The sequence below is a fragment of the Variovorax fucosicus genome, assembly GCF_030316825.1.
Taxonomy (GTDB): Bacteria; Pseudomonadota; Gammaproteobacteria; order Burkholderiales; family Burkholderiaceae_C; genus Variovorax; species Variovorax fucosicus.
On sequence record NZ_JASZYU010000004.1, the window covers coordinates 499254 to 583248 of the forward strand.

81 protein-coding genes, 1 tRNA gene and 1 pseudogene (1 of these 83 running past the window's edge) are annotated in these 83995 nt (G+C 66.7%); 34 read left to right on the forward strand and 49 right to left on the reverse strand.

Annotated elements, in window-relative coordinates; genetic code table 11:
- The 8 genes from QTI05_RS24595 to QTI05_RS24630 all read left to right on the forward strand — a co-directional run.
- Positions 1-6 carry the 3' portion of a UxaA family hydrolase gene (locus QTI05_RS24595; protein WP_286620991.1) on the forward strand. Its footprint begins 1542 nt before the window's first position, so 6 of the gene's 1548 nt are visible here — the last part of the coding sequence; its start codon lies beyond the left edge, outside the window; it ends in the stop codon at positions 4-6.
- Positions 7-73: 67 nt separating this feature from the next.
- A complete protein-coding gene (locus tag QTI05_RS24600; RefSeq protein ID WP_286620992.1) occupies positions 74-1003 on the forward strand; it encodes a dihydrodipicolinate synthase family protein in 930 nt (309 codons plus the stop codon).
- Positions 1004-1018: 15 nt separating this feature from the next.
- Positions 1019-2455 (forward strand): aldehyde dehydrogenase family protein, encoded by a 1437-nt coding sequence (locus QTI05_RS24605; RefSeq protein WP_286620994.1) that lies wholly within the window; start codon positions 1019-1021, stop codon positions 2453-2455.
- 11 nt (positions 2456-2466) lie between these two features.
- Positions 2467-3396, forward strand: coding sequence for an SMP-30/gluconolactonase/LRE family protein (locus QTI05_RS24610; RefSeq protein ID WP_286620996.1), 930 nt, complete (start codon positions 2467-2469; stop codon positions 3394-3396).
- Positions 3393-4322 carry a YncE family protein gene (locus QTI05_RS24615; RefSeq protein ID WP_286620998.1) on the forward strand — a complete coding sequence of 310 codons (930 nt, stop codon included), beginning with the start codon at positions 3393-3395 and terminating at the stop codon, positions 4320-4322. The genes QTI05_RS24610 and QTI05_RS24615 overlap by 4 nt, the downstream gene beginning before the upstream one ends.
- On the forward strand, positions 4304-5863 hold the full coding sequence (locus QTI05_RS24620) for a sugar ABC transporter ATP-binding protein (protein ID WP_286621000.1): 1560 nt from the start codon (positions 4304-4306) through the stop codon (positions 5861-5863). Before QTI05_RS24615 ends, QTI05_RS24620 begins: the two co-directional genes overlap by 19 nt.
- Positions 5860-6954, forward strand: coding sequence for an ABC transporter permease (locus tag QTI05_RS24625; protein WP_286621001.1), 1095 nt, complete (start codon positions 5860-5862; stop codon positions 6952-6954). Before QTI05_RS24620 ends, QTI05_RS24625 begins: the two co-directional genes overlap by 4 nt.
- A gap of 40 nt (positions 6955-6994) precedes the next feature.
- The gene (locus QTI05_RS24630; RefSeq protein ID WP_286621003.1) at positions 6995-8128 is read left to right on the forward strand and encodes a substrate-binding domain-containing protein; all 1134 of its coding nucleotides are present in this window, start codon (positions 6995-6997) and stop codon (positions 8126-8128) included.
- Positions 8129-8140: 12 nt separating this feature from the next.
- Here the strand turns inward: QTI05_RS24630 and hslO are convergent, their stop codons facing one another.
- Positions 8141-9130 carry an Hsp33 family molecular chaperone HslO gene (gene hslO / locus QTI05_RS24635; protein ID WP_286621005.1) on the reverse strand — a complete coding sequence of 330 codons (990 nt, stop codon included), beginning with the start codon at positions 9128-9130 and terminating at the stop codon, positions 8141-8143.
- Between the two features lie 28 nt (positions 9131-9158).
- Positions 9159-9683, reverse strand: a complete 525-nt coding sequence (locus QTI05_RS24640; protein ID WP_286621007.1) for a gamma carbonic anhydrase family protein — start codon at positions 9681-9683, stop codon at positions 9159-9161.
- A gap of 40 nt (positions 9684-9723) precedes the next feature.
- Here QTI05_RS24640 and QTI05_RS24645 point away from each other — a divergent pair, with 40 nt between their 5' ends.
- Positions 9724-10530, forward strand: a complete 807-nt coding sequence (locus QTI05_RS24645) for a ferritin-like domain-containing protein (RefSeq protein ID WP_286621009.1) — start codon at positions 9724-9726, stop codon at positions 10528-10530.
- On the opposite strand, the gene QTI05_RS24650 is transcribed toward QTI05_RS24645, so the two are convergent.
- The 3 genes from QTI05_RS24650 to QTI05_RS24660 form a co-directional block, all read right to left on the reverse strand.
- Complete coding sequence (locus tag QTI05_RS24650) at positions 10527-10991, reverse strand: MaoC family dehydratase (protein WP_286621010.1); 465 nt, start codon at positions 10989-10991, stop codon at positions 10527-10529. The genes QTI05_RS24645 and QTI05_RS24650 overlap by 4 nt on opposite strands.
- A 30-nt stretch (positions 10992-11021) precedes the next feature.
- Complete coding sequence (xerD, locus tag QTI05_RS24655) at positions 11022-11927, reverse strand: site-specific tyrosine recombinase XerD (RefSeq protein WP_286621011.1); 906 nt, start codon at positions 11925-11927, stop codon at positions 11022-11024.
- A 66-nt stretch (positions 11928-11993) separates the two neighbouring features.
- Positions 11994-12977, reverse strand: coding sequence for a tripartite tricarboxylate transporter substrate binding protein BugE (locus QTI05_RS24660; RefSeq protein ID WP_286621137.1), 984 nt, complete (start codon positions 12975-12977; stop codon positions 11994-11996).
- A gap of 104 nt (positions 12978-13081) precedes the next feature.
- On the opposite strand from QTI05_RS24660, the gene QTI05_RS24665 reads away from it, so the two are divergent.
- Positions 13082-13999, forward strand: coding sequence for an AEC family transporter (locus QTI05_RS24665; RefSeq protein WP_286621012.1), 918 nt, complete (start codon positions 13082-13084; stop codon positions 13997-13999).
- 511 nt (positions 14000-14510) lie between these two features.
- Here the strand turns inward: QTI05_RS24665 and queG are convergent.
- Positions 14511-15593: a tRNA epoxyqueuosine(34) reductase QueG gene (gene queG, locus QTI05_RS24670; RefSeq protein ID WP_286621014.1), complete on the reverse strand. Its 1083-nt coding sequence runs from the start codon at positions 15591-15593 to the stop codon at positions 14511-14513.
- Here queG and tsaE point away from each other — a divergent pair.
- The 3 genes from tsaE (at position 15579) to QTI05_RS24685 (ending at position 18005) form a co-directional block, all read left to right on the forward strand.
- Complete coding sequence (gene tsaE / locus QTI05_RS24675) at positions 15579-16079, forward strand: tRNA (adenosine(37)-N6)-threonylcarbamoyltransferase complex ATPase subunit type 1 TsaE (protein ID WP_286547166.1); 501 nt, start codon at positions 15579-15581, stop codon at positions 16077-16079. The two genes, queG and tsaE, sit on opposite strands and share 15 nt — an antisense overlap.
- Positions 16076-17593 carry an N-acetylmuramoyl-L-alanine amidase gene (locus QTI05_RS24680; protein ID WP_286621016.1) on the forward strand — a complete coding sequence of 506 codons (1518 nt, stop codon included), beginning with the start codon at positions 16076-16078 and terminating at the stop codon, positions 17591-17593. The genes tsaE and QTI05_RS24680 overlap by 4 nt, the downstream gene beginning before the upstream one ends.
- A gap of 121 nt (positions 17594-17714) precedes the next feature.
- Positions 17715-18005, forward strand: coding sequence for a YMGG-like glycine zipper-containing protein (locus tag QTI05_RS24685; RefSeq protein ID WP_286621017.1), 291 nt, complete (start codon positions 17715-17717; stop codon positions 18003-18005).
- A gap of 83 nt (positions 18006-18088) precedes the next feature.
- Here QTI05_RS24685 and QTI05_RS24690 read toward each other — a convergent pair whose 3' ends face one another.
- Entirely contained in the window at positions 18089-18277 is a 189-nt protein-coding gene (locus QTI05_RS24690) for a hypothetical protein (RefSeq protein WP_286547172.1), read from the reverse strand.
- A 135-nt stretch (positions 18278-18412) separates the two neighbouring features.
- Entirely contained in the window at positions 18413-19072 is a 660-nt protein-coding gene (locus tag QTI05_RS24695) for a DedA family protein (protein WP_286621019.1), read from the reverse strand.
- 79 nt (positions 19073-19151) lie between these two features.
- Here QTI05_RS24695 and mutL point away from each other — a divergent pair, with 79 nt between their 5' ends.
- The 5 genes from mutL to QTI05_RS24720 all read left to right on the forward strand — a co-directional run bounded on the left by mutL (position 19152) and on the right by QTI05_RS24720 (position 24350).
- On the forward strand, positions 19152-20981 hold the full coding sequence (gene mutL / locus QTI05_RS24700) for a DNA mismatch repair endonuclease MutL (protein WP_286621021.1): 1830 nt from the start codon (positions 19152-19154) through the stop codon (positions 20979-20981).
- Positions 20982-21097: 116 nt separating this feature from the next.
- Positions 21098-22009, forward strand: coding sequence for an alpha/beta hydrolase (locus QTI05_RS24705; RefSeq protein ID WP_286547175.1), 912 nt, complete (start codon positions 21098-21100; stop codon positions 22007-22009).
- 128 nt (positions 22010-22137) lie between these two features.
- On the forward strand, positions 22138-23073 hold the full coding sequence (gene miaA / locus QTI05_RS24710) for a tRNA (adenosine(37)-N6)-dimethylallyltransferase MiaA (RefSeq protein ID WP_286621023.1): 936 nt from the start codon (positions 22138-22140) through the stop codon (positions 23071-23073).
- Positions 23070-23717 carry an ABC transporter ATP-binding protein gene (locus QTI05_RS24715; RefSeq protein ID WP_286621025.1) on the forward strand — a complete coding sequence of 216 codons (648 nt, stop codon included), beginning with the start codon at positions 23070-23072 and terminating at the stop codon, positions 23715-23717. The genes miaA and QTI05_RS24715 overlap by 4 nt, the downstream gene beginning before the upstream one ends.
- A 192-nt stretch (positions 23718-23909) precedes the next feature.
- On the forward strand, positions 23910-24350 hold the full coding sequence (locus QTI05_RS24720) for a hypothetical protein (RefSeq protein ID WP_286621026.1): 441 nt from the start codon (positions 23910-23912) through the stop codon (positions 24348-24350).
- A gap of 16 nt (positions 24351-24366) precedes the next feature.
- Here the strand turns inward: QTI05_RS24720 and QTI05_RS24725 are convergent, their stop codons facing one another.
- Together QTI05_RS24725 and QTI05_RS24730 are read right to left on the reverse strand one after the other, a co-directional pair.
- Entirely contained in the window at positions 24367-24999 is a 633-nt protein-coding gene (locus QTI05_RS24725) for a flavin reductase family protein (protein WP_286621028.1), read from the reverse strand.
- Positions 24996-25961, reverse strand: a complete 966-nt coding sequence (locus QTI05_RS24730; RefSeq protein ID WP_286621030.1) for a threo-3-hydroxy-L-aspartate ammonia-lyase — start codon at positions 25959-25961, stop codon at positions 24996-24998. The genes QTI05_RS24725 and QTI05_RS24730 overlap by 4 nt, the downstream gene beginning before the upstream one ends.
- Before the next feature lie 162 nt (positions 25962-26123).
- On the opposite strand from QTI05_RS24730, the gene QTI05_RS24735 reads away from it, so the two are divergent.
- Genes QTI05_RS24735 through QTI05_RS24745 form a run of 3 tightly spaced genes read left to right on the forward strand, consistent with a single transcriptional unit; the run spans position 26124 to position 30301 of the window.
- Positions 26124-26480, forward strand: coding sequence for a YciI family protein (locus QTI05_RS24735; RefSeq protein WP_286547185.1), 357 nt, complete (start codon positions 26124-26126; stop codon positions 26478-26480).
- Positions 26477-27706 carry an RNA polymerase sigma factor gene (locus tag QTI05_RS24740; RefSeq protein WP_286621031.1) on the forward strand — a complete coding sequence of 410 codons (1230 nt, stop codon included), beginning with the start codon at positions 26477-26479 and terminating at the stop codon, positions 27704-27706. Before QTI05_RS24735 ends, QTI05_RS24740 begins: the two co-directional genes overlap by 4 nt.
- 21 nt (positions 27707-27727) lie before the next feature.
- Positions 27728-30301 (forward strand): FtsX-like permease family protein, encoded by a 2574-nt coding sequence (locus QTI05_RS24745; RefSeq protein ID WP_286621033.1) that lies wholly within the window; start codon positions 27728-27730, stop codon positions 30299-30301.
- Between the two features lie 72 nt (positions 30302-30373).
- Here QTI05_RS24745 and QTI05_RS24750 read toward each other — a convergent pair whose 3' ends face one another.
- The 3 genes from QTI05_RS24750 to QTI05_RS24760 all read right to left on the reverse strand — a co-directional run bounded on the left by QTI05_RS24750 (position 30374) and on the right by QTI05_RS24760 (position 35917).
- The gene (locus QTI05_RS24750) at positions 30374-31024 is read right to left on the reverse strand and encodes a redoxin domain-containing protein (protein ID WP_286547189.1); all 651 of its coding nucleotides are present in this window, start codon (positions 31022-31024) and stop codon (positions 30374-30376) included.
- 24 nt (positions 31025-31048) lie between these two features.
- The gene (locus tag QTI05_RS24755) at positions 31049-34066 is read right to left on the reverse strand and encodes an ATP-binding protein (protein ID WP_286621035.1); all 3018 of its coding nucleotides are present in this window, start codon (positions 34064-34066) and stop codon (positions 31049-31051) included.
- 201 nt (positions 34067-34267) lie between these two features.
- Positions 34268-35917, reverse strand: a complete 1650-nt coding sequence (locus QTI05_RS24760; RefSeq protein WP_286621037.1) for a phospholipase D-like domain-containing protein — start codon at positions 35915-35917, stop codon at positions 34268-34270.
- A gap of 167 nt (positions 35918-36084) precedes the next feature.
- Here QTI05_RS24760 and QTI05_RS24765 point away from each other — a divergent pair, with 167 nt between their 5' ends.
- A complete protein-coding gene (locus tag QTI05_RS24765) occupies positions 36085-36720 on the forward strand; it encodes a Crp/Fnr family transcriptional regulator (RefSeq protein ID WP_286547194.1) in 636 nt (211 codons plus the stop codon).
- A 127-nt stretch (positions 36721-36847) separates the two neighbouring features.
- Complete coding sequence (locus QTI05_RS24770) at positions 36848-37903, forward strand: lipocalin-like domain-containing protein (protein WP_286621039.1); 1056 nt, start codon at positions 36848-36850, stop codon at positions 37901-37903.
- Here the strand turns inward: QTI05_RS24770 and QTI05_RS24775 are convergent.
- From QTI05_RS24775 to QTI05_RS24820, 10 genes are all read right to left on the reverse strand, one after another.
- Positions 37893-38828: an SMP-30/gluconolactonase/LRE family protein gene (locus QTI05_RS24775; RefSeq protein ID WP_286621041.1), complete on the reverse strand. Its 936-nt coding sequence runs from the start codon at positions 38826-38828 to the stop codon at positions 37893-37895. The two genes, QTI05_RS24770 and QTI05_RS24775, sit on opposite strands and share 11 nt — an antisense overlap.
- Complete coding sequence (locus QTI05_RS24780) at positions 38828-39814, reverse strand: branched-chain amino acid ABC transporter permease (RefSeq protein ID WP_286547200.1); 987 nt, start codon at positions 39812-39814, stop codon at positions 38828-38830. The genes QTI05_RS24775 and QTI05_RS24780 overlap by 1 nt, the downstream gene beginning before the upstream one ends.
- A gap of 5 nt (positions 39815-39819) precedes the next feature.
- Positions 39820-40695 carry a branched-chain amino acid ABC transporter permease gene (locus tag QTI05_RS24785; RefSeq protein ID WP_286547203.1) on the reverse strand — a complete coding sequence of 292 codons (876 nt, stop codon included), beginning with the start codon at positions 40693-40695 and terminating at the stop codon, positions 39820-39822.
- A 143-nt stretch (positions 40696-40838) separates the two neighbouring features.
- On the reverse strand, positions 40839-42035 hold the full coding sequence (locus tag QTI05_RS24790; protein ID WP_286547204.1) for an ABC transporter substrate-binding protein: 1197 nt from the start codon (positions 42033-42035) through the stop codon (positions 40839-40841).
- Positions 42036-42092: 57 nt separating this feature from the next.
- Positions 42093-42803, reverse strand: a complete 711-nt coding sequence (locus tag QTI05_RS24795) for an ABC transporter ATP-binding protein (RefSeq protein WP_286621043.1) — start codon at positions 42801-42803, stop codon at positions 42093-42095.
- Positions 42803-43573 carry an ABC transporter ATP-binding protein gene (locus QTI05_RS24800; protein WP_286547208.1) on the reverse strand — a complete coding sequence of 257 codons (771 nt, stop codon included), beginning with the start codon at positions 43571-43573 and terminating at the stop codon, positions 42803-42805. Before QTI05_RS24800 ends, QTI05_RS24795 begins: the two co-directional genes overlap by 1 nt.
- Positions 43574-43721: 148 nt before the next feature.
- Complete coding sequence (locus tag QTI05_RS24805) at positions 43722-45284, reverse strand: DHA2 family efflux MFS transporter permease subunit (RefSeq protein ID WP_286547209.1); 1563 nt, start codon at positions 45282-45284, stop codon at positions 43722-43724.
- 20 nt (positions 45285-45304) lie between these two features.
- Entirely contained in the window at positions 45305-46663 is a 1359-nt protein-coding gene (locus QTI05_RS24810; protein ID WP_286621044.1) for an HlyD family secretion protein, read from the reverse strand.
- A 35-nt stretch (positions 46664-46698) separates the two neighbouring features.
- A complete protein-coding gene (locus tag QTI05_RS24815; protein WP_286621045.1) occupies positions 46699-48192 on the reverse strand; it encodes an efflux transporter outer membrane subunit in 1494 nt (497 codons plus the stop codon).
- Entirely contained in the window at positions 48173-48724 is a 552-nt protein-coding gene (locus QTI05_RS24820; RefSeq protein ID WP_286547212.1) for a MarR family winged helix-turn-helix transcriptional regulator, read from the reverse strand. Before QTI05_RS24820 ends, QTI05_RS24815 begins: the two co-directional genes overlap by 20 nt.
- Positions 48725-48803: 79 nt before the next feature.
- Between QTI05_RS24820 and QTI05_RS24825 the strand changes: the two genes are divergently transcribed.
- A complete protein-coding gene (locus QTI05_RS24825; protein ID WP_286621047.1) occupies positions 48804-50591 on the forward strand; it encodes an ABC transporter transmembrane domain-containing protein in 1788 nt (595 codons plus the stop codon).
- A 40-nt stretch (positions 50592-50631) separates the two neighbouring features.
- Here QTI05_RS24825 and QTI05_RS24830 read toward each other — a convergent pair whose 3' ends face one another.
- The 25 genes and pseudogenes from QTI05_RS24830 to QTI05_RS24950 all read right to left on the reverse strand — a co-directional run bounded on the left by QTI05_RS24830 (position 50632) and on the right by QTI05_RS24950 (position 74505).
- The gene (locus QTI05_RS24830) at positions 50632-51069 is read right to left on the reverse strand and encodes a DUF1178 family protein (protein ID WP_286621049.1); all 438 of its coding nucleotides are present in this window, start codon (positions 51067-51069) and stop codon (positions 50632-50634) included.
- A gap of 10 nt (positions 51070-51079) precedes the next feature.
- Positions 51080-51670, reverse strand: a complete 591-nt coding sequence (locus QTI05_RS24835; protein ID WP_286547218.1) for an NUDIX domain-containing protein — start codon at positions 51668-51670, stop codon at positions 51080-51082.
- Positions 51663-51980 (reverse strand): DUF2818 family protein, encoded by a 318-nt coding sequence (locus tag QTI05_RS24840; RefSeq protein WP_286621050.1) that lies wholly within the window; start codon positions 51978-51980, stop codon positions 51663-51665. The genes QTI05_RS24835 and QTI05_RS24840 overlap by 8 nt, the downstream gene beginning before the upstream one ends.
- A 6-nt stretch (positions 51981-51986) precedes the next feature.
- Complete coding sequence (gene nuoN, locus QTI05_RS24845; protein ID WP_286547220.1) at positions 51987-53474, reverse strand: NADH-quinone oxidoreductase subunit NuoN; 1488 nt, start codon at positions 53472-53474, stop codon at positions 51987-51989.
- 111 nt (positions 53475-53585) lie between these two features.
- Positions 53586-55061: an NADH-quinone oxidoreductase subunit M gene (locus QTI05_RS24850; RefSeq protein ID WP_286547221.1), complete on the reverse strand. Its 1476-nt coding sequence runs from the start codon at positions 55059-55061 to the stop codon at positions 53586-53588.
- Positions 55062-55086: 25 nt separating this feature from the next.
- On the reverse strand, positions 55087-57135 hold the full coding sequence (gene nuoL / locus QTI05_RS24855; protein WP_286621052.1) for an NADH-quinone oxidoreductase subunit L: 2049 nt from the start codon (positions 57133-57135) through the stop codon (positions 55087-55089).
- Positions 57136-57147: 12 nt separating this feature from the next.
- Positions 57148-57456, reverse strand: coding sequence for an NADH-quinone oxidoreductase subunit NuoK (nuoK, locus tag QTI05_RS24860; RefSeq protein WP_286547224.1), 309 nt, complete (start codon positions 57454-57456; stop codon positions 57148-57150).
- Positions 57453-58121, reverse strand: a complete 669-nt coding sequence (locus tag QTI05_RS24865) for an NADH-quinone oxidoreductase subunit J (RefSeq protein WP_286547227.1) — start codon at positions 58119-58121, stop codon at positions 57453-57455. Before QTI05_RS24865 ends, nuoK begins: the two co-directional genes overlap by 4 nt.
- Positions 58122-58148: 27 nt before the next feature.
- The gene (nuoI, locus tag QTI05_RS24870) at positions 58149-58661 is read right to left on the reverse strand and encodes an NADH-quinone oxidoreductase subunit NuoI (protein ID WP_286547228.1); all 513 of its coding nucleotides are present in this window, start codon (positions 58659-58661) and stop codon (positions 58149-58151) included.
- Between the two features lie 15 nt (positions 58662-58676).
- Positions 58677-59753: an NADH-quinone oxidoreductase subunit NuoH gene (nuoH, locus tag QTI05_RS24875; protein WP_286547229.1), complete on the reverse strand. Its 1077-nt coding sequence runs from the start codon at positions 59751-59753 to the stop codon at positions 58677-58679.
- Positions 59750-61936, reverse strand: a complete 2187-nt coding sequence (nuoG, locus tag QTI05_RS24880; protein ID WP_286621054.1) for an NADH-quinone oxidoreductase subunit NuoG — start codon at positions 61934-61936, stop codon at positions 59750-59752. Before nuoG ends, nuoH begins: the two co-directional genes overlap by 4 nt.
- 15 nt (positions 61937-61951) lie before the next feature.
- On the reverse strand, positions 61952-63292 hold the full coding sequence (nuoF, locus tag QTI05_RS24885) for an NADH-quinone oxidoreductase subunit NuoF (protein WP_286621057.1): 1341 nt from the start codon (positions 63290-63292) through the stop codon (positions 61952-61954).
- Positions 63292-63822 carry an NADH-quinone oxidoreductase subunit NuoE gene (nuoE, locus tag QTI05_RS24890; RefSeq protein ID WP_286621059.1) on the reverse strand — a complete coding sequence of 177 codons (531 nt, stop codon included), beginning with the start codon at positions 63820-63822 and terminating at the stop codon, positions 63292-63294. The genes nuoF and nuoE overlap by 1 nt, the downstream gene beginning before the upstream one ends.
- On the reverse strand, positions 63819-65072 hold the full coding sequence (locus tag QTI05_RS24895; RefSeq protein WP_286621061.1) for an NADH-quinone oxidoreductase subunit D: 1254 nt from the start codon (positions 65070-65072) through the stop codon (positions 63819-63821). Before QTI05_RS24895 ends, nuoE begins: the two co-directional genes overlap by 4 nt.
- A gap of 1 nt (position 65073) precedes the next feature.
- A complete protein-coding gene (locus QTI05_RS24900; RefSeq protein ID WP_286621063.1) occupies positions 65074-65682 on the reverse strand; it encodes an NADH-quinone oxidoreductase subunit C in 609 nt (202 codons plus the stop codon).
- A gap of 13 nt (positions 65683-65695) precedes the next feature.
- Positions 65696-66178 (reverse strand): NuoB/complex I 20 kDa subunit family protein, encoded by a 483-nt coding sequence (locus QTI05_RS24905; RefSeq protein WP_140839331.1) that lies wholly within the window; start codon positions 66176-66178, stop codon positions 65696-65698.
- A gap of 26 nt (positions 66179-66204) precedes the next feature.
- On the reverse strand, positions 66205-66564 hold the full coding sequence (locus tag QTI05_RS24910) for an NADH-quinone oxidoreductase subunit A (protein ID WP_286547245.1): 360 nt from the start codon (positions 66562-66564) through the stop codon (positions 66205-66207).
- 56 nt (positions 66565-66620) lie between these two features.
- Positions 66621-66705: transfer RNA gene (locus QTI05_RS24915), tRNA-Leu, on the reverse strand.
- Positions 66706-66824: 119 nt separating this feature from the next.
- Complete coding sequence (secG, locus tag QTI05_RS24920) at positions 66825-67250, reverse strand: preprotein translocase subunit SecG (protein ID WP_286547246.1); 426 nt, start codon at positions 67248-67250, stop codon at positions 66825-66827.
- 40 nt (positions 67251-67290) lie between these two features.
- A complete protein-coding gene (tpiA, locus tag QTI05_RS24925; protein ID WP_286621064.1) occupies positions 67291-68040 on the reverse strand; it encodes a triose-phosphate isomerase in 750 nt (249 codons plus the stop codon).
- Between the two features lie 12 nt (positions 68041-68052).
- On the reverse strand, positions 68053-69048 hold the full coding sequence (locus QTI05_RS24930; protein ID WP_286621066.1) for an NAD(P)H-quinone oxidoreductase: 996 nt from the start codon (positions 69046-69048) through the stop codon (positions 68053-68055).
- Positions 69049-69138: 90 nt separating this feature from the next.
- The gene (pnp, locus tag QTI05_RS24935) at positions 69139-71472 is read right to left on the reverse strand and encodes a polyribonucleotide nucleotidyltransferase (protein WP_286621068.1); all 2334 of its coding nucleotides are present in this window, start codon (positions 71470-71472) and stop codon (positions 69139-69141) included.
- Between the two features lie 206 nt (positions 71473-71678).
- Positions 71679-71945, reverse strand: a complete 267-nt coding sequence (gene rpsO / locus QTI05_RS24940) for a 30S ribosomal protein S15 (RefSeq protein WP_007837783.1) — start codon at positions 71943-71945, stop codon at positions 71679-71681.
- A gap of 90 nt (positions 71946-72035) precedes the next feature.
- Positions 72036-73250, reverse strand: a pseudogene (locus QTI05_RS24945) (pyridoxal phosphate-dependent aminotransferase); the annotation flags it as partial.
- Entirely contained in the window at positions 73210-74505 is a 1296-nt protein-coding gene (locus tag QTI05_RS24950) for a branched-chain amino acid ABC transporter substrate-binding protein (protein WP_286621071.1), read from the reverse strand. The gene QTI05_RS24950 and the pseudogene QTI05_RS24945, both read right to left, overlap by 41 nt.
- Before the next feature lie 133 nt (positions 74506-74638).
- Between QTI05_RS24950 and QTI05_RS24955 the strand changes: the two genes are divergently transcribed.
- The 3 genes from QTI05_RS24955 to QTI05_RS24965 all read left to right on the forward strand — a co-directional run bounded on the left by QTI05_RS24955 (position 74639) and on the right by QTI05_RS24965 (position 76512).
- Positions 74639-75013, forward strand: coding sequence for an Hsp20/alpha crystallin family protein (locus tag QTI05_RS24955; protein ID WP_286547255.1), 375 nt, complete (start codon positions 74639-74641; stop codon positions 75011-75013).
- Between the two features lie 184 nt (positions 75014-75197).
- On the forward strand, positions 75198-75905 hold the full coding sequence (locus tag QTI05_RS24960; protein WP_286621072.1) for an alpha/beta hydrolase-fold protein: 708 nt from the start codon (positions 75198-75200) through the stop codon (positions 75903-75905).
- Between the two features lie 7 nt (positions 75906-75912).
- Positions 75913-76512, forward strand: a complete 600-nt coding sequence (locus tag QTI05_RS24965) for a phospholipase D-like domain-containing protein (RefSeq protein WP_286621074.1) — start codon at positions 75913-75915, stop codon at positions 76510-76512.
- A gap of 6 nt (positions 76513-76518) precedes the next feature.
- Here the strand turns inward: QTI05_RS24965 and tsaD are convergent, their stop codons facing one another.
- Positions 76519-77556: a tRNA (adenosine(37)-N6)-threonylcarbamoyltransferase complex transferase subunit TsaD gene (gene tsaD / locus QTI05_RS24970; RefSeq protein ID WP_286547258.1), complete on the reverse strand. Its 1038-nt coding sequence runs from the start codon at positions 77554-77556 to the stop codon at positions 76519-76521.
- Between the two features lie 91 nt (positions 77557-77647).
- Here tsaD and QTI05_RS24975 point away from each other — a divergent pair, with 91 nt between their 5' ends.
- The 7 genes from QTI05_RS24975 to QTI05_RS25005 all read left to right on the forward strand — a co-directional run.
- Complete coding sequence (locus tag QTI05_RS24975) at positions 77648-78907, forward strand: nitrate regulatory protein (protein WP_286621076.1); 1260 nt, start codon at positions 77648-77650, stop codon at positions 78905-78907.
- 318 nt (positions 78908-79225) lie between these two features.
- Positions 79226-80470, forward strand: a complete 1245-nt coding sequence (locus QTI05_RS24980; RefSeq protein ID WP_286547262.1) for a CmpA/NrtA family ABC transporter substrate-binding protein — start codon at positions 79226-79228, stop codon at positions 80468-80470.
- Positions 80471-80481: 11 nt separating this feature from the next.
- On the forward strand, positions 80482-81402 hold the full coding sequence (gene ntrB / locus QTI05_RS24985) for a nitrate ABC transporter permease (protein WP_286547263.1): 921 nt from the start codon (positions 80482-80484) through the stop codon (positions 81400-81402).
- A gap of 61 nt (positions 81403-81463) precedes the next feature.
- A complete protein-coding gene (locus tag QTI05_RS24990; RefSeq protein WP_286547264.1) occupies positions 81464-82291 on the forward strand; it encodes an ABC transporter ATP-binding protein in 828 nt (275 codons plus the stop codon).
- Positions 82292-82320: 29 nt separating this feature from the next.
- Positions 82321-82758 (forward strand): globin family protein, encoded by a 438-nt coding sequence (locus QTI05_RS24995; protein ID WP_286621078.1) that lies wholly within the window; start codon positions 82321-82323, stop codon positions 82756-82758.
- Positions 82755-83639, forward strand: a complete 885-nt coding sequence (locus QTI05_RS25000) for a GAF domain-containing protein (RefSeq protein WP_286621080.1) — start codon at positions 82755-82757, stop codon at positions 83637-83639. The genes QTI05_RS24995 and QTI05_RS25000 overlap by 4 nt, the downstream gene beginning before the upstream one ends.
- 36 nt (positions 83640-83675) lie before the next feature.
- Positions 83676-83995 (forward strand): FAD-dependent oxidoreductase (locus tag QTI05_RS25005; RefSeq protein WP_286657980.1); only part of this gene is annotated, 320 nt, incomplete at its 3' end.

Consider the following 83995-nt stretch of genomic DNA (forward strand, 5'->3'; position numbering starts at 1 on the left):
ACCTGAGTTCTGCGAACGCATCGAGGCTTTTCAGCGCCCCACCCGCATCTTCCAATTCAGCAACACCTTTTCCATGACAAACCGCAAGACCGCACGATTCGAGGGCCTGTTCCCCGTGGTGCCGACCCCGTTCACCGAAGACGGCCAACTCGATCTTCAGAGCCAGAAGCGCTGCGTCGACTTCATGATCGATGCCGGCTCCAACGGCCTGTGCATCCTGGCCAACTTCTCCGAGCAGTTCCTGCTGGCCGATGACGAGCGCGAAGTGCTCACGCGCACGATCCTCGAGCACGTTGCCGGCCGCGTGCCGGTGATCGTGACCACCACGCACTTCAGCACCCAGGTGTGCGCCGAGCGCAGCCGCCGCGCGCAGGACATGGGCGCGGCGATGTTGATGGTGATGCCGCCCTACCACGGCGCCACCTTCCGCGTGCCCGAGCCGCAGATCCACGCGTTCTATGCGCGCCTGTCCGACGCGGTCGACATTCCGATCATGGTCCAGGACGCGCCGGCCGCCGGAACGCCGCTGTCGGCCGCCTTCCTCGCGCGCATGGCGCAGGAGATCGAGCACGTTGCCTACTTCAAGATCGAGACCGCGGGTGCCGCGGCCAAGCTGCGCGAACTGATCCGGCTCGGCGGCGATGCCATCGAAGGCCCATGGGACGGCGAGGAAGCAATCACGCTGCTGCCCGATCTCGAAGCCGGCGCTACCGGTGCCATGACGGGTGGCGGCTTTCCGGATGGCATCCGGCCGATCCTCGACGCCTGGCGTGCGGGGCGGCGCGACGAAGCCGTCGCCGGCTACGAACGCTGGCTGCCGTTGATCAACATCGAAAACCGCCAGTGCGGGCCGCTGGCCGCCAAGTCGCTCATGAAGGAAGGTGGCGTGATCGCCTGCGAGGCACCGCGCCATCCGTTTCCGCCGATCCATCCGGCCAGCCGCTCGCTGCTGATCGAGACCGCGCGCCGGCTCGATGCGCTGGTCTTGCGCTGGGCACGCTGAACAGAGAACACACTCATGCAACAACACGACAACCTCATCGGCGGCGAATGGAAGAAGGGCGGCGACTACAGCCCGAACCTGAACCCCTCGAACCTGGGCGACACGATCGCCGAGTACACCCAGGGCGATGCCAGCCATGTCGAGGCCGCCGTGGCCGCCGCCACCGCTGCCTTCCCCGCCTGGGCCACCGGCAGCATCCAGGCGCGCAGCGATGCGCTGGACAAGATCGGCACCGAAATCCTCGCGCGCCGCGAAGAGCTCGGCACGCTGCTGGCCCGCGAAGAAGGCAAGACAAAGGCCGAAGGCATCGGCGAAGCCACCCGCGCCGGCCAGATCTTCAAGTTCTTCGCCGGCGAATGCCTGCGCCTGTCGGGCGAGCTGCTGCCCTCGGTGCGCCCCAACATCGGCGTCGAGATCACGCGCGAGCCGGTCGGCGTGGTGGGCCTGATCACGCCCTGGAACTTCCCGATCGCCATTCCCGCCTGGAAGATCGCCCCGGCGCTGGCCTTTGGCAACTGCGTGGTGCTCAAGCCCGCTGACCTGGTGCCCGGCTGCGCCTGGGCGCTGGCCGAGATCATCAGCCGCTCGGGGATCCCGGCGGGCGTGTTCAACTTGGTGATGGGCCGCGGCAGCGTGATCGGCAATGCGCTGGTCAACCACCCCGGCATCCATGCGATCAGCTTCACCGGCTCGGTCGGCGTGGGCCGCAACATTGCGGTCCAGTGCGTGACCAACCACAAGAAGGTGCAGCTGGAGATGGGCGGCAAGAACCCGCAGGTGGTGCTGGACGACGCAGACCTGAACCAGGCGGTCGAGCTGAGCGTGCAGAGCGCGTTCTATTCCACTGGCCAGCGCTGCACTGCGTCCAGCCGGCTGATCGTCACCGAAGGCATCTATCCGAAGTTCATCGCCGCGATGCAGGAGCGCATGGCCAAGATCAAGGTGGGCGATGCGCTGGCCGCCGGCACCGATGTCGGCCCGGTCTCCAGCCGCAGCCAGCTCGACCAGGATCTGGAATACGTCCAGATCGGCAAGAGCGAAGGCGCCACGCTGGCCGCTGGCGGCGAGCGCCTGAAGCTGGCCACCGAGGGCTTCTACATGTCGCCGGCGCTGTTCAGCGAATCGGTGGCGTCGATGCGCATCAACCGCGAAGAGATCTTCGGCCCGGTGGCGAGCGTCATCAAGGTCAAGAACTACGAGGAGGCGCTCTTCACCGCCAACGACACCGAGTTCGGCCTGTCGGCGGGCATTGCGACCACGAGCCTGAAGTACGCCACGCACTTCAAGCGCCACAGCCAGGCCGGCATGGTGATGGTGAACCTGCCGACCGCGGGGGTGGACTACCACGTGCCGTTCGGCGGGCGCAAGGGCTCCAGCTACGGCCCGCGCGAGCAGGGCAAGTATGCGCAGGAGTTCTTCACCACGGTGAAGACGGCCTACACGCTGGCCTGAGGCCGAACGCCATGGACACCCGCATCGACATCTTCGACGCGCGTCTGCGCCCGGTCGTCGAAGGCGCACGCCTCGAGAAGCTGTGCACCGGCGCCCAATGGGGCGAAGGCCCGGTCTGGATGCACGAGGAAGACGCTGTGCTGTGGAGCGACATCCCGAACAACCGGATGCTGCGCTGGTCCGCGGCAGCGGGCATGACCGTGTGGCGCAATGGCGTGGAGTTCACCAACGGCCACGCACGCGACCTCAATGGCGATCTACTCCACTGCTCGCACGGGCTGCGCGCGATCATGCGCACGCGAGTGTCGGCCGGCGGCGTGCTCGCCGACACGCCCGACGAGATCGTGGTCGACCGCCACTTCGGCAAGCGCCTCAACTCGCCCAACGACATCGTCGTGAAGCGCGACGGCACGATCTGGTTCACCGACCCGCCCTACGGCATTGCCAGCGACCGCGAGGGCCATCGCGCCGAGCGCGAGCAGGCCGCCAACTTCGTGTTCCGTTTCGATCCGGCGAGCGGCCGCCTCGACGCCATGACCGACGCGGTGCAGGAGCCCAACGGCCTCGCGTTCTCGCCCGACGAAGCACTGCTCTATGTGAGCGACACCTCGGCCGCGATGCGCAACGACGGCGGCGGACGCCACCACCTGATGGTGTTCGACGTGCGCGGCTGCGCCCTTGCCAACCCCCGCGTGTTCGCCGAGGTGAACCCCGGCCTGCCCGACGGCTTTCGCATCGACGTGCAGGGGTGGCTCTATACCAGCAGCCTCGACAGCGTTCAGGTGTACCACCCCGACGGCAGCCTGCTCGGCAAGATCCACGTGCCGGAAAAGGTGGGCAACCTCAGCTTCGGCGGCACGCGACGCAACCAGCTCTACATCGCGGCGAGCACCTCGCTCTACCGCATCACTCTTGATACCGAAGGAATCCAGCGTCCATGACACAAGAAATACTGCTTCTGGTCGAGAAGTGCAGCCATTGCTTCAGCTACTACGACATCGAAAGCGGCCAGCGTCTGCACAGCGTCGCGCTGGGAGAGTTTCCGCACGAATTCGTGGTGGACGCGGCCAAGCGTTACGCCTACGTTGGCCACTACGGCGTCGAGACATCGGGCCACCTGGGGCACGGCGGCACGCGCATCTTCCAGATCGACATTGCGGCACGCAAGCTCGCGCGCACGATCGACATCGCACCCTTCAACCGGCTGCACGGCATGCAGATGGACGAACGGGGCCGCCTCTACGTGCTGAGCGAAGACCGCGCGCAACTGGCGGTGCTGGACCACCCCGAGACCGACACTGCGCCGCGACGCGCGGTGCCGACGGGCGGGATCAAGAGCCATCTGTTCGCGCTGACCCGCGACGGGCAGACGGCCTACGTGACCAACCTGCTCTCGCACACCGTGACCAGGATCCGGCCGCACGACGCCACGGTGGCGCCGGTACCCTGCTCGCCCGGCGAAAAGCCCGAGGGCTATGCGCTTTCGGCCGACGAGAAGACGCTCTACGTCGCCAACCGGTGGAGCAACACGCTCGCGGCGATCGACACCGCCACCATGAAGGTGGTGCGCCAGGCGCCCTCGCGCGACGATGCGACGCGCCTGTACCTCTACCGCGACGGGCGCCTGCTGGTCACCAACTATGGCGCGCGCAGCCTGTCGGTGGTCGACCCGGTGAGCTTGAAGGAACTGGCACACATCCCGATGGAAGCCCGCGCGATCGCGCTGAGCTTCCACCCGAGCCGGCCGCTCGCGTTCGTGAGCCAGGACAACGACCGGCTCGGCTACTTCAACATGGAAACGCTGGCTTTCGAGCGCTTCATCGCCACGCAGCGCGAGCCGGATGTGTCATGCGCGGTGATCCTGTGAACGGCCCGGCCGCCGCTGCGCGCGTGCTGCGCATCGAGGCGCTCAGCAAGCGCTTCGGCGGCACGCAGGCCGTCGACGATGTCTCGCTCGACCTGCACGCCGGCGAGATCCTCGCGCTGCTGGGCGAGAACGGCGCCGGCAAGTCGACCCTGATCAAGATCCTGGCGGGGGTCTACAGCCAGGACAGCGGCAGCGTCTCGCTGCAGGGCCGCCCTGAAGCCGAATGGCGCGCCGCACCTCGCCAGGCACAGGGCATGGCCTTCATCCATCAGGATCTCGGCCTCGTCGAATGGATGACCGTGGCCGAGAACGTGGCGCTCGGCATGGGCTTTCCGCGCCGGCTGGGGCTGGTCGACTGGAAGCAGGTCGAGCGCAATGCACGCCGGGTGCTGGGGCATGTCGGCTGCGACATCGATCCGCGGCGCCGCGTCTTCACCCTGACGCGCGCCGAGAAATCGCTGCTCGCGATCGGTCGTGCGCTCGACGCCGATGCCCGGGTGCTGGTGCTCGACGAGCCCACCGCCAGTCTGCCGATGGCCGACGTGCAGCGCATGTTCGCGCTGCTGCGGCAGCTGCGCGCACGGGGCATCGCGATGATCTATGTGTCGCACCGGCTCGACGAGATCATGGACATCTCCGACCGGGCCGCGGTCATGCGCGACGGCAAGCTGGTCGGCACCCGTGTCACGTCGCAGGCGAGCGCGGCGGAGCTGGTCGAGCTGATCGTCGGCAGCAAGTTCGATGCATCGCTGCCCAAGGCCCGTGGCGACGGCACGCAGACCGTACTGGCGCTCGACGCGGCCTACTCCGCCAACGCGGGTCCGGTCACGCTGCAGGCGCGCGGTGGCGAAGTGCTGGGCCTGATCGGGCTGCGCGGGGCCGGGCACGAGGCGATCGGCCGCATGCTGTTCGGCCTCTCCGCGCTGGAGCGCGGCCGCATCCTGCTCGGCGGCCGCCAGGTCGCACCGCGCAGCCCGGCGCAGGCCATCGCGCTCGGCATCGGGCTGGTGGCGGCCGACCGGCTCGAAGAGAACCTCGGCGGCAGCCTCAGCGTGCAGGAGAACCTGTTTCCCAACCCCGCCCTGACGCTCGGCACCCTGGCAACGCGCCTCGCGCCGCGCGACGAAGCGCAGGAGGCGCTGCGCCTGATCCGCCAGTTCGACGTGAATCCCCCTGCCCCGCAGGCCGAGGTGCAGAACCTCAGCGGCGGCAACCAGCAGAAGGTGGTGCTCGCACGCTGGATGAACCTGAAGCTGCCGCTGCTGATCCTGGAAGAGCCGACCGCGGGCGTCGACGTCGGCGCCAAGCGCCAGATCTACGAAATCCTGCGCCAGCAGGCCGATGCCGGCGTCTGCGTGCTGGTGATCTCCACCGACTTCGAGGAAGTCGCCAACGTGTGCACGCGCGCGCTGGTGTTCCGCGACGGCACGCCCGCCTGCGAACTCTCGGGCGACGCGCTAACGGTCGCCGGCCTGCTGGTGGCCGCGGCAGGCGGCGACAGGCAGGAACAACAACCCACAACGACAGAGACAACATCATGACCACTTCCATCAGGGCCACCGCGCTCGAACCCGATCCGTCCTTCGACGCCAAAGTCTCGGGCCTGCTCGGCCGCATCAGCCGGCGCACGCCGGTGTACGGCCTGCCGGTGCTGATGCTCGGCTTGATCGTGCTGTTCTCGATCCTGCTGCCGCAGAGCTTTCCGACGCTGTTCAACCTGCGCTCGATCCTCAGCGACAAGTCGGTGATCGCGCTGCTTGCGCTCGCGGCCACCATTCCGATGATGACCGGCAAGATCGACCTCACGGTCGGCTACGGCATCGTGCTGTGGCACATCCTTGCAATCAGCCTGCAGACCCAGTTCGGACTGTCGTGGCCCGCGGCGGTCGCCGTGGTGCTGCTGTGCGGCGCACTGTTCGGCGTGCTCAACGGCGTGCTGGTGGAGCAGGCTCAGATCGACTCCTTCATTGCCACGCTCGGCACCGGCACGGTGCTCTACGCCATTGCGATGTGGCACAGCGGCGGGCGGCAGGTCATCGGCAGCCTGCCGGATGGCTTCGTCAACATCGCCAGCGCCGAACTGCTGGGCCTGCCGGTGACTGCGTTCTATGTGGTGGCCGTGGCGGTCGTGCTGTGGCTGGTGAGCGAGCACACGCCGATCGGCCGTGCGCTTTATGTGATCGGCTCCAACCCCAAGGCGGCCGTGCTCAACGGCATTCCGCTGCAGAAGTGCGTGATGGGCGCCTTCGTCGCCTCGGGCACCTTGTCGGCCTTTGCCGGCGTGGTGCTGGCCTCTCGCCTGCAGATCGGCCAGGCCGGCGTCGGGCTCGAGTTCCTGCTGCCGGCGCTGGTCGGTGCCTTCCTCGGCTCCACCACCATCCGGCCCGGGCGCGTGAACGTCTGGGGCACACTGGTCGGCGTGGCGATCCTGGCGGTGGGCATCTCGGGCATCCAGCAGTTCGGCGGTGCGTTCTTCGTCGAGCCACTCTTCAACGGCGTCACGCTGCTGGTGTCGATCGGCATCGCGGGCTACGCGCAGCGCAAGCGCGGCCAGTCGATCAAGCGGCGCATCGCCGACCAGCAGATCGCATCGCATCCGGCCGGCGCGCCGAAGCTGCCCGCGGGATCTTGAGTTTCTTTTGCCCCCAACCCACCACAACCAGGAGACAACCATGAAGACATCTTTTCCGACTTTTCCGACATCGATCCGCCGGGCACGCCGCACGGCGCTCGCCGGCGTTCTGGCCGCGGGCCTCGCGGCGCTGGCCGGCCACGCCATGGCCGACGATTTTCTCGACCTGGCAAAGCAGAAGGTCGCTGCCGCGACGGCAACGAAGAACAAGTGGGACGGCCCCACCACCGGCCCCAAGGCACCGGCCGGCAAGACCATCGTGTTCGTCGCCTCGGACATGCGCAACGGCGGCGTGCTCGGCGTCTCCAAGGGCGTGGAAGAAGCTGCCCGAACCCTCGGCTGGACGGTGCGCGTGCTCGATGGCCAGGGCACCGTGCAGGGCCGCACCTCGGCCTTCAACCAGGCGATGGCGCTCAAGCCGGCCGGCATCCTGCTCGGCGGCTTCGACGCCAGGGAGCAAGCCACCAGCGTGAAGAAGGCCAACGAGGCCAAGGTGCCCGTCGTCGGCTGGCACGCCGCAAAGGAAGCCGGCGCGGTCGACGGCATGTTCTTCAACGTGACGACCAGCGCGCAGGACGTGGCCGAGATCGCGGCGCTCTACGCGGTCGCGAAATCCGATGGAAAGGCCGGCGTGGTGGTGTTCACCGATTCGGCCTACGCGGTGGCGATTGCCAAGTCGAACGCCATGGCCAATGTCATCAGAAAGTGCGGCGGCTGCAGCCTGCTGGGCGTCGAAGACACGCCGCTGGCCGACACCTCCACCCGCATGCCGCAACTGACGACCTCGCTGCTCCAGCGCCATGGCGCCAAGTGGAGTTATTCGCTCGGCATCAACGACCTGTACTTCGACTTCATGGGCCCCACCCTGCAATCGGCCGGCGGCAGCGCGAAGGGTCTGCAGAATCTCTCGGGCGGGGATGGTTCGGAGTCGGCTTATCAGCGCATCCGCAACCAGCGCTTCCAGGCCGGCACTGTGCCCGAGCCGCTCAATCTGCACGGCTGGCAGATGGTCGACGAGATCAACCGTGCGCTCGCCAGCCAGCCGCCCAGCGGCTACTCGACGCCAGTGCACCTGGTGACCGCCGAAAACATCGGCAACGATGGCGGGCCGAAGAACAGTTTCGATCCCGACAACGGCTACCGAAACGCGTACCGGGCGATCTGGGGCCGCTGATCCGGATCGGGCCTACTGAACGATGGTCGTCCCGGGCGGCCGATCACCGGGGGCCTTGAAGATCTGCGCGGCATCGACCGCATCGAAGCGGTACTGCTTGCCGCAGAAATCGCAACCCACCTCGATGTCGCCGCGCTCCGCCAGGATCTCCTCGGCTTCTTCCTCGCCGAGGCCGCGGATCATGCCGGCCACGCGTTCCCGGCTGCAGGTGCAGGCGAAGTGTGGACCGTGTGCGCCGGCTTGCGGCTCGAAGCGCAGCACCTTCTCTTCCCAGAACAGGCGGTGCAGGATGGTGTCGATGTCGAGCGTCAGCAGCTCGTCGCGCGTCAGGCTCGATGCCAGGATCGAGATGCGGTTGTAGTCCTCGTTGCGGCCGATTTGATCTTCATTGGTTTCGGCCGCGCTGCTGCCCGAAAGATTGGCCTCGCCCTTCACCGGCAGGCGCTGGATCAGCAGGCCGGCCGCCACCGTGTCGTCGGCCGCGAGCACCAGCGTGGTGTCGAGCTGCTCGCTTTGAAGCATGTAGTGCTCGAGCACGTCGCTGAGTTTGCCGAGCTTCTCGAACTGGTCGCCGAACAACGGCACCACGCCCTGGTAGGGCTGCTGGCCCGGCACCTTGTCCTTGGGGTCGAGCGTGATGGCGCAACGGCCCTTGTTGTGCACGTTGACCATGTCGGGCAGCCCCGCGTCGGCGGCCACCTCGCCCACCACCTTGGCCGTGGCACGCAGGCTCAGGTCGGCCTGCACTTCCGCCACCGCCACCTTGACCGGCCCGTCGCCGAACACCTGCAGGATCAGCGCGCCGTTGTACTTGATGTTGGCCTGCATCAGCGCGGCCGCCGCGGTCATCTCGCCGAGCAGCTCGACCACTGGTGGCGGATAGGCGCCAGTGGCCGTGTTGGCAGCGCGCCGCGCCAGGATTTCCGTCCACGGCTGGGTCAGGCGCACGATCATCCCGCGCACCGGCAGGCCGTCGAACAGAAACTTGTGCAACTCGCTCAAAACATTCCTTTGATGATCTGTCGCCCGTTCAGGCGATTTTCCGGAGGCCCTTCGCAAAGCGGCGGCCGTTGTCCACATAGTGCTCGGCGCTCTGCCGGAGCTTGGCGGCGGCCGCATCGTCGAGCGTGCGCACCACCTTGGCGGGCGAACCGACGATGAGGGAGTTGTCGGGAAACTCCTTGCCCTCGGTCACCACGCTGCCGGCGCCAACGATGCAGTTGCGGCCGATCCTCGCGTTGTTCAAGACCACCGACTGAATGCCGATCAGCGAGTTGTCGCCCACCGTGCAGCCGTGCAGCATGACCTGGTGGCCGATGGTGACGTTTTCGCCGATGGTCAGCGGGCAACCGATGTCGGCGTGCAGGACCGACAAGTCCTGCACATTCGAATTGCGCCCGATGGTCAGCGTTTCGGTGTCGCCACGAAGCACCGCGCCGAACCACACGCTGGCGTTCTCGCCGAGGATCACGTTGCCCATCACCTCGGCGCTGTCGGCCACCCAGGTGTCCTTGCCGAGTTGCGGCGCCACGCCGTCGAGTTCATAAATCGCCATCGTCGCAGTCTCCAGCGGGGTCAAAACTAGAATTGTAGGGATGCATCACCGATTGAGCGCGCTGGCCGCGCTGCGCATCACAGACCCCGAGCAGAAAGTGGCGGCAACGCGCGCTGCTGCTGCCCAGGCTGCTATGACTTCCATAGCACCGGACGAACTGGATCGGGCTGCGGAAGACACCGGCGTGCCGGGCCGCCCGGAGCGCCCGATGCGCGTGGCCGCCACCGCCGTGCCGCAACGCTCGCCCTTCACCGACGAAGGCCGTGCGGCACTGATCCATTCGATTTGCCACATCGAGTTCAACGCGATCAACCTCGCGCTCGATGCGGTCTGGCGCTTTGGCGGCATGCCCGAGGCCTATTACCGTGACTGGTGGCGCGTGGCCGACGAAGAGGCGCAGCACTTCACGCTGCTGCACGCACACCTGCGCGCCATGGGCTGGCAGTACGGCGACTTTCCGGCCCACGACGGCCTGTGGACGATGTGCGAGAAGACCAAGCACGACGTGGTCGCGCGCATGGCACTGGTGCCGCGCACGCTGGAGGCGCGCGGGCTCGACGCCACGCCGCAGATCCAGGCCAAGCTGGCGCGCATCGGCACGCCCGATGCCGCCGCGGCCAGCGCGATCCTGGACATCATCCTGCGCGACGAAGTCGGCCATGTGGCCATCGGCAACCGCTGGTACCGCTGGCTCTGCGCGCGCGACGGGCTCGACCCGATCGCACACTACCGCACGCTGTTCAGAAGGCACGAAGCGCCGCGGCCGCGCGCGCCGTTCAATCTCGAGGCGCGCGCACGCGCCGGCTTCACCGACGAGGAACTGGCCGCGTTGTCGCAGTCCGGCTAAGGCCGCCGCATCACCACCAGCTTCGGCAGGAAGTGCTGCAGCACCTCGCCGCGCTGGTTGCGCGTTTCGCAGCGCATCTGCACCATGCCGCGATCGGGTTTGGAGCGCGACGGTGTGATCTCGACCACCTCGCTCTCGACGCGCAGCACATCGCCGGGCCGGGTCGGCTGCGGCCAGCTGATCTGGCCACCCGAACCGATGACGCCATTGGCCAGCGGAAGGCCGCTGTTCACCATTAGCCGCATCGTGATCGCGGCCGTGTGCCAGCCGCTCGCGGCGAGGCCGCCGAAAAAGGTGGCTTTGGCCGCCTCTTCGTCGGTGTGAAAGGGCTGCGGGTCGAACAGCACCGCAAAGGCCTTGATCTGCTCTGCGTCCAGTTCGTGGCCATCGCTCATGAAGCGGTCGCCGACGTTCAGGTCTTCGAGGTACAAGGCGCGTTTATCACTCGCTGGATGTGTCATGGATGCTCCTTGGCCGGCCTGGATGTTCGTTCAGCCGCGCGGGTGGTGCTGCGCGTGCAGCTGCTTGAGACGCTCTCGCGCCACATGGGTGTAGATCGTCGTGGTCGAGATGTCGGCATGGCCAAGCAGCAACTGCACCGCGCGCAGGTCGGCGCCGTGGTTGAGCAGGTGCGTGGCGAAGGCGTGGCGCAGCGTGTGCGGCGACAGCGGTGCATGGATGCCGGCGCGCAGCGCATGCTTCTTCACGATGATCCAGAACATCACGCGCGTCATGCCGGCACCGCGCGCCGTCACGAACAAGTCGGGCGTTTGCTGAGCGTCGAGGATCTCGGGCCGCGCGTCCTTCAGGTAGCGCTCGATCCAGCGCCGCGCCTCGCCGCCGAACGGCACCAGGCGCTCCTTGTTGCCCTTTCCGAGGATGCGCAGCACGCCGTCGTTCAGGCTCATGTCGAACACCTTGAGCGTGACCAGCTCACTCACGCGCAACCCGCTGGCGTACATCAGCTCGAGCATTGCGCGGTCGCGCAGGCCGAGCGGCGTGTCGACCTCGGGCGCGGCGAGCAGGTCTTCCACCTGCTGCTCCGACAGCGTCTTGGGCACCCGCATGGCCTGCCGCGCGGGGCTCAGCCGCAAAGTGGGGTCGGCGGCGATGCGGCGCTCGCGCACGGCCCAGCGAAAGTAGCGCTTGAACACCGTGAGCCGGCGGTTCGCCGACGTGGCCTTGCCCTTGTCGGCCAGGCGCGCGCCCATGTAGGCGTGCAAGTCGTGCTCCTGCGCGGCGTCGAGCGCGACGCCCCGCGCGACGAGCCAGCGCTCGAACAGCTCGAGGTCGCGCCGATAGGCCGCCAGGGTGTTGTTCGACAACCCGTGTTCGAGCCAGAGCGCATCGACGAACTCGTCGATCGCGGTGGATCCGGAAATGGAGGCAGCGGTCATCGGACCCAACCATACCCAAAAAAGAAAAGCCGCCTTGCGGCGGCTTCTCGGTGCGCAGGGGCCGGCTCAGTCCAGCTTGAGCTTCTGCTTGGCAACCACTTCCTTGTAGACCGCGAACTCGGCCTTGATCTGCGCGGCAAACTGCTCGGGCGTGTTGGCGATGATGATCGAGCCGGTGTCTTCGATCCGCTTCTTGACGGCCGGATCTTCCAACGATTTCTTGACGCCGTTGCTGATGGTGGTGACCACATCCTTGGGCAGGCCCTTGGGCCCGACGATGCCGTAGTAGGCCAGCCGGTTGACGGGCTCCAGGCCCAGTTCCTTGAAGGTCGGCACGTTCGGCAGATCCTTCAGCCGCGTCGGCGCGGACACGACGATCGCGACCAGCCGGCCGTTCTTGATGTACGGCAACGCAGACGGCAGGTTGTCGAAGATCATCGGCACCTGGCCAGCCACCGTATCGACCAGCGCCGGACCGGCGCCGCGGTACGGGATGTGCGTGATGAATGTGTTGGTCAGGCTCTTGTACAGCTCCATCTGCAGGTGGCCGATGCCGCCGGTGCCCGACGATGCGAACGAATACTTGCCGGGATTTTTCTTGATCTCGGCAATGAACTCCGCATAGTTCTTGGCCGGAAAGCTCGGGTGCACCGCAATCACGTTGGGCGTTGCCGCAATGTTGATGATCGGCGTGAAGTCGGTCAGCGGGTCGTACGGTGTCTTCGGGTTGATGGCCGGATTGGCCGCCGTGGTCGACACGGTTGCGACGCCGAGCTTGTAGCCGTCGGGGGTGGCGCGTGCCGTTTCAGCGGCGCCGACCGTGCCGCCGCCACCCGCCTTGTTGAGCACCACCACGCTCTGGCCCAGCACCTTGCCGAGCGGGTCGGCGATCACGCGCGCCACGATGTCGGTCGTGCCGCCCGCAGCGAACGGCACGCTCAGCTCGATCGGCTTGTTGGGGTAGCCCTGTGCCCAGCTCGAGCCTGCGACCCCGGTCAGTGCGACCAGCGCGGCGGCACCTGCGACCGCACTCCATCGACGACGTTGCATCATCAGCCAACTCCTTGTGTAGTAAGTCAAGAAACAAAAGCCCGCATGCTAGCGGGTCGAGCCCTGTCTCCGTGCTCTGGAATACCCACGGAACACCGCGGTTTATGCTCGAAGCGGTGAACTATGCGCAACTGCTCTTCCCCGATTTTTCCCTGATTGCCTGCGGCTGGCTGCTCTGCCGCTACTCGGCGCTCGACCGCCGCGTGTGGGATCAGGTCGAAAGCCTGGTCTACTATTTCCTGTTCCCGGTGCTGCTGTTCCACTCGATCGTGCGCAGCCCGCTCGACTTCGGCGCCACGTCGGGCATGCTCAGCGCCGGCGTGGGGATGAGCCTCTGCGGCATTGCGCTGGCCTACGCGTTGCCGCACCTGCCGTGGCTGCGCACGCACATCGACCGCAGCGACCACGCGGCCAGCGCGCAGGTGGGGTTTCGCTTCAACTCCTTCATCTGCCTGGCGCTGGCCGACCGGCTTGCCGGCGCGCAGGGGCTGCTGCTGATCGCGGTGCTGATCGGTGTTTGCGTGCCGCTGCTGAACGTCGCCGCCGTCTGGCCAATGGCGCGCCATGCGCAGAGCGACTTCGTGCGCCAGCTGGTGCGCAACCCGTTGATCATCGCCACCGCCTCGGGGCTGCTCGCCAACGTGCTTGGCTTCACCGTGCCGCCCTGGCTCGAACCGAGCCTGACGCGCATCGGCGCCGCATCGCTCGCGCTCGGCCTGATGGCAGCCGGCGCCGGCATGCAGTTTGCCTCTCTGGCGCGCGGCAAGGTGCTCGCGGTGTCGGTGCTGACCATCCGGCATCTGATCCTGCCCCTGGTGGCATTCGGCCTCGTGCGCTTGCTGCGGCTGGAGCCCACGCAGGCGACTGTGCTGATGGCCTTCTCGGCGGTGCCAACCGCGTCGAGCGCCTACGTGCTGGCCGCGCGCATGGGCTACAACGGGCCGTTCGTGGCGGGACTGGTGACCTTGTCGACGCTGCTTGGGATGCTGAGCTTGCCGTTTGCGCTGGGGGTGTTGAGGTAGGTTCTCTGTGAAGCGCGACGGCTGATGGTCGGGGGTGCGTCGGCGGGCGGTATGCGCTAGGGCGGCCGACGTCACCGGCCCTTCGGGCTGCCCTGCGCTGCTCGCGGCAGGCGGGGTCCGCGTGAACTCGCTTCGCTCAAACAGCACGCGGCCCTGATCCGCCTGCCGCTGTGCTGCTCGGCGGTGCCTCAACGGCCGCCCTAGCGCATACCACCCACCGACGTGGACACCCTGGGGGTTGCATCCGGAAGGGGAAGGCCAGACCGGCGAACCACCACCAAGCCCGGTGTGCGGTGCGGGCTGGCCGATCCCTTCTGCGCCGCCGAGGAGCGCAGCGTTTTGCGGATCAGGGCTCGCAGCTGTTTGAGCGAAGCGAGTTCTGCGAGACCCCGCAAAGCGCGAGCACCGCAGGGCAGCCGCGAAGCGGCCGGCGCAGCAGGGTCGGACAGCCCGTGCCGCTCACCGGGCGCTCTCACCAAAGGGCACCGCCCGCACCAGGCGCAACCAGCCGTCAGTCCGGCAGCGAAGCCTGTGCGAGTGCCCATTCCACATGCTCCCGCACCAATGCACTGGCATGTGAACGTCGCGCATCTAGCGCACCCACAAGCCCGGCGTCATCCGGCGCCACGCGCAGCGCATTGCCCAACCCGACAGCCACGTTCCGCAGCCACCGCTCGTGCCCGATGCGCCGGATCGGACTGCCCTCGGTCAGCCGCAGGAACTCGTCTTCGCTCCACGCGAACAGTTCCGTCAGATGCCTCCCCGTCAGACCTTCACGCGGATCGAAATCGGGCAACGCACTGCGTTGTGCGAACTTGTTCCAGGGGCAGATCAATTGGCAGTCGTCGCAGCCATAGATGCGATTGCCGATCAGCGCGCGCAACTCGACCGGAATCGGCCCCGCATGCTCGATCGTCAGGTACGAAATGCAACGCCGCGCGTCGAGCCGGTGCGGACTCAAGATCGCCTGCGTCGGACACACGTCGATGCAGGCGCTGCAACTGCCGCAATGCGGTGTCACAGGCTCGCTCACAGGCAGCGCCATGTCAACGTAGATCTCGCCCAGAAAAAACATCGAGCCCGCATCGCGGTCGAGCACCAGCGTGTGCTTGCCGCGCCAGCCCTGTCCGCTGCGCGAAGCCAGTTCCGCCTCGAGCACCGGGGCCGAATCGGTGAACACGCGATGGCCGAACGGCCCCACTTCCACGGCGATGCGATCGGCCAGCTTCTGCAGGCGCGAGCGCAGCACCTTGTGATAGTCCCTGCCCCGCGCGTAGAGCGAAACGATCGCTTCGCCCGGCCGGACGAGCCGGTCGAACTCGACAGCCTGCCAATCGTCCGGCGTGTCGCGCGGCAGGTAGTTCATGCGCGCGGTGATCACGCTCACCGTGCCCGGCACCAGTTCAGCCGGCCGCGCGCGCCGTGCGCCATGCGCGGCCATGTAGTGCATCTCGCCATGGAAACCCTGGGCGAGCCACGCCATCAAGCCCGGCTCGGCGCTCGACAGATCGATGCCTGTCACGCCGATTTGGGAGAATCCGAGTTCCCGGGCCAGTGCCTGAATACGAATGACGAGTGGATGGCTGCCGATCACCTGCCGATTGTAGAAACGCAAGACCTGCCTCGTGTCTGGCACAGCGAACAGGACACCGCGGCCTTTGCCGGTGCGCTCGCGCAAGTGCCCGCGCTGCGCGACGCCTTTGTCGAACTGCATGGCGACCTGGGTGCGGGCAAGACCACTTTCGTGCGTCACCTGCTGCGCGCCCTCGGCATTGCAGGGCGCATCAAAAGCCCGACCTACGCCGTGGTCGAGCCGCACGAGACGCCCGATGGCCTGGCGATTTTCCACTTCGACTTCTACCGCTTCAGCGATCCGCAGGAATGGGAAGATGCAGGCTTCCGTGACATTTTCGCGGGCCCGGGCCTCAAGCTGGCCGAATGGCCAGATAACGCTGCGGGCCGCACTCCACTTGCCGACCTCGCTATTAAAATAGAAGCAATGACCGATCAGTCCCGCACCGTTCATCTTCGTGCGAACACAGCGCGCGGCCGCCTCATGCTGGCCGCGCTCGACGCATGAGGCTCGAGCACCCCGCACGCCGCCGGCTGCTGAAAGCCGGCAGCCTGGTACTGCTGCTCGGCGTCCAGGAAATCGCACGCGGCGCCACCATCGTGGCGGTGCGCGTCTGGCCTGCGGCCGACTACACGCGCGTCACGATCGAATCCGATGGCCGCCTGCAAACGCAGCAGCTCGTGGTCGGCAGTCCGCCACGGCTCGCGGTTGACATCGAAGGCATCGAACTCAACCCCGCGCTGCGCGAGCTGGTCGGCAAGATCAAGCCCGGCGACCCGTACATCAATGGCCTGCGCGTCGGGCAGAACGCGCCGACCGTGGTGCGCATCGTGTTCGACCTGAAGCAGGCCGTGGTGCCGCAGGTGTTCTCGCTGGCGCCGGTAGCAGCCTATCGGCACCGGCTGGTGCTCGACCTGTATCCGCAGCAGGCGGTCGATCCGATGGAAGCCCTCATCGCCGAGCGCCTGCGCGATGCGCCCGCCTCCACCGCGAAAGGCAATGCCGACACCGGCGTCGCCGGCATTGCACCGCGCGAGCTGTCGCGCCCCGGCGAGGCTCAGAACGCAACACGCGCGGCGCCGTCCGCTGTCGATCCCCTCGGCGAGTTGATGGCGCAGCAGTCGATGCGGCCCGGGCCGGCACTCTCCCCGCCCAGCGCAGGGCCGGGTCGCAACAACTCGCCACCCACGCTGATCGCGCCACCAACGCTGCCCCCCGTGGTGGGCAACGCGCCGATGCGGCCGCAAACGCCGCCGGCCGCGCCTGCGGCCCCGAGCGTGGCCACCGCCAGCCGCACCGACCGCCTCATCATCGTGGCGCTCGACCCCGGCCACGGTGGTGAAGACCCGGGCGCCATCGGCCCCGCCGGCACGCGCGAAAAAGACATCGTGCTGCAGGTGGCGTACAAGCTTCGCGACCGCATCAACGCAAGCAGCATCGGCGGCAGCCCGATGCGTGCCTTTCTCACGCGTGACGCCGACTTCTTCGTGCCGCTTGGCGTGCGCGTGCAGAAGGCGCGCCGCGTGCAAGCCGACCTGTTCGTGAGCATTCATGCCGACGCGTTCACCACGCCGGCCGCGCGCGGCGCCAGCGTGTTTGCGTTGAGCCAGGGCGGCGCTTCGAGCAGCGCCGCACGCTGGCTGGCCAACAAGGAAAACGAAGCCGACAAAGTCGGCGGCATCAATGTCGGCAGCCACGAGATGCAGGTGCAGCGCGCGCTGCTCGACATGAGCACCACGGCGCAGATCAACGACAGCCTGAGGCTTGGCAGCGCGATGCTCGGCGAGATCCGCAACGTCGGGCGGCTCCACAAGGCCCAGGTCGAGCAGGCCGGCTTCGCGGTGCTGAAGGCGCCCGACATTCCGAGCGTGCTGGTCGAAACCGCATTCATCAGCAATCCCGAGGAAGAAGCCAACCTGCGCAGCGTCAGCTACCAGGACAACCTCGCCGATGCTCTCATGCGGGGCATTCATCGCTACTTTGCGCAGAATCCGCCGCTGGCGCGCAGCCGACAGCTGTAGACCGCACCAGCCCGCACACAGCCCGCGCCGTGTCGCGCAGCGACCCGCGGCAAATGCCTACAAGCGGGCGCCCCCGCCTTCGCAGAATGGTTTCATCCATTCAAAACGAAAGGTGGATCCCATGAAGACACGTCTCTGGATCACGGCAGCAGCCGCTACATCGGTCATTGCGCTGGCTGGCTGTGCCGCTGGCCCGAATCAACAGCTTGGCATCGGCGCTGGCGCTGTGGGTGGCGCACTGGTCGGAAACGCCATTGGTGGCAACACCGCCTCGACCGTCGGCGGCGCTGCCATCGGCGGGTTGATCGGCAACGAAGTTGGCCGCAATGCCGACCAGCGCAACTACGACAACAGTCGCCGCGGCTACTACCCGAACAACGGTTACTACCCTAACAACGGCCCGCGCTATTGAGTTTTCAGGAGCCGTTCGGGCTCCTGGAAAGAAAAAGGCGTGTCATCGACACGCCTTTTTTTGTTGAAGAGGATGCTTGCAGCTCAGGCGGAAGGCCGCGCCGCAGCCGCAGCCATGGCCAGAAAGGTTTGCGTCATCGCCATCGCGCGCGTCGACCACCGGTGGTTGGACGGATGGTCGTCTTCCGGCACTGGCAGCGGCAGGCGAATGGCAGAGCCGATGTGCTCGAGCAGATCGGCGTATTCGGCGCTGTCGGTATGGGGTGATTGCATGGTGTCGATGCTACGCACTGGAAGCCGGCGCGCAACTGGCCGCACGGCATAGGAAGTCGAGTCCGCGGCAGTAAGTCACTGAATCACGTGCGATCAGCGCACACGGCGGCGCGATATGGCTGCGCGATACGGAATTCAGGGCGCTGCTCCCGCGCCGCGCTCGGCCCGCCCCGCACGCCAGGCGCCGAACAGCGCGATCAGCCCCGGCACGAAGATCAGCGCCCAGATGATCTTGTCCAGGTGCTCTCGTACGAATGGCAGATTGCCGAAGAAGTAGCCGGCGGTCGCGATGCCCAGCACCCAGATCAGAGCGCCGATCACGTTGTATGCGGTGAATCTGGAGCGGCTCATGTCGGCCACGCCCGCCACGAACGGCGCAAACGTGCGAATGAACGGCATGAAGCGCGCGAGAACCACGGTGATGGCGCCGTACCGCTCGTAGAACGCGTGCGCCTGATCGAATGCCTTGCGGTTGAAGAAGCGCGAGCTCTCCCACTGGAACACCTTGGGCCCGATGTAGCGGCCGATGCTGAAGTTGCACTGGTCCCCGAGAATCGCCGCGGCGATCAGCACCGCGCACGCGATAGGAAAACTCATCAGTCCCACACCGCACAGTGCACCGACGATGAACAGCAGCGAGTCACCCGGCAGGAACGGCATCACCACCACGCCGGTTTCGACGAACACGATCAGGAACAGCAGCGCATACACCCAGGGGCCATAGGCGGTCACGAAGGCTTCGAGGTGTTTGTCGACATGCAGGATGAAGTCGACGAGAAAGCTGATGAGTTCCATGGGCGCCGATTATCCTTGCCCGCACGACGCCGATTGGCCCGCGGTGTGCCCGATGCCCGGCCGCTCCTAAAATCCCGCCGTGAACGCTCCCCTGCCCCTCGCCTCCGCGCGCCGCCCGATCCGCGAACTGCCCGACGACCTGATCAGCCAGATCGCGGCCGGCGAGGTGGTCGAGCGGCCGGCCTCTGTGGTGCGCGAACTGCTCGACAACGCACTCGATGCCGGCGCGCGCGAGATCACGGTGCGGCTCTCCGCCGGAGGCGTGCGGCTGATTTCGGTGGAAGACGATGGCCAGGGCATTCCGCGCGACGAGCTCACAGTAGCGCTGCGCCGCCATGCCACCAGCAAGATCGCGAGCCTCGGCGAACTCGAAACGGTCGGCACGATGGGCTTTCGCGGCGAGGCGCTGGCCGCGATCAATGCGATTGCCGACCTCTCGCTGCTCTCGCGCGCAGCCGGTGCCGACGCGGCCTGGGCACTCGACGGCCGCACCGGCGAACTGCGCCCGGTGGCGCGCGCCGTTGGCAGCACGCTCGAAGTGCGCGAGCTGTTCTACGCGACGCCGGCGCGCCGCAAATTCCTGAAAACCGATGCCACCGAGCTCGCGCACTGCGTCGAAGCGGTGCGCCGCCATGCGCTTGCGCGGCCCGACGTGGGCTTTGCGATCTGGCACGAAGGCAGGCTGGTCGAGCAATGGCGCGCCGCCGCGGGCGCCGACGTGCGGCTGCAGCGGCTGGCCGACGTGTTGGGCGACGAGTTCGTGGCGCAGAGCGTGGCGATCGAACACCAGGGCGGCGCGGTGCGCGTGCTCGGACGCGCCGGCATTCCCGATGCCGCGCGCTCGCGCGCCGACCAGCAGTTCTTCTATGTCAATGGCCGCTTCGTGCGCGACAAGGTATTGGCCCATGCGGTGCGCAGCGCCTACGAAGACGTGCTGCACGGGCACCGCCAGCCGGTTTACGCGCTGTACCTCGAAATCGACCCGGCGCGGGTGGACGTCAACGTTCACCCGACCAAGATCGAAGTGCGCTTTCGCGATGGGCGCGAGATCCACCAGGCCGTGCGCCATGCGCTCGAGAACGCACTGGCCGCGCCACGCGCCGGCGAAGCGGTCACTCCGGCTGCCACGCCGTTCTTCAAACCGCACACAGCCGCAGCGCCCGCGCAATGGACGCAGCCCGCCATCCATTTCGCCGCGGAGCGCGGCCTGGGCGATGCTGCGGCGATGTGGCCGGAGCGCCGTGTCGACGGGGCTGCGCCGGTGGCGCTTCAGCCAGTGACGCTTCAGCCGTCGGCGCCTGCGCCGTTGCCCGCCAATGACGACGCCTGGCCGCTCGGCCGCGCCATCGCGCAGTTGCAGGGCATCTACGTGTTGGCCGAAAACAGCCAGGGCCTGGTGATCGTCGACATGCATGCCGCGCACGAACGCATCGTCTACGAACGGCTCAAGACCCAGCTCGACGGCGCGGCCATCACCAGCCAGCCGTTGCTGATTCCAGCCACCTTCGCCGCCACGCCGCAGGAAGTGGCCACGGCCGAGGCCTGCGCCGCGGTGCTGCCCACATTGGGGCTGGAGATCACGCCGTTTTCGCCGCGCACCTTGGCGGTGCGTGCTGTGCCCGGCACGCTGGCCGACGGCGACCCGGTCGAGCTGGCGCGCAGCGTGCTGGCCGAGCTGGCCCAGCACGACGCCAGCACGGTGGTGCAGCGGGCCCAGAACGAGCTGCTGTCGACCATGGCCTGCCACGGCGCCGTGCGCGCCAACCGCCGGCTCACGCTCGACGAAATGAATGCCCTGCTGCGCCAGATGGAGGCCACGGAGCGCTCCGACCAGTGCAACCACGGCCGCCCGACCTGGCGGCAGGTGTCGATCCGCGACCTGGATACCTTGTTCCTGCGCGGCCGGTAACACGGGGAAACCTTTGTCAGCGAAAGGGCGGGCACGGGCGTTGCATGGCTTCGTTCGCGGCTTTTGCTGGCTGGCCGCAGGAACTTCCGAGCCAGCCTGCTCTCCTTCTGGCACCCATGAAACGTTGGTCCCTGTTCGCTTCGGCCACCGCTGCCCTCGCTTTGCTCGCGGGAGGCTGCTCCACCCTCGATGAGCGTCAGCGCGAGTGGATTTTCCAGCCGAGCGACATGAGCTGGGGCAATAGCGCCGACCAGACGGCCGGGATGGAAGACGTCTGGATCGACTTCAAGTCCTCCCTGACCGGCGAGCCGGCCCGCCTGCACGGGCTCTGGCTCGGCGGCGCACCGGAATCGGCCGACACCCCCGTGCTGCTCTACCTGCACGGCGCGCGCTACAACGTGGCCGGCTCGGCCCCTCGCATCCGGCGCATGCATGAGCTCGGTTTCTCGGTGCTGGCGGTCGATTACCGCGGTTTCGGCAAGAGCACCAAGGAACTGCCGTCCGAGGAATCGGCCCGCGAAGACGCCCGGGCAGCCTGGGCATGGCTCGCCGCGCGGCACCCCGAGCAACGCCGTTACATCTTCGGACATTCGCTCGGCGGCGCCATCGGCATCGACCTCGCAGCCCATGTGAAGGACGAAAGCGGCACCATCGTCGAAGGCACGTTCACCTCGATCTCCGACGTGGTCAGCAGTTTCAAGTGGGGCTGGCTGCCGTTCGGCCCTTTCATCACCCAGCGCTTCGAGTCGCTGAACAAGGTCAAGGACATCGGTGCGCCGCTGCTGGTGGTGCATGGCGCGCTCGACAACCTGATCCGGCCGGAGCTCGGCCGCAAGCTCTATGACGCGGCCACCGTGCCCAAGCTGTTCGTGCTCGTGAAGGGTGGCTCGCACCACAGCACCAACACGGTGGGCGAGCAGCAGTACAAGGCCGCGCTGGAGCAGTTCTTCCGGCTGAAGCCGCCTGCCCTCGAACCGCCAACGCTCACGGCCCGCCAGCGCTTCCTGCGCACACGCCTGCGCGGCTGAGCCCGGGCGCCAATGGGCGCCGCGCGGCTGCGTGCCGCCTTTGTTACGCTCGGGTGGATGCTCTCCACTGTCGCACCGGCCGCCCCCTCCTTGCGCCACGCGCGCTTCGGCGCCGTCCGCGCCCAGCCGTGAACACCCCCTGGCTCGGCATTGCAGGCCCGACCGCCTGCGGCAAGACGGCGGCTGCGCTGGCCCTGGCACGCGTGCGTCCGGTCGAAATCGTCAGCGTCGATTCGGCACTGGTCTATCGCGGCATGGACATCGGCACGGCCAAGCCGAGCGCGGCCGAGCTGGCCGAAGTGCCGCACCACCTGATCGACATCCGCGACCCGAGCGAGAGCTACAACGCCGCCGCCTTCGTGGCCGACGCGAGGCGGCTGATCGGCGAGATCCGCGCGCGCGGCCGGCTGCCGCTGCTGGTGGGCGGCACCATGCTGTACTTCAAGGCGCTGATCGACGGCATCGACCCGATGCCGGCAGCCGACCCCGCCGTGCGCGCGCAGCTCGATGCCGAAGGCGCCGCGCACGGCTGGCCGGCGATGCACGCGAGGCTGGCCGAGGTCGACCCTGTGACCGCGGCCCGGCTCGCGCCCAACGACAGCCAGCGCATCCAGCGTGCGCTCGAGGTGTGGCATGCGAGCGGCCAGCCGCTCTCGCACTTTCATGCCGCAAAAGCGATGGCAACCGACGCCCATTCAACGGGCGCCGCAGCCATTCTTTCCCTCGAGCCCACGGATCGCGCGTGGTTGCACGCGCGCATCGCGCAGCGCTTCGACACGATGCTCGCGGCCGGTTTCCTCGACGAGGTGCGCGCGCTGCGAGCGCGTGGCGATCTGCAACCCGACATGCCGTCGATGCGCTGCGTCGGCTACCGCCAGGCTCTCGAGTTTCTGGAGGGCCATGGTTCGATGACCGAACTGCGCGAGCGCGGCATCGCCGCCACGCGCCAACTGGCCAAGCGCCAGATCACCTGGCTGCGCAGCATGCCGACCCGCCGCGTGATCGCAGCCGACGCACCGGATGCGGTGGCGCAACTCGTGCAGGCCGCGCAGGGCATCGAATGAGCCTTCAGATCCAGAACCTCGGCAAGCACTACGGTGAAGCCGCCGTGTTCGAGCACGTGTCGCTCGAAGTCGCGGCGGGCGAATTCGTCGCGATCGTCGGAGAGTCGGGCGTCGGCAAATCGACGCTGCTCAACTGCATGGCCGGCCTCGACAGCTGGGATGCCGGCACGGTGCGGCATGACGGCATCGACCTCGGCACACTCGACGATGAGGCGCGTGCGCTCTGGCGCCGACGCCATGTGGGCTTCGTGTTCCAGGCCTTCCATGTGCTGCCGCACCTCGACGTGGCGCAGAACGTGGCACTGCCGTTGATGCTGCTGGGCCAGCACGACGAGGCGCGCGTGCAACGCATGCTTGCTGTCGTCGGCCTCGAGGGGCTCGGCAGCCGGCTGCCACAACAGTTGTCGGGCGGGCAGTTGCAGCGTGTGGCGATCGCGCGGGCGCTGGTGCATCGACCCGGCCTGCTGCTTGCCGATGAACCCACCGGCAACCTCGACCCGACCACAGCCGCGCGCGTGATGGATGTGCTGGCCGCGCAGGTGCGCGAGCACAACACATCGCTGGTGCTGGTGACGCATTCCGAGGCGGCCGCGGCCAGGGCCGACCGGGTGCTGCATTTGAGCGCCGACGGCATCGCGCCCTGAGCTCTTTTTAGGCGCCGACACCGGTCGCCAGGGCCCGCAGAAGACGCCCCGGTCAGGCGATGAACCCAAAAGTAAGTCGAACGAATTACGGTCGTCCGAAAAAGTCAAGAAATATTTTTCAAAAGTTGTGCAACAGTCATTCAGAAACGCTTTGTGACATTCATACTCGGGGCTAGACAGCAGGAAATCGATATGCCCAGCTTGCGTGAGGAATACCGCGAAGTCACAGACGCCCTTGAAAAGGCGTATCTGGCGGACAAGGCTGCCTACGAAATCCTGCCGCGCCGCAGCAAGGATTTCTGGGCGCTGCAGCCGCCGCAATCGTGGCCGACCGCACCTGAATTCAAGGACTGGTTCATGGCCCGGCTGGCATTGCTGGAAGCCGAACAGCGTGTGATCAAGATGCTGCGCGCGCGCTGCGAACTGATTCGCCACCACCTCGGCCGCGCCACCAGCCCGTTGCATCAGCGCACCGCGAACTACCCGGCCTACGTTGAGCAGATCGTCGACACCGTGCCCGACGACCTGCATCTGGCCGACTACCTGCGCATGCCGCAGGTCGGCGGCGAGCTGCCCGCTGCGGCAGCAGCCACCGCAACGACGCCTGCCCGCCCGGTCGCGCAGGCGCACTGACCGGCGCTCGGCCCGCTCAGCGCGGGCGCCACATCCGGAACCGCTGTTCCGGCCCGATCTCGAAGTAGTCCGCCGGCCCGCCGCCGCGCAGGATCGGCCGTGCGGCAGCAGTGTCGTAAACGCCGTCTTTCAGCAATGCGCGGTCGATGTGCACCGCCACCACTTCGCCCAGCACCATCCACGTGTCGACCGGCGCACCGTCGGCGCCCTGCAGCTGGAACGACTGCGTGAGCCGGCATTCGAACGCCACCGGGCTTTCGGCCACGCGCGGCGGTGCAACCAGCCGCGAGGGTGCCTGGGTCAAACCGGCCAGTTCGAACTCGTTGACCTCGGGCGGCACAGCCGCACAACTCGCGTTCATCTGCTCGGCCAGCGGGCGTGTGGCGAGGTTCCACACGAACTCGCGCGTCTGCTGCACGTTGCGCACCGTGTCCTTGTAGCCGATGCTCGCAAAACCGACGATCGGCGGCGTGTAGTTGAAGCCGTTGAAGAAGCTGTAGGGCGCGAGGTTCACGCCGCCATCGGCCCCGCGCGACGAGATCCAGCCGATCGGACGCGGGCCGACGATGGCGTTGAACGGGTCGTGCGGCAGGCCATGGCCCAGCCGCGGTTCGTAGAAATGCATTTCGGTGTGCGTCATCTCGTTCATGCCCCGCCCAACAGCGCCGCATAACGCGCCAGGTCGACATTGCCGCCGCTCACGATGACGCCGACGCGGGCCCCGCGAATCGCATCGCCTGCCGCACAGGCCGCGGCAAACGCCAGGCAGCCGGTCGGCTCGACCACCATCTTCATGCGCTCGGCAAAGAAGCGCATCGCATCGACCAGCTGTGCATCGCTGACCGTCAGGATGTCGGTGATGTCGCGCCGGATGATGCCGAAGGTGTAGTGGCCGAGGTGCTGCGTCTGGGCACCGTCGGCGATGGTTTTCGGGGTCTCGATGTGCACGATCTCGCCCTTGCGCAGCGACTGCTGGCCATCGTTGCCGGCTTCCGGCTCGACGCCGTACACCGCGCATTGCGGCGCCAGCGCCCGCGCAGCCAGTGCACTGCCGCTCGTGAGGCCGCCGCCGCCCAGGCACACATAGAGCGCGTCGAGCGGGCCGGCCTCCTCGATCAGTTCCTTCACCGCCGTGCCCTGCCCCGCGATCACGTCGGGATGGTCGTACGGCGGGATCAGCGTCATGCCGCGCTCTTCGGCAAGCCGCTTCGTGAGCGCCTCGCGGTCTTCGGTGAAGCGGTCGTACAGCACCACTTCGGCACCGTAGCCGCGCGTGGCGGCGAGCTTGGCCGCGGGCGCATCGTGCGGCATCACGATCACGGCCGGCATGCCGAGCAGCCGCGCCGACAGCGCCACGGCCTGCGCGTGGTTGCCCGACGAGAAGGCGATCGCGCCGGCCTTGCGCTGGCCGGCATCGAACTTCGACAACGCGTTGAACGCGCCGCGGAACTTGAAGGCGCCCATGCGCTGGAAGTTCTCGCACTTGAAGTAGAACTGCGCACCCTGGCGCGCATCGGCCGTGGCCGAACGCAGCACAGGCGTGCGGTGGGCATGGCCCTCGAGCCGCGCGGCGGCGGCGACAACATCGTCGTAGGTTGGGAGCTGGAGCATGGGCAACGCGGGCGGGTGGAAAAGTGCTGCCGACGATAGCCCATTGCGCCGCGCGGCGAGCGCCCTTCAAAAAATGCCCGGCGCCGCTGTCGAAACAAGCGGTGCCGGCACGTCATGGAGGCGAGCCATACTGCTCGCAACCTCTTTGATCAGGAGTACCCCATGCAATACATGCTGATGTTCTACGTGACCCCCGACGACCTCGCCAAGTACGGCGACGAACGGGCCGATGCCCACAAGGCCAGCTGGATGGCCTATGTGGGTGCGATCTCCCAGTCGGGCATCACGCTCAGCGGCGAGGGGCTGTTGCCGCCCTCCACCGCCACCTCGCTGCGCGTGCGCGGCGACAAGCGCCAGGTGCAGGACGGTCCCTTCGCCGACACCAAGGAACAGCTCGGCGGCTACTTCATCATCGAAGTGCCGCACCTCGATGCCGCGCTCGAATGGGCGGCACGTGCGCCTTGCGCCTCGACCGGCGGGGTCGAAGTACGGCCCGTGATGCCGCGCGAGTCGATGTGAATTCCGGGGCGGCACGCGCTGCCGCCGAACGCGCGGCGCGCGACTCCTACGGGCGACTGCTGTCGATCCTGTCGGCGCGCACGCGCGACATCGCCCTGGCCGAGGACGCGCTGGCCGACGCTTTCGAAAGCGCGCTCGAAAGCTGGCCGCGCACCGGCGTGCCGGACAACCCCGCGGCCTGGCTCGTCACCACCGCACGGCGCAAGACACTCGATGTGTGGCGCCATGACCAGGTGCGCGAGGCGGCGGCGCACACGCTGCACCTGCTTGCTGACGAGTTCACCGAAAGCGAAGCCACCGGCGCCGTGCCCGACGAGCGGCTGCGGCTGCTGTTCGTCTGTGCCCACCCGGCCATCGACGCCGCGGCGCGCACTCCGCTGATGCTGCAGACCGTGCTGGGCCTCGACGTGCAACGCATGGCCGGCGCCTTCCTCACCGCGCCGGCCACGCTGGGCCAGCGACTGGTGCGCGCCAAGGCGCGTATTCGCCAGGCCGGCATTCCGTTCGAGTTTCCCGAGGCGCGCGAACTGCCGGATCGGCTGCAGGATGTGCTCGACGGCATCTATGCCGCCTACGGCACCGGTTGGGACGATGTCGACGGCACCGACAGCACGCGCCGCCTCAGCACCGAAGCGATCGAGCTCGGCGCGCTGCTGTGCCGTTTGATGCCCTCGGAGCCCGAACCGCTGGGCCTGCTCGCGCTGATGCTGTTCTGCGAAGCGCGCACGCAGGCTCGGCGCGACGCCGCCGGCGCCTACGTGCCGCTCGACGCGCAGGACACCTCGCGCTGGGCCATGCCGATGGTGGCCGAGGCCGAGCGCGCGCTGCAGCATGCAGCCACCCTGTCGTCGCCCGGCCCGTACCAGCTGGAAGCGGCAATCCAGTCGGCGCATACGCAGCGTTGCCTCGGCGCCGAAGTGCCGGCCGCAGCGCTCGTGACGCTCTACGACGGCCTGCTCGCACTGCGGCCCGGCGTGGGCGCACAGGTCAGCCGCTGCTGCGCGGTGGCACGCGCGGAAGGTGCGGCGGCGGGCCTGGCGGCACTCGACGCGCTCGATGCCGGGATGGTGGCTGGCTACCAGCCGTGGTGGGCGGCGCGCGCCCATATGCTGGTGGAAACGGGCCGCCGCGGCGAAGCCCGCATCGCCTACCAGCGCGCGATCGGCCTCGCGGCGCAGCCCCAGGTGCGTGCGCATCTGGCGCGCATGGCGGCTGCCGCAGCCTGAGGCGCCCGGCACAATCGGGCCATGCGCGCCCTGCTCTCCACCTTCTCCTGGCAGGAGCTGCGCCATCACCCGTGGCGCAATGCCGCCGCCGTGGTGGCGGTGATGCTGGGCGTAGCACTGGCTTTCTCGGTGCACCTGATCAACGCCTCGGCGCTCGACGAGTTCTCGAGCGCGGTGCGTTCGGTCAACGGCCAGCCCGATCTGGAGCTGCGCGCCTCGCAGGGCAGCTTCGACGAGGCGCTGTTCACGCGCGTGGCACGCGATCCGCGCGTAGCGCTCGCCAGCCCCGTGGTCGAAATCAACACGCTCGCATTGGCGCCGGCCCTGGCGGCGCCGCTGCCGATCCGCGTGATCGGCGTCGACGCGCTGGCGCTGCCGGCGATTGCGCCGGCCTTGATGCCGCGGCCGGCGTCGGGCGCGCCGCGCTTCGCGCTGTTCGCGCCGGGCCAGGTGTTCCTCAATGCCGCGGCGCGCACCGCGCTGGGCGATGTGGCGACGATCGAACTCAAGGACGGCGCGACGCAGCACCGCGTGCAGGTCGCCGGCAGCGTGGCAGCTGGCGGCGCCGCGCTGGCGGTGATGGACATCGGCGCCGCGCAGGATCTGTTCCAGCGCGGCGGACGGCTCACGCGCATCGACCTGCGGCTCGCCGCCGGCACCGACCGCGGCGCGTTCGTGCAGTCGCTACAGCAGTCGCCCGGTTGGCCGGCAGCAGTTCAGATCGCCGAGCCCGGCGATGCGGCGCAGCGCGTGAGCAACCTGTCGCGCGCCTACCGCGTCAACCTTACTGTGCTGGCACTGGTGGCGCTGTTCACCGGCGCGTTTCTCGTGTTCTCGGTGCTGGCGCTCAGCGTGACCAAGCGCGCACAGCAGTTCGCGCTGCTCGGTGTGCTGGGGCTCACGCCGAAGCAGCGGCTGCGGCTGGTGCTGGTGGAGTCGCTGGTGCTCGGCATGGTCGGCAGCCTCGCGGGGATCGCGCTCGGCACTGCACTGGCCGCGTTTGCGCTGCGCGTGCTGGGCGGGGATCTCGGAGGCGGCTACTTCGCCGGTGCGGCGCCGTCGCTGCAATGGAGCACCGCGGCCGCAGGGGTCTACGGCACGCTCGGCATGCTGGCCGCGATGGTCGGTGGCTGGTATCCGGCGCGTGCAGCCCAAGGGTTGCCGGAAGCCCAGACGCTCAAAGGGTTGGGCGCTGCACCGGCCGCGTCAGGACGGCACTGGATCGCGATCCTGTTGATCGCTGCCGGCACCCTGCTGGCAGGCGCTCCAGCCGTTTTCGGCATGCCGATTGCGGCCTACTTGTCGGTCGGACTGCTACTGGTGGGTGGCATCACCGGGCTGCCGGGTTTGATCGCGCTCGTTTACGACCGGCTGGCGCCGAGGGTGGCGCGGCGCCTGCTGCCGCTCCTGGCCGTGGAGCGCGCGCGGCGCATGCGCGGCACCGCCGCCGTGGCGGTGAGCGGCGTGGTGGCGAGCCTGAGCCTGGCCGTGGCGCTCACCGTGATGGTCGCGAGTTTTCGCGATTCGGTAACGCGCTGGCTCGACGTGGTGCTGCCAGCCGACCTCTACCTGCGCGCGGCCAACGTCGGCACCTCCAGCGGGCCCAGCGACACCGGCGCCTTCGCACCCGCACTGGTACAGGCCATCGCGCAGGTGCCCGGCGTGGCGCGCGTCGGCACGGTGCGCGCACGGCCGGTGTCGCTGGTGTCGACACAGCCGCCGGTGATGCTGCTGGCGCGCAGCTTCGATGGGGAAGCATCGCAGTCGCTGCCGTTGATGGGCGATGCGCTGCCAGTGCCTGCAGGGCAGATCGGCGTCTACGTGAGCGAGGCGATGGTCGACCTGTACGGCGCAAGGCCCGGCACGGTGTTCGCGCCTCTCTCCAAGGCATTCGGGACCTCGGCGACTGCAGGCACGGCGCAGCCCGCCGTCTTTTTCGTCGCCGGCGTCTGGCGCGACTACGTGCGGCAGTTCGGCTCCATCGTGCTCGACTCGCGCGATTTCGAACGGCTCACCGGCGACCGCAGCGTCAACGACGTGTCGCTCTGGCTCGCACCCGGCGCGACCGAAGCGCAGGTGCAGCAGTCCATCCGCGCGCTGATCGCGCAGCAGCAGCCGGCCGGCGGCGCTGTCGAGTTCGCATCGGTCGGCCAGTTGCGCGCCACCTCGCTGCGCATCTTCGACCGCAGCTTCGCCGTCACCTACTGGCTGCAGGCGGTGGCCATCGCGATCGGCCTGTTCGGCGTCGCCGCGAGCTTCAGCGCGCAGGTGCTGGCACGGCGCAAGGAGTTCGGCCTGCTCGCGCACCTGGGCTTCACGCGGCGCCAAGTGCTGGCAGTGGTGGCCGGCGAAGGCGCGGCCTGGACGGTGATCGGAGCCTTCGCCGGGCTGGCACTGGGACTGGCCGTATCGGTGGTGCTGGTGAAAGTGGTCAACCCGCAGAGCTTCCACTGGACCATGGACATGCTGGTACCTTGGGGCCGCCTGCTCGCGCTGTGTGCGGCAGTGGTCGCGGCCGGCACGATCACGGCCTGGCTGGCGGGCCGTGCGGCGGCGGGGCAGGATGCGGTGCTGGCGGTAAAGGAGGATTGGTGAGCGCTGCTCCCGCTCAGCAGGCGTTCGGGTTCTTCGCCATCAGCGAGCTGGGCAGTTCGGCGCGCTGGGTGCTCATGCTGCACAGGCTCTGCCTGCCCCCAGGATTTCCTCTTCAGACGGAAGTTTCCCAATCCCCGCCAACCCCTCGGCCGCGCACTCCACATAGGCCCACCGCACGATCCCCGTGCGGTCGATCATGAACAGCCCCTTCAGCTGCGGCCATTGCCGCTCGACGTCGCCCTGGTCGGCCGGTGTGAACGCGTAGCCGTCCCGCTCCTGCAGCACCTTGCCCGCCTGCGAGATCGGCAGCGGCTCGGGCAGCTCGCCGGTGGGGTTGATGCGCACCGTCTCCATCGCTTCCAGCAAGGCCGGCGTGACCTCCGGCTTCGGGATGCCATAGGCACGGTGGGTCGAGAGCGCGGGGTCGGCGGCCAGGGCCAGGCGCGTGGGCCTGAACTTGAAATACAGGCGCGCGTTCTCCGGCGCGGTGGCCACCACCGCCAGGCTCTCGACGCCCATGGCCTTGAGCCGGCCCTCGAAGGCGCCGAGCTGCACCAGCTGTCGGCGGCAGAAGGGGCACCACAGGCCCAGCAGCAGCGACAGGAAGAGCGGGCTGCGTCCACGGTAGTCGTCGAGCGAGATGAGGCCGCTGCCGGCGATCGCCGGCAGGGCAAAGCCCGGCGCCAGCTCGCCGGGTGCCACGGGTTGCGTTGTGATGGCCATGATGGAGCGACTCCTTCCTGCAGTTCAGCATAGGAACGGAAGGACGACCAGCGCGTCGGGATCGAGGCCCGCCCGCTCGCAGGTGTCCTGGGCCAGCGCCATGTAGCGCTCGGCCTGCACGCCATCATCAACGTCGAGGTACAAGGTTGCAAGCCCTTCATAGCAGGGAAAAAGTAACTGAGGCTCGGCGCTGGTCTCGGCCAGGGCCAGCGCCTCCTGGTAATGGCGCAGCGCGCGCGCCGATTCGCCGTGGCACTGGTAGATCTGGGCCAGCACCACCAGCGAGACGGCCAGGTGGTCCAGCTGGCCGGTACTGCGGTCGATGCGGATGGCGGTGTTGGCCGCGTCCACGCCGCGCTCGTCGCAGCGGTTGGTGAGGGTGCAATACGCCACCGCCAGGTTGGCCGACAGGCGCGACTGCAGGCCGAGGTCGCCGATGCGCCTGGCCGTCTGCAGGCCGCGCTCGCAGGCCTCGATGGCGCGCTGCGGGGCGCTGGAGCTGTAGAGCACGCCCAGGTTCGACAGGGCCCGGCATTCGGCCTGGGGCAGATCCACCGCACGCGCCACCGCGACGCTGCGCTCGAGCCGGTCGACGGCCTCGTCGAGCCGGTCCAGCCGGGCCAGGGCCACACCCTGGATGTTGAGCGAGAGCGCGACCGCGGCACGCAGGTTGCGGTGCTCCTCCTCGTCGGCGGGCTGCTGCGCTTCGAGCGCCTCCAGGTGGCCGAGCGCGCGCCCGGTCCAGTCCAGGGCGCCGTGGTTGTCGGCGTTGCGAAAGTGCAGCTCGCCCATCTTCTGGTAGAGCCAGGCGCGCTCGATGTGCGGGGCGGCGCCGTCCATGAGCGCAAGACCCGTCGCCAGGCATTGCTGGGCCTCGGCGCGTTCGCCGGACTCCCAGCGCAGGGCCGAGAGCTTGCGCAGCAGGCGGGCCTCGGCCACGCGGTCGCCGCTGTGCGACCGGCCTTCGCGCGCAGCGCCCAGGTGCCGGGTGGCCTCGGCGATGCGGCCGGCGGGCGCGAGCACGTCGCCCAGGCGCTCGCGCACATCCAGGCGCTGGTCCTGCGTGCCCTCGCAGGCCTCCAGGGTGTCGAGCGCAAGCTGGTAGTCGCGGATGGCGTCGGCATTGGCGTAGGCGCCGCGCGCCCAGTCACCGGCGGCGACCAGGTAGTGCGCGCCGCGCGCCTTGTCCGCGCCCAGGCGGAAGTGGTGGGCCAGGGCCTGCAGCGCCTCGAGCTGCCGGGGCGCGCCGCCGCACTGCGCCTCGAGCGCCTGGCCGATGCGGGTGTGCAGCTCGGTGCGCCGGCGCAGCAGCAGGCTCTGGTAGGCCACCTCCTGGAACAGGCCGTGGCGAAAGCGGAACTCGCGGCCGTCCGATGCCGGCACGACAGCGAGCAGGCCGGCATCGACCAGTCCGTCCAGCGCTTCCGGCAGCGCCGGGGCGGCGCTCGCGACGGTACGCAGCAGCGCCTCGGCGAAGTTGGGCCCGATCACCGCGGCCTCGCGCAGGGCCAGGCGCGCGGGGGCGGGCAGCCGGTCGATGCGGCCCAGCAGCAACCCGTGGATGGTCGAGGGCACCTGCGCTGCCGTCGCGCGCGGACTGCAGGTCCAGCCCTCCGCCCCATGCGACAGCAGGCCGTCGGCGATCAGCGCGCGCGCCATCTCCTCGAGGAAGAGCGGGTTGCCACCGGCATGTTCGACGATGCGCCGGCGCAGCGCCGCGGGCAGCGCGCCTTGGGAGCTGCCGAACAGCGCATCGAGCATGGCCTCGCTGCAGCGCGCCGACAGGGGCTCGAGCCGCAGCACGGTCTGCGCCGCCGCGGCCTCGGCCCAGGCCTCGAGCGCGGGCGCCGGGCGCTGCGTCACCAGCAGCATGAAGGGCCGCTCGCGCAGCCGCTCCAGCAGGAAGTGCAGCAGCTCGAGGGAGGCGGCATCGGTCCAGTGCAGGTCCTCCACGATCATCATCACCGCGCCCTGCTGCAGCCGGCGTTCGACCACCGCGTACACGGCGGCGAAGATCTGTTGCTTGAGCTGCTCCGGGTCCAGGTAGCGGGTGTGCACATCCTCGGCCTCGAGGCCCAGCACGTAGCCGAGGAAGGCCGAGAGCTGCTGCGTCTCGGCCGCCTGCGCGCCCAGGACGGTCAGACCCGCTGCGACTTTCTGCCGCGCCACGTCCGGAGCGTCCTGCGCACTCACGCCGTAGGCGTCGCGCAGCAGCGCTGCCGGCACGCCGTAGGCGCGCTCGCCGAGCGAGGAACAGGCGGCGCGGCGCATGGCGACGCCCTCCAGCCGGCCCTGCGCCGCGAGCTGCTCCAGGAACTCCGATAGCAGCCGGGTCTTGCCGGTGCCCGCCTCGGCCACGATGCGCAGCAGGTTGCTGTGGCCGGCACGCACCTGGTCGAAGCGCTCGTGCAGCAGTTGCAGCTCGGCGCCGCGGCCGATCAGCGCGCTGGCCAGCCCGTGCGCCTGCAGGCCGCGCGTCGGCCGCGGGGCCGACAGCGCGGCCCCGAGGCGCCATGCCGCCATCGGCTGCGCCATGCCCTTGAGCGCCAGTTCGCCCACCGGCTCGAAATCGAAGGCATGCTGGGTCAGTTGCCAGGTCGTGCGGCTGACCAGGGTCTGGCCGGCGTCGGCCGCGCCCTGCAAACGCGCGGCGGCGTTCACCGTGTCGCCGGTGACAGCGTAGGCGCCGTCATCCTTCGATCCGAGCTGGCCCGCCACCACCGGCCCGGTGTGCACGCCGATGTGCAGGGCCAGCGGCCGGCCGAGGCGCGCCGCCCAGCGCCCGCTCAGCGCGCCGGCCTGGCGATGCAGCAGCAGCGCCGCGTTCAGCGCGCGCTCCGGGTCCTCCTCGTGTGCCACGGGCGCGCCGAACACGGCCATCACCGCGTCGCCGACGAATTTCTCGACGAAGCCGTCGAAGCGCCGGATGGTGGCGGCCATCAGCGCGAAGAGCTCGGTCTGCAGCGCGCGCAGCTCCTCGGCGTCCACCGTTTCGGCCAGCGCGGTGAAGCCCGACAGGTCGGCGAACAGCACCGTGACCATGCGGCGGTCAGATTCAGGCTCGGGTTCGGGGGAGGGTTCGGGGGCGGGAGGCGGGGCTGCGGCCAGCCGGGTCCCGCACCTCGGGCAGAAGGCGAATGTGCGATCGACATCGAATCCGCAGGCGGGGCAGGCCATGGCCCGGCCATGGTACTGCGGGGCCCCGGCGCGTGGCAGGGGGCGCGCCCTGCCCGCGGCGCGGATTCAGAGCAGCTCCTCGTTGACGAAGACCGAGACCACCGACAGGCGCAGCTGTGTGGCCCAGCTCAAGTTAGGCTCCTGCGCGAACACGACCGGCTCGGCACCGCCTGGGGCGATCCACTGCAGACCCTGGCCGCCGCCGTTGCTGCGGACTTCGTAGCTGAGGTGCTGGCGCTCGCCGCGCAGCAGGCTGGCCACCTGGCCGGCGAGCTCGGGGCTGTCGACGATCAGGCCCATCTCGGTGTTGCAGTGGGCCGAGCGGCGGTCCATGTTCATGGAGCCGATGTAGAGCCAGCGCGTGTCCACCACCGCCACCTTGGCATGCAGGCGGCCAAGCGAACCGCGCAGTTCGCCGGCGGCGGCACGCGTGTCCTCGGCGCCGGGCATCAGCTCGTACAGCGAAACGCCCATGTCCAGCAGAGCGCTGCGATAGCGGGCATAGCCAACGTGCACCAGCGGCTCGTCGGTGGTGGCGAGCGAGTTGGTCATGACCGAGACGCGCACCCGGCCGGCGGTGGCCTGCTTCAGGACGGCCATCGTGCGGCGGCTGGGCACGAAATAGGGCGAGGCCAGCAGCACTTCGGAGCGCGCGGATTGCAGCAACTCGAGCTTGCCGTTCATCACGGCGCCGTCGGTCGGGGAGGCATCGCCGCCGTTCGCCTTGGCGGGTGCGTCGGCAATCACGCGAACGCCGGCCATGTGCAGCGCGAGGCGGCCGCTCGCCAGCTGGGTGCCGACGCTGCTCTGGCCGAGCGGGTCGCGCGTCGCCACCGGCAACTCGGCGGTGTCGGCCTGCTGCACGGCGGCGTCGAACTGCTGGCGGGCCGCTTCCGGCGTGAGTGACGGGTCGACCAGGCGCTGGATCGGGTAGGCCTGCTCGCTGTTCCAGTAGCCGTCGAACACGGCCGACAGGGCCTGCACCGCGGGGCCGGCCGCCAGCATGTCCATGTCGATGAAGTTGGCGGGGCCGCTGCGGTCGAAGTACTCGTCGGCGATGTTGCGGCCACCGGTGACGGCGATCGCGTTGTCGGCCACCAACAGCTTGTTGTGCATGCGGCGGTTGATGCGCGAGAACTGGTGCGCCGAGAACAGCACGCGCGCGGCAACGCCGCCGTCGCGCACCGGCAGCGGGTTGAACATGCGCAGCTCGACGTTCGGGCGGGCGGCCAGGCCGACCAGCAGCGCGTCCTCGCCGGCGGCATGCAGGTCGTCCACCAGCAGGCGCACGCGCACGCCGCGCGCGGCGGCGGCGGCCAGCTCGCGCAGGAACTGGCGGCCGGAGGCGTCGTCGGCGATCTGGTAGTACTGCGCATCGATGCTCTTCTGGGCGGCGCGGGCCAGGGCGATGCGGGCCTCGAAGGCCTGGTCGCCGGCCGGCAGCAGGCGCAGGCCGGACTGTTGTTCGCCGGCGGCGGGCATGGAGGCGGTGGCCACGGCGGCCAGGCGGGTGTCGGCCACGTCGGTGCGGGCTTGCGAGACAGGCCGCTGCCCGGCGTCCGGCAGGCTGGCGCAGCCCACCAGCATCCCTGCCAGGACCAGCACGAAGGCTGCCGCCGCCAGCCGCAGATCGACCCGGGCCTGGCCCATCGCGATCAGCCGCAGGCCGAGGCAGTGAGCAATCAGAAGAGGGCTGCGGGTGAAAGAGGCGGTCATGGCGGACTCCATCTGGCTTGGGGGGCCGGTGAAATCGACTCGCGCCGGCCATGACTCCAATCTAGACAGAGCCCTCTTTTTTCTCGATGAAGCAGTGCGCAGCGCCGATGTGAACTGCGTCACACGCGGGGCGCGGTCGATAATCGTTCGTCACATCGGAGGGCCTCATGAATGCCGACGCCGAAGATCGCCTGCCCCAGCACCTGCTCGACGCCATCGCGCCGCACGGCCTGACGCGCGCGTTCCCCGCCAACGCGATCCTGATCAACGAGGGCGACAGCACCGACTCGCTCTACATCCTCCTCCGCGGCCGGGTGAAGATCTATGCCAGCTCGGACGAGGGCCGGGAGCTGGTGCTCGCCGAACATGGCCCGGGCGAGTATTTCGGCGAGCTCACGATCGACGGCGCGCCGCGCTCGGCCTCCATCAAGGTGCTGCAGGCCTGCACCTGCCGCGTGGTCCAGGGTTCGGAGTTGCGCCAGTTCCTGTCGGACCATCCCGACTTCGCCATGCACCTGACCCACAAGCTGATCCGCACCGTGCGGCGCCTGACCGAACAGGTGCGCAGCCTGGCGCTGCAGGACGTCTATGGCCGCATGGTGCGCGTGCTGATGGAGCTGTCCGAGCCGGAGGGCCCCGAGCGCGTGCTGCGCCACAAGCTGACGCAACAAGACATCGCCGACCGCGTCGGCTCCTCGCGCGAAATGGTCAACCGGGTGATGAAGGAGCTGAGCGCCGGCGGCTACATCGGGCAACGGGATGGCCGGCTGGTGATCCTGCGCAAGCTGCCGGCGGCCTGGTAGAAGCACTCTCTTCAATCGAGGATCACCACGCTGATGCGAAACCGGGCTCACATCCTTTTAAGGGTGATATCGACAATGCGCAAGTCGTACTCACCTGATTCCGCTGCCGTTTCGGCGCGTTGCTGAAATGACCGCACCCGCCTTGTCACGGCGTTGTCTCGTGCTGGCTGCGCTCGCGGCCCCGGCGGCTTGGGGCTTGCCGCCGCGCACGCTCACATTTCCGCGCGACTACGGCAGCCACCCCGAACTGCGCACCGAGTGGTGGTACATCACCGGCCATGTGGCTGCGGGCACACGCGGCTTCGGCTTCCAGGTGACGTTCTTCCGCTCGCGTGTCGACGAGACGCAGGGCATGCGCTCGGCCTTTGCGGCGAAGCAGCTCGTCTTTGCACACGCCGCCGTGACCGACCTGGCCGGCGGCAGGCTGCTGCACGACCAGCGCATCGCCCGCGCCGGCATGGGTGTGGCCGAAGCCTCTGAAACCGACACCCGTGTGCTGCTGCGCGACTGGTCGCTCGGCCGCGAGGCCGACGGCTACCACGCGCGCATACCGGCCGGCGAATTCACGCTCGACCTGCACTTTGCGCCGACGCAGCCGGTGCTGCTGCAGGGCAGCGCCGGCCTCTCGCGCAAGGGGCCGGACGAGGCACAAGCGAGCTACTACTACAGCGAGCCGCAGCTTGCCGCCAACGGCCGGCTCACGCTGCGCGGCCAGACCTTCGAGGTGCGCGGCACCGCCTGGCTCGACCATGAATGGAGCGAAGCGTTGCTGCACCCCGAGGCGGTCGGCTGGGACTGGATCGGCATGAACCTCGCCGACGGCAGCGCGCTTACCGCCTTTCACCTGCGCCGCAAGAGCGGCGGCGCGCTCTGGGGCGGCGGCTCGTTTCGCACGGCCGATGGCACGCTGCGCGTGTTCGCGCCGGGCGAGGTTGTGTTCGAGCCGGTGCGCGTGTGGAAGAGTCCAACCAGCCAGGCCGCCTACCCGGTCGAATGGCGGCTGCAGACGCCGGCCGGCCGCTTCACGGTGAAGGCCTTGCTCGACGACCAGGAACTCGACAGCCGCAGCTCGACCGGCGCGATCTACTGGGAGGGCTTGAGCGAACTGCTCGATGCCGGCGGCAAGCCGGTCGGCCGCGGCTATCTGGAGATGACGGGCTACGCGCAGCCGATCAGGCTGTAGCGCCCTGCGTGTTCACGTACAGCGCATAGAGCGACTGGCTCGCCGCCATGAACAGCCGGTTGCGCGCGCGGCCGCCGAAGCACAGGTTGGCGCAGCGCTCGGGCAAGGCGATGCGGCCGATCGGCGTGGCGTCGGGCGCGAACACGAGCACGCCGTCGTGGCCCTCGCCGGTGCCCCAGCCGGCCCAGAGATTGCCGTCCACGTCGCAGCGAAAGCCGTCGGGCTGGCCGCCATCGACCGCCTCGAAGAACACGCGATCGTTGACGAGCCGTTCGCCATCGTCGGCCAGATCGAACACGCGGATGCGGCGCGGGTCCGCACCCGACTCGACCACATAGAGGAGGCGCTCGTCGGGCGAGAAGCACAGGCCGTTGGGCCGGTTCACCGCACTGCTGGCGACGGTTGCCTTGCCCGTCCTGCCGTCGACGCGGTAGATGTTGGTCGGCAGCTCCTGCGCGGCCGCGAAACCTTCGTAGTGGCCGAGGATGCCGAACGGCGGGTCGGTGAACCAGATCGAGTCGTCGGACTTCACCACGATGTCGTTCGGCGAATTGAGGCGCTTGCCGTCGAAGCCGTCGCAGATCACCGTGATGCGGCCGTCGTACTCGGTGCGCGTCACGCGCCGCGTGCCGTGCTCGCAGCTCAGCAACCGGCCCTGGCGGTCGCGCGTGTGGCCGTTGGCGAAGTTGGACGGCTGGCGGAAGGTGCTGACCGCGCCGCTGGCCTCGTCCCAGCGCATCACGCGGTCATTGGGAATGTCGCTCCACAGCAGGCCGCGCTGGTCGCCGAACCAGACCGGCCCCTCGGCCCAGCGAAAGCCGGTGGCCAGCCGCTCGATCGCGGCATTGAACATGAGGTACGGCGCAAAGCGCGGATCGAGCACCTCGAAGGCCGGATCAGGGTAGCGGGATGCGGGCTGCCACATCAGGCGCTCCTGCCGCGGCGGCGGTCGATGAAAGCGATGATTTCACCCATGATCCCCTTGCGGAACGCCAGCACGCAGATCACGAAGATCAGGCCCGTGACCATGGTGACCGACTCGCCCAGCGTGTTGAACCAGTCGATCGACGTGACGCGCGCCAGGAAGTTGCCGAGGTCGCCGATCTTGTTCTCGAGCAGCACCACCACGGCCGAGCCGACCAGCGGCCCCGAGAGCGTACCGAGGCCGCCGACCAGCGTCATCAGGATGACCTGGCCCGAAGCGGTCCAGTGCACATCGGACAGCGACGCGAAGCCCAGCACCAGTGTCTTGAGCGAACCGGCCAGGCCCGACAGCGCGGCCGAGATCACGAAGGCCAGCAGCTTGAAGCGGTTGACGTCGTAGCCCAGCGAGATCGCACGCGGCTCGTTTTCCTTGATGCCCTTGAGCACCTGCCCGAACGGTGAATGTACGGTGCGCGCGATCAGCAGGAAGGCCGCGACCACGACCACCAGCGCCACGTAGTACATGGTGAGGTCATTGCGCAGGTCGATCAGGCCGAACAGCTTGCCGCGCGGCACGCTCTGCAGGCCGTCTTCGCCGCCGGTGAACGGCGCCTGCAGCGCGACGAAATACATCATCTGCGCCAGCGCCAGCGTGATCATCGAAAAGTAGATGCCCTGGCGGCGGATCGCGAGCCAGCCGAACACCAGCCCCAGCGCCGCGCCGAACAGCGTGCCGGCGAGCAGGCCGATTTCAGGCGTCAGGCCCCAGATCTTGATGACGTGGCCGGTCACGTAGGCCGAGCCGCCCAGAAAGGCGGCATGGCCGAAGGACAGCATGCCGGTATAGCCCAGCAGCAGGTTGAAGGCACAGGCGAACAGCGCAAAGCACATCACCTTCATCACGAACACGGGATAGAGGCCCATGAACGGTGCGGCGACCAGCGCCAGCAGCAGCGCCGCATAAACGACGAGCGATATTTTCTTCATTGACTTCACTTCTCGCTACCGAACAGGCCAGCGGGGCGAAGCAGGAGCACCACCACCATGATGGCAAAGACCACCGTGGACGAAGCCTCGGGATAGAACACCTTGGTGAGGCCCTCGATCACGCCGAGGCCGAGCCCGGTCAGGATGGCGCCCATGATCGAGCCCATGCCGCCGATCACGACCACCGCGAAGACGATGATGATGAGGTTCTGCCCCATCAGTGGCGAAATCTGGATCACCGGCGCGGCAAGCACACCGGCGAACGCGGCCAGCGCAACGCCGAAGCCGTAGGTCAGCGTCACCATCAGCGGCACGTTGATGCCGAAGGCCTCGACCAGCCGCGGGTTCTCGGTGCCGGCGCGCAGGTAGGCGCCCAGGCGCGTTTTCTCGATCGCATACCAGGTGGCGAAGCAGACGACCAGCGACGCCACGACCACCCAGGCGCGGTAGTTCGGCAGGAACATGAAGCCCAGGTTGGTGCCGCCGCTGAGCGCCTCGGGCGTGCTGTAGGCCAGGCCGGAGACACCATAGACGGAACGGAAGCCGCCCTCGATCAGCAGCGTCAGGCCGAGCGTGAGCAACAGGCCGTAGAGATGGTCGAGCTTGTAGATCCAGCGCAGCAGCAACCGCTCGATCAGGACGCCGAACACGCCCACGATCAGCGGCGCCACTGCCAGCATCACCCAGTAGTTGACGTTGAAGTAGTTCATCGCCATCCACGACAGGATCGCCCCCATCATGAACAGCGCGCCGTGCGCGAAGTTGATGACGTTGAGCAAGCCGAAGATCACCGCCAGCCCGAGGCTCAGGATCGCGTAGAACGACCCGTTGACCAGCCCCAACAGGAGCTGGCTCAACAAGGCGGGCATTGAAATGTTCATCGTGGAAACGAAGTTCAGAAAGGCAACAAAGACTTCGCGCAGGGGCCGCAGCGCACGGCCGCCCGAAGCGGCCGGCCCGCCCCCCGGTCAGGGGGGTTGGCGAAGCGACACGCAGTGCGCGAAGACTGGGGGGCGAGCAACAGCTACTTCCAGAGAGCGCAGGTGCTCTCTTCCTTGGTGGTGTAGACCTGATCGCCCGGCACCTTCTTGATGATCTTCAGCAGATCCCACGGGCCTTTGGATTCCGACGGCTTCTTCACTTCGGCCAACAGCATGTCGTGCACCATGCGGCCGTCGGCACGGATCACGCCCTTGGCATAGAAGTCGTTGATCGGCGTTTTCTTGAGTTGCGCCATCACCTTGTCGGCGTCGGTCGACTTCACGGCCTCGACCGCCTTCAGGTAGGCCATGGTGGCCGAGTAGTCGGCAGCCTGGATGTCGGTCGGCTTGTTCTTGGTCTTGGCCTCGTAGCGGGCGGCCCACTTGCGCGATTCGTCGTCGGCGTCCCAATACCAGCTGGTGGTGTGCAGCAGGCCCTGGGTGGCTTGCAGGCCGAGGCTCTTCACGTCGGTCAGGAACACCAGCAGGCCGGCGATCTTCATGGTCTTGTCGATGCCGAATTCCTTGGAGGCCTTCATCGAGTTGATGAAGTCGCCGCCGGCATTGGCCAGGCCCAGCACCTGCGCCTTGGAGTTCTGCGCCTGCAGCAGGAAGGACGAGAAGTCCGACGCATTGAGCGGCGCCTTGACGCCGCCCACCACGTTGCCGCCCTTGGCCTTGACCACCTTGGTGGTGTCGGCTTCGAGCGCGTGGCCGAAGGCGTAGTCGGCCGTCAGGAAGAACCAGCTCTTGCCGCCGGTATCGACCACCGCACCGCCGGTGCTCTTGGCCAACGCGACGGTGTCGTAGGCGTAGTGCACGGTGTAGGGACTGCACTGCGCGTTGGTCAGCGCCGAGGTGGCCGCGCCGTTGGTGAAGAACACGCGCTTCTTCTCCTGCGCCACCTTGGCCGTGGCCAGCGCCACGCCCGAGTTGGTGCCGGCAAAGATCATCGTCGCGCCTGCGGTGTCGATCCACTCGCGCGCCTTCGAAGCGGCGATGTCGGGCTTGTTCTGATGGTCGACGCTCAGGATCTCGACCGGCTGGCCGAGCACCTTGCCACCCATGTCGTCGATCGCCATCTGGATGGCGGTCTGGCCGCCCTTGCCTTCCAGGTCGCCGTAGAGGCCCGAGAGGTCGCTGATGTAGCCGATGACGACCTTTTCTTGCGCCTGCACCGCGTGGCTGGCAAGGCCTGCGGCCGCGAGCACGAGGGCGATGGCTTTGAGTTGTGTTTGCATGATGTCTCCTGGGGTGGGTTGACGATTCAACGGGGAAAACGGGGGTGGCGCGCGGCGCTAGACGCCGAGCAGCTCGCTGAGCACAGGCATCTTGGCTTCCAGGTCTTTCGCGGCGAAGGCCTCGACCATGCGACCGTGCTCCATCACGTAGAAGCGGTCGGCCAGCGGCGCTGCGAAGCGGAAGTTCTGCTCGACCATCACGATGGTGTAGCCCTTGTTGCGCAACGTGTGAATCATGCGGGCCAGCGCCTGCACGATCACGGGCGCAAGGCCTTCGGAGATCTCGTCGAGCAGCAGCAGCCTGGCGCCGGTGCGCAGGATGCGCGCGACCGCAAGCATCTGCTGCTCGCCGCCCGACAGTCGGGTGCCCTGGCTGTTGCGGCGCTCGGCCAGGTTGGGAAACATGGCGTAGATCTCGTCGACCGACATGCCCTTGTCGGGGCCCTTGAGTGCGGGCGGCAGCATCAGGTTTTCTTCGGCCGAGAGGCTCGCAAAAATGCCGCGCTCTTCGGGGCAGTAGCCGATGCCGAGGTGCGCGATGCGGTGCGTCGCCATGCCGATGGTTTCGGTGCCGTGCACCTTGATGCTGCCCTTGCGGCTGCCGGTGAGGCCGAGCACCGCCCGCATCGTGGTGGTGCGCCCTGCCCCGTTTCGGCCCAGCAGCGTGACGACTTCGCCCGGCTGCACGACCATGTCGACGCCATGCAGCACGTGCGACTCGCCGTACCAGGCGTGCAAGTCCTTGATTTCGAGCGCGGGGACAGCCATCAATGTGCTCCCTGCAACTGGCCGTCGGTGGTGCCCATGTAGGCCTCCATCACCAGCGGGTTGTTCGACACCTGCTCGTACGGCCCCTCGGCCAGTACCGCGCCGCGTTGCAGCACCGTGATGGTGTCGGCGATGGTCGACACCACGCTCATGTTGTGCTCCACCATCAGGATGGTGCGACCGGCTGAAACGCGCTTGATGAGTTCGGCCACGCGGTGCACGTCTTCATGGCCCATGCCCTGCGTGGGCTCGTCGAGCAGCATCAGCTCGGGCTCCATGGCCAGCGTGGTGGCGATCTCGAGCGCGCGCTTGCGGCCGTAGGGCAGGTTCACGGTCTGCTCGTCGGCGAGGTCTTCAAGGCCGACTTCGGCCAGCAGCTCGCGCGCACGCGCATCGAGCGGCTTGAGCGACTTTTCGCTCTTCCAGAAGTGGTACGAGGTACCGAGTGCGCGCTGCAATCCGAGCCGCACGTTCTCAAGCAAGGTCAGATGCGGAAACACCGCCGAGATCTGGAACGAGCGGATGATGCCGCGCCGCGCGATCTGCGCCGGACGCTCGCTGGTGATGTCCTGCCCGTTGAACAGGATCGTGCCGGAGGTCGGCTCGAGAAACTTGGTGAGCAGGTTGAAGCAGGTTGTCTTGCCTGCACCGTTGGGACCGATCAGCGCATGGATCGAACCGCGCTGAACCGCCAGATCGACCTTGCTGACCGCAGTGAAGCCCTTGAATTCCTTGGTGAGCTGGCGTGTTTCGAGAATGATGTCGCTCATCTCGCGCGGTCGCCGGGTTTCTGGCAGGAAGTGTCGGTCATGCAGTTCGTCTGTGCGCGCCCTGATTGAACGCGGACGGATGTTAGGCGCCCCCCGATACCCTTCCTACTGGGGCAAATGCCTATGCTGCACTGCAACCTTGGCGCGTTCAGTGCGCGCCGGCTGCAGCATCGCCGCCTGCCCCACCTTTCGCGGGCCGCGCCAGCCAGACCAGTGGAATCAACAGGATGAACAGCAGTGCCGAACCGTAGAACAGATCGTTGGAGGCCAGCATGAACGCTTGCTGGTCGACCAGTCGATTGAGTTGCCCCAGCACCTGTTCGGCACTGAGCCCGCTGCTGCCGAGTCCGGCAATGGCGCTGTTGGCCGCCGCGCTGCCCGTGTTGACCGACTCCACCAGCTGCGCATGGTGCAGCGCCGCGCGGTTCTCCCAGAGCGTGGTGGCGATCGAGGTGCCCATGGCACCCGCGGTGATGCGCAGGAAATTCGACAGGCCCGAGGCCGCCGGGATGCGGTCGGGCGTGAGCCCCGACAGCGTGATCGTCACCAACGGGATGAAGAAGAACGCCATCGCTATGCCCTGGATCACGGTCGGAATCATGATCGTCCAGAAGTCGGCCTGGGTGTTGAAGCTGGAGCGCATCCACAGCACCAGCGCGAACACCAGGAACGAGAACGTCGCGTAGCGGCGCGGGTCGATCTTGCCCACCGTGAGGCCGACGATCGGCGAGAAGAAGATCGCCAACAGCCCCACCGGCGCCATGATCATGCCGGCCTGCGTCGCGGTGTAGCCCATCCACTGCTGCAGCCACAGCGGCAGAATCACCACGTTGCCGAAGAACAGGCCATAGGCCACGGCGGTCGCGAACGCGCCCGACCAGAAGTTGCGACGCTTGAACAGAGAAAGATCCACCACCGGGTGTTTTTCGGTGAGCTCCCAGATCAGGAAAAACGCGAAGGCGACCACCGCCACCACGGCGAGCGTGAGGATCTGCGCCGAATGGAACCAGTCGAGTTCCTTGCCCTTATCGAGCATGAGCTGCAGCGAGCCGACCCAGAGCACCAGCAACGCGAGGCCGATGGAATCGATCGGCACCTTGTGCTTGGCGCTGTCGCGCTTGCGATAGAGCGCCCAGGTGATCGCGGCGGCGACGATGCCGACCGGGATGTTGATGTAGAAGATCCAAGGCCACGAGATGTTGTCGGTGATCCAGCCACCCAGCAGCGGCCCCATGACCGGTGCGACCAGCGTGGTCATCGACCACATGGCCATGGCGAGCCCGGCCTTGGCGCGTGGATAGCTCGACAGCAGCAGCGTCTGCGACAGCGGGATCATGGGTCCGGCCACGAAGCCCTGCAGCGCGCGGAACAGGATCAGTGTCGTCATGTTCGGCGCGAGGCCGCACAGGAGCGAAGTGATCATGAACAGGATCACGCTCGCCATGAACAGGCGCACCTGCCCGAAGCGTTGCGTCATGAAGCCGGTGAGCGGCACGGCGATCGCGTTTGCGACCGCGAAACTCGTGATGACCCAGGTGCCTTGCGTCGAACTGACGCCGAGGTCACCGGAGATCGCGGGCAGCGACACGTTCGCGATCGACGTGTCGAGCACGTTCATGAAGGTCGCCGCAGAAAGCGCGACGGTGCCCCACACGCGCGCTGCGCCTTCGAGCGGCGCGTGGACGATATGGGCAGGAGCGGCAGTGGCCATGGAAAGGCTGCGGCCTCAGGTCAGCTGCGGTGGGTGGACATGGCCACGGCAGCCGAAGGCGAACCGCTCGCCAGCGGGGGCGTGGCCGCCGCGCCGGGGCCGGTGGCCGGTGCCGTCGGGCTGGCCGGTCGCTTGGCAACGGGAGTCGCGCCGCTGAGGTTTGCGGCGATGATGCCGTTCACCACGGCGTCGGCGCCGTGGTCGAGCGTGCTGTAGACCGCGGTCTGCGTCAGCGCGCTCGCGCGCGGTGCGTCGGCAAGCATCTTGCCGTCCTTCTTCTTGACGTCGATCTCGGCGTCCATCGACAGGCCGACGCGCAACGGACTGGCCTTGAGCTGCTCGGCATCCAGCGCGATGCGCACCGGCACGCGCTGCACCACCTTGATCCAGTTGCCGGTGGCGTTCTGTGCAGGCAGCAGCGCGAATGCGGCGCCGGTGCCGATGCCGAGGCCGGCGACCTTGCCGTCGTACTCCACCTTCTTGCCATACAGGTCGGCCGTGAGTTTGACCGGCTGGCCGATGCGGATGTTGCGCAGTTGCACTTCCTTGAAATTGGCATCGACCCAGAGCTGGTTGAGCGGCACGATCGACATCATCGGCGTGCCGGCGGTGACGCGCTGGCCGAGCTGGACGGTGCGCTTGGCGACGTAGCCATCCACGGGCGCCGGCATCGCGACGCGCTGGGTCGCGAGATAGGCCTCGCGCACCTTGGCGGCGGCCGCCTGCACGCTCGGGTGCTCGGCAATACTGGTGCCCTCGGTCAGCGACTGGTTGCTCACCAGTTGCTCGCGCGCGGCCGCCACGCCGGCCTGTGCCGCGGCCAGCTGGCTCCGGGCATTGGACAGTGCGGTTTCGGAATGGCTCAATTCTTCTTTCGACACGGCGCCGTTGCCGGTGAGCGCTTGGCGGCGCTTCAGGTCGTCCTGGGCACGGGCGATATCGCTCTGGGCGCGCACGATGTCGGCCTGCTTCAACGTGACCTGGGCCGCCAGCGAGCCGTTGTTGGCATAGAGCGTGCGCACCTGGCGCACCGCCTGCGCAAGCGCGGCCTCGGATTGTTCGAACGCAACCTTGGCGTCGGCCGGATCGAGTTGCACCAGGGGTTGGCCGGCCTTGACGAAGTCGGTGTCGTCGGCGCCGATGGCCATCACCGTGCCACCGATCTGCGGCGTGATCTGGATCACGTTGCCCTGCACGTAAGCGTTGTCGGTGTCCTCGTAGTGGCTGGCAACCAGCCACTCGTAAAGACCCCAGCCGCCACCGGCGACGATCACGACGGCCGCGAGTGCGGTCAGGGCCTTGCGGCGCTTGCCGTTCGGTGCCGGTTCAACAACTTCGGCTTGCGCGACGGGGGCGCCGGGATTGACGGTATCGGTCATGGTTTGTTTGCTTTCCGAATGAGGTGGCGATGTGATCAATGCGGCCTGGGCGCATCGAGTGCGGCGGTGCTGGTCGAACCCGGGGTCGGCTGCCAGCCGCCACCGAGTGCGCGCGCGAGGCCGACCTGTGTGTCGAGCGCGCGTGCGGCCAGGTCGACTGCCTGGCGTCGTTGCGCCAGCACCGTGGTCTCGGCGCTCAGCACGTTGAGGTAGTTGCCGAGGCCGGCGCTGTAGCGCTGGCGGGCGATGTCCCAGGCGCTCTCGGCCGCGGCCTGCGCTTCGCGCTGCTGCGCCTGTTGGCGGCCGATCGACTGGGCCGACGCGACCTGGTCGGCCACGTCGCGCACGGCGTCGAGCACGCTGGCGTTGTAGCTCTGGATCGCGGCATCGAGATCGGCCGACTTGCCGCGCAGATTGGCGCGCAGCTTGCCGCCTTCGAAAATCGGCAACCGGATCGCGGGGCCAATGCCCCACTGCTGGCTGCCCGACTTCAACAGGGTGTCGAAACCGATCGCCTGGAAGCCAGCGAAGGCCACCAGGTTGATGTTCGGATAGAACTGGGTTCGGGCATTGGCCACGTCCTGCGTGGCTGCCTCGACGCGCCAGCGCGCGGCTGCAATGTCGGCGCGGCGACCCAGCAGGTCGGCCGGCAGGACGGATTGCAGCGCGATCGGTTGCAGCATGGTAAGCACCGGCGGCTTGAGCTTGGCGCTTGCGTCCGGCTGGCCGACCAGCGCGTCGAGCGCATGCCGGGCGATTGCGATCTGTTCGTCCAGTGCTTCGATCTGCTGCCGCGCTTCCGGCAGGCCGCCCTCGCTCTGGCGCAGTTCGAGCCGCGTGTCGAGGCCAGCCGAGACGCGGTCGCGAACCAGGCGCAGGGTTTCGTCGCGCTGCGCCAGCGTGCGCTGGGCCACGGCGAGCTGGTCGTCGAGTCGGGCCCATTGAAGGTAGCCGCGCGCCACGTTGCTGGCCAGCAGCACGCGCGCCGCATCTGCATCGGCGGCGGCCGCGTTGGCAGTGCCGAGCGCAGCGTCGAGCGCCGAGCGGTTCTTGCCGAAGAAATCGATCTCCCAGCTGCCGTTGAGCTGCAGCGTACCGGTCTCCTGAATGGAGCCACCGAGCGGCGATGGGTAGATGTAGTTCTCGCTGAACTTCTGCCGCGTGAGATCGAGCGAACCGTTGAGCTGCGGCTTGTCGGCCGCCGCGGCGATATCGCTCGAAGCCCGTGCCCGCGCGAGGCGGGCTTGCGCCACCTGCAGGTTCGGATTGCCCTGCACCGCCTGGTCGATCAGGCCGTTGAGCTGGCTGTCGCCGAAGGCCAGCCACCATTGGCTGTCGACCGCGCTCGCAGGCGTGGCAGCCGGGTCGGCCGTAAGGCCGAGCGAAGCCGCGTCGCGCATCTGCGCCTGCGAGCCGATGTGGCCCATGTCGGCGCAACCGGCCAGCAGCAGCGCGAGAGCGCCTACTGCCACGGCAGTGCCACGGCGCACCAAGGAAAAATCAGCAAGATCAGGAAGAGGAAGCGTCATTTTTTTCTCCACGGGCCTGCAAGGCCTGTGCGTTGTCGAGAATGCGGTGCAGGTAGCTCTTGAACTGCTCCCACTCCTCGCGGCTGAAGCCCGCAAGGTGCTCGTTCTGCACGCGGCAGAGCAGATGTGGCACCTGTTCGGCGGCCGTGCGCCCTTCGTCGGTCAGCTCGATGTTCACCACCCGCCGGTCGGCCAGGGACCGCACGCGGCGGCAAAGACCCTTGGCTTCGAGACGATCGAGCAATCGCGTCATCGCACCGGTGTCGAGCAGGCATTCGCGCGCGAGTTCCGCAACGGTGGTCGCCGTGCCCATCTGCAGCTTGTGCAGGGGGATCCACTGCGGGTAGGTCGGGCTGCCGGGTTCGCACAACATCTGCAGCTCAACCTGCTGGCTCACCGCAGCGAGGATGCGTCGCATCATGTAGCCCACGCTCTCTTCGGCACGGTAATTCTCGGCCTGGTAGAAGTCCGGCACGGACTTGGCGTCTTCGGCGCTGCGCCGGCTGGGGGGGCGCGCATTGCTATCTGTCATGGGCCAAATATTAATTGCCCAGGCAGTAATTGTCAAGGCGACCTTTGTAGGAGGCAACCGTTAAGTAGAATGGACGCAAATGGCCGATACCGCTGCGTCTTCTTCTCCTGCGAAGGGTTCGCCCCAATCGCTTTCAGGGCTGAGCCCCTTTCTTCGCCCCTACCGTCTTCAGATCGCGCTGGCCGCACTGTTCCTGGTGCTGGCCGCGGTCACCACCCTGCTCTTTCCACTGGCGTTGCGCAGCCTGATCGACGGCGGGCTCGTGTCGACCGACAAGGGCGCGCAGACCATGGCGTTGCGGGAGCATTTCCTCGCGCTGTTCGGCGTGGCAGTGGCGCTGGGCCTTTTTTCAGCGGCGCGCTTCTACACCGTGAGCTGGCTGGGCGAACGCGTCACCGCCAACCTGCGCAATGCGGTCTATGCGCACGTCCTGCGGCAGAGCCCGGCCTTCTTCGAAACCACCCAGACGGGCGAGGTGCTGTCGCGCCTGACGGCCGACACCACGCTGGTGCAAACCGTGGTCGGCTCGTCGCTCAGCATGGGGCTTCGCAACGCGGTGATGGGCGTCGGCGCACTGGCCATGCTGGTGTGGACAAACCCGTACGTGATGACCCAGGTGCTGCTGATCCTGGTGCTGGTGGTGCTGCCGAGCATGTGGTTCGGCCGCCGCGTGCGCAAACTCTCGCGCGCCAGCCAGGATCGCGTGGCCGATTCGAGCGCCATCGCTGCCGAGGTACTCAACGCGATCCCGGTGGTGCAAAGCTACACCGCCGAAGGGCGTGAATCGGCGCGTTTCGATGCATCGACGCAGCAGGCATTCCAGACCGCGGTGCGGCGCACCAAGGCCCGTTCGGTGCTCGTGGCTTTCATCATCATCGCGACTTCAGCCGCCCTGCTCTGGGGCCTGTACCAGGGCACGCAGGCGGTGCTGCGGGGCGACATCACGGCCGGCCACCTCGGCCAGACCGTGGTCTACGTGATCATCCTCGCGAGCGCCGCCGCAGTGCTCGGCGAGGTCTACGGCGATCTGCTGCGGGCGGCCGGGGCCACCGAGCGGCTGATGGAGCTGCTGCACGCGCAGTCGGCCATTGTTTCGCCATCCAATCCGGCGGCTGCGTCCGTTCCGCCTGCCGGCAGCGCCATCCATCTTGAAGCGATCACATTCCACTATCCGTCGCGGCCACTGACGCCTGCGCTGCGCGATTTCAGCCTGCAGGTCGCGCCTGGCGAGACAGTTGCACTGGTCGGCTCCAGCGGCGCCGGCAAGAGCACGGTGTTCCAACTGCTGCTGCGCTACTACGACCCGCAGTCGGGCCGCATCCTGCTGGACGGCACCCCGCTGGCCAGCCTGTCGCTCGAGCAATTGCGCAACCGCATCGGGCTGGTGCCGCAGGATGCGGTGATCTTTTCGACCAGTGCGCTCGAGAACATCCGCTATGGCCGGCCCGAAGCGACCGATGCAGAGGTGCACGAAGCGGCGCGCGCTGCCTTTGCGGACGACTTCCTCAAGGCATTGCCCGAGGGCTACGGCACTTTTCTGGGTGAGCGCGGCGTGCGTTTGTCCGGTGGCCAGCGCCAGCGCATCGCGATCGCGCGAGCCATGCTCAAGAACCCCCCGCTGCTGCTGCTCGACGAAGCCACCAGCGCACTCGACGCCGAGAGCGAACGCATGGTGCAGGCAGCGCTCGAATCGGCGATGGAAGGCCGCACGACGCTCGTGATTGCGCACCGCCTGGCCACGGTCCAAAAAGCCAACCGCATCATCGTGCTGGACCATGGCGGCATCGTGGAACAGGGCACGCACGCGGCGCTGGTCGCGCAGGGCGGCGTGTACGCCCGCCTGGCCGCGCTGCAGTTCGCGGCTTGACCCGTGTTGCCGGATTTGCGCAGAAGCCGACCGTCGTCAGCTACTGCAGCGTTTCCTTGAGGGCGGCCGGCACCGGCAACGGCATCACCGCAATGCCTTCATCGACCAGCGCCTCGGCCTGCTCGCGCGTCGCCTGGCCGCGGATGCCACGCTCGGCCGCTTCGCCGTAGTGAATCCTGCGCGCCTCGTCGGCAAAACGGTCGCCGACATCTTCGGTCTGGGCCATCACCTCGCGCACGGCACGCAGCCAGCGCGCCTCCAGCGACGTGCCGGCCGGCGGCTGGGACGGTGCCGCTTCGGGCGGCTTGGCATTGCCAAGATTGAGGCGCGGCGCGCTCAGCAGCTTGGTGACGTGGGTGTCGCTGCAGACCGGGCACGCGACAAGACCGTCGGCCAACTGCGTTTCGAACGCATCGTTGGACGCAAACCAGCCTTCGAAGCCGTGGCCGTGCGCGCATTGGAGGTTGAGAACCTTCATGCGCCGATTATCAGGCCGCGTCTGCGGGGGCGGCAGGGTGCCAGTCGAGTGTCCACGTGCCCGACAGGACGTTCTGAAGCCAGAGCGTGCAGGTCAGGGTCTTGGCATCGGTGACGGTGCCGTTCCGGCACCAGTCGAGCAGTTCGTCGGGCGTCGCCGTGAAGACGTCGAGAAATTCGCCGTGGTCAAGCTGGCGCGCACCAAGCTCCAGGCCACGCGCAAAGTACACATGAATGATCTCGGTCGAATAGGCCACCGCAAGGTGCATCGCGCCGGCATGGGCCCACTCGCGCGCACGGTAGCCGGTTTCCTCGAGCAGTTCGCGCTGGCCGCAAAGCAACGGGTCTTCCCCCGCATCGAGCTTGCCCGCCGGGAATTCCGTCATGACGTGACCGACCGGGTAGCGGAACTGCCGCTCGAGCACCACGCGCCCATCGTCGAGCAGCGGCACCACGACGACCGCGCCCGGATGAACGACGTATTCGCGCGTGGCGCTGTGGCCGTCGGGCAGGCGAACAGTGTCGCGCCTGGCATGCAGGAAGTTGCCCTTGACCAACAACTCGCTGGCCGTGGCCTCTTCTCTCAGGTGCGATTCAGGCATGGCTGGCTCTCCGGTGTTTGAGCAGGTAGCGCCAGGTGAAGCCGGGGAACGCGAGCACCAGGAACAGCGCCCCTGTTACCGCATAGAACTCCCAGCCCTGCGGGGCGATCTGCCCAACGCGCCGCTCGAACAGCAACCCGACCCCGCCCGCCACGAAATACAGGAACACCAGTTCCGCCAGGCGCATGGCAAGTGGCTTGCTGCGCGACCGCAGCGGCACCAGGGCAAGTACGCGTTCGTTGACGAATGGCAGGTTGGCCGCGATCAGCGCGACCAGTAGCACGAACCAGACTGACGCGGTTTGCGACACGGAGGATCAATTGGCCAGCGTGGCCACGATCGCATCGGCGCAGAGCGTCATGAGGCCGCCCGGCACGATGCCGAGGATCAGGATCATCGCGCCATTGAGGCTGAGCACGGTGCGCACGTCCCGGGGTGCCGAAACCGTCGTCGCGGTGACCGGTGCGTCGAAGTACATGACTTTCACCACGCGCAGGTAGTAGAACGCGCCGACCAGCGACATCATCACCGCGAAAACCGCAATACCGATGTAGAGCGCCTGACCCGAAGCGATGAGCGCCTGGAGCACCGCAAGCTTGGCGTAGAACCCGACCAGCGGCGGCAGCCCGGCCAGCGAAAACATCGCGATCGCCATCACACCGGCATAGAGCGGGCTGCGCTGGTTGAGGCCGGCGAGATCGACGATCTCCTCGCTCTCGAAGCCCTCGCGCGCCAGCAGCAGGATGATGCCGAAGCTTGCGAGCGTGGTCAGCACGTAACTCACGATGTAGAACATCGAGGCGCTGTAGGCGAACTGGGCGTTGTAGGTGTTGCCGTTGACCACGCCGGCGACCAGGCCGAGCAGCATGAAGCCCATCTGCGAGATGGTCGAATAGGCCAGCATGCGCTTGAGGTTGCTCTGCGCAATGGCCGCCAGGTTCCCGATCAGCAGCGAAGCCACGGCCAGCACCGCCAGCATCTGCTGCCAGTCGATGGCGAGCGGCAGAAGCCCCTCCACCAGCAGGCGAATGATGATCGCAAAGGCGGCGAGTTCGGGCGCGGCGCCAATCAGCAGCGTCACGGCCGTCGGCGCGCCCTGGTACACGTCGGGCACCCACATGTGGAACGGCGCAGCGCCAACCTTGAAAGCCAGACCGGAAACGATGAACACCAGCCCGAACACCAGAACCTGGTGGTCGACCTTGCGGCTCGCGATGGCCTTGTAGACCTCGTTGATGTCGAGCGAACCGGTGGCGCCGTACATCATCGACATGCCGTACAGCAGGAAGCCGCTTGCCATGGCGCCGAGCACGAAGTACTTCATCGCCGCTTCGCTCGCGATCGCGTTGTCGCGCCGCAGCGCCACCAGTGCGTAGCTCGACAGGGTGAGCAGTTCGAGGCCAAGGTAGATCAGCAGGAAATTGCCGCCCGACATCATCACGAACATGCCGAGCAAGGCGAACATGCTCAGGGTGAAGATCTCGCCGCCGCGCAACATGCCGCGATCGGCCGCATAGGGCCGGCCGTAGACCAGCGTCACCATCAACGCGACCGTGGCGAAACATTTGAGCCAGTTGCCCATCGGGTCACTGACCACCATGCCGCCGAAGCCGTAGGCAGTCTTGCCGCCGTTGGCGTTGAGCGCCGTGAGAAAAGCCACCACGGCGAGCGTCAGCAGCGTCAGCACATAGGTGCGGGTGCGGCGCGGGCTCGGGTCGGACAGATCCACCAGCGCAATAACGCAGGCCATGACCAGCAACACGATCTCGGGGTAGATCGTCATCCAGCTGAGTTTGTCAATCATCTCGTTCTCTTGTTCAGCGATGCCGGTCGGCGCCGGGCCGCCCCAAGCCGGGCCGGGGCTCCCTCGGGGGGCAGTGCAGCGGCGAAGCCGCAAACGTGGGGGTCATACATTTCAGGGGAGCTTGGACACCGCGACATGGCGCAGCAACTCGCCCACCGATGCATTCATGACATCGGTGAACGGCTTCGGATAAATGCCCATCCAGAGCACCGCGATCGCCAACAGCGACAGCATGAGGAACTCGCGCGCATTGATGTCGACCAGTTCCTTCACATGGTCGTTGCCGACCGGGCCGAGGTAGACGCGCTTGTACATCCACAGCGTGTAGGCGGCACCGAAGATCAGCGCCGTGGCGGCGCCGAAGCCGAGCCAGAAGTTGGACTTCACCGCGCCGAGGATCACCATCCACTCGCCGACAAAACCGGCCGTGCCCGGCAGGCCGCAATTGGCCATCGCAAAGAGCAGCGCGAAGGCCGCGAACTTGGGCATGGTGTTGACCACACCGCCGTAGTCGGCGATCTGGCGTGAATGCACGCGGTCATACAGCACGCCGATGCCCAGGAACATCGCCGCCGACACGAAGCCGTGCGCGATCATCTGCACGATGCCGCCGGACACGCCGAGGTCGTTGAAGATGAAGAAGCCGAGCGTCACGAAGCCCATGTGCGCCACCGACGAATAAGCCACCAGCTTTTTCATGTCCTGCTGCACCAGCGCCACCAGACCCACGTAGATCACGGCGATCAGCGAGAGCGCGATGATGAACCAGGCCCATTCACGCGAGGCGTCGGGTGCGATCGGCATCGAGAAGCGCAGGAAACCGTAGGCGCCGAGCTTCAGCATGATCGCCGCCAGCACGGCCGAGCCACCGGTCGGTGCTTCGACGTGCACGTCCGGCAGCCAGGTATGCACCGGCCACATCGGCACCTTCACCGCGAACGCCGCGAAGAACGCGAAGAACAGCAGCGTCTGCGCCGTGCTGCCGAGCTTGAGCTTGTGCCAGGTCAGGATGTCGAAGCTGCCGCCCGACGTGTTGTAGAGGTAGATCAGCGCGACCAGCATCAGCAGCGAGCCGATCAGCGTGTACAGGAAGAACTTGAAAGCCGCGTAGATCTTGTTCGGCCCGCCCCAGATGCCGATGATCAGGTACATCGGGATCAGCGTGGCTTCGAAGAACACGTAGAACAGGATCCCGTCGAGCGCAGCGAACACACCGATCATCAAGCCCGACAGGATCAGGAACGCGCCCATGTACTGGTTGACGCGCTCGGTGATCACTTCCCATGCCGAGATCACCACCACCACCGTGATGAATGCCGTCAGCAGTACCAGCCACAGCGAGATCCCGTCGATACCGAGGTGGTAGCTCACATTGAAACGCGCGATCCAGCTGTCCTTCTCGACGAACTGCATCGCGGCACTGTCGGTCTGGAACCGCGTGTAGAGCGGTATGGTGACCAGAAAGCTCGCGATGGATCCGACGAGCGCGATCCAACGCACGCCCTTGGCATGCTCGTCGCGACCAAACGCCAGCAACACGACACCGAATGCGATCGGCATCCAGATGGCAAGGCTCAACAAACCCATTTTTCTTTTTCTCCAGCGCTGCCGCTTACCTGTTGAACCAGATGAAGTACGTCATCAGGACGAAGACGCCGAGCAGCATCGCAAACGCGTAGTGGTAGATGTAGCCGGTCTGCAGCCAGCGCACCGCGCCCGAAATGCGGCCGACCAGCTTCCATGACCCATTGACGATCGCGCCGTCGATGACCGCCTGATCGCCGCCCTTCCACAAGCCGGTACCGAGTGCACGCGTGCCGCGGGCGATGACGTTCTCGTTGAACCAGTCGAGGTAGTACTTGTTGTCGAGCAGGCGGTAGACCGGCCCGAACGCACGCTTGATCGCAGCCGGCAGTGCCGGGTTGACCATGTACATGTAGAAGGCAGCGACCACACCGGCCAGCGCGAGCCAGAACGGCAGCGTGCTCAGGCCATGAATCGCCATGGCCACCGGGCCGTGGAAGGCTTCAGCCATTTCCTTCATCGCATGGTGCTTGTGGCTGTCGACCACGATCGCGTCCTTGAAGAAATCGCCAAACAGCATCGGCTGGATGGTCATGAAACCGATCACGACCGACGGGATCGCCAGCAACACCAGCGGCAGCCAGACCACCCAGGGCGACTCGTGCGGCTTGGCATCGTGGCCATGGTGGTCGTCGTGGCCGTGCGCATCGTGCGCATCGTCATGGTGGGCGTCGTGGTGCGCGTCCGGATTCTGGTCGTAGCGTTCCTTGCCATGGAATACCAGGAAGTACATGCGGAACGAGTAGAAAGCCGTGACGAACACGCCGGCAACCACCGCGAAGTAGGCAAAGCCCGAACCCCAGAGATGGCTCTCGTGCACCGCCTCGATGATGCTGTCCTTCGAGTAGAAGCCGGCGAAGAACGGCGTACCTATCAACGCGAGCGAGCCGACCAGCGAGGTGATCCAGGTGATCGGCATGTACTTGCGCACATTGCCCATCCACCGGATGTCCTGGTTGTGGTGCATGCCGATGATCACCGAACCAGCGCCGAGGAACAGCAGCGCCTTGAAGAAGGCGTGGGTCATCAGGTGGAACACCGCGACCGAATAGGCCGAGGCACCGAGCGCAACCGTCATGTAGCCGAGTTGGGACAGCGTCGAGTACGCCACCACGCGCTTGATGTCGTTCTGGATGATGCCGAGGAAGCCCATGAACAGCGCCGTGATCGCGCCGATCACCAGGATGAAGCTCAGCGCCGTGTCGCTCAGTTCGAACAGCGGCGACATGCGCGCCACCATGAAGATGCCGGCCGTCACCATCGTGGCGGCGTGGATCAGCGCCGAGATCGGGGTCGGGCCTTCCATCGAGTCAGGCAGCCACACGTGCAGCGGGAACTGCGCGCTCTTGCCCATGGCGCCGATGAACAGGCAGATGCAGATCACCGTGATCAGCATCCACTCGGTGCCGGGGAAGCTGAGCTTGGCCAGCGCGTCGGCCTTGGCGAAAGCCTCGCCGTAGTTGAGCGTACCGGCATAGGCAGCAATCAAGCCGATGCCGAGGATGAAGCCGAAGTCGCCGACGCGGTTGACCACGAAGGCCTTCATGTTCGCGAAGATCGCGGTCGGCTTGTTGTACCAGAAGCCGATCAGCAGGTACGACACCAGGCCCACCGCTTCCCAGCCGAAGAACAGCTGCAGCATGTTGTTGCTCATCACGAGCATCAGCATCGAGAAGGTGAACAACGAGATATAGGCGAAGAAACGGTTGTAGCCGTCGTCTTCTTCCATGTAGCCGATGGTGTAGATGTGCACCATCAGCGACACGAAGGTCACGACACACATCATCATGGCGGTGAGGCCGTCGACCAGAAAGCCGATTTCCATCTTCAGCCCGCCCACGACCATCCATTCGTAGATGGTGGCGTTGAAGCGGGCGCCGTCGACGACAACGCTCTTGAGCGTCATGGCCGAAATGATGAAGGCGACCAGCACACCGAGGATGGTGAGCGAATGCGTGACCTTGCGGCCGATGTGATCGCCGGCGAACTTGGTGCCGAACAGGCCGGCCACGACCGAGCCGACCAGGGGCGCCAGCGGTACGGCCAGCAATGTGGATGCAGAAAGCGTTGCGCTCATGGTGAACCCTGGTTATCCCTTGAGCGAGTTGAGCTCGTCGACATTGATGTTCGACTTGTTGCGGAACAGCAGCACGAGCAATGCGAGGCCGATCGCCGATTCGGCGGCGGCGACGGTCAGGATGAAGAACACGAAGACCTGGCCGTGCATGTCGCCCAGATAGTGCGAGAACGCGACGAAGTTCATGTTGACCGCGAGCAGCATCAGCTCGATGCACATCAGCAGCACGATCAGGTTCTTGCGGTTCAGGAAGATGCCGACGACCGACATCGCGAACAGCATCGCGCCCAGCGAAAGGTAGTGAGGGAGCGTCAACGTCATGCCTTCTTCTCCGGTGTGGCCGGCGCGGCCTCTTCTGTCGGCGGCGGCGCGGGTGGCTGCGCCGGCTGGGTCGCCTCGACCTTGACCAGCTTCATCCGGTCGCGCGCCTTGACGTGCACCTGATCCTGCACATCGACGAACTTGGTGTCCTTGCGCTGGCGCAGCGTCAGTGCGATGGCCGCGATCATCGCCACGACGAGGATGACCGCCGCGATCTGAACCGGATACAGGTACTCGGTATAGAGAAGGATGCCAAGCACCTTGGTATTCGAGCCCTGCGTCATGGCGGCCTGGGCCTGCGCCGCGGCGCCCGGCAACTGGCGGAAGCCGCCCATCAACACGTAGGCCATTTCCAGCGCAATGACGACGCCGACCAGCGCGGCCAGCGGAAAGTGCTTCCAGAAACCCTGTCGCAGGCTGTCGATGTTGAGGTCGAGCATCATCACGACGAACAGGAACAGCACCATGACGGCGCCGAGGTACACCAGCACCAGTACGACGGCGAGAAACTCGGCCTGCAGCAGCAGCCAGACCGCCGATGCCTGCGAGAACGCGAGCATCAGGTACAGCACCGCATGCACCGGATTGCGCGCGGTGATCACCCGGAAGGCTGCAAACAGCAGCACGACCGAGAACAGGTAGAAGAAGCCAGTCTTGACGTCCATGGATCTTTTCTTTGAGGGCGTCTGCCGTTATCGGTATTTCGCGTCGGCAGCCTTGTTGGCCGCGATTTCTTTTTCGTAGCGGTCGCCCACGGCCAGCAGCATTTCCTTCGTGAAATACAGGTCGCCGCGCTTTTCGCCGTGGTATTCGAGGATGTGGGTTTCGACGATCGAGTCGACCGGGCAACTCTCTTCGCAGAAGCCGCAGAAGATGCACTTGGTCAGGTCGATGTCGTAGCGCGTGGTGCGGCGCGAGCCGTCGTCGCGCACTTCCGATTCGATCGTGATCGCCACGGCCGGGCACACCGCCTCGCACAGCTTGCAGGCAATACAGCGTTCTTCACCGTTTTCGTAGCGGCGTAGCGCGTGCAGGCCGCGGAAACGCGGCGACAGCGGCGTCTTTTCTTCCGGGAACTGAACCGTGATCTTGCGCTTGAACGCATAGCGCCCGGTCAGCACCATGCCCTTGAACAGCTCGGCGAGCATGAAGCTCTTGAGGAAGTCCTTGACCGAGAACGGGGAGGCAGCAACAGCTGAAGACATTGTGTTTTTCTCCGCTTATTTCCAGATGTTCCAGGGCGTTTGCATCCAGCCCCCGACCACCAGCAGCCACACCAGGGTGACCGGAATGAAGATCTTCCAGCCCAGACGCATGATCTGGTCATAGCGGAAGCGCGGGAAGGTGCCACGGATCCAGATGAAGAGCGAGAGCACGAAGAAGGTCTTGAGCCCCAGCCAGATCCAGCCCGGAATGAAGTCGAGGAAGCCGACCGGCGACAGCCAGCCGCCGAGGAACATCAGCGCGGCCAGGATCGACACCAGCCACATGCTGGCGTACTCGGCGAGGAAGAAGATCGCGAAGCCCATGCCCGAGTACTCGACCATGTGGCCGGCCACGATTTCGGCTTCGCCTTCGACCACGTCAAACGGGTGGCGGTTGGTTTCCGCCACGCCCGAGATCACGTAGACCACGAAGATCGGCAGCAGCGGCAGCCAGTTCCACGACAGGAAGCCCAAGCCCATGTCGGCACCCATGCCCTTGCCCTGCACCGCGACCACGTCCCCCAGGCTCAAGCTGCCCGAGACCATGATGACCACGACCAGGCAGAACCCCATCGCGATTTCGTAGCTCACCATCTGGGCCGACGCACGCAGCGCGCCGAGGAAGGCGTACTTCGAGTTCGAAGCCCAGCCCGCGATGATCACGCCATACACCTCGATCGAGGTGATCGCCATGATCAGCAGCAAGCCTGCATTGACGTTCGCCAGCACGGCTTCGGGGCCGAAGGGAACGGCAACCCACGCGGCCAGGGCCGGCATGATGGCCATGATCGGGCCGAGCCGGAACAGACCCGGGCTCGCAGCCGACGGGCTGATGATTTCCTTGGTCAGCAACTTGACCGCATCGGCGATCGGCTGCAGCAGGCCGAACGGCCCGACGCGGTTGGGGCCGTGGCGCACCTGGATCCAGCCCAGGAACTTGCGCTCCCAGAGCGTCGCATAGGCAACCGCGCCCATCAGCGGCGCAAGCACGCAGATGATCTTGATCAGCGTCCAGATGACGGGCCAGCCACCAACAACCCACCAGTGGGCCGAACTGAGGCCGCGGCCGAAGCCGTAGATGGCGTCGATCATGCGGGCACCCCTTCGAGCGTGGGCTTGGTGCCGCGAACCGCATGCTCGCTGCCACGCGCGTCTGCGGTCAGTTGCAGCGAAGTCGCGCGGCGCACGATGCCGTCGAGCTGGTAGATGGTCGCGACCACCGGCAAGACCGGCTCGGTGCGCACCGGGCTCGACAGATCGACACCCGCGGGCGCCGCGTTGCCGAGCCGCTCCGCGGGAATGTGCGTTGCGGCTGCGTCCTGCGCGCCGCGAAGCTGCGCCAGCACGTCCTGCGACGACTCGAAATCGAAGCCCTGCAACCCCAGCATGTTGGCCAGCACGCGCAACACCTTCCAGGCCGGACGGGCGCCGCCGAGCGGCTTGACCACGGCATGGAAGCTCTGCACGCGCCCTTCGGCGTTCACGAAGGTGCCGGGCGTCTCGGTGAAAGGCGCGATCGGCAACAGCACGTCGCTAAACGCCAGATTGGCCTTGAACGGGCTCAGCGTCACGACCATCTGGGCGTGCGTGAGGCCGGCAGACACATCGGCACCGATGGCCGAATCGAACTCGGGCTCGTTGTTGAGCAGCAGCACGGCTTTCAGACCGCCCGAAAGCATCTGGGCGGCATTCAGGCCACCCTGCCCCGGCACCGCGCCGACCCATTGCGCGCCGACGGTGTTGGCCGCTTCGGTGAGATAGCCGACGCTGGCGCCGGTTTCGGCGCCGATCCATTGCGCGAGCGCCAGCAGCCGCGACGCGTCGCGATGATGCGCCGCCGCGTTGCCCAGCAGGATCGCCTTGCGCTCGCCGCCGAGCATCGACTTGGCGAGCGCCTTGGCCGCATCGTGCGCTTCGCCGTTCGACGGCGCAGCGACACCCTTCTCGGCGCCGATGGCAACGGCCAGATCGGCCAGTGCCTGCGCCCAATTGCCGGCCGGCAGGGTCTGCGTGCTGGACAGCGACATCGCCCAGCCTTCGCGCGTGGCGAGTTCGGCCTTCGAATTGATGGCGTGCACGGCAGCACCCTTGCGCGCAGCCTGACGGATGCGCTGCGCGAACAACGGGTGATCCTTGCGCAGGTTCGAACCGACGACCAGCACGCGCTGCAGTTGCGAGAGCGATGCGATCGAGGTACCGAGCCAGCGGATGCCGTCGGCCGTCGTGAAGTCGGCGTGGCGCAGGCGGTGGTCGATGTTTTCGCTGCCGAGGCCGCGCACCAGTGCGCCGGCCAACGCGAGTTCTTCCACCGTGCTGTGCGGGCTGACCAGCGCGCCGATGGCGGCAGCGCCATGGTCGGTCTTGATCTGGCGCAGGCCGTTGGCCACGTACTCGAGCGCGGTCTGCCAATCGACCGCCTGCCATTGGCCGCCCTGCTTGAGCATGGGCTGCGTCAGTCGCTCGTCGCTGTTGAGCGCCTCATAGGAGAAGCGATCCCGGTCGGCGATCCAGCATTCGTTGACATCTTCGTTCTCGAGCGGAACGACGCGCATGACCTTGTTGTTCTTGACCTGGACGATCAGGTTGGCACCGGTCGAATCGTGCGGGCTGACCGCCTTGCGGCGCGACAGCTCCCAGGTGCGGGCGCTGTAGCGGAACGGCTTGCTCGTGAGAGCGCCGACCGGACAGATGTCGATCATGTTGCCCGACAACTCGGAATCGACGGTCTCGCCGAGCACCGTGGTGATTTCGGAATGCTCGCCGCGATGGATCATGCCGAGTTCCATCACGCCGGCCACTTCCTGGCCAAAGCGGACACAGCGCGTGCAGTGGATGCAGCGGCTCATCTCTTCCATGCTGATCAGCGGGCCGACGTCCTTGTGGAATACGACACGCTTCTCTTCCTGGTAGCGCGAGCTGGAGCCGCCGTAGCCGACGGCCAGATCCTGCAGCTGGCACTCGCCGCCCTGGTCGCAGATCGGGCAGTCGAGCGGGTGGTTGATGAGCAGGAACTCCATCACCGATTGCTGGGCCTTGATGGCCTTTTCGCTCTTGGTGCGCACGATCATGCCCTGCGTCACGGGCGTGGCGCAGGCCGGCATCGGCTTGGGCGCCTTTTCCACGTCCACCAGGCACATGCGGCAGTTGGCCGCGATGCTGAGCTTCTTGTGATAGCAGAAATGCGGGATGTAGGTGCCCGCCTTGTCGGCCGCATGCATGATCATGCTGCCTTCGGTCACGTCGACCTTCTTGCCGTCGAGTTCGATTTCAACCATATGTGTTTACCGGGCTCAGGCCTTGACGGGCGTCTTGGGCACGTAGCCCGGAATCAGCGCCTCGAACTCGTGGCGGAAGTGCTTGATCATGGCGCGCACGGGCATCGCAGCGGCATCGCCCAGCGCGCAGATTGTGCGGCCCTGGATGTTGTCGGCGACCGAGTTGAGCAGATCCATGTCGGTCTGGCGACCCTGGCCGTTGTGGATGCGGTCGACCACGCGCCAGAGCCAGCCCGTGCCTTCGCGGCACGGCGTGCACTGGCCGCAGGACTCGTGCATGTAGAAGTACGAGAGGCGCTTGAGCGACTCGACCATCGAGCGGCTGTCGTCCATCACGATCACCGCGCCGGAACCCAGCATCGAGCCGGCCTTTGCGATGGAGTCGTAGTCCATCGTGCACTCCATCATGATGGATGCGGGCAGCACCGGCGCCGACGATCCACCGGGGATCACCGCCTTGAGCTGGCGGCCCTTGCGCACGCCGCCGGCCAGCTCGAGCAGCTTGGCAAATGGCGTGCCCATCGGCACCTCGTAGTTGCCCGGCAACTCGACGTCGCCGCTCACCGAATAGATCTTGGTGCCGCCGTTGTTCGGCTTGCCGCATTCAAGGTACGCCGGGCCGCCGTTGTTGATGATCCACGGCACAGCCGCGAAGGTCTCGGTGTTGTTGATCGTGGTCGGCTTGCCGTAGAGGCCGAAGCTGGCCGGGAACGGCGGCTTGAAGCGCGGCTGGCCCTTCTTGCCCTCGAGCGATTCGAGCAAGGCGGTTTCTTCGCCACAGATGTAGGCGCCGAAGCCATGCGCCGCATGCAGCTGGAAGTTGTAGCCGCTGTCCATGATCTTGTCGCCGAGATAGCCGGCCGCGCGCGCCTCTTCGAGCGCTTCCTCGAAGCGGTCGTAGGTCGCGAAGATCTCGCCGTGGATGTAGTTGTAGCCAACGCTGATGCCCATCGCGTAGGCAGCGATGGCCATGCCTTCGATCACGATGTGCGGGTTGTAGTGCAGGATGTCGCGATCCTTGCAGGTGCCCGGTTCGCCTTCGTCCGAGTTGCAGACCAGGTACTTCTGCCCCGGAAACTGGCGCGGCATGAAGCTCCACTTGAGGCCGGTGGGAAAACCGGCGCCGCCGCGGCCGCGCAGACCCGAGCCCTTGACCTCGGCAATCACCTGGTCCGGCGTCATGCCTTCGGTCAGGATCTTGCGCAGCGCGCTGTAGCCGCCACGCGCTTCGTAGTCGGCCAGGCGCCAGTTGGTACCGTCGAGGCCCGCATAGATCTGCGGCGCAATGTGGCGGTCGTGGAAACAGGTCTGGACACCCGTTGCCTGGAACTGCGAGAGGACTTGATCAGGGGACATCAGTGCGCCTCCCCGGTCGAGGCGGTGCGCAGCCCGTCGATGAGCTGGTCGAGCTTCTCGTTGCTCATGAAGCTGCACATGGTGCGGTCGTTCACCAGCATCACGGGCGAGTCGGCGCAGGCGCCCAGGCACTCGCTCTGCTGCAGCGTGAACATGCCATCTTGCGTGGTGTCGCCCATCTTGATGCCGAGCTTCTTTTCCAGGTGCGCCAGCGCCGTGGCGCCGTCGCGCAACTGGCACGGCAGGTTGGTGCAGACGTTGAGCTTGAACCTGCCCACCGGATGCTGGTTGTACATGTTGTAGAAGGTCGTGACCTCGTGCACCGCGATCGGCGGCATGCCGAGGTAGTCGGCGATGACCTTCTCGCTTTCGAGGCTCACATAGCCGTGCGCCTTCTGCACGATGGTCAGGCAGGCCATCACGGCAGATTGCGCCTGGTCGGCCGGGTACTTGGCGACCTCACGGGCAAAAAGATCGAGCATGGGGGCGTCGATCGCCGAGGTGCTCGCGGAAGTGCTTTGAATGCTCATCGATCGATCTCTCCGAACACGATGTCCAGGGTGCCGATCACGGCCACGGTGTCCGCGATCATGTGGCCACGGGCCATTTCATCGAGTGCCGCAAGGTGCGCGAAACCCGGCGCACGGATCTTCAGCCGGTAGGGCTTGTTGGCACCGTCGCTCACCAGGTAGATGCCGAACTCGCCCTTGGGGTGCTCGACGGCCGCATAGGCTTCGCCTTCGGGTACGTGGAAGCCTTCGGTGAAGAGCTTGAAGTGATGGATCAGCTCCTCCATGTTGGCCTTCATCGACTCGCGCTCGGGCGCGGCGACCTTGTGGTTGTCGGTGATCACCGGGCCAGGATTCACGCGCAGCCAGTCCACGCACTGCTTGATGATGCGGTTGGACTGCGCCATTTCTTCCATGCGCACCAGGTACCGGTCATAGCAATCGCCGGTCTTGCCCACGGGAATGTCGAAGTCCATGCGGTCGTAGACGTCGTAGGGCTGCGTCTTGCGCAAGTCCCATGCGATGCCCGAGCCGCGCAGCATCGGGCCGGTCAGGCCCAGGCTCAGCGCGCGCTCCTGTGTCATCACGCCGATGCCGACGGTGCGCTGCTTCCAGATGCGGTTGTCGCTCAGCAGCGTGTGGTACTCCTCCATATGCTTCACGAAGCGTTGGGAGAAGTCGTCGATGAAGTCGAGCAGCGAACCCTGGCGGTTCTCGTTCATGCGCGCCAGCGCCTTGGCATTCTTGATTTTGCTGACCTTGTACTGCGGCATCGTGTCCGGCAGGTCGCGGTAGACGCCGCCCGGACGGAAGTACGCCGCATGCATGCGCGCACCCGACACCGCCTCGTACATGTCGAACAGGTCTTCGCGCTCGCGGAATGCGTAGATCAGCACGGTCGAGCTGCCACAGTCGTTCGCATGCGAACCGAGCCACATCAGGTGGTTCAGCAGGCGCGTGATCTCGGAGAACAGCACGCGGATGTACTGCGCGCGGATCGGCACCTCGAGGCCCAGCAGCTTTTCGATCGCAAGGCAGTAGGCATGCTCGTTGCACATCATCGACACGTAGTCGAGACGGTCCATGTACGGCAGCGACTGGATGTAGGTCTTGCCCTCGGCCAGCTTCTCGGTGGCGCGGTGGAGCAGGCCGATGTGCGGGTCGGCACGTTGCACGACCTCGCCGTCGAGCTCCAGCACGAGGCGCAGCACACCGTGCGCGGCCGGATGCTGCGGCCCGAAATTCAGCGTGTAGTTCTTGATGTCTGCCATGTCAGTGCAAACCGCCGTAGTTTTCTTCGCGGATGATGCGCGGCGTGACTTCGCGCGGCTCGATCGTCACGGGCTGGTAGACCACGCGCTTGAGCTCTTCGTCGTAACGCATTTCGACGTGGCCCGACAGCGGGAAGTCCTTGCGGAACGGATGACCGATGAAGCCGTAGTCGGTCAGGATGCGGCGCAGGTCGACGTGCCCCTCGAACACGATGCCGTAGAGATCGAAGGCTTCGCGCTCGAACCAGTTGGCCGAATTCCAGAGATGCATCACCGACTGGATCACCGGAAAATCGTCGTCGGGACAGAACACCTTGACGCGCACGCGCTGGTTCAACGAGACCGACAGCAGGTGCGACACGGCGCAGTAGCGCGGGCCTTCCCAGACGCTGTCACGCCAGGCCGAGTAGTCGACGCCACAGAGGTCGATGAGCTGCTCGAACTTGCAGCCCGGCGCGTCGCGCAAGGCCTGCATGGCCTCGAGATAGTCGGCCGCCTTGACCACCAGCGTCACCTCGCCTAGCGCGACGGTGATGCTGGCGACCTTGTCGCCGAGCGTGGCGGAAATCGTGTCCTTGAGGACTTCGGGAGCGATCGCAAAAGTTGTCATGAAGGCCCCGGGCTCAGGCGCGCGCGATGGTGTTGGTGCGACGCACCTTCTGCTGGAGCTGGATGATCCCGTAGATCAAAGCTTCCGCTGTGGGCGGACAGCCCGGCACATAGACGTCGACCGGCACGATGCGGTCGCAGCCGCGCACCACCGAGTAGCTGTAGTGGTAATAGCCGCCGCCATTGGCACACGACCCCATCGACAACACCCAGCGCGGCTCCGCCATCTGGTCGTAGACCTTGCGCAGCGCGGGCGCCATCTTGTTGCACAGCGTGCCGGCCACGATCATCAGATCGGACTGGCGCGGGCTGGCACGGAACACTTCGGCGCCGAAGCGCCCGATGTCGTAGCGCGCCGCAGCCGCATGCATCATTTCGACAGCGCAGCAGGCCAGACCGAAGGTCATGGGCCACAACGAGCCGGTCTTGGCCCAGTTCACCACCGAGTCGTACGACGTGGTGACGAAGCCTTCCTTGAAAACGCCTTCAATGGCCATGGGTGTACCTTGTTGCCGAAGCTCGGCTATTCCCAGTCGAGCGCGCCTTTTTTCCACTCGTAGACGAAGCCCACGACGAGGATGGCGAGAAAGATCACGACGGCCCAGAAACCAGCGGCACCAACTTCCTTGAGCGCCACGGCCCATGGGAAGAGGAATGCGATTTCGAGGTCGAACAGAATGAACAGGATGGCCACCAGGTAGTAGCGCACATCGAACTGCATGCGGGCGTTTTCGAAGGCTTCGAAGCCGCATTCGTAAGGGGAGTTTTTGGCCGCATCGGGCCGGTTCGGGCCAAGGATGTAGCCCAGAACCTGTGGTGCGATTCCGACACCGATACCGACCAGGATGAACAGCAGGACGGGGAGGTAGGAATCGAGGTTCATCGGGAAGGTTCTATCACCGCTTGCCACCAGCAGGAAGTGTTCCTGCCGGTGATATTTGGTGCGGTCGGCGAGACTCGAACTCGCACAGCTTTCGCCACTACCCCCTCAAGATAGCGTGTCTACCAATTTCACCACGACCGCGGTTTTTATTGTCTGGATGGCATGAGGAACCGGTGAGGGTTTTGGCTTTCCAGACAGAGTCAGAGTTTACCCTGAAATACAGCGCTTTCCGGCTGCGCACTGCATCGAAATGGATGCAATCACTTGGTCGGGATCTGTCCCGCGCCCGCTGCCGGTGCGGCCGGTGCAGGAGCAGGTGCACTGGCGCCCGCGGCCGGTGCAGCCGCGTCGCCGTCGGCCTTCGGAATTTGCGCTGCCGAGCCCGAAGCCGGCGCGGCCGGCGCACCAACTGCAGCGCGCTCGAGCAGACTGCCGCCACCCGCCGGACGCGCATGGCTGAAGTAGGCCAGCGCCAGCGTGCAGACGAAAAACACTGCCGCCAGCACAGCCGTGGTGCGCGACAGGAAATTGGCACTGCCGCTGGCGCCGAACAGGCTGCCGGCACTGCCGCTGCCGAAAGCTGCGCCCATGTCGGCACCCTTGCCGTGCTGGATCAGGATCAGGCCGATCATTGCCAGCGCGGTGAGCATCTGGACGCCCACCAGAATGTTGAGGACGAGGTTCATTTTTTCTTACTCCTGGTTCGATATCGCAGCGCCGCCGGACTCAGCGCGCTGCCACAATGATTTGCAAAAAGTCGGGGGCCTTGAGCGACGCGCCGCCGATCAGTCCACCGTTGATGTCGGGCTGCGACAGCAGTTCGGCCGCGTTGGCCGCATTCATGCTGCCGCCGTAGAGGATGCGGATGCCCGCAGCATGCTCGCTCGCTGCGTGATGCAACTGGGCGCGCAGCACCGCGTGCACGGCCTGCGCCTGCTCCGGCGTGGCCGTCTTGCCGGTGCCGATGGCCCACACCGGCTCGTAGGCAACCACGATCTCGCTGATGCAATGGCCATTGACGTGGATCACCGCAGCCAGTTGCCGCTTGACCACCTCGTCGGTCTGCCCTGCTTCGCGCTGCGCCAGCGTTTCGCCGACACAGACGATCGGCGTGATGCCGCTGGCCAGTGCGGCCGCGGTCTTGGCCGCCACCGTGTCGTCGCTCTCGGCGTGGTACTGGCGACGCTCCGAGTGACCGACGATGGCGTAGCGCACGCCGAAATCCTTCAGCATCGCGCCCGATTGTTCGCCGGTGTAGGCACCCTGCGCATGGGCTGACACGTCCTGCGAACCCAGCGCGATCGGCGAACCGGCAACGAGCGTTTGCACCTGCGCCAGATACGGCGCCGGCACGCACACCGCCACGTCGCAGGCAGGCGTGCCGATGCCCTGCTTGAGCGCCTGCAGCAGCGTCGCATTGGCAGCCAGGCCGCCGTTCATCTTCCAGTTGCCGGCAATGAGTTGCTTGTGGTGCATCGTGGGTCTCCCTTACCAAGTAAGCACGATCTTGCCGATGTGCTCGTTCGATTCCATCAGCCGATGGGCCTGCGCCGCGCCGTCCGGATCGACCGCAGCAAAGCGGCTGTGAATCACGGGCTTGAACTCGCCACGCTCGAGCAGCGGCCAGACCTTTTCGCGCAGCGCGCGTGCGATCGCCCCCTTGAACGCAACCGGCCGCGGCCGCAAGGTCGAGCCGGTCACGGTGAGCCGGCGGCGCAGCAGCTGGCCCGCGTTGAATTCGCTCTTCACCCCGCCCTGCACCGCGATGATCACGAGCCGGCCGTCATCGGCCAGGCAGTCGATCTCGCGCGCCACGTAGTCGCCGGCCACCATGTCGAGGATCACGTCGACACCCTTGCCGTCCGTGAGCTGCTTCACTTCCGCCACGAAGTCGCTGGTCTTGTAGTTGATCGCGTGGTCGGCGCCGAGCGCGCGGCACGCCGCGCACTTCTTGTCGCTGCCGGCCGTCGCGATCACGCGGGCGCCGAGCGCCCTGCCGAGTTGGATCGCCGTCACGCCGATGCCGCTCGAACCACCCTGCACCAGCAGCGTCTCGCCCGCCTGCAGCCGGCCGCGCTCGAACACGTTGCTCCAGACCGTGAAGAAGGTTTCGGGCAGGCTGGCCGCGTCGGCTGCGCTCCAGCCCTTTGGCACCGGCAGGCACTGCACCACCGGCGCAACGCAAAGCTCGGCATAGCCGCCACCGGCCACCAGTGCGCAGACGGCGTCGCCAACCTTGAAGCCGGCTTCGGCCATCGCCGCCGCGTCACCTGAGACGATCTCGCCGGCCACTTCGAGGCCCGGCAGGTCGGACGCGCCCGGCGGCACGGGGTACTGGCCCATGCGCTGCAAGACGTCGGGCCGATTCACACCGCTCGCGGCGACGCGGATCAGCAGTTCGCCGGCACCCGCAACGGGCGCGGGACGCTCGGCGACGCGCAGCACCTCAGGGGCGCCGAACGAAGTGATTTCAATCGCTTTCATGGTCTTTTCGGGCTGCAGCCCACCCAATGGGCGGATGCTGCGATGAAAAAGATGGCAAGGGGTGCCTTGCGGCGCCCCTTGCGGTTGCGATCAGCCTTGCCGTTCGCCGTTGTCGCCTTCGCCGCGGGCCGCATACACGCCCTGCTGCGGTTCGGCCAGCGCCGGTGCTGCTTCGCGCTGCGGCTGCTGCTCGTTGCGCGGTGCGTCGTTGCGCTCGCCTTCGAAACGCGGCGGACGGTCACCACGCGGTGCGCGGTCGCCACGCGGCGGGCGATCGCCACGGTCACCACGGTCTTCGCGCGGCGGACGTTCCTGGAACTCCATGCCGGCCGGACGCTCGGTCAGCGCCTTCATCGACAGCTTGACGCGACCCTTTTCGTCGGTCTCGAGAACCTTGACCTTCACGATCTGGCCTTCGCTCAGATAGTCGGTCACCTTCTCGACGCGCTCGTGCGCGATCTGGCTGATGTGCAGCAGGCCGTCCTTGCCGGGCAGCAGGTTGATCAGCGCGCCGAAGTCCAGGATCTTGGTGACCGGGCCTTCGTAGACCTTGCCGATTTCGACTTCGGCCGTGATCTGCTCGATGCGCTTCTTGGCGAATTCGGCCTTTTCCGGATCGGTCGAGGCGATCGTGATGGTGCCGTCCTCGTCGATGTTGATGGTCGTGCCGGTTTCTTCCTGCAGGCCGCGGATGACCGCACCACCCTTGCCGATCACGTCGCGGATCTTCTCGGGGTTGATCTTCAGCGTGGTCAGGCGGGGCGCGAAGCTCGAGACTTCGGCCTTGGCCTCGCCCATGGCTTCCTGCATCTTGCCCAGGATGTGCATGCGCGCTTCCTTGGCCTGCGCCAGCGCAACCTGCATGATTTCCTTGGTGATGCCCTGGATCTTGATGTCCATCTGCAGCGCGGTGATGCCGTTGGTCGTGCCGGCCACCTTGAAGTCCATGTCGCCCAGATGATCCTCGTCACCCAGGATGTCGGTCAGCACCGCGAAGCGGTTGCCTTCCTTGATCAGGCCCATGGCGATGCCGGCCACGTGCGCCTTCATCGGCACGCCGGCGTCCATCATCGACAGGCAGCCGCCGCAGACCGAAGCCATCGACGAGGAGCCGTTCGACTCGGTGATTTCCGAGACGACGCGCACGGTGTAGGGAAACTCTTCCTTGGTCGGCAGCACCGCAACCAGTGCGCGCTTGGCCAGCCGGCCGTGGCCGATTTCGCGGCGCTTGGTCGAGCCCATGCGGCCCACTTCGCCGGTGGCGAACGGAGGCATGTTGTAGTGGAACATGAAGCGGTCTTCGTACTCGCCCATGAGCGCATCGATGCGCTGTGCGTCGCGCTCGGTGCCGAGCGTGGTAACCACGAGGGCCTGCGTTTCGCCGCGGGTGAAAAGCGCCGAGCCGTGGGTGCGCGGCAGCACCGAATTGCGGATCTCGATCGGGCGCACGGTGCGCGTGTCGCGGCCGTCGATGCGGGGCTCGCCTTCGAGGATCTGGCTGCGCACGATCTTGGCTTCGATCTCGAACAGCAGGTCGTTGACCTTGCCTGCCTCGAAGGGCTCGCCGCCGTCCTTGAGCGCCGCCATCACGCTGGCATTGGCTTCGCGCAGCGCTTGCGTGCGGGCTTGCTTGCTGCGGATCTGGTAGACCGCGCGCAGCTTTTCTTCGGCGAGGCCATTGACCTTGGCGATGAAAGCCTCGTCCTTGGCAGCCGGCTGCCAGTCCCACACCGGCTTGCCGGCGTCGCGCACGAGTTCGTGGATGGCGTTGATCGCGATGTTGGCTTGTTCATGGCCGAACACCACGCCGCCGAGCATGATTTCTTCAGACAGTTGCAGGGCTTCGGACTCGACCATCAGCACGGCAGCTTCGGTGCCGGCAACGATCAGGTCCATCTGCGAATCGCGGCGCGCGGTCTGGCCGGGGTTCAGCACGTACTGGCCATTGATGTAGCCAACGCGGGCGGCGCCGATCGGGCCGCTGAAAGGAATGCCGGAAATCGACAGCGCGGCGCTGACGCCGATCATGGCGGCGATGTCAGCATCGACTTCGGGGTTGAGCGACAGCGTGTGGATGACCACGTGCACCTCGTTCAGGAAGCCTTCGGGGAACAGCGGGCGGATCGGGCGGTCGATCAGGCGGCTGGTCAGCGTTTCGTGCTCGCTCGGCTTGGCTTCGCGCTTGAAGAAGCTGCCCGGGATCTTGCCCGCGGCGTAGGTCTTCTCGATGTAGTCGACGGTCAGCGGGAAGAAGTCCTGACCGGGCTTGGCCGATTTGGACGCCACCACGGTGGCCAGCACCACGGTGCCTTCGATGTCGACGATGACGGCGCCGCCGGACTGGCGCGCGATTTCACCGGTTTCCAGAACGACGGTCTTGTCGCCCCATTGGAAGGACTTGGTGATTTTGTTGAAGAGGCTCATGTTTTGCTCCTGTTTTGATGGCGGGGCACACAGTCCCCGCGGGCGGTTGGAGCGCTCTCAGAACACGATGCCATTCCAGTGCAGTTCGACTCGAACTTCATTGGAATGACACAGCTTCGCTCTGTTTTGCACTCCGAAAAGGGTTCACGAAGTAAAAAACGCCTGAGCTAGTGGACTAACTCAGGCGTTTTTGCATGCGATTCGAATTACTTGCGCAGGCCCAGCTTGGCGATCAGCGCGGTGTAACGGTCGGCATCCTTGGACTTGAGGTAGTCCAGGAGCTTGCGGCGGCGGCTCACCATGCGCAGCAGGCCGCGACGGCCGTGGTGATCCTTGGCGTGCGTCTTGAAGTGGGGGGTGAGCTCGTTGATGCGGGCGGTCAGCAGTGCGACTTGCACTTCAGGACTGCCGGTGTCGTTGGCGGCGCGGGCGTTGTCTTTGACGACTTCGGCCTTGATGGAGGCTGCGATCATGGTTGGTTTCCTTGTTCCGGGATGTTTGACTTGCGGTGTGCGCTGGAACTGCACGCACCGTGCGGATTGCCAAAAAGCAAAGCCCGTCGATTATAGCCCGAGCCAGCGCGCCAGCCGATTCACCCCTTCAACCAGCCGCTGCGGCTCCTTTGAAGCGAAGCACCAGCGCAGCCAGCCCTGGGCTTCCGGGCCGAAGGCGTTGCCGGGAGCCAGGCCGAGGCCGGCCTCGGTCACCAGGCGCTTGGCGACGGCCAGCGAGTCATCGAAGCCGTCGAGCTGGAAGAAGGCGTACATCCCGCCACGGGCCGGCGCAACCTTGACCCCCGGCACGGCCGCGAGCAGCGGCACCAGTGTGTCGCGGCACTGTTTCAGGTGCGCCACCACGCGTGGCGTGACTTCGTCGGTGCGCGCGAGTGCCACCACGCCGGCGCGCTGGGTAAACACGCTCGCACAGGAGGTGTTGAACTCGATCAGCTTGCCGATGCCGTCCATCAGCGCGGGCGGCAGCACCAGCCAGCCGAGCCGCCAGCCGGTCATGAGGAAGCTCTTGGAGAAGCTGTGAACGACCACGAGGCGGTCGTCCGGCGAGGCAATGTCGAGAAAGCTCGGCGCGCAGCCGTTCGGGCTCGGTTCGTAATACAGCCGCTCGTACACCTCGTCGGCCAGGATCCAGGTGCCGGTGCCGCGGCAGTGGTCGAGGATGGCCTGCTGCTCGGCCCGCGTCATCGTCCAGCCGGTGGGGTTGTTCGGCGCGTTGACGATCAGCAGCCGGGTGGCTGCGGTGACCGCCGTACGCAACGCGTCGAGGTCGAGCGCCCATTCCCCCTCCCGGGCCACCAGCGGCACGCAGCGCACCGTGGCGCCGAGGATCGCCGGCTGGGCCGTGAGGTTGGGCCAGACCGGCGTGACCGCTACCACCTCGTCGCCGGCATCGACCAGCGCCTGCACCGCAAGCATCAGCGCGTTGACGCCGCCCGAAGTGACCGCGATGCGGCCGGCGTCCACGCGCGGGTGCAGGCGGCTGGTATAGGCCGCGATCGCTTCGCGCAGTTCGGGCAGGCCGAGATTGTGGGAATAGAAGGTTTCACCGCGAGCCAGCGAATCGATCGCAGCCTGGCGGATGAACTCGGGCGTGATTTCGTCGCTTTCGCCGAACCAGAACGCGAGCACGTCGTCGCGGCCGAGCCCGGCATTGGCGACTTCACGGATCCTGGAGGCTTCGAGGTTGAGGATGGCGTTGCGCATCGGTCGATTCTCCACGGCCTCAGCCCGGCCGCTGCATCCGGCAGCTGGTGGGCATTTCGGCGCGTGAGGCCTCGATGGTCTTGACCACGCGAAAGCCGTAGCCCGAGCCTTCGACGTCGAACTTCACGCCGGGTGCGCCCTGCCTGTCCATCACGCCGACCACCAGCTGCTGCTGGAACTGGTGGTCGGCGGCGCGCATGCGCCCGCGTTGGCCGGCAAACGTGACATCGGCGGATTCGAGCGCCCGCGCCACCGGCACCGCGTCGGTGCTCGCGGCGCGCTCGAGCGCCTGTGCCAGCGCCTCGACCAGCAACTGCATGCGCATGTGCACATAGTCGTCGGCCGGCTTCGGAAAACGTGCGCGAAACGACTGGTAGAACGCTTCCGACGCGGGCGTCTGCACGTTCGGCAGCCAGTCGGCCACCGCTGCGACGCGACCGATGCCGGCTTCGCCGATCGCCGCGGGCGCACCGAGCGCGTTGCCATAGAACGTGTAGAACTTGCCCTGGTAGCCGACCTCGCGCGCCGCCTTCACCAGCAGCGTGAGGTCGTTGCCCCAGTTGCCGGTGACCACGGCCTGTGCGCCGCTTGCAAGGATCTTGCTCGCGTAGGGGGAAAAGTCCTTCACGCGGCCCATCGGATGCAACTCGTCGCCCACCACCTGCACATCGGGCCGCAGCTGGACAAATTGCCGCTTCGTTTCGCGCAGCACCGCCTGGCCGAAGCTGTAATCCTGGCCGATCAGGTAGACCCTCTTGAGCGCCGCGTCGTCTTTCATCACATCCATCAGGGCGGTCACGCGCATGTCGGCATGCGCGTCGAAACGAAAGTGCCAGAAGCTGCAGCGCTCGTTGGTGAGCACCGGATCGACCGCCGAGTAGTTGAGGAAGATCACGCGGCGCGAAGGGTCGCGCTCGTTGTTCTTGTCGATCGCGTCGAGCAGCGCGGCCGCGGTGGCCGACGAGTTGCCCTGCAGCACGATGCGCGCGCCATCGTCCATGGCCGCACGCAAGGCCGACAGCGCCTCCTCGTTCTGGCCCTTGCTGTCGTAGCGGTCGAGCTGTAGCTGCCGAGCGCCCCCCGGCAGCTTGATGCCGCCGCGCGCATTGACCCGCTCCACGGCCCACAGCAGGTTGCGGAACACAGCCTCGCCGGTATTGGCGAAAGGGCCGCTCATGCTTTCGACCAGCGCCAGCCGGATCGGCTGCACGGCCTGTGCATGCAGCGGCAGAGCCGCCGATGCCGCGAGCGTGCTGCCTAGCGCCAGCGCACCGGATTTCAAGACCCGGCGACGCGAAATATCGGGGAGATTCATGCTCTTGAAACGCGCCTGCAGATGCCTAGATGAGATGGCATGCGGCACGCATTGATGGAAAGGCCGCGCAGTGTAAGGGACACACATTCTTGTCCCCCTTGTCTCCATCTTTCATTCGATTCAGGAGTTCATCATGTTCTTTGCACCCGCAGTTCGCACCTTCTCTCCCCGCTTCCACGACCGCAGCTTCGAGCGCTTCGTCAACCAGGCCTTCTCCAGCGCCTCGACCGCGCGCCAGGGCGTGAAAGTTGAACAGGACGACGCCAGCTGGACCTTGTCGCTCGACGTGCCCGGCCTCTCGCGTGAAGACCTGAGCATCAGCATTGAAGGCGCCGTTGTTCGCATCGAGAGCAAGGCCGAAGCCGCGCGCCAGGTCAAGGCCGCCTACGAGTTGCCGCTCGACATCGACGCCGCCGCCAGCGAAGCCAGACTTGTGAATGGCGTGCTGACGCTCAAGCTCGGCAAGCGGATTCCGGTTAGCACCAAAGTCGAGTTGTCGATCCAGTAACTGCCCCCGAAAACAACGGGCCGGTAACTTCTTGTTGCCGGCCTTTTTTACGTGTGAGGCGACAATCGGGTCGAACACCCCCTGCATTCAGTAACCTTTTTTCAAATACTTTTTTCTTATATGAACTTCAGCCTGGGACCGGTTTTGCCGACTCGAGGCTGATGTTTTTCTTGAAGCAGGCCCGATGATCACGCATTTGCAAGCAGCCAGTCCCGGCGCACGCGCCGACACCTTGCTCGTTTTCTTGCCAGGTGCCTTTCTGAAGCTGGAAGACTTCGAGCGCGAGGGCTTCGTGAGCGCGGTGCGCGAACACAATCTGGCCGCCGACGTGATGCTGGTCGACGCCAACGTCTCCTATTACTACGACCAGTCCTTCATCGAGCGCCTGCATGCGGGCGTGATCGAACCACAGCGCGCAAGGGGCTACCAATCGATCTGGCTGGTCGGTATCTCGATCGGTGGCTTTGGCGCGCTGATCCATGAACTGGCGCGTCCGGGCCGTGTCGATGGCATTGTCGCCCTCGCGCCTTACCTCGGGCGCCGACCGCTCGGCGCCGAAATCCTCAAGGCCGGCGGCCTGCGTGCGTGGCGCCAACCCGACGGGCCGCCGCCCGACGACGAAGCCGACCGCAAGCTGTGGCCCTGGCTGCAGCAATATGCCGACCCCGCGGCCTCCAGGCACATACCCCCGCTGTACCTGGGCTACGGCCTCAGCGACCGCTTCGCAGCGAACCACCGGCTGTTGGCCGAGGTGCTGCCCGAAGGCCACGTGTTCACTACGGAAGGCGGCCACGACTGGCCGCAGTGGGCTGACCTCTGGCGCCAGATGCTCGACGTGCTGCCGTTGCCGGTCCACAGCGCGGCGCCTGTGCCGCTGACCGTGGACGTCTGAACCCGCAGTGCCTTCCCTCTTCCGATCTGTCCCGCTGGCCCTGACGGCGGCCGCGCTGGCGCTGCCGCTGCAGGCGTCCGAGGTCGTCGCCGTGCCGTCACCGGACGCCCGTGCAACGGCCGAGGTGTTTTTCTCGCCCGGCGCGAACACCGACCGCGCCATTGCCGCCGCGATTGCCGACGCCCGCACCCGCGTATGGATTGCCGGCTACTTCTTCACCTCGTCGGTGGTGGCAAAGGCGCTGGACGAGGCCCATGCACGCAAAGTCGACGTGCGGGTGGTGCTCGACCGCTCCCAGGTGACGCAGCGCTATTCCAGCGCCACCTTCTTTCACAACCGCGGCGTGCCGCTCTGGATCAACGCACGCTATCCGGTGATGCACCACAAGTTTCTGGTGATCGATGCGGGAACGGTCGGCTTCGGCTCGATGAATTTCACCCGTGCAGGTGCACAGCAGAACGCTGAAAACTTCAACCTGTTCCGGCGCTGGCCGCAGCTCGCGCAGACCTATGGACGCGAGTTCCAGCGGCTCGAGCGCGAATCGGAGCGCTACCGGCCGGGCATGACCTTCGACGCGGACAGCGCAGCCGGCGAGAAGGCGGAATAGACCGCCTCAGGCCGCCGCCAGCGCATCGAGCGGCCAGCGCGGCTTGACGTCGAAGGCATAGCGCGCGGAGGCTTTCTCCATGCCCGCCTGCAGCCGCATGGCCGCTGCCATCGCGATCATCGCGCCGTTGTCCGTGCACAAATGCAGCTCGGGGTAGTGCACGCGCACGCCACGCTTCGCGCAGGCGGCATCGAGCTGCCGGCGCAGATCCCGGTTGGCGCCCACGCCACCGGCCACGACGAGCCGGCTCATGCCGGTCGCGTCGAGCGCGGCCAGACTCTTTTTCAGCAGCACTTCGACGATGGCCGCCTGCGTCGACGCGGCCAGGTCGGCCTTGCGGGCTTCCAGTTCTTCACCGAGCTTTTTCGCCTGCGTCATGACGGCTGTCTTGAGCCCGGCAAACGAGAAATCAAGGTCGCCGCTGTGCAGCAGGGGGCGCGGCAACCTGAATGCGGCCGGGTCGCCCTGCTCCGCCAGTTTGGCGAGCCACGGGCCGCCCGGGTATGGCAGGCCCATGAGCTTGGCGCTCTTGTCGAAGGCCTCGCCAGCCGCGTCATCGATGGTTTCGCCGAGGATCTCGTAGCGCCCCACGCCGTCGACCCGCATCAACTGGGTGTGGCCGCCCGACACCAGCAGCGCAACGAACGGAAACTCGGGCGGGTCGGCGCTGAGAAACGGCGAGAGCAGGTGCCCCTCCAGATGGTGTACGCCGAGCACCGGCTTGCCGAGCGCCGCACCCAGCGCGCAGGCCACCCCGGCGCCGACCAGCAGGGCACCGGCCAGACCCGGGCCGCGCGTGTAGGCCACCACGTCAACCTCGGCCAGATGGCGGCCGGCTTCGTCGAACACCGTCTGCGCGAGCGGCAGCACGCGCCGGATGTGGTCGCGGCTGGCCAGCTCCGGCACCACGCCGCCGTAGGCCTGGTGCATCGCGATCTGGCTGTGCAGCGCATGCGCGCGCAAGAGCGGCGTGGCGCCGCCCTGCGACTCGACGAGGGCCACGCCGGTTTCGTCGCACGACGATTCGATTCCCAGAACAAGCATGGGGCGAGTTTAGGGGGCGCACACTTTCGGGGCACGAATGTTGCTCCATATCCCTCCAACAGAGGAGAGGCGCGCTCGCCCCCCCAACACGATGAAATCCGGACTGAGCTTTCTTGTCGCGGCCCGCCGATGCGAAATCGACGAGCTGGATCAGCTCGCGCGCACCAGCGAGCTGGTCGGCACGATCGGGCGGCTGGTGCACGCGCTGCAGCGCGAGCGTGGGCTCTCCAACGTGCTGCTGGCGTCGCAGGGGCAGCGCTATGCGCAGCAGCGCAGCGCGCAGATCGGCGAATGCATCCGGCTCGAGCACGACGTACGCACCGGCTTCGACCGGCTCGAAACCGAGGGCCGCCGCATCGGCAACGGCACCCGCTTGTTCAGCCGCATCGCCTGGGTGTTGCCCGGGCTGGACGCCCTGCCCGTGCTGCGACGCCGCATCGGTGCACTGGAAGTCGGCGCGGCCGACGCCACCGCGGCGTTTGCCAAGCTGATCGCCGGACTGCTCGCCGTGGTGTTCGAGGCCGCCGATGGCGCCACCGACCCCGAAATCTCGCGGCTGCTCGCTGCCATGTTCAATTTCATGCAGGGCAAGGAATTCGCGGGTCAGGAGCGCGCCTGCGGTGCGGCGGCCTTTGTCGAAGGGCGCAACGACCCGCTGCGCCAGCAGCAATGGCTGCAGCTGATCACGGCCCAGGAACGCTGCTTCAACGTGTTCGCCGATTTCGCCGGCCCCGCGCTGACCGAGGTCTGGCGCCACAGCCAGCCCGCGGCCGAGCTGGCCGAGCTCGAACGGCTGCGCCGCGTTGCGCATTCGGCGCCCGCCGGTGCGACGCTCGACCGCGAACTCAGCACCACCTGGTTCGACTGCTGCTCGCTGCGCATCGATGCAATGAAGGCGGTGGAAGAACGGCTGGCAGCCGACCTGCGCACCCTCTGCGCCGGCAAGATCGCCGAAGCCCGCGCCGAGGCCGAGACGCACCAGGCCTTGCTCGACCAGCTGGTGGCCGACACCGACGCGCGCACCGCCCGGGCCACCACCTTCTTCGACGACCCCGAACTGGCGCCGGCCGCGCCCTATGGTCACCAGCTCGAGCGCTCGATTCTCGAAATGCTGCAGGAGCAGTCGCAGCGGCTGCAGGCCATGAGCGACGAGCTCGACACGGTGCGCGCCACCCTCAACGAGCGCAAGCTGGTCGAGCGCGCCAAGGGCCTCCTGATGGCACATCGCCGGATGACCGAGGAAGAAGCCCACAAGATGCTGCGGCAGACCGCGATGAACCAGAACCGCCGCCTCGTCGACGTGGCGGAATCGGTGCTGTCGATGGCCGAATACCTGCCCGGCAGCACCTGAATTGGTGCGCTGCACAACAGGGGTGCCGCCCCCCGGGGCGTTTGAGCAGGATCAGCCTCCAGCGCTGATGCCAAGGGCGCCGACAGCTATTAATTTGATAGCAATTCATCTTCGATATCAGCTGGCACGCTGCTTGCTTTCAGTCTTCGCATAGACCGACGAAGGTCTGCAGGCAGGCGGCATCCAATGGCGGGTGTCGCTCACCGAACAGGACAAAGGCGTCCTTACCTCGCACTGGCTCGGCTTCGAGCCGGCCGTGCGCGGTGAGGACGCCTTTTTTGTTTTTCGCCTCTTCTTTTTTTGACCGGAGTTCGCCCCATGACCGATGCGCTGAAATTCAAGCTGAGCCGACGCACCGTCCTTCAAACCGCCGCTGCCGCTGCGGTGGGAATCAACCCTGCGCTGCGCGCTGCGGTCTGGGCCCAAGGCTCGGACAAGCCCGAAAAGGAGGAAGTCAAGATCGGCTTCATTCCACTCACCGACTGCGCCAGCGTGGTCATGGCCTCGGTGCTCGGCATCGACAAGAAATACGGCGTGAAGATCGTGCCGAGCAAGGAAGCCAGCTGGGCCGGCGTGCGCGACAAGCTGGTGAACGGCGACTTGGACTTCGCCCATGTGCTGTACGGCCTGGTCTACGGCGTGCACCTCGGCATCGGCGGCCCCAAGAAGGACATGGCCGTGCTCATGACCCTCAACAACAACGGCCAGGCCATCACGCTCAGCAAGAAGCTCGCGGACAAGGGCGCAGTCGACGGTGCATCGCTGACCAAGGCGATGGCCGCGGACAAGCGCGAATACACCTTTGCGCAGACCTTCCCCACCGGCACCCATGCGATGTGGCTGAACTACTGGCTGGCCGCCAACGGCATCAATCCGGTGAAGGACGTGAAGTCCATCGTGGTGCCGCCACCGCAGATGGTCGCCAACATGCGCATCGGCAACATGGACGGCTTCTGTGTCGGCGAGCCCTGGGGCCACCGCGCGATCATGGACGGCATCGGCATCACCGCCATCACGACGCAGGACATCTGGAAAGACCATCCCGAGAAGGTGCTGGGCACCACGGCCGAGTTCGCCAAGAAGTACCCGAACACGGCGCGCGCCGTGACGGCAGCCATCCTCGAAGCCGGCAAGTGGATCGACACCGGCCTGCAGAACAAGAACAAGATGGCTGAAACCATCGCCGAGAAGAGCTACGTCAACACCAGCGTCGATGCGATCAACCAGCGCATCCTCGGCCGCTACACCAACGGTCTCGGCAAGAACTGGGACGACCCGAACTTCATGAAGTTCTACAACGACGGCGCGGTCAACTTCCCGTACCTGTCGGACGGCATGTGGTTCCTGACGCAACACAAGCGCTGGGGCTTGCTGAAGGATCACCCGGACTACCTCAAGGTGGCGACCGAGATCAACCAGATCGACATCTACAAGCAGGCCGCCGCGGCCAGCAAGACGCCGGTGCCCAAGGACACGATGCGCAGCAGCAAGCTGATGGACGGTGTCGTCTGGGATGGCAAGAACCCGAAGGCTTATGCCGACGGATTCAAGATCAAGGCCTGAGGAGCATGACCATGGTCAGTGCCGTTTTCCACACCCCGCTCGACGCCGCCGCGTCGCCCCCCGCCGCCACCAGGACGACGGTGTCTTCGGTGAGCAGCCCGGGCGCTGCAACGCCGAAAGCCAATGAACCCCGGCCACGCGCCCCACTCGACCTGCGCTGGTTCTGGATGCGCGTGCTGCCGCCGCTGGCCGGCTTCGGCGTGCTGGTGCTGATCTGGGAACTGATCGCGATCCGCAGCGCAGGCACCTTCCCCGCCCCCTACGAAACCTGGCTGCAGGCGGTCAAGGTGTTCAGCGACCCGTTCTACAGCAACGGGCCGAACGACCAGGGCGTCGGCTGGAACGTGCTGTCGTCGTTGAAGCGCGTGGCGCTGGGCTTTGGCCTGGCGGCGCTGGTCGGCATTCCGGCCGGCTTTGCAATCGGCCGCTTCGAGTTCATGTCGCGCATGTTCAACCCGCTGATCAGCCTGCTGCGACCGGTGTCGCCGCTGGCCTGGTTGCCGATCGGCCTGCTGGTGTTCAAGGGCGCCAACCCGGCCGCCATCTGGACCATCTTCATCTGCTCGATCTGGCCGATGATCATCAACACCGCCGTCGGCGTGCAGCGCGTGCCGAGCGACTACATGAACGTCGCCAAGGTGCTCAACCTCAGCGAGTGGAAGATCCTCACCAAGATCCTGTTCCCCGCCGTTCTGCCCTACATGCTGACCGGCGTGCGCCTTGCGGTCGGCACCGCCTGGCTGGTGATCGTCGCGGCCGAGATGCTGACCGGCGGCGTCGGCATCGGCTTCTGGGTGTGGGACGAGTGGAACAACCTCAACGTCAAGAACATCATCATCGCGATCTTCGTGATCGGCATCGTCGGCCTGATCCTCGAATTCGCGCTCATCAAGATCGCTACCGCATTCACGTTCGAAGAGGTGAAGTCATGAGCGCCGCGCCGGGCCGCCCCAAGCAAGCTCGCACCGCAGTGTGCAACACGGAGGTATTCCAATGAGCATCGAAACATTCCCGAACACGCTCGACAGAAAGTTCATCGACGTCCAGGGCGTCGAGCAGACCTTCAAGACACCCAAGGGCAGCTTCCAGGCGCTGCGCGACATCAACCTGACGGTCGCCAAGGGCGAGTTCGTCGCGCTCATCGGCCACTCGGGCTGCGGCAAGTCGACGCTGCTGAACCTGATCGCAGGCCTGACCAAGCCGACGCACGGTGCGTTGCTGTGCGCCAACAAGGAAATTGCCGGCCCCGGCCCCGAGCGTGCGGTGGTATTCCAGAACCACTCGCTGCTGCCCTGGCTCACCTGCTACGAAAACATCTACCTCGGCGTGGAACGCGTGTTTGCACCCACCGAGAGCCGCGCACAGCTCAAGGCGCGCACCGACGCTGCGCTCGCGCTGGTCGGACTCACGCCCGCCACGAACAAGCGTCCCGGCGAGATCTCGGGCGGCATGAAGCAGCGCGTCGGTATCGCCCGCGCGCTCGCCATGGAGCCCAAGGTGCTGTTGATGGACGAGCCCTTCGGCGCGCTCGATGCACTGACCCGCGCGCGGCTGCAGGACGAACTGCTGGCCATCGTGCAGAAGACGCAGAGCACGGTCGTCATGGTCACCCACGACGTCGATGAAGCCGTGCTGTTGTCCGACAAGATCGTGATGATGACCAACGGCCCCTCGGCCACCATCGGCGAGGTGCTCACCGTCAGCCTGCAGCGCCCGCGCAACCGGGTCGAACTCGCGGAAGACCGCCACTACGTGCACTACCGCAAGGCCGTGATCGACTTCCTGTACACGCGGCAAGGCCACGTCGAAAAAGCCGCCTGACCCGAACGCCCCCACACCAGGAGCCCCCGATGACCCCCAACCAGATCGAGCTGGTGCAGGCCAGCTTCGCCAAGGTGGCGCCGATTTCCGAGCAGGCCGCCGCACTGTTCTACGCACGGCTGTTCGAACTGGCACCCGGCGTGCGCGGCCTGTTCAAGGGCGACATGGTCGAACAGGGCCGCAAGCTCATGACCATGCTGGGCAGCGTGACGCGGCAGCTCGACAAGCTCGAAGCGCTGGTGCCGGTGGCGCAGCGACTGGCCGAGCGCCACGTGGCCTACGGTGCGCAACCGGCGCACTACGCAGTGGTCGGCGTGGCGCTGATCGACACGCTCGACAAGGGCCTGGGCGCCGACTTCACGCCGGACGTGCGCCAGGCATGGGAAACGGCGTACGGCACGTTGTCGGCCGTCATGATCGCCGCCGCAGCCGAGCTGCCGGCCGAGACCACGGAGCCGCTCGCGTGAAGACCTTCATCCGCGTCATCGAATACTGGGTGCCGAGCCAGGACCGCAGCCTGCTCGAGTTCGGCGGCGGCCTGTTCGGTGCGGCCACGCGCTTTGCTGCCATCAGCAGGAACCTCTGCTTCGGCCGCGGCGAAGGCCTGCCGGGCCAGGCCTGGGAGACCGGCCACCCGATCGTGCTGAAAGAGCTGGAGGGTTCGTACTTCCGGCGCGCCGCCGCGGCCAAGGCCGAGGGCCTGACCTGCGGCATCGCGGTGCCCATCTTCAAGGGCGCCGACCTGAGCGCTGTGATGGTGATCTTCTGCGGCGACGACACCGAGCATGCCGGCGCCATCGAGCTCTGGGGCAACGACCCTGAAGAGTCGAAAGACATGACGCTGGTCGACGGCTACTACGGCACCACGGGCGATACCTTCGAGTTCATCTCGCGCGCCACCGCGTTCCGCCGCGGCACCGGCTTGCCGGGCATGGCCTGGGAGCGGCACAAACCGGTGTTCCTGCCGGATCTGGGCAAGGGCTCTGGCTTTCTGCGCGCCGATGGCGCGGTCAAGGTCGGCATCAATCGCGGCTTTTCGATTCCGTGCTCGACCATCGACGGCTCGAACTACGTGATGGCGTTCCTGTCGGCGCTGGCGACCCCGATCGCACGCCGCGTCGAGATCTGGGAGCCTGATGCGAGCGGCACCAAGCTGGTGCGCAGCTTCGGTTTCTCGGAGGCCGATGGCGTGCTCAGCGCGTCGGAAACCGTCGACGTCGGCGGCGATGCGGCGAACCCGCTGGGCCAGGCCTTCGCGACCGGCCGGCCCTCGGTGCTCGAACCGATGATCGCGATCCCCGTTGCGCCGCAAGGCGGCGTCACCGCGGTGATGGCCCTCCACTTCTGATCACGTTCTGATCACTCTTCATTCGGGAATGCCATGATGAAAAAAATGAAACTCGTGCTCATAGGCAACGGCATGGCCGGAGTCCGTGCGGTGGAGGAGTTGCTCAAGATAGCGCCGGACCTGTACGAGATCACGGTGTTTGGCTCCGAGCCGCATCCGAACTACAACCGGATTCTCTTGTCGCCGGTGCTGGCCGGGGAGCAGACGGTCGAGGAGATCGTGCTCAACAGCTGGGAGTGGTATGAGGAGAACCACATCACGCTGCACGCGGGCAAGACGGTGACCGAGGTGGACCGCGTCAAGCGCATCGTGCGCGCGGTGGGCAAGGACGGCAGCGTCGCCGAGGCGGCCTACGA

Coding starts and splice junctions, on each gene's coding strand:
- QTI05_RS24600 (WP_286620992.1), top strand. CDS start 74: ATGACAAACCGCAAGACCGCACGATTCGAGGGCCTGTTCCCCGTGGTG.
- QTI05_RS24605 (WP_286620994.1), top strand. CDS start 1,019: ATGCAACAACACGACAACCTCATCGGCGGCGAATGGAAGAAGGGCGGC.
- QTI05_RS24610 (WP_286620996.1), top strand. CDS start 2,467: ATGGACACCCGCATCGACATCTTCGACGCGCGTCTGCGCCCGGTCGTC.
- QTI05_RS24615 (WP_286620998.1), top strand. CDS start 3,393: ATGACACAAGAAATACTGCTTCTGGTCGAGAAGTGCAGCCATTGCTTC.
- QTI05_RS24620 (WP_286621000.1), top strand. CDS start 4,304: ATGCGCGGTGATCCTGTGAACGGCCCGGCCGCCGCTGCGCGCGTGCTG.
- QTI05_RS24625 (WP_286621001.1), top strand. CDS start 5,860: ATGACCACTTCCATCAGGGCCACCGCGCTCGAACCCGATCCGTCCTTC.
- QTI05_RS24630 (WP_286621003.1), top strand. CDS start 6,995: ATGAAGACATCTTTTCCGACTTTTCCGACATCGATCCGCCGGGCACGC.
- QTI05_RS24640 (WP_286621007.1), bottom strand. CDS start 9,683: ATGGCGATTTATGAACTCGACGGCGTGGCGCCGCAACTCGGCAAGGAC.
- QTI05_RS24645 (WP_286621009.1), top strand. CDS start 9,724: ATGCATCACCGATTGAGCGCGCTGGCCGCGCTGCGCATCACAGACCCC.
- QTI05_RS24650 (WP_286621010.1), bottom strand. CDS start 10,991: ATGACACATCCAGCGAGTGATAAACGCGCCTTGTACCTCGAAGACCTG.
- xerD (WP_286621011.1), bottom strand. CDS start 11,927: ATGACCGCTGCCTCCATTTCCGGATCCACCGCGATCGACGAGTTCGTC.
- QTI05_RS24660 (WP_286621137.1), bottom strand. CDS start 12,977: ATGCAACGTCGTCGATGGAGTGCGGTCGCAGGTGCCGCCGCGCTGGTC.
- QTI05_RS24665 (WP_286621012.1), top strand. CDS start 13,082: ATGCTCGAAGCGGTGAACTATGCGCAACTGCTCTTCCCCGATTTTTCC.
- tsaE (WP_286547166.1), top strand. CDS start 15,579: ATGGCTGCCGATCACCTGCCGATTGTAGAAACGCAAGACCTGCCTCGT.
- QTI05_RS24680 (WP_286621016.1), top strand. CDS start 16,076: ATGAGGCTCGAGCACCCCGCACGCCGCCGGCTGCTGAAAGCCGGCAGC.
- QTI05_RS24685 (WP_286621017.1), top strand. CDS start 17,715: ATGAAGACACGTCTCTGGATCACGGCAGCAGCCGCTACATCGGTCATT.
- QTI05_RS24690 (WP_286547172.1), bottom strand. CDS start 18,277: ATGCAATCACCCCATACCGACAGCGCCGAATACGCCGATCTGCTCGAG.
- QTI05_RS24695 (WP_286621019.1), bottom strand. CDS start 19,072: ATGGAACTCATCAGCTTTCTCGTCGACTTCATCCTGCATGTCGACAAA.
- QTI05_RS24705 (WP_286547175.1), top strand. CDS start 21,098: ATGAAACGTTGGTCCCTGTTCGCTTCGGCCACCGCTGCCCTCGCTTTG.
- QTI05_RS24715 (WP_286621025.1), top strand. CDS start 23,070: ATGAGCCTTCAGATCCAGAACCTCGGCAAGCACTACGGTGAAGCCGCC.
- QTI05_RS24720 (WP_286621026.1), top strand. CDS start 23,910: ATGCCCAGCTTGCGTGAGGAATACCGCGAAGTCACAGACGCCCTTGAA.
- QTI05_RS24725 (WP_286621028.1), bottom strand. CDS start 24,999: ATGAACGAGATGACGCACACCGAAATGCATTTCTACGAACCGCGGCTG.
- QTI05_RS24730 (WP_286621030.1), bottom strand. CDS start 25,961: ATGCTCCAGCTCCCAACCTACGACGATGTTGTCGCCGCCGCCGCGCGG.
- QTI05_RS24735 (WP_286547185.1), top strand. CDS start 26,124: ATGCAATACATGCTGATGTTCTACGTGACCCCCGACGACCTCGCCAAG.
- QTI05_RS24745 (WP_286621033.1), top strand. CDS start 27,728: ATGCGCGCCCTGCTCTCCACCTTCTCCTGGCAGGAGCTGCGCCATCAC.
- QTI05_RS24750 (WP_286547189.1), bottom strand. CDS start 31,024: ATGGCCATCACAACGCAACCCGTGGCACCCGGCGAGCTGGCGCCGGGC.
- QTI05_RS24755 (WP_286621035.1), bottom strand. CDS start 34,066: ATGGTCACGGTGCTGTTCGCCGACCTGTCGGGCTTCACCGCGCTGGCC.
- QTI05_RS24760 (WP_286621037.1), bottom strand. CDS start 35,917: ATGACCGCCTCTTTCACCCGCAGCCCTCTTCTGATTGCTCACTGCCTC.
- QTI05_RS24765 (WP_286547194.1), top strand. CDS start 36,085: ATGAATGCCGACGCCGAAGATCGCCTGCCCCAGCACCTGCTCGACGCC.
- QTI05_RS24770 (WP_286621039.1), top strand. CDS start 36,848: ATGACCGCACCCGCCTTGTCACGGCGTTGTCTCGTGCTGGCTGCGCTC.
- QTI05_RS24775 (WP_286621041.1), bottom strand. CDS start 38,828: ATGTGGCAGCCCGCATCCCGCTACCCTGATCCGGCCTTCGAGGTGCTC.
- QTI05_RS24780 (WP_286547200.1), bottom strand. CDS start 39,814: ATGAAGAAAATATCGCTCGTCGTTTATGCGGCGCTGCTGCTGGCGCTG.
- QTI05_RS24785 (WP_286547203.1), bottom strand. CDS start 40,695: ATGAACATTTCAATGCCCGCCTTGTTGAGCCAGCTCCTGTTGGGGCTG.
- QTI05_RS24790 (WP_286547204.1), bottom strand. CDS start 42,035: ATGCAAACACAACTCAAAGCCATCGCCCTCGTGCTCGCGGCCGCAGGC.
- QTI05_RS24795 (WP_286621043.1), bottom strand. CDS start 42,803: ATGGCTGTCCCCGCGCTCGAAATCAAGGACTTGCACGCCTGGTACGGC.
- QTI05_RS24800 (WP_286547208.1), bottom strand. CDS start 43,573: ATGAGCGACATCATTCTCGAAACACGCCAGCTCACCAAGGAATTCAAG.
- QTI05_RS24805 (WP_286547209.1), bottom strand. CDS start 45,284: ATGGCCACTGCCGCTCCTGCCCATATCGTCCACGCGCCGCTCGAAGGC.
- QTI05_RS24810 (WP_286621044.1), bottom strand. CDS start 46,663: ATGACCGATACCGTCAATCCCGGCGCCCCCGTCGCGCAAGCCGAAGTT.
- QTI05_RS24815 (WP_286621045.1), bottom strand. CDS start 48,192: ATGACGCTTCCTCTTCCTGATCTTGCTGATTTTTCCTTGGTGCGCCGT.
- QTI05_RS24820 (WP_286547212.1), bottom strand. CDS start 48,724: ATGACAGATAGCAATGCGCGCCCCCCCAGCCGGCGCAGCGCCGAAGAC.
- QTI05_RS24825 (WP_286621047.1), top strand. CDS start 48,804: ATGGCCGATACCGCTGCGTCTTCTTCTCCTGCGAAGGGTTCGCCCCAA.
- QTI05_RS24830 (WP_286621049.1), bottom strand. CDS start 51,069: ATGAAGGTTCTCAACCTCCAATGCGCGCACGGCCACGGCTTCGAAGGC.
- QTI05_RS24835 (WP_286547218.1), bottom strand. CDS start 51,670: ATGCCTGAATCGCACCTGAGAGAAGAGGCCACGGCCAGCGAGTTGTTG.
- nuoN (WP_286547220.1), bottom strand. CDS start 53,474: ATGATTGACAAACTCAGCTGGATGACGATCTACCCCGAGATCGTGTTG.
- QTI05_RS24850 (WP_286547221.1), bottom strand. CDS start 55,061: ATGGGTTTGTTGAGCCTTGCCATCTGGATGCCGATCGCATTCGGTGTC.
- nuoL (WP_286621052.1), bottom strand. CDS start 57,135: ATGAGCGCAACGCTTTCTGCATCCACATTGCTGGCCGTACCGCTGGCG.
- nuoK (WP_286547224.1), bottom strand. CDS start 57,456: ATGACGTTGACGCTCCCTCACTACCTTTCGCTGGGCGCGATGCTGTTC.
- QTI05_RS24865 (WP_286547227.1), bottom strand. CDS start 58,121: ATGGACGTCAAGACTGGCTTCTTCTACCTGTTCTCGGTCGTGCTGCTG.
- nuoI (WP_286547228.1), bottom strand. CDS start 58,661: ATGTCTTCAGCTGTTGCTGCCTCCCCGTTCTCGGTCAAGGACTTCCTC.
- nuoH (WP_286547229.1), bottom strand. CDS start 59,753: ATGATCGACGCCATCTACGGCTTCGGCCGCGGCCTCAGTTCGGCCCAC.
- nuoG (WP_286621054.1), bottom strand. CDS start 61,936: ATGGTTGAAATCGAACTCGACGGCAAGAAGGTCGACGTGACCGAAGGC.
- nuoF (WP_286621057.1), bottom strand. CDS start 63,292: ATGTCCCCTGATCAAGTCCTCTCGCAGTTCCAGGCAACGGGTGTCCAG.
- nuoE (WP_286621059.1), bottom strand. CDS start 63,822: ATGAGCATTCAAAGCACTTCCGCGAGCACCTCGGCGATCGACGCCCCC.
- QTI05_RS24895 (WP_286621061.1), bottom strand. CDS start 65,072: ATGGCAGACATCAAGAACTACACGCTGAATTTCGGGCCGCAGCATCCG.
- QTI05_RS24900 (WP_286621063.1), bottom strand. CDS start 65,682: ATGACAACTTTTGCGATCGCTCCCGAAGTCCTCAAGGACACGATTTCC.
- QTI05_RS24905 (WP_140839331.1), bottom strand. CDS start 66,178: ATGGCCATTGAAGGCGTTTTCAAGGAAGGCTTCGTCACCACGTCGTAC.
- QTI05_RS24910 (WP_286547245.1), bottom strand. CDS start 66,564: ATGAACCTCGATTCCTACCTCCCCGTCCTGCTGTTCATCCTGGTCGGT.
- secG (WP_286547246.1), bottom strand. CDS start 67,250: ATGAACCTCGTCCTCAACATTCTGGTGGGCGTCCAGATGCTCACCGCG.
- tpiA (WP_286621064.1), bottom strand. CDS start 68,040: ATGCACCACAAGCAACTCATTGCCGGCAACTGGAAGATGAACGGCGGC.
- QTI05_RS24930 (WP_286621066.1), bottom strand. CDS start 69,048: ATGAAAGCGATTGAAATCACTTCGTTCGGCGCCCCTGAGGTGCTGCGC.
- pnp (WP_286621068.1), bottom strand. CDS start 71,472: ATGAGCCTCTTCAACAAAATCACCAAGTCCTTCCAATGGGGCGACAAG.
- rpsO (WP_007837783.1), bottom strand. CDS start 71,945: ATGATCGCAGCCTCCATCAAGGCCGAAGTCGTCAAAGACAACGCCCGC.
- QTI05_RS24950 (WP_286621071.1), bottom strand. CDS start 74,505: ATGAATCTCCCCGATATTTCGCGTCGCCGGGTCTTGAAATCCGGTGCG.
- QTI05_RS24955 (WP_286547255.1), top strand. CDS start 74,639: ATGTTCTTTGCACCCGCAGTTCGCACCTTCTCTCCCCGCTTCCACGAC.
- QTI05_RS24960 (WP_286621072.1), top strand. CDS start 75,198: ATGATCACGCATTTGCAAGCAGCCAGTCCCGGCGCACGCGCCGACACC.
- tsaD (WP_286547258.1), bottom strand. CDS start 77,556: ATGCTTGTTCTGGGAATCGAATCGTCGTGCGACGAAACCGGCGTGGCC.
- QTI05_RS24975 (WP_286621076.1), top strand. CDS start 77,648: ATGAAATCCGGACTGAGCTTTCTTGTCGCGGCCCGCCGATGCGAAATC.
- QTI05_RS24980 (WP_286547262.1), top strand. CDS start 79,226: ATGACCGATGCGCTGAAATTCAAGCTGAGCCGACGCACCGTCCTTCAA.
- ntrB (WP_286547263.1), top strand. CDS start 80,482: ATGGTCAGTGCCGTTTTCCACACCCCGCTCGACGCCGCCGCGTCGCCC.
- QTI05_RS24990 (WP_286547264.1), top strand. CDS start 81,464: ATGAGCATCGAAACATTCCCGAACACGCTCGACAGAAAGTTCATCGAC.
- QTI05_RS24995 (WP_286621078.1), top strand. CDS start 82,321: ATGACCCCCAACCAGATCGAGCTGGTGCAGGCCAGCTTCGCCAAGGTG.